Source organism: Bradyrhizobium sp. LjRoot220, assembly GCF_964252915.1.
GTDB lineage: Bacteria > Pseudomonadota > Alphaproteobacteria > Rhizobiales > Xanthobacteraceae > Bradyrhizobium.
The window spans coordinates 225,413-338,965 of the sequence record NZ_CAXUPS020000005.1 but is presented as its reverse complement, the minus strand read 5'-3'; the positions used below and the strand labels follow the sequence as shown (position 1 = coordinate 338,965).

Here is a 113,553-nt window from a genome sequence, read left to right as displayed (position 1 = left end):
AGTGGCTCAAAAACGAACTCGATCAGCTGATCGAGAAAAACAGGCAGCGGCAAGCGGGCCAGGACAACAGCGCGCGCCCCGGAAGCGCGCCTCCCGCGCCGGCGGCCTCCGCTTCCACCTCATCGGCTCCCACCAGCTCCGACGCGCCGCCGGCTGCAGCCGATAAGCCTGCCACAACCGCAGAACCCGCCGGCACGCCGACCTGGATTGGACCCGTCCCCAAAAGTCCATTTACGACCAAGCTTACCTCCCAATCCGACACGCTGCCTGCCGGAACGCCGCCTGCGTCGACCGATGCGCCGCCGCCGTCGACCAGCCCGCCACCCGCATCAACCAGCACACCGCCTGCGTCGACATCTCAAAGCAGCGCACCGAGCACGCCGATACCGGTCGCCGGCGCGCCGACGCCGGACGCGCCGCGGGAAATCCAGGTCACAATCCATTTCAAATTGAACGTCGCAAACTTGCCGCAAGCCGAAGTGCCAAAGACGGCCGAGGGTCACATCGCCGGGTTGTTGGTGGATGCACCTCCTCTGCCGGGCAAGCCAGGAACCAGCGCGAGCCAGACGGCGCAGACGATCGGCGCCGGACAAGATGCGTTGCGGTGCCGTGCCGGAGCGGACGGCTCGTGCACGGTTTCGCAAAAGCCCGGGGGAGTGACGGGGCCGGGCACGGCGGCCGGCAGCTACAGGATCGACGTACCGGTATCGCAGACCGCCGGCGGCATCATCGAGACCACCGGCAGCAAGACCGAGCCCAACCTGACCGGGCCGCCGGGCTTGAACGTCATCGGCCAGGCGTTTGCGGTCGGGCCAAGGACTTTCATGCGAGTCGGCTTCGCGCAGGCGTTCGGGCTGAGCGTCGATCCCCAGGCATTTTTCCAGGCGCGGTTCGGCGACAAGTATAAGATCGATTTTTGCTTCGACGAGGCGCCGATGGGCGCGCATGGCATCGCCTCGAGCATGCTGAACAGCGAACTGCCTGCCGCCGCAATCGAGCTGCGCCTGTCACACCGGCCGCGGAGCAGCAAGTAATGATGCGGACGCTCGCTTCGCTTTTGATCGGTTGCAGCGCGCTCGGCCTCGCGGCGTCCGCGCAGGCGCAAACCGCCACGCTCGCCCCGCCTGACAACCAATACTTCGTCGGTCGGGGATCCTGGGGGCAGAAATATCCCGACCAATGGGCGCTTCAGCGCATCGGCTTCGACGCGTCGCCAAATTCGGCCTGGCGGCTGGTCAGGCGCGACGCCAAGCCTGTCATTGTTGCGGTGATCGACACCGGCCTCGACTGGAACCACAAGAACATCTCCTGGGACAACATCTGGCGCAATCCGAAGGAGATTCCGGACAACGGCATCGACGACGACGGCAACGGCTTTGTCGACGACGTGGTCGGCTGGGATTTCTTCGAGCGCGGCAACAAGCCGTGGGACCACGACGGTCACGGCACATTCGTGTCCGGCATCATCGCGGGACGCTGGGATGACAAGGAAGGCGTCGCCGGCATCAATCCGTTCGTGCGGTTGATGATCCTGAAGGGCATCAACAATTTCGGCCATTCGCGCGGATCTTATCTGGCGGAAGCTATTACCTATGCGGCGGACAACGGCGCCCGCGTCATCAATCTCAGTGTCGGCGGCAAGCACATCAGCGAGGTGGCACAGGCGGCGATCGACTACGCCTATTCAAAGGGTGTCGTCATCGTCGCTGCCGCCGGCAACGAGGCCGCCGACATTCGCACCTACGGTGTTGCCGCCTCCGACAAGGTGATCACGGTCGCCTCAACCGGCTTCGATGACGAGCGGGCGGTATTCTCCAACTGGGGCAAGGTTTCGGTCGCCGCGCCAGGCATAGACGTGCTCAGCCTGCGCGCCCGGCGCACCGACATCATGCTCGGCGTGATCGGCGTGAAGTATACGGCGGGCGAGGCCTATGTCGGGCCGGACAAGCGTCATTATCGCGCGAGCGGCACCTCGTTCTCCGCGCCGCTTGTCGCCGGGGTCGCGTCGCTGATGATTGCGAACGATCCGAACCTCACCAACAAGCAGGTGATGGCAATCATCAAGAGCACGGCTCGCGACGCTGGCACGCCCGGGGTCGACCAGTACACGGGCTACGGGATCGTCGACGCGGTGGCCGCGCTGAAAGCGCCGAAGGATTACTTCCTGTTCGCCGGCATCAATCGCGTTGAGGTCGTGCAGCAGGGCAAAGCGCCGGTGGTGCGGGTGCGCGGCACGGCAGACGCTAATGCGTTGAAGTCGGCACATATCGAGGTCGGAGCTGGCGAGACACCGACGAGCTGGAAACGCGTGGGCGCAGCCAAGAAAAGCACGGGGCCCGACGCCGTGCTGGGAGATATCCCGGCGGCGGCGTTACAGGGCGCGAAAATCTGGCAGATTCGTGTGGTTATCGAGCATAAGGACGGGGCAACGCGGGAAGCACGCTTTAAGTTGAATCTGGGGTAACGGCTATTCGAAGGGGGCGTGGTGACATGCGGAATTTATCTTACGGACTTGTGGTGCTCGGCGCGCTGACCTGGTCTGGCGCGGCCTGCGCGGTGACGAGCGAATCCGCAGTCAACGTCAGTAATGCCGGCGCGCCGATCGCAGGCGCGACGATCTCGATCAAGCCGGTCGCACGCTCCACGCCGCGGCCCGTCAGCACAGCACAACGACCGGTGCGCGTGGCCCCGCCAAAGGTCACGACCAGAAGCGACGGAACGTATCGTCTTCACTACGACGACGAACTGCATCGAGGGATGCTGTTCGATGTCACCGTAACGGCGGCATCAGGACATCGATACACGTTGCGCGGGCTTTCGATCGAACAGATTCTCGCCGGTATCGATGTCGCAGCACCTGGCAGCGCAACGCCGGCCATCGCGCTTCCATCGACCGGTCCTGGCAGTCCAACGCCGGGAATGCCCGGCGGCACACCGAGCGTCGAGGTCAACCTGTCCGGCGGCGGGACCTTCGTGGGCTTGCCCGACAGAGGATTCATCGCCCGGGAATTGCAGGGCTCGGGTGTGCAGGAGTTCAACCAGGTCACACCATCATCCCGGTCGACCGGTGCGGGCGCTCAGTTCAAGATCAGCATCAACGATGCGCCGACGCCGGCCTCACGGATATTTTTCACCTTCAACTACTTCAACGTCGATACGGACAGCACCGGCGCGTACGATCCGGGCGGCGGCTTCCGGCTGAATCTCGCCGGCGCGCAGGGTGGTGCAAGCGGCGTGTCGATCGGCGGTAACCCCCTCAACCGTGTGACCAACATTCTCTTCAGCAACAATACGGAAGGCTTCAGCGGCGGCGGCGGCATTCGCCTGCCCTTGGGCGGCACGCTCGCGAGCGGGACCTCGTTCGATGCCGGGATCGGCGTCACCGGCAATCGGCTGACCTCTCGCGAAGCTTTCAACGGACAAATTCCCGGATTCAACCGAGACTTCTCTTACACAAGCAATGTGAGCGTGAATTCCGTCCAGTTGGATCTCGGCATCGGCGCGACCCAAATTTTCCGGCCGACAGGGTCGGGAGTGATTATGCTTTTCCAGGGCGATGTCACGGTGTCGCCCGGTGTATTCTCGGGCAACGGAACGGATCGCTTCAGTTTCACCGGAATCAATACCTCGACTGCCGACTTAAGCAAATCGGAGATCGACGTGGGCGTCGGCGTCAGCGCGGGGCTGAATTTTGGCTTGCCCGGAAGCACCGTGAGCCGAAATCGGATCAATGGGCCATCCATCTTCGTCAAGGGCGGCTATGAATCCCGGCCCGGATTTCCGGTGATTGAGCGCGACGGTACCAACCCAAGCAGGCTCGAACTCAAGCGCGCCGACATCTTCACCGTGTCCGGCGGCGTCACGGTCCCGTTCAACATGAACACGCGGTGACCGTCAGCACGACGCACTGATGCGCCTGATGCTGACCTCGAAGCATTGGGCCCGGCCGGGCGCAAACTAGTTCACCAGCAGAACTTCGCCGACCCGATCGATGTCATAACCGTCGAGTTCTTTCGCACGCTCCCGAAAAGCCGCCGATCGCAGGAAGGCGAACAGCCGCTGCGGGCCGGGCAGGAAATAGTCGCGCTGCCGCAGCACGAGATCAAAATTCTCCCATGTCAGCGGCAGGAATTCGAGGGCGGCGGCGAGCGCGACCGACCGCGTCGCGATGCCGCAATCGGCGCGGCCCGAGCGCACCGCCTGCGCGACATCAGTCCCGGTCGGACAAACCGGCTTCAACAGGCTGACATCGTGCGCCGCAAGGCCGGCGCGGGCGAGCAGCGCAATCAGCAGCAGTTGTGCGCCGGCACCGAGCGGACGTTGCGCCATGCGTGCGCCGGACTGCGCGACCGAGGCAACGTCGCTCAGCTTGAGCGGATTATCAGGTGCGACCAGGATGCCTTGCTCGCGCCGCGCAAACGCGATCACGACGGCATCGTGCAATCCCGGCGCGCCTGCAACGGTCGCGACGTTGACCTGCGCATCATCCTCGTGGGCGTGCAGGTGAATCGCCGCGGCCATCACCTCGCCGCGCGTCAGTCGCCGCAAGCCAGCTTCGCTTCCCTCCGGCAGGCTGGCGAGACCGCAGCCGCTCTCGCGCAACGCCCATTCCAGCAGCGGATCATGGCTGCCGCCAACGATCGGGGGTGCTGCAACATGGGCGAGCGCCGCCGGCGCGATCAGGCCGGCCGTTACCCAGCGGTCGAGCGCCGCGCGCGGAAACAGCCAGCGGCCCGTCACCTTGGTGCAGGGCACCGCGCCCTGCGCGACCAGCTCATAGAGCTTGCGCTCGGACAGCCGCAAGTAGGTCGCGGCCTCGTCGGTGGTGAGGAGATCGGCCATCGCAGATAAGCACCAATATGCATGAATATGAACTTGTTACGAAATTTGACCATGCCCGCGGCTTCTGCACAAGATATAGGGAAAGGGTGGATTGGGAATGCCGGGCGATGTTTCTGCGCTTCAACTGGTGCTGACCGGTGATCCGGCGCTGCTGGCCATCGTGCGGCTGTCGCTGATCGTCAGCCTATCGGCCGTCGTCCTTGCCGCCCTCATCGGGATCCCGTTCGGCGCTGCGCTGGCGCTGATCCAGTTTCCCGGCCGTCAGGCCGTCATCGTCGTGCTCAATGCGCTGATGGGCCTGCCGCCGGTGGTGGTCGGGCTGGCGGTTTTCCTGGCGCTCTCGCGCGCGGGCCCGCTCGGCTCCTGGGGCCTGCTGTTCACGCCGAAAGCGATGGTGATTGCGCAAACGGTGCTGGTGGCCCCGATCATCGCCGCCCTCACGCGCCAGACCATCGAGGATCTGTGGCTCGAATACCGCGACGAACTCACCGCGATGAATGTCGGCCCGGCCCGCCGGGTGGCGACGCTGATCTGGGACGCGCGCTTCAGCCTCGTCACCGCGCTGCTCGCCGGTTTTGGCCGGGCGGCCGCCGAGGTCGGCGCCATCATCATTGTCGGCGGCAATATCGATGGCTTCACCCGCACGATGACGACCGCGATCGCGCTGGAAACCTCCAAAGGCGACCTGCCGCTGGCGATCGGACTTGGCATGGTGCTGATCGCGATCGTGATCGCGGTCAATGCGCTGGCCTGGACCGCCCGGCGCGCCGGCGAGCGAATGGCGGGGTGACCATGCGCGCGCCAACGTCAGACCTGCCGATCAGATTCGAGAACGTCACGGTCGCCGCCGGGGCGGTGACGATCCTTGACGCTGTCACCCTCACGATGAACCCGGGACCGCCGACCATCCTGATTGGCCCAAACGGTTCGGGAAAAAGCACGCTGCTGCGAACGGCGATGGGCCTGGTGAGGCCATCACAGGGGCGCCTGACGTGGGGCGGACGGGAAGACGTCCCGCCGACACGGCGCGCCATCGTGCTGCAGCGTCCGGCAATGCTGCGGCGGACCGCGGGCGGCAATATCCGTTATGCCTTGCGCGCGTCTGATGTCGCGCGGACCGAGCAGCAAAGCCGGATCGGCGAATTGCTCGCATTGGTCGGCCTCGGACCACTGGCGGATCGTCCCGCGCGCCGGCTGTCGGGCGGCGAACAGCAGCGGCTTGCGCTGGCGCGCGCGCTTGCCCGCAACCCCGCCATCCTGTTCCTGGACGAGCCGACGGCGAGCCTCGATCCCGCCGCCACCAAGGCGATCGAGGACGTCGTCCACGCGGTGAGCCGGCGCGGCATCAAGGTCGTCATGGCAACCCATGACCTCGGCGAGGCCCGGCGGCTGGCGGGCGATATCGTGATGCTTCACCGTGGCCGCGTCATCGAAACCGGTCCGGCGGCAGCGTTCTTCAACACACCGCAGACTGGCGAAGCGAAGACGTTCCTCGCCGGTGAACTGCTCGTTTGACGAATTTCTGGGAGGAAATCAGATGTTTACTCGCCGCTTGCTGATCGCGACCGCCGCCACTGCCGTTTTCGCGACGACTGCCTTTGCGCAGGACAAATCGATCCTGGTGGCGTCGACCACCTCGACGCAGGATTCCGGCCTGTTCGGCCATCTGCTGCCGATGTTCAAGGCCAGATCCGGAATCGACGTGAAGGTCGTTGCGCAGGGCACCGGCCAGGCGATCGACACTGGCCGCCGCGGCGACGCCGACGTCGTGTTCGTCCACGCCAAGGCGGCAGAGGAAAAATTCCTCAGCGAAGGTTTTGGCGTCAAGCGTTACCCTGTCATGTACAACGACTTCATCCTGGTCGGCCCGCAAAACGACCCCGCGGGCATCAGGGGATCAAAGGACATCGTCGCCGCGTTCAAGACGCTCAAGGAGAAGAGCGCCGCCTTCATTTCGCGCGGCGACAAGTCCGGCACGCACCAGGCCGAACTCAATCTCTGGAAAGTCGCAGGCATCGACATCGCGACGGACAAGGGCCCCTGGTACAAGGAGATCGGCCAGGGCATGGGCGCCGCGCTCAATACGGCCGCGGCTTCAAACGCCTACGTACTCACCGATCGCGCCACCTGGCTTTCGTTCAAGAACAAGGGCGAGCTCGTCATCGAGGTCGAAGGCGACAAGCGGCTGTTCAACCAGTATGGCGTCATGCTGGTGAACCCGGCGAAGCATCCTGATGTCAAGAAGGAGTTCGGCCAGCAATTCATCGACTGGCTGGTTTCGGCCGAGGGCCAGAAGGCGATCGCCGATTACAAGATCAACGGCGAGCAGCTGTTCTATCCCAATGCCAGCGATCCGGGCGCCTGAGCACCCGCGGACATCGGCGTTCGCCGGCCCGGTTACCCGCCGGCTTCGCCATCGAGCGAGATTTCGCGGCCGGCCCTGTCCTTGCCGCGAAGATGAAGCTTGTCGCCGTCAAACGACAAGGTCCACTTCTGCAATTCGTCCATCCCCACCGCCTGGCGCTCGACCTCAAACGTGGAGCCGTTCAGCCACTTTCCTTTGGTCGCAAATACGCCGCCGGCAATCGACTCGCTTTTGCGATACAGGCCATCAAGTCCAATCGGACCGATAAACCGGCGCGACGGCTGGGTCCGATCGGGCGCGTAGAACTCGAGGTCGTAGTGCGGGCTTGGATGAGCGAGGATCAGCGATATCGATTTGACGTTCAGCCCATTGGCCGGAAATTTGTAAGTACGCCCCGAGACCGTTGCCGCGGTATCCGGCGTTTCGCCAATCTCTGTCGCCTTCTCGGTCGAAATCTCGCGAATTTTGCTCGCGAGCAGATTGGTGGCGGCGGGGTCAGGCGGCAACGCAGTCTTTGATTTGATCGCACCGACAATGTAATCGGCAAGCCGGTTCAACGGGCAAAAGTCACGCGCCGTCATCACCGCGACGACATCGAGTTGGGCAATGACCATGATGATCTGGCAATGGTATCCGACCGCCATGTAGACCTGTTTGTCGGGAACGGCCCAGAACAAGTTCGAGTACCGCAGCTCCGGCATCCTGGGCATATTCATGTTCACGGTGGCGTGGCTGACCTTGTCGATCCAGGCGGGCGGAACCAGCGCTCTGCCGTCCCACTCGCCGTTGCGCAAGTAAAGATAGCCAATCTTCGCCATGTCCCTCGGCAGCAGTGCCAGACCGTATCCGCCGGTCGAGATACCCTGGGGATCATGCCACCAGTTCGAGACCTTGATCCCGAGCGGACCGAACAGCTTGGCCTTCGCATAGTCCGCGGTGCTCATGCCTGTGAGCTTGGCGATGATGCCGGACAACAGATGCGTGCTGCCGCTGTTGTAGTTGAAGACCTCTCCCGGCGCGCTCGCCATCGGGCGATCAAGAACGAATTTGATCCAGTCCGGTTGGCGGCTCATTTCGATCATCGAAGCCGGAAACCCGCCCAACGGCTCGTTCCAGTCGATTCCGGAAGTCATGTCCAGCAGGTTCTGAACCGTGATGGCTTTCTTTCGGTCGTCGAGATCGGCGATGCTGCGATCGCCGAAGAACTCCAGTACCGGATGGTCGAAGCTGTCCAGCAGCCCATCCTTGTGGGCAATCGCCGCCAGCGTCCCGACCACCGCTTTGGTCGCGGAGTTTATCCGGTGCGGTATGTCCGATGTATACGGGGCGTAATAGGCATCCAGCACGATACGTCCATGCCGAACCAGCAACAGGCTGTCGAGGCTGCGGGTTTTCCCGAAATCGAGCAGGTTGACGAGCGCCATTGAATCCATGCCCTGCTCTTCCGGCGTGGATGTTTGCCATTGCTGGGTTGGCCAGACGCCTTGCGATTCCGCTTGCGCAAGGGCTGCCGGGCCGCAGACCAGGGCTGCCAGGGCGAACAGGCCGACCGCGGCCCCCGAAACGGCGGATCGTATGTCTGGCATGAGCGCTTTCGCTGCTTGATTGTGGACTCAATCATCTGCGACCTGGGATCGGAATGTCAATCCTCTGAAGATCGCGGACCAAACCACCAATCTCTCGTGTCGGTTCCGATCTAGTTTTCGACCTGACAATTCGATTGATGTCGAAGCATTGATGTCGCGATCCCTGCCATGATGGTCGCAGTCGCCGGATCGACCCCCGGCGCTGCATTCACAAGGAGAACAACATGGCAGCTGCAGACAACACCAACCAAAGCCTGGTCGTCACGGCGTTCTGGGAGGTCAAACCGGGCGAGGAAGCCGCGGTAGCTAGCCTCCTGAAAGACTTCCTGCCGCAGGCGCAGCGAGAGCCCGGCGTGAAGGAATTCCAGATCCACCAGAATCTGACGGAGCCGCGAAAGTACTTCTTCTACGAGGTGTTCGCGGGCGAGGCCGCGTTCGCCGATCATCAGCAAACGCCGCACTTCAAGAACATCATCGTCGGACAGGCGATCCCAAAGCTTGCAAAGCGCGAGCGATCGCAGTTCCGCTTCATTTGACACGAAACTCGCACGTCCTCCGTCATCCTGAGGTGCGCTCGGCGGCGCAATTGCGCCGCTGGCTTGCGCGCCTCGAAGGATGAGTACGGGCCCGTGACCATCCTTCGAGGCTCGCTCGGCTCGCACCTCCCGAGCGAACGCAAGTGCGTTCGTCCGGGGATGACGTCCGCCGAATCAAACCAAAGCAATCACGGCTACGGCGCGCCGCTGATTGCCCCCGCGGCGCGCCGTTTCAACAATTCCTGCTCGCGCTTGTTGCCGGCGAGGCTGGCAGCCGCCTCGAACGCCGCGCGGGCTTCCTCGAACCGGCCGAGCTTCTGGAGGAGATCACCGCGAACACTCGGTAGCAGGTGATAGGTTTTCAGCGCCGGCTCGAGCACGAGATTGTCCACGATTGCAAGCGCCGCCGCCGGTCCCTCGGCCATGCCGACCGCCACCGCACGATTGAGTTCGATGACTGGCGAGCGCACCAAAGCAGCCAGCTCCGCGTAAAGCTCCGCGATGCGCGGCCAGGGTGTTTCACCGGGCGCCGACGCCTGCGCGTGACAGGCAATGATTGCGGCCTGCAGCGCGTAGAAACCGCCGGTGCCGCCGAGTTCGCGTACCCGCGCCAGTGCGGACATGCCGCGGCGGATCTGGAGTTGGTCCCAGAGCCCGCGGTTCTGGTCCATCAGCAGGATCGGATCGCCGGCTTTATCGGTGCGCGCGGCGATACGCGAGCCATTCAGCTCCATCAACGCCAGCAGGCCGTGCGCCTCGGATTCCTGCGGCGCGATCGAAGTCAGCACGCGGCCCATGCGCAGCGCATCGTTGCAGAGCTGCGGTCGCAGCCATTCGTCGCCGCGGCCCGCGGTATAGCCTTCGTTGAAGATGAGATAGACGACCTCCAGCACCGAGGCGAGCCGTTCGGAAAGTTCCTCGCCGCGCGGGGTCTCGTAGGCGAGCCCGGATTCCGACAGCGTCCGTTTCGCCCGCACAATTCTTTGAGCAATGGTCGCTTCCGGCAACAGGAAGGCGCGCGCGATCTCGTCGGTCGTCAGGCCGCAGATCATCCGCAGCGCCAGCGCCGCGCGGGCCTCGCGCGACAGGCGCGGATGGCACGCGGTAAAGATCAGCCGCAGCAATTCGTCGCCGATGTCGTCATCGAGCGCTGAGTCCAGATCGGGCATGGCCTGCTCTTCCTGCTCCATATCCCGCGCGACAATCTCGTGCTTGCGGGCGAGCATCTGGCGCCGGCGCAGATGATCCAGCGCCCGCCGCTTGGCGATCGCCATCAACCAGGCGCCGGGCTTATCCGGAACACCCGTTACAGGCCAGTGCTCGATCGCCGCCAGCAGCGCTTCCTGCGACAGGTCCTCCGCCAGCGGCACGTCGCGCAGCATCCGCGACAGGCTGGTGAGCAGCCGCGGCTGCTCGATGCGCCAGACCGCGACGACGGTGCGCTGGATGTCCGCGGCCGTCATCGCCACCGACAGCGTCCGCGTTGCACCCGCTTCAAGAAGCCGCCCGCGCGTTGACCGAGCAAGCCGCCTCCCAATCCGCCGTCACAAAGGCGCGGACTTCGCACGTTCCCTCCCAGCCCGGCATGTAGTCGCGATGGACCTGCATGAACTCGACAGCTTTCTCGATCGCTTCCTGCTTGTCCCTGAGTTCGAAGATCGCGTAGCCGCCGATCACTTCCTTGGCCTCGACGAACGGACCGTCGATGACACCAAGCTTGCCATCCGTGATCCGGACCTGCGCACCCGATGCGCGCGGCTGTAGCGCGCCGCTGCCGATCATGCGGCCGGCCTTGATCTCGCGCTCGGCAAGCTTGTGCACGGCCGCCATCAATTCCGGCGTCGGCGGCGTGGGGTGGACCGGCGTAACGATATACATGAAGCGCATGCGAACAACTCCTTGTGAAGGCGGGCCGCCGCTGTCACTGGATATCGGCGGCGGTGATGACGGCCGGCGATGCTGATCAGGAACACTCGCCTGGTGCGCCGTCAAAGAACGCGCGAACCTCGCACGTCCCCTCCCAGCCCGGCATGTGATCGAGGTGGAGCTGCATAAATTCCTTTGCCAGCGCCACCGCCTCTTCCTTGCTTCGCAGTTCGGAGATCGCGTAGCCGCCGATCACCTCCTTGGCCTCCACGAACGGGCCGTCGACGACGCTGAGCTTGCCATCGATAATGCGCACCTGCGCGCCCAAGGCGAGCGGCATCAACCCGCCGGTATCCAGCATGCGTCCGGCCTTGATTTCCCGGTCGGCGAGTTTGTTCATCGCCTCCATCATTTCGGCCGGCGGCTGCGCAGGCGGATGGGACGAGGTCACGATCGACATGAAGCGCATGAAAAACTCCTGTTTGAGGCGAGCCGCAGGCACCCTGCCCGCGGGGAACTGTCCCGCTATTTGAGACGACGAACGGGGGCCCTGCGAATCGACAGGGGATTTGAAAAAATTTCTACCGCGAAAGCCGTCCCCAGGCTGGCGGCGCCGCGGGCTGCTGCCACTCCGAAGCGCTCAGTTTTCGCCTTGCGAACAGGCGCCCCCGATCAGCGGCCGGTTGATCCGTTCTGCCACCGCCTGCCCCAGCACCTCCATCCCCCTGCGGTTGAAGTGCTTGAAATCGCGCGGGCCATGGACGAAGGCAGTTTCACTGGCGGCGCGGATGGCAGGGCGCAAATCGAGGAAGCCGGCGCCATGGCCGACCGTTGCAGTACGGATCAGCCGGCAAATGGCGTCGCTGTACTCCATTACGCGCTGCCTCGGATAACGGGTGGCGGTATCTGGCACATATTGCTGGCCCGAGACTTCCGCTCCCAGCAACCGATAGCTCGACAAAGGCGACGGCAGGTACACGACGAGGACCGGTGTCCCAGGCAGGAGCTTCTGTAGAAAGACCAGTGACCGGTCGTAGACCAGCGTGGCGCGCTCGAGCTCCTCGCTCGTCAGCTCCAGCGCCGGCGATTGCAGGTGGCCCGGCAATTCCGTGGCCTTGCCCGCGACCTCCGCCGCATTCGGCAAACCGGAAGGAATGGCCGGCTCTTCGGACGCCGGCACCTGCAACGTGCCGGTTGCTTCAGCCCAGGTCTGCCTGATCATGCTGACCAAAAAGCGAAACAACGGAAAATGCAGCGCGCGCCCTGTATCGTTGGACAGCGCCGGAGAGTAGGCGGCGATCGACCGGTCGATCTGTTCGGCAAGTTTTGATGCATCCGGATGTGCGACCCGGCGATCGAGGAAGCTGATGTTGTTGTTGAGATCGTTGCCTTCGTAAAAATAGACCACGGCGACATCAGGCTTGGGCAGGCGCAGATACCAGGCTCGATCCGCCTGCGCATAGGCGATCGCCGGGAAGGCGGCCATTCCTTCGGCGCTGCCCGCGCCGGAAACACCGAGCGCCACCACATCGCGGCCGCTCAGCTGCTGGATCACGTGCGCGGAATGAAACGGACCGTTACAATCGGGATTGATCTCAAGCAGCCAATCGCCAAAGCCCTGCGCGTGGGAATCGCCGAGCAGCAGCACCGGATTTTGTGGCAGCACGCCCGCCTTCGATGACTGGGCGAAGAGGCGAATGTCGTCCGGCAAGTGCCCGTGGAGGCGTAGCGGGACGTAGCGCAGGCCGCCAAAAGCGAAAGCTGCTTCCGCGGCCAAATAAGTCAGGCCGACCGAGACGATCACCAACAGACATTCGGCCAGCCGGACGCGCAATGTTCACCCCGTACAGAGTTACTAGCCTGCGGTCCACCGACCGATCGCGAATTACTGCCCCCGGATCATGATGAGGGGATCGGCACTGTCCGGCACCCTTCGCCACTGCGCATGGTCGTCGGCCTCGAACTCCCAGGTCTGGCCGCTGGCCGACATCAATATCATCCGGCCGCGATCGAGCCGCCACTGGTTGGGTGCGAACGCGGCCACCGCGGGATCGCAGCGCGGCTTCAAGAACACCTGGAAATTATCGCCTGATGCCTCGGTGTTGGTCAGCGTCAGGCCGCAGACGACCTTGCCACTGCCGCGCACCATCGACCAGTCGCCGATCATCTGGTCCATCGATTTGGCGAGCGAGCGGGCGGCCGCGAGATTCTGCAGGATGTAGACGCCCTCGCCGGTCCGCAGCCCTTCGAAAATGCCGCTCTCGACTTCGGTGAAATCGATCACCGGCTGGCCGGCGGCGTCCTGCAGCCGCACGATGTCGCCGAGGCCCTTGATGTTCCAGGCGGTGATATCCTTGGTGAAGGGCAGCGCCGCCGCACAGCCGGGCTCGAGTTCGAGCTTCAGGCCCTGCGGTGTCGTATCGGCCTTGAGCGTGACGACGCAGGTCTTGCTGCGTTCGGTGGTCGCAAGCTCCCACTGGCCGATCATCTCCTTCTGCAGGCTCGGAGCCCCCTGCGATCGCACCGATCCAGGATCAAGCAGAACGGCGAGCAGCGCCGATAACGCGGCGACTGCAGCGCCCCCACGGCGGCCAGCTTGCATCAGCGTCCCTTCACCGGTGTTTCCGGCACAGGCGTCAGCGGCGCCTTGCCGGCAAACCAGTTCTTGATGTTGTCGACGACGAGTTGATCCATCGCATTGCGCGTTACTACCGAGGCAGAACCGATATGCGGCAGCAGCACGACATTTTGCATGGCTTTCAGTTCGTCCGGCACGCTCGGCTCGTTGGCGAACACGTCCAGCCCCGCCGCCAGGATCGTTCCCGACTTCAGCGCCGCGACCAGCGCCTCCTCATCCACCACGGAGCCGCGCGCGACGTTGATCAGCACGCCGCGCGGGCCGAGCGCCTTGAGGACATCCGCATTGATCATCTTCGCGGTAGCGGCGCCGCCCGGCACGATCACGATCAGCGTGTCGACCGCCTTCGCCATTTCCATCAGGTCGCCGTAGTGCTTATAGGACACGGCCGATGACGGGTTGCGCGAGTGATAGGAAACCGGCACGAGGGAGGCTTCGAGGCGGCGGCCGATCGCCTGGCCGATGCGGCCCATGCCGACGATGCCGACCTTGCGGTCGCGCAGCGAGCCGACGCTCAAGGGATAGTTCTGCGTCTGCCACAGGCCCGAACGCAGATAGCGGTCGGCCTTGACGAATTCGCGCAAGGTCGCGATCAAAAGCCCCATCGCGACGTCGGCGACTTCTTCGGTCAGCACATCGGGCGTGTTGGTGACCACGACGTTATGTTCACGCGCGTACGTGGAATCGACGTGGTCGTAGCCGACGCCGAAGCTTGCGATGATCTCGAGCTTCGGAAAATGCGCCAGCGCCTTGCCGTCGGCCGGCACCGAATGATAGGTCACCGCCATGCCGCGGGTCTTGGCCAGCACGTCAGGCGTCAACCGCTCGAGATCGGCCCGGCTCTCCGCTTTGTGCAGCACGAACTGGTCCGAAAAGCCATTCTCGAGGATCGGCCTGATTGGTCCGTAGACCAGCAAATCGATCTTTTCGGACGAAATAGTTCCGGCAGCCATCAGTTTTCCTTTCCAAGCGCGCTTTCATGCCAGCGCCGCAGTACCAGATGCGAAATTAGCGCCAGCAGCCCATAGATGACAATTCCGGCGACGGAGAGCAACAGCAGTGCGGCGAACATTCGGGGAATGTTGAGACGGTAGCCGGACTCGGCAATGCGGAACGCGAGGCCCGAGCCTGCACCCGCCGTGCCGGCCGCGATTTCGGCAACCACTGCCCCGATCAGGGACAGCCCGCCTGCGATACGCAACCCACCGAGAATATAGGGCAGTGCTGCCGGCAATTTCAGATAACGCAGCGTCTGCAGCCGCGACGCGCCGTAGAGGCTGAACAGGCCGGCCAGATTACGGTCCACCGAATTCAGCCCAAGCGTGGTGTTGGACAAAACCGGAAAGAAGGCGACGATCCAGGCGCAAACAATGACGGCGGTCTGTTGCTGCAGATAGATCAGCAGCAGCGGCGCGATCGCGATGACAGGCGTGACCTGCAGGATCACCGCATAGGGAAACAGCGAATATTCCAGCCATTTCGACTGATTGAACAACAGCGCCAGCGCGACGCCGCCGATGGCAGCGGCGATGAAGCCTTCCAGCGTGGTCAGCAAGGTGACGCCGAGAGATTCCGACAGCACCGGCCAGTCCGAGACCAGTGTCTGGAACACCGCATATGGACCCGGCAGCACATAGGGTTGGATGTCGTTGATACGCACCACCAGTTCCCACAATCCGAAGCCGGCAGCGAGCACCACGATGGGCAGCACAAAACGAACAAGATCCCGTGAAGAGTTCATGCGCCGACCAGCCCGGAATAGGAAGGCATCAGCGCATTCGAGACCTCGCGACAATAGGCGGCATAGCTAGCCGACATCCTGAACTCCTCGACCCGCGGCTCCGGCGTGTCGATGCGAAACTCGGCGCTGATGCGCCCGGGCCGCGACGACATCACGACCACGCGTTGCGACAGATATACCGACTCGAACACCGAATGGGTGACGAAGACGATCGTCATGTTCAGCTTGCGCCACAGCGCCAGCAGATCGTTGTTGAGACGGAAGCGCGTGATCTCGTCGAGCGCGGCGAACGGCTCGTCCATCAAAAGGATGCCGGGATTGGTGACCAGCGCCCGCGCCAGCGATACCCGCATCTTCATGCCGCCGGACAATTCGCGCGGATAGGCAGCGGCGAATTCCGACAAGCCGACCTGCGCCAGCGCCTCTTCGACGCGAGGATCGGCCTCCGCCATGGGCACATGCCCAAGCTTCAGCGGCAGCCGGACGTTGTCCCGTACGCTGGCCCACGGCATCAATGTCGGCTCCTGAAACACAAAGCCGATGGAATAACCCGCGCGCGTTTCATTCGTACGTTGGGAAACGCCGACCACACCTGAACTTGGCGCGGTCAATCCCGCAATCAGCCGCAAGGCGGTCGATTTGCCGCAGCCGGAGGGCCCAAGCAGGGAGATGAATTCACCGCGCTTCACATCGAGGTCGAGCGGGCCAAGCGCGGCCACGCCATTGTCATAAACCTTGGTGACGGCACCAAGGCTCACCGCAATCGCATCGGCTTCCGATGAAGCGGGCCCTGCCATCACGCCTAGTTCTTCGGCCGCAGATTGAGGCCGACGCCCTTGTTGATGAAGCGCAGCGTATAGGCCTGGCGGTAGTCGATATCGCGGCGAACCACGCCGGCGCGCACCATCTTGTCGAAGAAGCTGGCAACGCGCGCATCCGTCATGGCGCCGATGCCGTCCTTCAAGGTGTCGCCGGAATCGACGATGCCGTATTCCTTCATCTTGGCCGTGGAATATTTCAGCAATTCATCGGTCATTTCCGGATTGAACTTCTTGATCATGGCATTGCCCGGCGCGTTGTCGCCGTAGAGATAATTGTACCAACCGATCATCGAGGCATCGACGAAGCGCTGCACCAGGTCGGGTTTCTTGTCGACGATCTCGGTGCGGGTCTCGATCAGGGTCGAATAGGCGTTGAAGCCGTGATCGGCCAGCAACACCACGTTCGGCTTGAAGCTGGCGGCCTTTTCGACCGCGTAGGGCTCGGAGGTGACATAGCCCTGCATCGCGCTTTGCTTGTTCACAATGAAGGGCTGCGAGTTGAAGGTGTAAGGTTTAACCTTGCTCTCGCTAAACCCATATTCGGACTTCAGCCACTGGAAATAGCTCGCAACGCCTTCCTTCGACACCAGCAGCGTCAGCGGTTTGAGGTCCTCCAATTTGCTGATCTTGAATTCCGGATGGGTCAGGAAGACCTGCGGATCCTTCTGGAAAATGGCGGCGACCGTCACCAGCGGCACCTTGTTGGTCACCGCATCGAAAGACTGCAGCGTGTTCGCGCTCATGAAGAAGTCGAGTTTGCCGGCAATCAGCAGCATGCGGTTGTTGCTGTTGGGACCGCCCGGCACGATGGTAACGTCCAGGCCGTAATTCTTGTAGGTACCGTCGGCCACCGCCTGGAAGAAGCCGCCATGCTCGGCTTCGGCGACCCAGTTGGTTCCAAACGAGACCTTATCGAGGGTCTGCCCGCGGGCGGGCGTCAGCGCGGCCAGCAACGCCAATAGGGCTGCGGTTAACGTTCGCGGCAAAAAGGCCGGGTTCATGGTTGGACTCCGTCGATCATTCTGGCCCATGATAGGTGCGGTAATGGACGTGGATCACTTCCCCGGGGAGAGGGAGAGTTGGCCCCAGAGACGACGATCGTCCCCGGATGACTGACAAACTACCCTGCAAATCCATTCAAAGAAACGCTTGGCTCGATGACTTCACCTGTTCCGCCCCGCAACTGGACCGACATCCATTGGCCCGACATCGCCGCGGCCGGCCCCGCGCGCTGGATCGCCGTGCTGCCGCTGGCAGCGACCGAGCAGCACGGTCCCCATTTGCCCCTCGGTACCGACGTCATGATCGGCGAGGCCTATCTGGCGCGGGTCCGCGAACTGCTGCCCGCGAGTGCTCCGGTCACGTTCCTGCCGCTGCAGCCGGTCGGGATTTCCACCGAACATATCGATTATCCGGGCACGCTGACGCTGCCCACTGACGTTGCGCTGAAGAGCTGGATGGCGCTCGGCGAAAGCGTCGCGCGCGCCGGCGTCAAGAAGCTCGTGATGGTCACGAGCCATGGCGGTAACAGTGCGGCGATGACGCTGGTCGCGCAGGATTTGCGCGCCCAGCACGGGCTTTTTGTTGTCACGACGAGCTGGTCGCGGTTCGGCGTGCCGGACGGACTGTTTTCGGCGGAAGAACTGCGCCACGGCATCCATGGCGGCGCGGTCGAAACCTCGATCATGCTGGCGCGCTATCCGTACACCGTACGCCAGGATGCGATCATCGATTTTCGCGCCAACAGCATCGCGATGGAAAAGGATCACCGCTGGCTGTCCGCGCATCGGCCCGCACCCTTCGCGTGGCAGGCGCAAGACCTGCACGGCAGCGGCGCCGTCGGAGACGCTACCCAAGCCTCCGCGGAAAAGGGCGAAAAGCTGCTCGATCACGGCGCCCACGCGTTCTGCGAGTTGCTTGATGACGTCGATAACTTCGACGTGAAGAGGCTGGCGAGCGGGCCGAATTACATCCTCTAAGCAGCTGTATTGACCGCCGAATAATCTCCCCCGGATTCCCGAAACCTCGTTCGAACCGGAATCGAAATGGCTCCGTCCAACTGGATGCGGACGACGATGACCGCCTTACGGCTGCTCTCGTGGTTCCTGCGTCCGGCATGGCGCCTCATCCACTCTGTGCCGAACCCGACCCGCCCGGCTGTCCCCCCCGGGCGGGTCAACTTTTTGGCTCACCCTCCCTATCCGCCGTTGCAAAACTGTCATGTAGGAATGGCATCCAAGACGGGCTCCTCGGCCCCACTGTTGCGAATTACTTGCAACTAGGGCGGGGGCATGGTGCGTTTTCCCGATCTGGCTTTGAGCGGACGAATCGGGAAAAAGCCGACCGGGGGGGCGGCGGGTTGATGACTTCATTTCCTGGTTGGCGGCAGGCGTTCAAATCTGCAGTGATGATGCGAGACCGCAGCCCGCTTCGCGCTGGACCAAGCCGCATCATGAATTTGTACCGCCAGTCCCTGCAGCATGTTCTGGCCGGCGCCGCCGTCGGTGCGATGACGCTCGCCGGTCCCGTCCTGGCGGCCGATATGTCGCTCAAGGCGCCGGCGCTCAATGCCGTCTACAACTGGACCGGCTTCTATGTCGGCGGCCATGTCGGTTATGGCAGCGGCAGCCTCGGCCCACACACCAACACCGAGCCCTTGCAGGGCGTGTTCTTTTCGCCCAGCGTCACGGGGCTGACCGGCGGCTACCAGGCTGGGTACAACCGTCAACTGGCCAATAATTTGGTGCTCGGTGTGGAGGCCGACATATCGTTCGGCAGCCCGGTGGATATTCCCAGGCTCGCGCCGGCTCCGTTCGACACCACCATTGATTATGTCGCAACCGCCCGCGGCCGTGTCGGCTACGCGATGGGCACATGGATGCCCTACGTCACAGGCGGCGTCGCATGGGGGAGCAGCCATGTCAGCCTCAACGACCTCGGGGTCATCATCCCGCCGAAGCGGTACCTCACGCATGTCGGCTGGACCGCAGGCCTCGGGATCGAGGTGGCGGTCGGCGGCAACTGGACCGCCAAGGCCCAATACGACTACGTCGACCTGGCGCGGCGGACCTATGACCTCACCGACGTCGGATTGCCGCGCGTCAATGTCGATCCCAACATTCATTTGTTCAAGCTCGGGCTGAACTACCGCCTGTGGGAGACGCCGCCCTGGGCCGGCCCCGCACCGGTCGATGGACGCACCGTGCTTGCTGAGCCGAAAAACTGGAACGTGCATGGGCAGACCACGGTCATCGCGCAAGCCTATCCCCGCATGCGCTCGCCCTATGAGGGCACCAACAGTCTTCCGGGCGGCGGCCAGGGCCGCGGAACATGGACCGCGGATGTGTTTCTCGGCTGGCGGCTGTGGCAGGGCGGCGAGTTCTATTTCAACCCCGAACTGGCCCAGGGCTTTGGCTTGAACAGCACGCTGGGACTTGCCGGCTTCTCCAACGGCGAGGCGCAGAAAGGCGGCGCGCCGTATCCGAAATACCGTCCGCAGCGCTACGTCTTCCGCCAGACCTTTGGGCTCGGCGGTGAGCAGGAAGACGTCGCCGACGGGCCGATGCAGCTCGCCGGAAAGCGCGACATCGACCGCGTCACGTTCACGGTCGGCCGCTTCGCGGTCGGCGACTATTTCGACGGCAATTCCTACGCCAAGGATCCGCGCGTCGACTTCATGAACTGGGCGATGTGGTCGTCTGCGGCGTACGACTTCCCCGCCGACCTTCCCGGCTTCACCCGCGGCGCGGTCGTCGAACTCAACCGCAAGGACTGGGCGCTCCGCGCCGGCCTGTTCCAGGTGCCCAACGCGCCCAACAGCGACGTCCTCGTGTTCAAGTCCGGCGGCGCGGTGGTCGAATTTGAGGAGCGCCACACCATCTTCGATCAACCCGGCAAGGTTCGGCTCGGCATTTTCGCCAATCGCGGCAACACCGGCAACTACCGTCTGGCGACTGCGATCGCCAATGCAGACCCGACGCTCGATATCAACGATGTCATCGTCGACATACGGCGCGACAACCTCAAATACGGCTTCTATGTCAACGCCGAACAGCAGATCGCCAGGGATGTCGGACTGTTCGCCCGCGCGAGCTGGAACGACGGGCGCTACGAGATCCTCTCCTTCACCGATGTGGATCGCAGCGTGTCCGCAGGATTGTCGGTCAAAGGCAGCCATTGGGGCCGCCCCAGCGATACGTTCGGCATCGGCGGCGCCATCAATGGGCTTTCACCCGCGCATCGCGACTTCCTGGCGGCCGGCGGCCTCGGCCTCCTGATCGGCGACGGCCGGCTCAACTACCGCAATGAAAGTATCTTCGAGACCTTTTACGCGTTCGCGATCGACAAGAATCTCACGTTGACCGCCGACTATCAGCTGATCGTCAACCCCGCCTATAATGGCGACCGTGGCCCGGTCTCGATCTTCTCGGGCCGTTTGCACGGCGAGTTCTGAGGTCCAACGCCGGACAGAATGGCGTCTGGCAAAAGTTCGGCATCGCGCCGCCATGCTTACTTGCCGAAGGCCCCATCGGCGATGCGTGTCGCCAGCACCTTGTCGATGCGCCGGCCGTCGAGATCGACGATCTCGAAGCGCCAGCCCTGCGCCTCCACGTGATCGCCGACGCTGGGTATCGCGCCGAACTGCTGGAGCAGGAAACCGGCCATGGTTTGATACTGCCGCGACGACGGCAGGACGATCTGGAGCAAATGCGCAAATTCGACGGCCGGCATCCAGCCCGAGATCAGATACGAGCCGTCGTCCCGCTTCACCACTGCCGCTTCGGGCGGCCCCTCTTCGGTATGGAAACCGCCGACGATCGATTCGAGAATGTCTGCACTGGTGACGACGCCCTGGAAGACGCCGTATTCGTCATGCACCAGCCCCATATGCACCGCGGAATCGCGCAGGATGGCAACGACATCCCTTGCATCGAGGAATTCGGGAATGATCGGCGCCTCCCGGACCAACTTGCGAATATCCGGCGCCTGTCCTGACAGATAGCTGTCCAGCATATCCTTGGCCTGGACAATGCCGAGCGCCGCGTCCGGGTCCTTGTCGAAAACCACAAAGCGGGAATGGTTGCTGCCCGCGAGCGCCGAAAAGATAACGTCAGGCGCATCGGCCAGATTGATCATGCTGACTTCAGGGCGGGGCGTCATGACGGCGCCGACCGGAAGATCGCCGAGCCGCATGACGCCCGCAATCATTTCCTTTTCGCCGGGTTCAAGCACGCCGGCATTCTCGGCCTCGACCACCAGGTTGCGGATTTCGTCTTCGCTGACCTTTCCTTCGGCTTCGCCGCGGTGACCGAGCAGCCACAACAGCCCCTTGCCCGAGCGATCCAGCAGCCACACCAGGGGCGATGAAATTTTCGCGAGCAGCATCATGTAGGGCGCCACGCGCACCGCCACCGATTCGGGGTCGCGCAAGGCGATCTGCTTCGGCACCAGCTCGCCAATGATGAGGGAGGCGTAGGTGATGACGCTCACCACGGCGCCGACGCCAATCGCATCAGCGAGGCCTTGCGACAATCCGGATTCGACCAGCAGGTTGGTCAGGCGCTGCCCCAGCGTGGCACCGGAAAACGCACCGGACAGCACGCCGATCAGTGTGATCCCGATCTGGACCGTCGACAGGAACTTGCCCGGATCGGAAGCCAGGGTAAGGGCACGGCGGGAACCCGTGACGTTCTTTTCGACCAGCGCCGCGAGCCGTGCCGGCCGTGACGAGACGATGGCAAGCTCCGACATTGCAAGCAGGCCATTGGTGATGATCAGGACCGTCACGATCCCGAGTTCCAGATAAAGCATCGTCTCCCTTTTTGCGGATGGTCATTCCAGAGCGAGGCTTTATCAGAGCAGCGCTCGCACGGCGAGTTATCTGTCGTCCCTGCGAACGAACGCAGGGACCCATACGCCGCGGCCTATCGATTGAGGGACGGCGGTAGATGCCTTGTTTCAACAACCAGCGCCTGTGGTTATGGGTCCCTGCGTTCGCAGGGACGACATGAATCTGAATCTCAGCCCGCCGGTTGAAACGATTCCGCCCGCGCCATATCCCAGGCCTCGCGAAAGCGCGGATCGCTGGTGCCGTCGATCAGCTCGCCCGCACGAAGCGGCGGATAGAGCCTTGCGAACGTCAAGACCTCGGTGGTGGAGCTTCGCTGCGAAAAATGGATCGGCCGCAATTGCTGCGGGTGGTCGAGGCCCGCGGCGGCGAGCAGTTCGGCCAGCGCATGCAAGGTGGCGTGATGATAGTTGTAGACGCGATCGACCTTGTGCGGGACCACCAGCGCGCGCGCCCGCGACGGGTCCTGCGTGGTCACCCCGGTCGGGCAACGATCCGTATGGCAGCTCAGCGACTGGATGCAGCCAAGCGCGAACATGAAACCGCGCGCCGAATTGCACCAGTCGGCGCCGATCGCCATCGCGCGCGCCATGTCGAAGGCGGTCGCGATCTTGCCAGCAGCGCCGATGCGGATGCGGTCGCGCGCATTGATGCCGATCAGGGCGTTATGGACGAAATTGACGCCCTCACGCATCGGCATGCCCAGATGGTCCATGAATTCGAGGGGAGCCGCGCCAGTGCCGCCTTCATTGCCGTCGACCACGATGAAGTCGGGATAGATCCCGGTCTGCAGCATCGCCTTGCAGATGGCGAGGAACTCCCAGGGGTGGCCGATGCACAGCTTGAAGCCGGCGGGCTTGCCACCTGACAGACGCCGCATCTCACCGATGAAGGTCATCATTTCCAGCGGCGTCGAAAACGCACGGTGAGTGGCCGGTGAGATGCAGTCTTCGCCCATCGGTACGCCCCGGATCTTTGAAATCTCCTCCGAGACCTTGGCCGCCGGCAATACGCCGCCGTGTCCGGGCTTGGCCCCCTGACTGACTTTGAGTTCGACCATCTTGATCTGGTCGTCGGTGGCGATGCGCGCGAACAATTCGGGATTGAAGCTGCCGTCAGGGTTGCGGCAGCCGAAATAGCCGGAGCCGATCTCCCAGATGATGTCGCCGCCGTTTTCGCGATGATACGGACTGACGCCGCCTTCGCCGGTGTCATGCGCGAAGCCGCCTCGCTTGGCGCCGGCATTGAGCGCACGCACCGCATTGGGACTGAGCGCGCCAAAGCTCATCGCCGAGATATTGAAGACCGAGGCGGAATACGGCTTGGTGCAATCCGGACCGCCGATGGTGACGCGAAACTCGTCCCCGCTACGCGTCTTCGGCGCCATCGAATGGTGCATCCACTCGTAGCCTTCCTTATAGACGTCCTCCTGGGTACCGAACGGGCGCTTGTCGAGCTGCATCTTGGCGCGCTGATAGACCAGCGCGCGGGTATCGCGGGAAAACGGCATGCCGTCCTTCTCGCTCTCGAAGAAATACTGCCGCAGCTCCGGGCGGATCTCTTCCAGCAGAAAGCGGATGTGCGCCGAGATCGGATAATTCCGCAACACGGCGTGGTTCTCTTGCGTGAGGTCGCGGATGCCGAGGGCGGTGAGCCCGCCGAAGATCACGATCGGAATCAGCAGTATTTCCCATACTTTCAAATTTTGATCGAAGATGCCGATGCCGATCAGCAGTGCCGTGACGACCGCGCAAATCGTCAGGACGATGTAGCGTGGCGAGAACGGCATCAGCAGCGTTTCCATGATATCCCCTCGGCCCGATTATTGTTGTCCGCCCAGCAGCTTAATCCAATCATGGGAATAAGCGCCATACGATATACGGTTTAGCCGTCGCGGACGTGACAGGGGATCGCAAAAACATTTACCGAAGCCGGCGGTGGTTGAATCAATTGATCGGAAGCTGCTTTTGCAGTGCAGCGTAGCCCTCAATGGCTGTGCAGCCGCATTTCCCCGGGGATCTTGCCCCGCTGCAGGCCATGGTGGGCCAGCCACGCATCTGTCGTGGCAATGGCACGGTCGATATGATCGGCCGTGCGCGAGAAATCGTAAGGTGATCCACCAGCGGGCATAGCGGCGGCACCACGAAATACTCGATGCCGGGATCGAGGCCTTCCAGTTCTATGACCAATTGCCGCGCGATCAGCAGCGTCAACGCGTGCAGCGCATTGGCGACCGCGCCGATCGGCGGCGCCTGCGTGGCGCAGGCGTGCCCCGTCGGCAGGATGATCAGCCGTTTGGCGCCCTTCTGGACCGCGATCCGGATCGGCGTGTTGCTGGAGATCGCACCATCGGCGAGATAGTAGTTCCTGTAGGGGATCGGCGCGAAGGCGCCGGGGATCGCGGTCGAGGCGACGATCGCCTCCGAGGTCGAGCCCTCCGACAGCACAATGCTGTCGCCGGAGATGATATCGGTGGTGACGATATGCACCGGCACCCTGGCGTCCTGCAGATTGCGATAGGAAATGTGATCGTCGATCAGCTTGCGGATGCCGTCATGGGAAATCAGGAAATCGCGATGCCACAGGAAACTCAGCACCGTGCGCCAGCTCATCGGAAACACGTCATGCCGCGTTAGTCCGCGCCAGATATCGCCCAGCCGCTCCACGCCCTTGAGCGTGGGATCGCCGGCATAGAAGGCGCCGTTGAGGGCGCCGACGCTGGAGCCGACCACCATGTCCGCGGAGATTCCGTGCGCGGCCAGCGAATGCAGCATGCCGACCTGGATGGCGCCAAAGCTGCCGCCCCCGGCGAGCACAAAGGCGGTTTTCGCCGGGCCAATCTGGTCGAGTACCGACAACACGCGCTCCCTTGTCGCCGCGTCGGCAACAGGCCGCGCGACGTTGGGAGGCTTATAGCAGTGGGGGAATGGGGTGGGCTATCATTCGTCGTCCCCGCGGAACGCGGACCCATCTCGTCGCCCGGCCTTGAGCCGGGTCCGCGTTGTTCCGGATTTGAGGCGGTCGGCGTTGATAGCTAGCGCAACAATGAGCGCCGGTGGTTATGGGTCCCGGCTCAAGGCCGGGACGACAGCATCAGCGCTCGACGAACGCCTTTTCGATCACGAAGTGACCGGGCTGGCTGTGGCTGCCTTCGAGGAAGCCGCGCGCCTCGAACAGCTGGCGCAGTTCTTCCAGCATGCCGGGGCTGCCGCACATCATGATGCGGTCGGTCGCGATATCGAGCGGCGGCTGATGGATGTCGTTGAACAGCTGTTCCGAGGTGATCAGGTCGGTGATGCGGCCGCGATTTCGGAACGGCTCGCGGGTCACGGTCGGGTAGTACAGCAGCTTCTCGGACAAGAGCGGCCCGAACAATTCGTCGTCGCGCAGTTTGGCAACCAGCTCTTCGCCATAGGCGAGTTCGGACACCTGCCGGCAGCCATGAACCAGCACGATGCTCTCATAGCGCTCATAGACATCAGGGTCCTTGATCAGGCTTGCGAACGGTGCGAGCCCGGTGCCGGTCGACAGCAGCAGCAGGCGCTTGCCCGGAATCAGATTGTCGGTGATCAGCGTTCCCGTCGCCTTGCGGCCAACCAGGATGGTGTCGCCTTCCCGGATCTTCTGCAGCTTCGAGGTCAGCGGCCCGTCCGCGACCTTGATGGAGAAGAATTCGAGCTCTTCCTCGTGATTGGCGCTCGCCATGCTGTAGGCACGCAGCAGCGGCCGGCCTTCGACCTCGAGGCCGATCATCGCGAATTGCCCATTCTGGAAGCGGAAGCCGGAATCGCGGGTGGCGGTGAAGCTGAAAAGCGTATCGGTCCAATGCCGGACGGAAAGAACTTTCTCTCTATAGAACGCGCTCATGTGTTTTCGTTTTTCCTGACGTCTTGGTGTAGAACAATTCAGTTTCTTGCCGGTTTTTCGGTTCTCAACGTGCCGAAAACCCCCGAAATCATTGGCGATTTGACGTTTCAATTGCGCCAATGACAGAGATAGTCAAGATCAATCGGTGCACAATTGAGAACCCGGAATGGCAGTCGGTTTATTTTGCAGAAAGGTTCGATTGCCGTCGTTAACTTAAGATCGCACACGCAATTAACTTGCTGAAATCGGCGCTGATCCAGCAATAAATTGCTACGCAACCTTAGAACGCGTCAAAAGAGACGACATGCAAAGCTTGAGGAAATTTCGACAGGGCAAACCGGGGTTTTATCCGGACCAGTCGGTCTATGCCGAATTTGCCTGCGCCGAGTTTGGACTGACTTTTCGCGATCTCGATGGCGGCTCTGGATTGATCTTCAGCGTCGCATCGCCGGACAAAATCCTGCATTTCGGCGCGGGCCGCTGCGCATGGTATCCGCAGAACAGCGCCTCCGCCTCGACGCTGGCTTCCGACAAATACTTCACCGGCAGAATTCTTGAAGAGGCCGGCATGCCGGCGATCGGCGGCGAATATTTCTTCCTGCACGAGCGCTATCGCGCGCATCGCCCATCGGGCCATGAGCGCGGCGACGCGCTGGCGTATTTTCGCAAGCTGGGCACGTCCGCCTTCGTCAAGCCGCTGACGGGATCGCGCGGCGATTTCGCGCAAGCGATTCACGACGAGGCTGCGCTCATTAGATATCTCGACGACGTCGCGAAGTACTACGACGCGGTCCTGATCCAGCCGATCGTCGAAGGCGTCGAGTACCGGATTTTTTTGCTCGACGAGGACGCACTGTATTGCGCCCGCAAATATCCGCCCTTCGTGCGCGGCGACGGCGTGCGCACGTTGCGCGAATTGTTCGCCGACCACAATGAGGCGCTGCGCGCGCACGGCCTATCGCCGGTCACGCCCGCCGCCGCCGACCCTTCGCTCGACATCGTGCCGGCGAAGGACGAACGCCGCGACATTCCGGGGCGGATGAATCTGAGCGCCGGCGGAACGATGGTGATCGAACCGCCGCCCTCCGAAGCGGCGGTTAGGCTAGCGAAGACAGCCACCCGTGCGATCGGGCTTCGAGTCGCGGCGGTCGACATGTTCGTCGGCATCGGTGGCGATCCCGGCGCCATGGCCGTGATCGAAGTCAATTCCAATCCGTCGATTCGACTGCTGGAACAATCCGATCGCGGCGACCTGATCCTGAAAATCTGGCACCACACTTTTTCCGCGACGGGATTGCTCTAGTGTTTGACCTGCCAAAATACGGCGACGGCGTTTGCCTGGCGCGGCTGGCCGAGTTGCTTAATGAGCTCGGCATCCGCCGCGTGTGGCTGCAGCGCAGCTCCGTCGTGGTGACCGGTTCGAACGGAAAAGGCAGCACGGCGGCGATGTGCGCCGCGATCGGCCATGCCTATGGCCTGCGAACCGGCCTCTTCACCTCGCCTCATTTGCTGCGTTTCAACGAGCGGATCCGGATCGACGGTGTCGAGATCGGAGACGACGCCTTCGCGCGGTGCAAGCAAAAGGTTGAGGCCGCCATCGCCGGGATTTCGCAGCAACGGGGCGAAAAGTTCGGTGCGTTCGAGGCGCTGTTTGCGCTCGCCTGCCTACACTTTGAAGAAAGCCGCTGCGAGTTCATCGTGTTCGAGGCCGGCATCGGCGGCCGTTACGATCCGGTCCGTCTGGTTGGCGCGCGCCAGACCTGCGTCACGTCGGTTGACTACGAGCATGTCGAACTGCTCGGCAATACCCTGGAGCTGATCGCTTCCGACAAGAGCGACGCCTGCGCCAATGGCGGCACCATCGTCTACGGCGAGAACTGCCGGGGCTTGCGGCAGCATCTCACCGAGTACAATCGCCATCGCGGGATCACATCGCTGTTCGTCCGCGACGAGATCGGCATCTACGGCGAGCAGGCCTCCGCGTCAGGACAGCGCTTCGATTACCAGTTCGGAAATCCGCATTACCGCCGTTCCGGGACGCGTGTGCTCGACTTAGTCCCGGTCCATCACGATTATCGCGGCCTCGAGACGCGCCTGCTTGGTACGGCTCAGTTCAACAACGCCGCAATCGCGGCCACGCTGTTCCTGTTCTGGCTGGAACGCAGCCGTCCGCACAAGGCGCCCGAACGGATCGAGGCCGCGCTACGCGCCGGCCTGCGCGAGACGCAATGGCCGGGCCGTCTCGAAGTGATCACGCAAGATCCCTTGACCGTGATCGACGTCGGCCACACCCCCGACGGCATCCGGCAATCGCTCGCAAGTCTCAAGGCAATCCATGGCGACCAAAACTGGATCCTCGTCACCGGCGCCTCCAGCGACAAGAAGGCCGGCGAGATCGTCGGTGCGCTGGCGCCGTCCTTCGATACGATCGTCGCTACGGCGGCCTATCACAAGGGCGCGAACCCGCATGACATCGCTGCCGCGGCGCGGCTTGCCAACCCAGGCGCGGAAATTCATGTCGCCGCAACGATCGAGGACGCGGTGCGTCTGGCCGATGCGTTGGCGGCGTCGCCAAAACGAAAACTGTATGTCGCGGGCGGACTGTTCCTGGCGATCGAATACGCAACGGCCGCCCGTGGCGGCCGCGCGCAGGATTTGAAATTCTTCTGAGGCGCAACACAGCATGTGCAATTGGTCGCCTGATATGCGATCAACGGTGTCAGCAACGAAGAACGATCAAGCCTCGGGAGGAAACGCCATGAATGCTACCGTCAATCGCCAGATCCTGCTGGTGGAAAAGCCGACCGGCAAGCTCGGGCCCGAGCACTTCAAGATGTCGGAGGGAACGATCCCGGAGCCGAAGGACGGCGAGGTGCTGGTGCGGGCGCGCTATATCTCGCTCGACGCCGCCAACCGCGCATGGATGCACGGCGCCACCTATCGCGCCGCGGTGGAGGCCAACACCGTGATGGCCGGCGGCAGCATCGCTGAAGTCGTCTCGTCGAAAGCACCTGGCCTTAGCCCCGGTGACATCGTGTTCGGCGATACCGGCTGGCAGGATTATGCCGCGGTGCCGGCAAAGCATCTGACCAAGATGCCGAAGATGGAACCGATGACGCATCTGCTCAGCGTCTATGGCATCGCCGGCCTCACGGCTTATTTCGGCCTGCTCCATGTCGGCAAGCCCAAGGAGGCGGAGACCGTCGTGGTGTCGGCCGCGGCCGGCTCGGTCGGCTCGATCGTCGGCCAGATAGCAAAAATCAAAGGCTGCCACGTCGTCGGCATCGCCGGCGGCAAGGACAAATGTAACTGGCTCACCAGCGAACTCGGCTTCGACGCCGCGGTCGATTACAAGGACGGCGCGACCTACAAGGCGCTGCGGGCTGCAGCGCCGAAAGGCATCGACGTCTATTTCGACAATGTCGGCGGCGACATTCTGGAGGCCTGCATCGCGCTGATGAACAACCGCGGCCGCATCTCCTGTTGCGGCGCCATCTCGCAATATGACGGTGTGCCCTCGGCGACCGGCCCGCGCGGCGTGCCCGGCCTGATCGTGGTGAAGCGCCTGATCATGCAGGGCTTCATCGTGATGGACTACATGAACGAGCGCGATCAGGCCTTGAAGGACCTGCAAGCCTGGGTCGCTTCCGGCAAATTGAAGGTGCAGGAAGACGTCATCAACGGCCTGGAAAACACGCCGCAGGCGCTGATCGGGTTGTTGGCCGGCGAGAACCGCGGCAAGCGGATGGTGAAGGTGTGAAGTCGTAGGGTGGGCAAAGGCGCGCTTGCGCCGTGCCCACCGTTACTGCTGAGCGGAGGATGGTGGGCACGCTTCGCTTTGCCCACCCTACGGATTCTACTGCGCCGCCGGCGTCTGTGGCGCCACTTGCCCACTCGCCTTCTTCCGCTTGCGCTCGGCAAGCCAATTCTCGAACCGCTGCACCACGACGAAGAACGTCGGCACGAACAGCACCGCAAGGCAGGTCGAGGCCAGCATGCCCGAGAACACGGTGATGCCGATCGACTTGCGGGCGTTGGCGCCGGCGCCGGTCGCGAGCACCAGCGGCACCACGCCGAGGATGAAGGCAAACGACGTCATCAGGATCGGCCGGAACCGGGCCCGCGCCGCCTCGATCGCGGATTCCAGCAGCGGCTTGCGGTCGCGCACATGCAGATCAAGTGCGACCTCGACGATCAGGATGGCGTTCTTCGCCGACAACGCGATCAGGAGGATAATACCGATCTGGGTATAGAGGTTGTTCTCGATCCGCAGCCCCGTCAGCACCACCATCGGGCCGAGCAGCGACAACGGCACCGCCAAGATCACCGAGATCGGCGCGAACCAGCTTTCATATTGCCCCGCCAACACGAGATAGACCAGCAGCAGCGCGAGCCCGAACGCCCAGTAGATTTGGCCGCCGACGACCTTCTCCTGGTACGACATCGCCGTCCATTCAAAACCGGTCCCCTGCGGCAGGGTCTTTCCGGCGATCTCCTCCATCAGTTTCATCGACTGGCCCGAGCTATAGCCCGTGGCCGGCAGGCCGATGATACTCGCGGACGGATAGAGATTGTACAGGCTGATCAGCGACGGGCCGACCGCTGGCGTGATCTTGGCGACCGTGCCAAGCGGGATCATGTCGCCATTGCTGTTGCGCACCATCATCTTTTCGATGTCGCGCGCCGTCAGGCGATACTGCGCATCCGCCTGGGCATAGACCTGGAAGGTGCGGCCGAACTTGTTGAACTGGTTGACGTAGGTCGAGCCCATATAGGACGACAATGTCGAGAAGATCTGGTCGGTCGTGACATGCAGGGTCTGGGTCTTGATCCGGTCCACCTCGACATCGAACTGCGGCACCATCGAACGGAACGACGAACTGACGCGCTGCAGCGCGCTTTGCGTCTGCGCATTGGAGACCATGGCGCCGGCGATGGCCTGCAGTTTGCCATAGTCGGCATTGCCGTCGCGCAACTGGATTTGCATCGCAAAACCGGCGGCGTTGCCGATGCCCTGGATCGGTGGCGGCGGGATCACGAGAATTCGCGCCTCCTCGATCGCAGACATCTTCTCGTTCAGGCCGACGAACAGTGACCGCAGATCCTCGCCCGCACCGCGCGCGCTCCACTCTTTCAGGATCAGATAGGCGACGCCGGCATTGGCAAGGCTCGACGAGCTATCCAACGCCGAGATACCGGAAATGCTGATGACCTGGTCAACGCCGGGGTGCTTGCCGGCGATGTCGCTGACCCGCTCGAGCACGCGCTGGGTGCGGTCGAGCGAAGCGCCATCGGGCAACTGCACGGCGACCAGGAGATAGCCCTGATCCTCGATCGGGATAAACCCGGTCGGCACCCGCGACAGGCCGTAGCCGGCGCCGGCGATCAGGATAAGAGCAACGAGCACGGAGATGTTGCTGTGCGCGACCAGGCGGCTGATCAGCCGGCTATAGGCGCGCTCGACCCGGTCATAGACCGCATTGAAGCCGCGGTAGAAAAAGTTGCGCTGTTCCGGCGGCACCGGCCGCCGCAGCCACAACGCGCACTGCGTCGGCTTCAGCGTCGCGGCATTGACGGCGCTGAGCAGCGCGGTCGCCGCGATCACCAGCGCGAATTGCGAGTACATCCGCCCGGTCAATCCCGGCAGAAAGGCCGATGGCAGGAACACCGAGATCAGCACCAGCGTGATGCCGACGATCGGGGCGAACAGGGCATCCATCGCTGCGATCGCGGCGTCATGGCCGGACATGCCCTTTTCGATGTTGTGCGCGGCACCCTCGACCACGACGATGGCGTCATCGACCACGATGCCGATCGCGAGCACGATCGCGAACAAGGTCGAGATATTGACGGTGAAGCCGAGTGCCGCCATCGCGGCAAAGGCGCCGATGATCGTCACCGGAACAGTGGTGGCCGGCACCAGCATCGCGCGCCAGTCCTGCAGGAAGATCAGGATCACGACCAGGACGAGCAGGCCGGCCTCGATCAGCGTCTTGTAGACCTCCTTGATCGATTCCGAGACGAATTTCGTCGTGTCGAACGGCGTGTCGTATTTCACGTCTTGCGGAAACGCCTTGGCCAGCACCGCCATCTTATCCTGAACGGCCTTCTCGACCTCGAGCGCGTTGGCGCCGGGCGACTGGAACACGCCGATGCCGGTGGCGGGCTTGTTGTTGAGCGAGAACGCCTGGCTGTAGGTCTGGGCGCCGAGTTCGACCCAGCCGACGTCGCGGACGCGCGTGACATCGCCATTGCTGCCGGTCTTGACGATGATGTCCTCGAACTCGCTCTTGTCGCTGAGCCGCCCGTTGACGTTCAGCGTGTACTGGAACGCCTGCCCCGAAGGCGCCGGCGGGGCACCGACCTGGCCTGCCGTGACCTGCTGACTCTGCTGCTGAATTGACGAGACGACGTCCTGCGGCATCAGGTTGCGCACCTGCAGCTTGTTCGGATCGAGCCACACCCGCATCGAGTACTGGCCGGCGCCGAACACGGTGACGTTGCCGACGCCTGGCAGCCGCGACAGCTCGTCCCGGATGTTGATGGTGGCGTAATTGCTCAGGAACAGGCTGTCATAGGTCGCATTCGGCGATGTCAACGTGACGAACAGCAGGACCGCCGTCGACTTCTTCTGCACGGTGACGCCCTGGTTCTGCACCGACTGCGGCAACTGCGCCAGCGCGCTCGACACCCGGTTTTGCACCAGCACCTGCGCGAAGTTGAGATCGGTGCCGATCTTGAACGTCACGGTCAGCGAATAGGTGCCGTCGGCACCGCTGTAGGACTGCATGTACAGCATGTCCTCGACGCCATTGACTTGCTGCTCGATCGGCAGCGCCACGGTATCGATCACGGTCTTGGCGCTGGCGCCGGGATAACGCGTCGTCACCTGCACCGTCGGCGGCACCACATCGGGATATTGCGCCACCGCGAGACGAAACAGGCACACCCCGCCGATCAGGATCATCAGGATCGCGATGACGTTGGAAAGGACGGGCCGCTCGATGAAGAATTTCGAAATCATGGCCGGTCCTTATTTGCCTGACGCCGGTGACGCTTCGATCTTCTTGACTTGCGGATCGACCTTCTGACCGGGGATCGCACGCAACAGCCCGGCGATGACGACGCGATCGTCGCCCTTCAGGCCGCTTTCGATGACTCGCAACTCGCCATCGAGCGGTCCGGTCTGCACCTTGCGCTGCTCAACCACATTCTCGCCGTTCACGACCAGCACGTAGCGGCCGGCCTGATCGCTGCCCAGCGCGACATCGGGCACCAGCAACGCATTGGCCTGCTGATCAAGCGGTACGCGGATCCGGACGAAAAATCCCGGCAACAACGCTCGATCGGGATTCGGCAATACGCCGCGAACCGCGAGCGTGCCGGTCGATTGATTGAGGGTCGGCGAGACATAGTCGAGCTTGCCCTTGTGCGGAAAGCCGCTCTCGGTCTGCAATCCGACCTCGACCGGAAACTGCCGGATATCGGTGCCGGTCATTCCCCGCCGCCGCGCCTCTTCCCGGATCCGCAGCACGTCCTGTTCGTTGACGTTGAAGTTCACATAGATCGGATCGAGCGCCACGATGTTGGCAAGCTGCGTCGGCGATGAAGCGCCGACCAGTTCGCCGACCGAGACCAGATGGGCGCTGACGACGCCGTCGAACGGCGCGTTGACGTGAGTATAGCCGTAGTTGACGGCGGCGATCTTGGTGTTGACCTGGGCCTGCTGCAGGTTGGCCTGGGCGTTGTCGCGCGACGATGTCGAATTGTCGAGCGTCGCCTGCGAGACTGCCTGCCTTTGCACCAGATCGGATTGGCGCTTGAAATCGGCCTCGGCCTGCCTCAGCGATGCCTGGGCGCCGGCTTCGGCGGCCTGCGCCTGTTCGAGCTTCAGTTTGTAGGTATCCGGCTCGATCGAGAACAGTGCGGTGCCTTGCTTCACGAAGGCCCCGTCCTGGTAATCGATCGATTGCAGAAAACCCTGCACGCGGGCGACGAGATCGACATTCTTGATCGGCGCGGCATTGCCGGTCGCCTCCAGATAGCGCGTGATACTGCGCTGCACCGGCGCGGCAACCTCAACTTTCGGTGGTAGCGGCGGCACAAAAGTATTTTGTTCGCAGGCACTTAGGACGCCGAACGCAGCCATGGCGAAGACCGCGCGATAGGCCATGGCGCCTCTCCGTCTGAAGTCGCCTCGTGGTCTGCTGCATGCCAGCGAGCGCTTGGATTTCATTTTATGGGCCTCAGGAGATTTTTGTTTTGGTCTGCAACTGGTGTTTTATTCAAATGGTGGCGTTCGACCATCCCATAAAAATAGTAACTATCCCCTTGCAGGCGAACCTGAAACCGAAAATGATGCCGCGCGGAAATTCCATCACCTATTCGTTCATGATTCCACTTCTGTTGAAGCGGCGGCCGCAGCGACAACACAACGGATTTGTTCAAATGATCAACACGTTGACACGTGCGGCAACGCTTGGGGCGTTGATGCTGTCGGCACTATTCGCAACCGCCGCGCCTGTCTTTGCGCAGGCGCCGAGCCAGGCGCAGCGTGACGCCATCAAATCGCAATGCCGCTCCGATTACATGGCGCATTGCTCCAGCATTCCGCCGGGCGGCGAAGCTTCGCTGCAATGCCTGCAAAAGAACATGTCGAGCCTGTCATCAAGCTGTCAAAGTGCGGTAAGCGCGGTGGCAGCGCCGGCAGCCGCAGCACCCGCGGCCAAGCCCGAAGCCGCTCCGGCGGCGGCTGCCGCAAGGCCGGCCACCACGACCGCGGCGCCCAAGACCGACGCAAAGACTGACGCGAAGACCGAATCCAAGCCCGCGGCCGCGACGGCGGCGCAGCCGTCGAGCGCGCAGGTTTCCGCGATCCGCAGCGCCTGCCGTTCCGACTATCCAAAGGTCTGCGCGGGCGTGCCGACCGGCGGCACGCCGGCGCTGCAATGCCTGGCGAAGAACAAGGCCAAACTTTCACCGGCGTGCGAGCAGGCGGTGGCGGCGGCCAGCGGCGGTGGCGCCGCACCGGCAGCGGGCGCTGCTCCTGCCGCGGCGGCGGCACCTCCGGCAGCGGCTGCGGCACCCGCCGCACCTGCCGCAATCGTACTGCGACCGATGCGGCCGCGCGAAGAATTGTTCGTGCTGCGCTCGGCCTGCGGCGCCGACGTCCGCACCATTTGCGGTGGCGTTCAGCCGGGTGGTGGCCGTATCGTGCAGTGCCTGGCGACCAAGGCGGGCTTGATCTCACCGGCTTGCAAGGACGTGCTGAGCCAGTTCGCGGCGCGATAACCAGTAGGGGTTTCCGTCATGGCCGGGCATGACGGGTTCCCCCGGTGAATTGCCGCCTAGAATCAACCTACCGTGCCGACGAACTGCTGCAATTCCGGTGTCCGGGGCGCGGCAAACACCTCCTTCGGGACACCCTCTTCGTGCACCTTGCCGTGGTGCATGAACACGAGCTTGGTCCCGACGTCACGGGCGAAGCGCATTTCGTGCGTCACCAGAATGAGCGTCATCCCTTCGCGCGCCAGCTGCTCGACGACGCGCAGCACCTCGTTGACCAGTTCGGGGTCGAGCGCCGAGGTGATTTCATCGCACAACAACACCTTGGGCCGCATCGCCAGCGAACGCGCGATGGCGACGCGCTGCTGCTGGCCGCCGGAGAGCTGGTTCGGATAGGCGTCCATTTTCTCGGACAGCCCGACTTTCGCCAGCACCTCGGCCGCAATGGCGCGCGCCTCTTTCGCTGCCACCTTGTTGACCACGGTCGGCGCCAGCATCACGTTCTCGGCGGCGGTCAAATGCGGAAACAGGTTGAACTGCTGGAACACCATGCCGACATGGCGGCGCAGTTCGCGCAGATTGGTGGCGGCACCGCCGACCTCGATATTGTCGGCGATGATGGCGCCCGATTGATAAGTCTCCAGGCCGTTGATGCAGCGGAGCAGCGTGCTCTTACCGGAGCCGGAGCGGCCGATGATGGCGACCACGTCGCCCTTGGCGACCTCGAGCGAGACGCCCTTCAGCACCTCGTTCGGACCAAAGCTCTTTCTGACGTCACGAATGCTAACGAGCGACATTGAGTCGGCCCTCGATTTTTTTCGCCCACCAGGACAGCGGGAAACACAGGCAGAAATAGATCAGCGCGACCAGCGAATAGACCACGAACGGGCGGAACGTCGCGTTGTTGAGCATGGTGCCGGCCTTGGTCAGCTCGACGAAGCCGATGATCGAGGCCAGCGCCGTGCCTTTGACCACCTGCACCGAGAAGCCGACGGTTGGCGCCACCGCGATCCGCGAGGCCTGCGGCAGGATGACATAACGCATCTGCTCGATGTAGCTCATGGCGAGGCTGGAGGAGGCTTCCCACTGCCCCTTCGGGATCGACTCGACGCAGCCGCGCCATATCTCGGCGAGAAAGGCGCTGGTCCAGAACGTCAGCGCCAGGGTCGCGGCCATCCACGGGCTCACCTCGACACCGAGCAGCGCGATGCCGAAGAAGAACAGAAACAGCTGCATCAGGAGCGGCGTGCCCTGGAACAGCTCGATGTAGATCTTGGTGGACCACTCCAGCATCGGGATTTTGGAGGTTCGCATGAACAGCAGGATCAGCCCGACAATGCCGCCGCAGACAAAGGCGATCAGCGACAGCACGATGGTCCACTGCGTGGCGATCAAGAGGTTCGACAGGATGTCCCAGAGGCTGAACTGCAACATGACTTACTTCGCCTTGAACAGGATGCGGCCGAGGCCGCGCAGCAGCGAACGCGTCAGCATGGCGAGCAAAAGATAGGCCAGCGCCACCAGCAGATAGACTTCGAAGTTGCGGAAATTGCGCGAGGCGATCAGGTTGGCGGCGTAGGTCAGATCCTGCGCCGAGATCTGCGACACCACGGCCGAGCCCAGCATGACGATGATGATCTGCGAGGACAGCGCCGGATAGATCTTCTCAAACGCCTGCTTGAGCACGATGTGGCGCAGCACTTCCCATTTGGTCATGGCGAGGCTGATGCCGGCTTCGATATGGCCTTTCGGCACCGCTTCGATGCCGGCGCGGATGATCTCGGTCGAATAGGCGCCGAGATTGATGGTCATGGCGAGGAACGCCGCGGTCGATTCGCTGAGTTTCAATCCTGCGGCCGGCAGGCCGAAGAAGATGAAGAACAACTGCACGATGAACGGCGTGTTGCGGATCACCTCGACATAGCCAGCGACGAGGCTGCCGAGCCATTTCGGCCCGAAGGTGCGCGCCGATGCGCCGGCGGTTCCGACGGCAATACCAGCGACGGTCGAGACGACCGTCAGCACGACGGTGAACAACAATCCCCACAGCAGCACATCCCAGTGCGGCAGCAATTCGCCGAATTGGAGCTTGTAGTTCATGGCGGGCTACTCCCGCGCGATCCGTCAGAAGCCCGGCGGCAAGGGCGCTTTCAGCCACTTCTCGGACAGTTTGGCGATGTCGCCGGACGTCTTGGCCTGCGCGATGATCTCGTTGAGCTTGGCCAGCAGCTTCGGCTCATCCTTGTTGAGCCCGATGAAGCACGGGCTGTCCTTGATCACGAACTTCAGTGCCGGCGCCCGCGCCGGGACCTTCTCGGCGATGGCCGCAGCGACCGTATTGCCGGTCGCGATCAGGTCGACCTGCCCGGACACGAAAGCCGCGATGGTGGCGTTGTTATCCTCGAAGCGCTTGATGGTGGTGTCTGCCGGCGCAAGCTTGGTCAGCTCCTGCTCCTCGATGGCGCCGCGGGTGGCGCCGATCGTCTTGCCCTTGAGGTCGTCGGCCGATGCCGCCTTGATTTCCTTGGTGCCGAACACGCCGGAGAAGAACGGCGCATAGGCGATGGAGAAGTCGATCACCTTCTCGCGCTCGGCGTTCTTGCCGAGGCTGGAAATGACGATGTCGGCCTTCTTGGTCTGCAGGTAGGGAATGCGGTTGGCGCTGGTCACCGGGATAATCTCGACCTTCACACCAAGCGCCTTGCCGATCAGATTGGCCATGTCGATGTCGTAACCCTGCGGCTTCAGATCGAGCCCGGCAGAGCCGAACGGCGCAAAATCCTGCGGCACGGCAACCTTGATGACCTTGGCCGCCATGATGGAGTCCAGCGCATCGGCATGGACTGGCGTGGCCAGCGCGGCAGTACCGAGCGCGAAAGCCGCGGCTAGCATCGATTTCTTGAACAACATCCCATGTCCCTCAGTTTGCATCGCAACATCGCCGGGCCATTCGGCCGATGTGGTCCGATCCCCTTCGCGATTTGACCCTGCCCGATGCTCAACGATCAGGCAATGCCCCGACCTGCTCCTTATGTTGCCATCGATTGCCGCAGAATTAGCCTGCGGCGGTTCCGTTTGAGTGACAGCATCACGTCCAGATGATACATAGCCACTTCACTCTATGCAGGGTTGCGGATGCATTCGCTGCGTTTTTTCGGCGTGTGAAAACATCTCTTTGGAAGCCGGTTCGACATGATCGGCATGGAATGAAAGCCATCTGCCTCTGATCTCCGCCAGGGGTTCTCCCCTGCGCGATGAACCCAATTCAGCGGGTCAGCGATCAGGAAGCAAGCAGGCGGCCTGACGGAAGTTTGCGAACGACAATCACTGACCAAGAGGAGAAGAAAACAGATGCTACGTGCCATCCTGACTGCCGCTACCCTGCTGTGTGCGTCCCAAGCGTTCGCGCAGGAGATGACCGCCGCGCAGCGCGACGCCTGCATGGGCGACTACCAGAAATATTGCAAAAGCGTCACGCCGGGCGGCGGACGGATCATCGCCTGCCTCGCCAAGGAGAGCGACAAGCTGACCCCTGCCTGCAAGAAAGTGCTACAGGCGGCAGAGAAGAAGTAGCTCGCCTTGAACGGCGGCCGGAAATGCGATCGAGATCGGTGTGCACAAGCCCGACATGGATCCGCAGAACCTTCCTGAAGAAATCTGAACACCAAACAGGATTAATCCGGGAGAACAATCATGCGTTCAGTTCTGCTCATGGCAGCCGCCCTGTTCGCCTTTGGCACCACCATGACGATCGAATCGACCGACGCCAATGCAGTAGTCTGCGCCCGCGGCGTCGTACGCGCCGGCTGCGCCGGGCCTCGGGGTGCGGTCGTCGTCAGGAAGCCGGCGGTAGTGTGCCGCACCGTGATCGTGAACGGCGTGAAGGTTCGCCGCTGCACGTGATCGAAGCCGGTCTGGCCCAAAGCGGAAGACATTCCGCACCGGCTGGCCACTGCATCCCGCCATGGGCGGCGCCGCGGCCAGCTTTTGCCGATCCCGTTTTGCGCGATCGCAATTGATGTGCCAGCATCGACGGCTTCGAAGCGTTCGATGGCCGTGAATCCGGGATGAAGACCTTTTCAATTGCACTGCCGTTCTGGACCCGGGCATTCCTGCTGGCGGGCCTTGCCGGCATTGTGCTCGGCGCCGGCCTCATCGCCTATCGCTTCTACGACAGGCCGACGGTGCTGAGTATCGCGGTGGGATCGTTCGACGGCGAAGCGGCCAAGCTTGCGTCAATTATCGCCGCCCGGCTGGAAGCGACCAAATCCTCAGTCCGCTTGAAGATCGTGCCGACAGACAGCGTGCTCGATTCCGCAAAAGTCTTTGCCGACGGAAAGACCGACCTGGTGCTTGTGCGCGCCGATGTCGGCGATCTCTCGCAGGCGCGAAGCGTGGCGCTGGTCGCCAAATCGGTCCTGATGATCCTGGCACTCCCGGGATCCGGGGCGACGAGCATCGAGAAGATGAAGGGCCGCACCGTCGGCGTCGTCGGTGGCGAGATCAACCAGAAGCTCGTCGACGCCCTGAAAACGGAATACGACCTCGGCGACAAGGTGACGTTCAAGAATCTGGCGCCGGCCGACGCGCCGCGCGCGATCAAGGCGAAGGAGGCCAGCGTGTTCATGCTGGTCGTCCCCCTCAATGAAAAGTATTTGTCCCTGGTGCGACGGTTCTTCGCAGGCGGGCACAATGCCTTTCCTGCATTGATTCCGGTTGAATCGGCCGGCGCCATCGCCGATGTCGCAGGCGCCTATGAGAGCTTCGATATTCCGCAGGGCACGCTGCGCGGCAACCCGCCGGTGCCGGACGCCGATCTGACCACGCTGCGCGTAGGCTCCTATCTGGTGGCCAACAAGAAGGTCGACGCGGACACCATCACGACGCTGACACAGGCCCTCGTGAGCGCCCGCAACGATCTGGTGCGCGACCAGCCGCTGCTTTCAGGGTTGACGGCACCCGATACCGATCCCGACGCCTATATCCCGGTCCATCCGGGTGCCGCGGCCTACTACAACGGGACCCAGCAGAGTTTTATGGATAAATATGGCAACTGGATTTACCTGACGCCGATGGTGCTGGGCGCACTGGCCTCGATCTTCGCAACCGCGTGGCGGTTCCTTGGCGGCCGCCGGCAGGAACCGGCCGAAACGACGATGCGCAGCCTGTTCGCCTTGCCGCGGCGGATCAGGGACGTGAAGAGTGAGGCCGAACTGGCCGACATCGAAAATCAGGTCGACCAGGCGCTGGATGCCGAGATGGCGAACGCCATCAGAAGCGAAAATGCGCAGGACATTTCAACGCTGGTCGCGATGGCGCATCGGCTGGAAGATTCGATCCATCGCCGCCGGCTGAAGCTGGCGGCGAGTTCTGCCGCGCACCAGGATTAGTTCCGGGCGGACGCCAACGGCAGGCGTCCGCCCGCCTCGTTTGGCAAATTTTTCGGTGGCGCCATTCCCCGGTCCGGTTTAGGGTAGCTCCAATTAGTAAGTATACTGTCGATCAGGGAGGGGAAGACCGTGCGTATCGCCGTGATTGGCGGAGGCCCCGGAGGCCTCTACTTCGCCTACCTCTGGAAGCGCCGTCACCCCGACGCCGAGATCGACCTGTTCGAACAGAACCCTGAAGGCGCGACCTGGGGTTTTGGCGTGGTGTTCTCCGAGCAGGCGCTGGAATTCCTGCGCGCCGACGACCCCGAGACGGTCGATGCGATCACGCCGCGGATGGAAAGCTGGAAGAACATCACGCTCAGTTTGCGGGGCGAGAACGTCGAGATCGACGGCGTTGGCTTCTCCTCGATCGGCCGGCTCGAATTGCTGACCATCCTGCAGCAGCGCGTCCGCGCGGTCGGCGTCACGCCGCGCTACGACACCATCATCCAATCGCTCGATGAGATCAAAGGATACGACCTGGTCGTCGCCGCCGACGGGCTGAACTCGCTGGTCCGCCGCAGTTTTGAAAAGGAATTCGGCGCCTCGGTCTCGCATTCGACCAACAAATTCGCCTGGTACGGCACCAGCAAGCGCTTTGCCACGCTGTCGCAGACCTTTGTAAAAACCGATCGCGGCTCGTTCAACGCGCATCACTACCGCTATGCGCCCGCCATGAGCACCTTCCTGGTCGAATGCGACGCGGCGACCTGGCAGGCCTACGGTTTTGAGCACAAGACGATCGAAGAGTCGCAGGCGATCTGTGAACAGGTCTTTGCCGAGACGCTCGATGGCCATTCGCTGGTGTCGAACAAATCGGTGTGGCGTAATTTCCCCTGGATCTGGAACGAGAACTGGTCGCACGGCAACATGGTGCTGATCGGCGACGCCCTGCATTCGGCCCATTTCTCGATCGGCTCGGGAACGCGGCTCGCGATCGAAGACGCGATCGCGCTGACCAAGGCGCTGGAGGCCGAAGCGGACATTCCGGCAGGCCTCGCCCGCTACCAGAGCGAACGCAAGCCAATCGTGAAGAAATTGGTGACGGCGGCGCGCACCAGCGCCGACTGGTACGAACACTTTCCCGAACACATGAAGCTCGACCTGATGGATTTTGCCTACAGCTACATCACCCGCTCCGGGCGGATCGACGATGCGCGCCTGCGCGCGATGTCGCCGGCCTTCATGGCGCGTTACGAGGCAGCAAAGAACAGCGGGAGCCGATCATGATGATCGCCGATCAGGTACCTCTGGAAAATCCCGGCGCGCTCGAAATCGGGTTCACGATTCCGGAGCGCTACAACGCCAGCCGCATCCTGTTCGACAATCTCGTTCACGGCCGCGGCGAGCGCATGGCGCTGACGGGACCTGCGGGCACGCGCAGCTATGCCGAGCTTTGCGGGGAAGCCTCGCAATGGGGCCACGGCTTCCAATCGCTGGGGCTCAAGCGCGGCGACCGCATCCTGATGTTCCTCGACGATACACCGGCCTACCCGGCCGCATTCTTCGGCGCGGTGCGCTCGGGCTTCGTGCCGTTGTTGATCAACACTTTGACGCCGCCGGACCTGCTGCAATTCTATCTCTCGGACGCCGGTGCCACCGTCGCGGTCACGGACGCCGAATTCTCGGCGCGATTCGACGCGGTCGCCTGCAAGGACACAGCGTTGCATACGCTGATCGTGGTCAACGGCGCCGTCGGCGAACACGCCGCGCCGAAGGCGCTGGCCGCTGATCGGTGGTTGAAGGCGTTCCCCACCGAACTGGCTGAAGCCGATACGCACCGCAACGAGATGGCTTTTTGGATGTACTCATCCGGCTCGACCGGACGCCCCAAGGGCATCGTGCATCTGCAGCACGACATGGCCTATAGCGAAGCCGCGTTCGCGCGCAACGTGCTCAAGCTCGGGCCCGACGATATCTGCTTCTCAGTGCCGAAGATTTTTTTCGCCTACGGGTTCGGCAATTCTATCACCTTCCCGTTCTCGGTCGGCGCCGCCACGCTATTGTTGCCGGGGCAGCCGAAACCAGCGGCGATCTTCGAGGCGATCGGGCGCTATCGACCGAGCGTGTTCTTCGGCCTGCCTACGCTCTATACCTCGCTGACCAAGGCCGAGGGTGCCTCGAAGGCGGATTTCTCGTCGCTGCGCATGGCGCTGTCCGCCGCCGAGGTGCTGTCGGCCGAAGTGTTCAACGGCTGGAAGGCGCTGACCGGCCTTGAGATCATTGAAGGGCTCGGCTCGACTGAAGTGCTGCACATCTATCTCTCCAACGCGCCTGGGAAGAAAAAGCTCGGCGCGGCGGGCATGCGCGTTCCCGGCTATGAAATCGCACTCCGGGACAAGGATGGCCGCGATGTCGGTGACGATGAGGAAGGCATTTTGTGGGTGCGCGGCGATTCAAATACGCCACTGTACTGGAACCGGCCGGACAAATCCGCCGAGACGATCCGCGAGGGCGGCTGGATCTACACCGGCGACCGTTTTGTGCGCGATGCCGACGGCTTCCACTTCTTCCGCGGCCGCGCCGATGATCTGATCAAGATTTCCGGCCAATGGGTCTACCCGCTGGAAGTCGAGCTTTGCCTCGCCGAACATCCCGACGTCCGCGAATGCGCGGTGTTCGCCGCCGAGCTGCCGGACCGGCGCATGACGCTAAAGGCCGTGGTGGTGATGAACAAGGGCGGCTTCGATGCGCAGGACGCAACGAAGCAGCTGCAGGATTTCGTCAAGACGAAGCTGCTGCCCTACAAATACCCGCGCGAGGTGCGCTTCATTGAGGAGCTGCCGAAAACGGGGACGGGCAAGATCGATCGGCAGGCACTATTGAGGATGTAGCAGCACTCTCGCTAATGCCGCGACACATTCGGTGTCGTCCCGGCCTTGAGCCGGGCCCCATAGCCGCGGCGCGTGTTGTCTTGGAAGGTCTTTGACGCCAGCGTTCTTACCGGTACGTCACGGCGTATGGGTCCCCCGATGCGCAATTGCGCATCTGAGCTCAAGGCCGGGACGACGATGGATATTTGCCGCTCCCTCAACCCGACTTACCCAGGTGTTCGAGCGCGTCCTCGGCGCGCAGCGGCACGCGCGAGGCCTCGTTGTTGAGATCGACGAGTTGCGTCATCAGCGCCAGCAACACCTTGCGGTCCGCGGACTTCAGCGGCTGCAGCATCCGTGACTGCGCGCGCTCGACCGATGGCATGATCTCGCGCAGCGTGGCGGCGCCCACCTTGGTCAGGTAAAGCAGCTTGACGCGCTTGTCTTCGCGTCCGGGCTTGCGCTCGATGAAGGCCTTGGCCTCCAGCCGCTCGATCACGTTGCCGAGCGTCGAGCGGTCGAACGCGATTACCGCCGACAGCCGTGTCGCGTCGATGCCGGGATGGGTATGGATCGAAACCAGCGCCGCATATTGCACCGGCGTCAGGTCGAACGCCCGGCATTCCTCGACAAAGATCGCGACCGCGATCTGCTGCATGCGCCGGAACAGATAGCCGGGCGCCGCATAGACGGCGTCCATCGTGATCGGGGTTGGCTTGGTCGCAAGCTTACTCGGCATCGGGTTGCTTGTCCGGTGCGGCGTCGGCGAACGCCTTGATTTCCCTGGCCGCGGCTTCCGCCTGGAGCAGGCGCGGATAGGCCGCGACGTCGACGCCAAAGCGCCGCGCGTTGGCAAGCTGCGGCACCAGGCAGAGATCGGCGATGGTCGGTGTAGCGCCAAAACAGAACGGCCCGGGCTCGCCCGCAATCAGGGTCTCACAGGCCGAAAGGCCCTCGCGGTTGGCCCATGCCGCCCACTCCGTCACTTTCTCTTCCGCCAGGCCGAGCTGACGCAGCCGGGCGAGCACTTTGAGATTTTGCACCGGGTGGGTGTCACAGGCCAGCGCCTGCGCAAAGGCACGCACTTTTGCGCGACGCAGCGGGTCCTCCGGCAGAAGCGGCGGCGTGGGGTGGGTCTCGTCCAGCCACTCGATGATCGCGAGTGACTGGATCAGCACGGCGCCGGTGTCATCCTCCAGAGTCGGGACCAGACCCTGCGGATTGATCGCGAGATAGGCGGGTGCGCGTTGTTCGCCTTTGCGAAGGTGATGCGGCAGGTGCTCAGTGCTAAGGCCCTTGAGATTGAGCGCGATCCTGACCCGGTAGGACGCGCTGCTGCGGAAATAGCCATGCAGCTTCATCGGAACCTCCCCGTCATTTTGCCGTTTGGGCTCGAAGGCCTCATTGACGCTATCTATATTGTAAGTATGCTGTCAATCAAGCCAGATGACAAGAACCGGACTGACAAGAATAGCGGGAGGCTGACCATGGAAGCCGTGCAGAAGACCCCGGAACGCGAGGCGTTCTACAGGAAGATCGATGGCGAGAATCTCTCTGCGCTCTGGAACGTGATGGGCGACCTGATCACGCCGGAACCGCGCAGCGCCTGCCGGCCGCATCTGTGGAAGTTCGATCAGATCCGCGACTACATGACCGAGGCCGGCAAGCTGATCACCGCCAAGGAGGCCGAACGGCGGGTACTCGTGCTGGAAAATCCGGGCCTGCGCGGCCAGTCGAAGATCACGACCTCCTTGTTTGCCGGCGTGCAGATGGTGGTTCCCGGCGACGTCGCCCCGGCGCATCGGCACAGCCAGTCGGCATTGCGTTTCGTGCTCGAAGGCAAGGGCGCGGCCACCGCCGTCGACGGCGAGCGCACGCTGATGGAGCCCGGCGATTTCGTCATCACGCCGTCGATGACCTGGCACGACCATTCCAACGAAACTTCCGAACCGATGTTCTGGCTCGACGGGCTCGACATTCCGATGGTGCAGTTCTTCGATGCGTCCTTTGCAGAGGGCTCGAACGAAGATCAGCAGAAGATCACGCGGCCGTCGGGCGACAGTTTTGCCCGTTACGGACACAACCTGCTGCCGGTAGACGAGAAGCGAAAATCGAAGACTTCGCCGATCTTCAATTACCCCTACAGCTACACCCGCGAGGCGCTGGAGCAGGCCAAGATCCGTAACGAGTGGGATGCCTGCCACGGGCTGAAGCTGAAATTCTCCAATCCCGAAACCGGCGATTTCGCGATGCCGACCATCGGCACCTTCATCCAGATGCTGCCGAAAGATTTCAAGACCGCGCGCTACCGCTCGACCGATGCGACCGTGTTCGCGGCGATCGAGGGCAAGGGCCGCACCCGGGTCGGCGATCAAACCTTTGAGTGGGGCGCGCGCGACCTGTTCGTGGTGCCGAGCTGGCAGTGGGTCACCCACGAGGCCGACGTTGATTCCGTGCTGTTCAGCTTCTCTGACCGTCCGGTGCAGCAGAAGCTCGACCTGTTCCGCGAAGATCGCGGCAATGCGTGAGGACATCACCGCTGTCGTCCCGGCCTTGAGCCGGGACCCATAGCCACCGGCCTTCATTTTGCGGAAGGTGTTAGCTATTTCAGCCCATCGATAGATCACGCGGTATGGGTCCCTGCGTTCGTTCGCAGGGACGACAGCTACCGCCAATGCAACAACCTCGCTTCCAGCAAATTGATCCCCTTCCCCACCACAAGCCCGAATACCGACAGGATCACGACGCCGGCCAACAGCTGATCGGTCTGCATCAGATTGCCGGCCTGCAGTACGAAGGCGCCGATGCCGTATTGGGCGCCGATCATTTCGGCGCTGACCACCAGCAGCAGTGCCACTGATGCCGTGATGCGGAAGCCCGCCAGGATCGAGGGCAGCGCGCCCGGCCAGATCACGCGGCGCACGATCAAGTGGAACGGCACGTTAAAACTCTGCGCCATCCGGATCAGGTTGCGCGGTACCGCATCGACGCCGCTATAGACCGAGATCGCGGTGGAGAAGAACACGCCGAGCGCAATGGTCGCGATCTTCGGCTCCTCACCGATCCCGAGCCACAGGATCAGGAGCGGCAGCAGCGCGATCTTGGGAATCGGAAACAGCGCCGAGATGAAGGTGATGCCGACGCCGCGCGCCAGCGTCGAGAGCCCGATTCCGAATCCGACGATGACGCCGGCGATGGTGCCGAGGATCCAGCCTGACCCGATCCGCATCACCGACCAGGACAGGTGCTGCCAAAGCGCGCCCGACAGCGCGAGCTTGTAAATCGCGACCACGATCGCCGAAGGCGCCGGCAGGAACAGCGCATTGACCCAGCCGGCGCTGCCGGCGAGTTGCCAGAGCGCGATCACCAGCGCGAGCGCGATCCAGCCGGAGTAACGCCCCGCGCCTGGCGTAAAGCCCGCACCGCGAAAAGCCACCGGCCGCGGCGTCGCTTCATCCAGTGGCGTCTTCTGCGGCGCGCGGTCAAGCATGCTGGACCTCGCGTTCGGCGTCGATCGCCTCCTCGCGGATCAACGACCACAAATCGTTTTGTATCGCGAGCAGTTTTCCGCGAGCATTAATGTCGCCGCGCTCAGCGCGCGTCATCGGGATGGGCACGACCTCACGGACCCGGCCAGGGCGGCGCGACAGCACCACGATTCGGTCGGCAAGCCGCACGGCTTCTTCCAGATTATGCGTGACATAGACCGCGCCCATCGAGCCATCCGCGAGCAAACCGATAAAATCCTCCATCAGCAATTCGCGGGTCTGCGAATCCAGCGCCGAGAGCGGCTCATCCATCAACAGGATCGCGGGCCGCACCGCGAGCGCCCGCGCAATGCCGACGCGCTGGCGCATGCCGCCGGACAATTGCTTGGGGTAGGCGCCGCGAAAATCGGTGAGGCCGGTGCGGCGCAGCGCGCCAACGATTACGGCGCGGCGTTCGCTGGCGCCGAGCGCGGTATGCACCAGCGGAAATTCCACATTCTCTTCTACCGTGCACCAGGGCAGCAGCGCAAAATCCTGGAACACGAAGGTCAGCGGGTTGAAGCTGCCCGCCGGCGGCGCGCCGCGCAATTCGGCCTGGCCTTCGCTCGGCCGCAGCAGCCCGCCCAATATCGACAACAGCGTGCTCTTGCCGCAGCCGGAGGGCCCGACGATCGCCACCACCTCGCCGGAGCGCACGGTGAACGACACGTTGTCGAGCACGTCGAGAGCGCCGAAGCGGTGGCTGATATGGTCGGCGATCAGGTCCATTGGGTTCTCAGTCTCCAGTCTCGCACCGCTGCGCTCCCTCTCCCGCTTGCGGGGGAGGGCTGGGGTGGGGGTCTCTCCTCACGACGTACTCGCCAAGAGGAGAGACCCCCCACCCGCCGCGCTCTGGCGAGCGCCATAGCCGAAGCACAGCTTCGGCGTTCTTATTCAAGGACGGCCGCCAACGGCGGCCTATGCTCCCCCGCAAGCGGGAGAGGTAAGCCGCCGTCAATCCGCCTCCACGTATTCCCTGGCGATGATCGCATCGACGCCAAATCCCTTGTCGACAAAGCCCTGTTCCTGCAGCCAGCTGATCTGGTTGGCGACGTTCTTGACGTCGAGTTTGCCGTCGGGATCGATATAGGCGCAATTGCCGACCACCTGCTCGACCGGCAGATTGGTGTATTTGGCGATGATCTCCAGCAGCGGTTTTGTCTTGTCGTTGATCCCTGCCTTGCCGTCCTTCACGGAGGCCAGGATCACATCGTGATATTCGCGGTCGGCGCGGACCAGCGCTCCCAGCAACTTCGTCACCAGCGCCTGATTGGCCAGCGTCTTCGGCGAGGCGAACACCGCGCCGAGTTGCCACGGCGTTTCGTCGCCGACCCAGCCGAGCAATTTGGCGCCGCCGGAATCCATCAGCGAGCGCGCGGTGGATACCGGCAGTAATGCGGCATCGACGGTTTCACCCTTCAGCGCGGCGGCGGCGTTCGACAGCGATTGCAGCGGCAGCACTTTTATGTCCGCGAGCTTGAAGCCGTATTTGTCGGCGAGCAGCCCCAGCGAATAGTGAAAGCTTGATCCGACCTGCGTCACCGCGATGCGCTTTCCGGCGAGATCCTTCGGCGTCTTCAGCCCGGCCGCATAGGCGTTGTTGCTGGCGAAATAGCCGATCAGGGGATAGCCGGCCTTCTCGCGGCTCATGCCGCCGATCACCTTCAGCGTGCCCTTGCCCGCCAGATTATAAAGCCCCGCCGTAAATGCGGTGACGCCGAAATCGACGTCGCCCGAGGTGGTCGCCACCGCGATTGGCTGTGCGGCATCGAAGAATTTCAATTCGATGTCGAGACCGGCCTCGCGGAAATAGCCCTTGTCCTGCGCAATGAACACCGGTGCCGACGACGACAGCCTGAGCACGCCGATCTTGGCCTTCAGCGCATCATCAGCCCGCGCGATCCCGCTCGCCGCAATTGCCAGCAGGGCAGCCACAGCGAGCCGTGCAAATCCCGTCATCCGTTTCCTCCGTAACCTCTTTTACAGCCCTTCGGGCACGGCCTGACCGCCGCCGATGAAGGCGCCCTGTTGTTGCAGTGCTTGTTGCAACTTTTCAACGGCAATGTCGCGTGGAATCGTGTTGCCCGACAGCGCCAGGTGAGCGGCTAAACCCGCCGCCTCGCCCATCGCAAAGCAGGCGCCGGAGACCCGCGCCGCCGACTGGCCGTCATGGGTCATCGAGGCGCAACGCCCAGCCATCAGCAAATTGTCGATACCTTGGGGCACCAGCATCCGATACGGCAATTCGTTGAAGCCTCTGGATTCGGGAATCGGCGGGAACTTGAAGACCACGTCGCCGGCGACATGGGATTCCATAGGCCAGCCATTGACGCCGATGGAATCCTCGAACGAGGCGCAGTCGAGCACGTCCTCGCCGGAGAGCATGTAGCCGCCGACGACGCGGCGGGTCTCGCGGATGCCGAGCTGCGGCGGCAGGTCGACGATGTAGGAATTTTCAAAGCCGGGCACGGTGCGCAGGAACTCGAACGCCTGCACCGCCTGGCGGCGGCCCTCGATCTCGCCGCGCGTCATATCGTCGGGTTCGAGGCCATTGACGGCCGTGCCGTCCTCGCGCGCGAGCTGGGTGAAATTCACCCGCCATTCGACGGCGTGGCGCTGTGGCCGGACGATCGCGGCCTTGCGCGGAAATTTGTGCGTGCCCGCGGCCGCGGCCTTTTCCATCAGCGCCGGGATGGTGCGCCAGGCATCGCCAGCCTTTTCGGGGTCGATGCCGTTGAGGCGGAACATCATCGAGGGGTAGAGCATGCTGCCGGCGTTATCGCCGACCTCGAACGGCGCACCGGCCCAGGCGGCGAGATCGCCGTCGCCGGAACAATCGATGAAGATGCCGGCGCGCACCGCCTGCCGGCCCGCCTTGGTCTCGACCATCAGCGCGTTGATGCGCTTCTCGTCATGCATCACCACGCCGGCGCCGAGCGCATGAAAGAGAATGTCGACCTTGTGCGCGGCCAGCAGGTCGTCGGCCGCGATCTTGTAGGCCGCGGTGTCATAGGCCTGCGCGAAGATTTTTCCCAAGATGAGATGCGGCGCGTTCAGCCCGCCGAGCCGGTCGATCCGATCCAGCAGGTCCGTGGCAATGCCCTGCACGACGCGATGCATCTCACCATGGACATTGGCATGCAGTCCGCAAAAATTCGTGACGCCGGCGGCCGTACCCATGCCGCCGAGGAAGCCATAGCGCTCGATCAACAGCGTGCGGCGGCCTGCCCGCGCCGCGGCGACGGCTGCGGCAATGCCCGCAGGCCCGCCGCCCAGCACGGCGACGTCATATTCGCCATAGAGCGGAATTTGGCGCGCAGGTTCTTCGATCAGATTGGCCCGCACTGGCGGCGCTCCCGTCCCATTGAATCTTGTTGGACGGGACTATCAATTAACGTGAAGCGGACTACAATCCCGAAAAAAGCACGAATAGCTTTCTCGAATCGCGAAAAGTGGATGGACACGCTCGTCAACCTTCAGGCCTTCCTCGCGACAGCTGACGCCGCGGGCTTCTCGGCTGCCGCCCGCAAACTCAACGTCTCGACCTCGGTGGTGGCCAAACGTGTCACCCAGCTCGAAGCCCAGATTGGCACCACATTATTCCATCGGTCGACCCGCCAGTTGCGGCTGACCGAGGCCGGACAGCAATATGTCCATCGTGCGCGCGGCGTCGTGGCTGACGTCGGCGATCTCCTGTCGCGCATGGGCGAGAAGGGCCACGATCTTATCGATCATCTTCGTATCAAGGCACCGACCTCGCTGACCATCGCCCGACTGGCGGATGTCTTCAGCGCCTTTCAAACACAAAATCCGCGGCTAAAACTTGAGATCGTCCTGATCGACCGGCCAGTCGATCCGGTGACGGAAGGTTTTGACATCGCCATCGGAGCATTTCCGCATTCCTTTGGCGGCGTCGTCGACGAACCCTTGTGTCAGCTCAAACGCTTGCTGTGCGCGTCGCCCGGCTATCTCAAGACGCACGGCGTGCCGAAGCACCCGCGTGATCTGGTCGATCATCGCTGCCTGAGTTTTCTGCCCACCGGGCCGGAGTGGATGTTCGACGGGCCGCGTGGCCGCATCACCGTCCAGGTGCGACCGCTGTTGAGTTCGAATGAGGGCCACGTTCTCGTCAAGAGCGCGATCGCGGGCAACGGCATCGCCTTCATTTCGCACTACCTCGCCGCCGATGCGCTGCGCAGCGGGACGCTGCAAATCGTGCTCCCGGAATTCCCGATCCCCGATCTATGGGTCAAAGCGAGCATCCCCGAGCGACGCGTCAATGCCGCTGCGGTCCAGGCGCTGCTGAAACTGTTGAAGCACGCATTGTCTCCGGTGTTATGACAGGCTGCCCCCCCGCGAAAGGCAAAGGACCGACCCGCTTGAAGATCCTCACTGCGCTCGTTTCCACCCTCATGCTCTGCGCCTTCCCCGCGATGGCGGAAGTAGAGCAATGCCGGTTCATCCAGGCCAAGGCCGAGCGCGAGGCCTGTTATACACGTCAGGAGGCTGCGCTGGCCGCAAAGCGAAAGCCCGAACCGGCCGCCATCACCGATACGCGCAGCACAAACGCGCGCATGATCGAATCGCTGCAGCAGATGCGGCGCGAAGACGCCGAGGTCTACAAGAGCCTCCACAGCATCTGCCGGGGCTGCTGAGCAGTTCGCGAAACTATCCCTTGCCCGCGCTCCAATTCGCCGCGCGCTTCTCGGCGAACGAAGCCAATCCCTCTGACGCCTCCGGCGTCTGGCGCTTGGCCGAATGCATTTTGACCAGCCGCGCATAGGCGGCGTCGTCGACGCTCATGCCTCCAAAAGAGCTTTCCAGCGAAAGCTGCTTGGTTTCGGCCAGCGCCTCGGGGCCATTGGCCAGCAGTTGTTCCACGACCTTGGCGCCCGCGGTTTCCAGTTCCGCCAGCGGCACCACCTCGTGCACCAGACCGATGCGGCGCGCGTCTTCGGCGCCAAAACGCTCGCCTGTGAGCGCGTAGCGGCGCACCTGACGCACCCCGATGGAATCGCAGAGCTGCGGGATGATGATCGCGGCCGTCAGGCCCCAGCGGACTTCCGTGATCGAGAACAGCGCATTGTCGGCCGCAATCACCACGTCGCAAGCCGAAATCACGCCGGTGCCGCCGCCGAAGCAGCCACCCTGCACCAGGGCCACCGTCGGGATCGGCAGCGTATTGAGCCGCTGCACCGCCTCGAACGTCGCCCGCGACACTGCCTCGTTCTCTTCAGGTGATTTCGGCCGCACGCCATTGATCCATTTCAGGTCGGCGCCGGCCTGAAAGTGCTTGCCGTTGCCTTTCAGGACGACGACGCGAAGGTTGGGCTTTTTGCCCAGCTCATCCATCGCCGCGAGCACGCCGTTGATGAGGCCGGCGTCATAGGCGTTGTTCACCTCGGGCCGATTCAGCGTGACCGTCGCGACGCCGCGCTGATCGAGGTCCCACAAGACTGGATTGGCAGACATCGGCGATCCTTTGTTGGCTGTTCTTATTCCCGGCAATATGCCGACACATCGGCGATTGATCTATCGCTTTCCGCGATGCCAGCAATGCAAGCCGCATCGGCGGTTGCGCTGCGGCGCGAGCTTGTGGAAACTGGCACCTCGCGATCCCCTCAGCAGGACTTCGACTCAATGCGGATATGCGTTTTCGGTGCGGGCGCCGTCGGCAGCCATTTTGCGGTGCGGCTGGCGCTGGCCGGGCACGACGTCTCCTGCGTGATGCGTGGCCCGCATCTTGCGGCCGTCAAGACCGACGGGCTGACGCTGCGCGTCGGCAACGCCGAATTCAAAGCCAAGGTGAGTGCCTCCGACGACCCGGCTGATCTCGGCCCGCAGGATGTCGTCATCAGCACGCTGAAGGCGACTGGGGTAAGCACGCTCGCCACCGGGCTCCAACCCTTGTTGCGCGACGACACCGCCGTGGTCTTTGCGCAGAACGGAATTCCCTGGTGGTACGATATCGGGCTCCCCGCAAAGCATCCGCCGACGCCCGATCTCGCCTTCCTGGACGCCAGCGGCCGGCTGCGCCCCGCGATCCCGAAGGCCCGCATCATCGGCGGCGTGATCTATTCATCCAACGAGATACTCGCGCCTGGCGTGGTCGCAAATCTCTCGCCTGATCGGAACCGGCTCCTGGTCGGCGAATGCGACGACCGCCGGAGCGAGCGGATCGCGCGGCTGCGCGCCGCGCTCAATGAAGCCGGAATCGAATCGCCTGATGTCGCCGAGATCAGGGAAACGATCTGGTCCAAGCTGCTGACCAACATGTCGATGTCGGTGCTGTGTCTGCTCACCGGCCAGACGGCGCGAGGCGTCCGCGACGATCCGGCGCTGGCCGATGTCATTCCACGTTTGCTGGATGAGGCCAACAGCATCGCCCACAGCTGTTATCCCGAGGTCAAGCGCGTCACCCGCACCGGCCCCGCGCCCGCCCACAAACCCTCGATCCTGCAGGACTACGAACTCGGCCGCGCCATGGAGATCGACGCGCTGGTCCGCGCGCCCGCCGCATTCGCGCGGGCCGCCGGCCTTGCGACGCCGATGCTCGATCTGGTGGCGGGACTTGCTGTCACTCAGGCGCGGAGCAAGGGGCTTTATCAAACCTGAGCGCCAGGTTCACAACACGCTAAGAAGCAATGAGAGGAAAGCTTCAACATGCACGTCAAGGGCAAGGTCTGTGTCGTTACCGGCGCCGCGAGCGGCATTGGCGAGGCGGTGGCGCGTGCTTACGCCGAGGCCGGCGCGCGCGGCGTTGTCGTCGCCGACCTCAAGACTTCACGCGACCGGCTGGCGAATGTCGCCGGCGACATCGACGGATTGGCTGTCACCGCCGATGTCGGCCTTGAAGAGGACGTCAAGGCGCTGATCGCGGCCGCCGAGGATAAATATGGCCCGGTCGACGTGTTCTTTTCCAACGCCGGCCTGTCGCGCAAGGGACAGGAAGGCGCGTCCGACGCCGATTGGGACGTCAGTTGGCGGGTCCATGTCATGAGCCACGTGTTCGCGGCGCGGGCGCTGGTGCCGGGAATGCTGACGCGCGGCTCGGGCTATCTGCTCAACACCGCATCTGCCGCCGGCCTGTTGGCGTCGCTGAATTCGATGCCCTACGGCGTCACCAAGCATGCCGCCGTGGCGCTCGCCGAACATCTCGCCATTCAATATGGCGACCGCGGCATCCGCGTATCGGTGTTGTGCCCGCAGTCGGTACAGACCGGCATGACGACGCCCGGCCCTAGCGCCGCGCGGGTCGATGGCGTGCTGCAGGCTCCCGAAGTCGCCCGCATGGTGATCGAGGCGATGGAAGCCGAGCGGTTTCTGATTTTGTCGCACCCGCAGGTCGCCGAATACATGCTGCGCAAGGCGTCCAGCCGGGAACGCTGGCTGGCCGGCATGCGGCGGCTGCGCGACAAGATCTACGGCGCGCCGCAGTCAGCCTGAAGCCTTCTCAATTCTTGGGCGCAAATGGCGCCAGCAACCCGGTGTATTCCTTGGCGCCGGGCAGCGCGTAGGAGCCACGCCGCGATGTCCTGAGCTTCAGGCCGACCAACGCTTCGGCCTGCTTCACCGCGGCTGCAACGCCGTCAACGACGGGAACGCCGTACTTTTGCGTGAGCTTTGCCGCGAGATCGGCCATCCCGGCACACCCGAGCACGATGGCCTCCGCACCATTGCCGAGCGCCCGCGCAATCTCGCCGTCGAGTTTCTCTTCTGCACCCGAGCCGGGCTTTTCGAGATCGAGCACCGCGACGTTGCAGGCGGTGACCTGTGCCCGCTCCGCAAAACCGTAGCGCCGCACCAGCTCTTCCAGCGGCACGATCGAACGCGGCAATGTCGTGATGACAGCAATGCGCTTGGCGATTTGGCCTGCGGTCACCAGCGCGGCCTCGCAAATCCCGACCACCGGAAACGGCGCGACCGATCGCGCGGCATCGAGCCCGGTGTCGTCGAAACAGGCGATGATGCCGGCGTCGGCATCCCCTGCATTCAACAGCGCCTGGATCAGGCCGGGCACGGCAAAGGCCTCGTCATAGAAGCCTTCGATCGAGACCGGTCCCATCGCCGATGTCACGTCGACGATTTCGGTGCCTGATGCCGCGACGGCGCGCGCGGCCTCGCCGATGGTCTTCGTCATCGAGGCGGTGGTGTTCGGATTGACAATGAGGATTTTGGCCATTGGGCCTGATTAGCATCCACACTCTCGACTGCCAACGCTATCCTGCGCCGATCGTCTCGGACCAGGCCGCGAACGCATCCAGCACCTCAGTCATCACCTCGCGGTCGTTGCGGCCCGAGCGCGCCAGCACGTGGAAGGAGTGATCCGCTTCTTTCACCAGGTGCAGCATCGCCAGTTTCCCCAACTTCTTGACGACGGGTTCGAGCAGGCTCAATTCCGCCAGCGCGTCGCGGGTCCCCTGCAGGAACAGCATGGGGATAGCGACCTCGGCGAGATGCTTGGCGCGGTCGCTGGAAGGTTTTCCGGCCGGGTGCAGCGGAAAGGCAAGGAAGGCGAGCCCGCGAACGCCCGGCAAGGCACCGATCGCCTGCGCCTGCGACGTCATGCGCCCGCCGAACGATTTGCCGCCCGCGATCAGGGGCAGCCCGGCGCAGCATCGCGCCGCCTCCGCCACCGCGGCCCGCACCGCCGCGTGGGCCACATCAGGCGCATCGGGCCGCTTGCTGCCCTTTTCCATGTACGGAAACTGATAGCGCAGCGTCGCAATGCCGCGGTCGGCAAGCCCCGCCGCAATCATCTCCATCGACGCATGGGCCATGCCGGCGCCCGCGCCATGCGCGAACACGTAGCACGCGCGCGCCTGCGACGGATGGATCAGCAGCGCGGACACCGGGTCCGCAGAGGCGATTTCGATTTTGAGAGGTTGCGCGTCGGCGGCTTTCAAATCGGCGGTCCCGGGGTATGCTATTGCTTAATTCTACAATCACGGGCGGCGCGTGCAAACGCGTTCAGCGTCGAATTCGAAGCGGCGCCCTCCCGCTCCGCAAAATGGAACAACGCGCAAAACCGACTTTATGGACAGCCGATTTCTGCTACTATAAGATGGCGCAACATTTGATCGCACGCCAAAGCTGAGTACATGTTTGGCGATTTTTAATGAGATACGGATATTGCGCGCTCGAGTAGCGCAATTGAACCAGGGGCCGATCATGCGGGGCAAGACGATTGCGAAGCTTGTTGTCGCCGCCGTGATCGTCGGCGGCGCCTATGCCGCCTTCAAGGACGACGTCGCAAAGCTCTGGGAAAATCTTCACGTCAGGATCGCGGAGTACCCGCAGCCGAAGAAGACCGTCTGGCTCGACCAAGGCATCGCCAAGGAAAAGCTCAGCTGGTTCTATCACGCCGACCAGGGAACGCGGACCTTCGGCATGCCCTTTGAATGGTTCATGGCGCTGGAGCAGCCGACGATTCCGTGGCTCATCTTCACCGACGCCGGCCCCTTCAACGACCCGGCCTATCTCGATCGCTACGGCTTCATTCCCGACACCATCATATCAGGCAAGGCGGCGCTTCCGATCGGCATCGCGCAAGGCGGTCCGATGCTCGACCCGTCGGGCGCGCCATGGCGCAACCCGCTCAGCAAGCAGGACATGACCGGCGTCGGCCTGACCTGCGCGGCCTGCCATACCGGACGGTTCACCTACAAGGACACGGCAGTCATCATCGACGGCGGACCGGCGCTGACCGACCTGTTCAAGCTGAAGCAGGGAATGGGTGTGGCGCTGCTCTTTACGCGCCTGATACCGACGCGCTTCGATCGGTTCGCCGAACGTATCCTGGGGCCGGACTCGGCGGTCGCAGATCGCGATATCCTGAAATACCAGATCGACCAGGTCCTCAAGCAAATGAAGGCCGTGAAGAACCTCGAGGAGGCCGTCGCATCGCAGAGCGTCCTCGAAGGCTATGGTCGGCTGGACGCACTGAACCGGATCGGCAATCAGGTGTTTTCAATCGACCTGAAGAAGCCGGAAAACTACGCGGGCTCCTCGGCGCCAGTGCATTACCCGCGGATCTGGAACACGCCGTGGTTCGACTGGGTGCAGTACAACGGCTCCATCATGCAGCCGATGGTGCGCAATGCCGGTGAGTCGCTTGGCGTATCGGCGGAACTCAATCTGCTCGATCCGTCGAAGGGCCTGTTCAAATCGAGCGTCAACATCGACAAGCTCAACGAAATGGAGCAAATGATCGCCGGCGACCCGCCGAGCCTGGAAAAAGGCTTCTCGGGCCTGAAGTCACCGCGATGGCCGAGCGACATCCTGCCGCCGATCGACGAAAAGCTCGCGGCCCAGGGCGGCGAACTCTACAAGGTGCATTGCCAGGAATGTCACCGTCCGCCGGTTTCGACCAAGGCCTTCTTCGATTTCAATAATAAGGACTGGTGGACCAAGAACGAGATCGGTCTGCCGGTCGTCAAGATCGAAAACATCGAGATTGAGCATATCGGCACCGATCCGGCCCAGGCGGCGGATATGATCAACCGCACGGTAGCGATCCCGCCGCATCTCGGTATCGACAAGAGCGATTTCGCTGACGCGCTCAGGCTGTTGGTCGCGAAGACCGTCAATGTCATTTATGACCAGCGAAAGCTGGACGACAAACGGCGCAATGCCATGAACGGCAATATGCCCAACGAAATCCAGGGCAAGCTCGAATACAAGGTCCGCCCGCTGAACGGCGTGTGGGCGACCCCGCCCTATCTCCACAACGGCTCGGTTCCAAATGTCTATGCGCTGCTGTCCCCGGTCGAGGAAAGGCCGAAGAAATTCTATCTCGGCAACCGCGAATACGATCCGGTGAATCTCGGCTACAAACACGACAAGCTCACCAACGGCTTCGAATTCGACACTTCGATTCGCGGAAACTGGAACACGGGACACGAATTTGCCGACAAGCCACCGAAGACAAAGGGCGTGATCGGCAAGAAGCTGGCCCCCGACGAGCGCAAGGCGATCATAGAGTACCTCAAGACGCTCTGAGACGTGATGCCGCGCGGGCCGGACTCGTGCCGGCCGCGCTGCAGCACGTTTTTCTGAAATCCACGAACCGCCGCGACCATACGCAACCCGCCCATGCCGTGGCGCGATTGACGATTCGCGCGCTTTGGTCTGATGTCGGCACAGCTTTCGTCTTCATCGGGACAAGCGCTGCCATGGCCGCACACAAGCAAGATCAACAACAGCGCCCGGCGGAAGCCGATGCCGTCTTCGACGCCGTCATCGTCGGTGCCGGCTTCGCTGGCATGTACATGCTGCATCGCCTGCGCGGGCTTGGTTTCACCGCGCGGGTCTTTGAGGCCGGTGGCGGTGTCGGCGGCACCTGGTACTGGAACCGCTATCCCGGCGCGCGCTGCGACGTCGAGAGCATGCAGTATTCCTTTTCGTTCTCGGAAGAACTCGATCAGCAATGGGACTGGTCGGAGAAATACGCGCCGCAGGCGGAAATCCTCGCCTACGCCAACCATGTCGCCGACCAGTTTGATCTGCGCCAGCACATTGTTTTCGACACCCGCGTCACCGCCGCGAGCTTCGATGAAATAGCAAAAGGCTGGCGCATCGAAACCGACCGCGGCGACAAGGTATTCGCCAGGTTCTGCATCATGGCGATCGGCTGCCTGTCGGCGGCCAACCATCCGCCATTCAAAGGACGCGAGGATTTCAAGGGGCCGGTCTATCACACCGGCGAATGGCCGCATGAAGGGGTGGATTTCACCGGGCTTCGCGTCGGCGTCATCGGCACCGGATCGTCGGCGATCCAGTCGATCCCGATCATCGCGCAGCAGGCTCAAGCGCTGACTGTGTTCCAGCGTACCGCCACCTATTCCGTGCCGGCCTGGAACGCCAAACTGACGCCGGAATATCGGCAATCGATCAAGGCGGATTACCCGGCGCTGCGCGCGAAAGCGCGGGCGCGGCCGACCGGGTTCTATTTCCCGTTCAACATGAAGCCGGCATTGGAAGCCTCGCCGGAGGAACGCGAGCGGCTATATGAGGAAGCCTGGGAGCGCGGCGGGCTGCCGTTCCTCGGCGCGTTCGGCGATCTCTTGTTCGAGAAGGCGGCCAACGACACCATCGCCGAATTCGCGCGCAACAAGATCCGCGGCATTGTAAGCGATCCCGCAACTGCCGAATTGCTGTGCCCTACCAACGTGTTCGGCTGCAAACGTCTGTGCGTCGATACCGGGTATTTCGAAACCTATAATCTGCCGCTCGTGAAACTGGTCGACGTGTCCAGGACACCGATCGACCGCTTCACGGCCAAGGGCATCGAAGTCGACGGGTTAGAATATCCGCTCGATGCGATCGTCTCCGCCACCGGCTTCGCCGCAATGACCGGCTCGTTCGACAGGATTCGCATCACCGGCCGCAACGGGCAGACGCTCGCCGAAAAATGGCGCGGCGGTCCTCGCACCTATCTCGGCGTCGCAATGGTTGGCTTCCCCAACCTGTTCACCATCACTGGTCCCGGCAGCCCGTCGGTGCTGGCGAGCATGATCCAGGCGATTGAGCAGCATGTCGACTGGATGGCCGACTGCATAGCGCATCTCCGCGATATCGGTGCCGCCACCATCGAGCCGATTGAGCAGTATCAGGATGAGTGGGTCGAGCACGTCAATGAGGTGTCAAAAATCTCGCTGCGGTCGACCTGCAGCTCCTGGTATGTCGGCGCCAACATCCCGGGACGTCCGCGTGTCTTCATGCCCTATATCGGCGGTTTCCCGGTCTACGTGCAGAAGTGCAATGAGGTCATGAGCAACGGTTTTGAGGGTTTTGCGATCGACGGCGCCGGTCCGCGCAATGAAGCGCCGCGCGTGCGGCTGACCGAGCGCTGGCGCGTCCCGCTCGACATCGACGTCATTTCGCCTGCGGCGGTCGCCGCCCGGCGCGTGCCGGTGGTCTGAATCGGCTACCTGCTCGCCACGAGCCGCAACTGCGGCCTGATCGTCTCGTTGAGTTCGGCCTCGAGCTCGTGAACGCGCGGATCGTCGGAGCGCGCTGCACACACCGAATACTGATTGACCGAACGTATCAGCGCGCGCCGTTCGTCATCCCGCTTCGTCACTTGTGGGCTGGAGAGCCTCAGGACTGTTTTTCCGAGCTGCACCAGCAGATCGTCAATCGCGCGGTCTATCGCGGCAACTTCCTTCATCGCGAGTCTCCTTTTTGAAGGAGAATGACCGGACCCGCCGGCCGTTCCTTGCACTCCGCCCTGATGGATAATCAGACGTAAATGGGGAACCACCTATCAACGCGCGGGAAAATTCTGCTTGATGGAATTCCCGTCCAATTTGACGAACGCGGCACCGTTCGCCCAGAATTGCATGTGCGCCGATCCGTCGTTCGCAAGCCAAGCCGCAAACGTAATTGCGGCAACTTTGCGCGCGGCCTATCGTGCGGCCCTGTCCAACGCGAGGCTGCTCCCCAATGGTTACGCCGCTCGATCCCGTCATCGCCCAGATCATTCCGTTGTTGCCGCTGCGCGATCCCGTGACGATGACGCCGCAGAGCGCGCGTGATGCGCTTCGCGCGCTGGCGGATTCCCGTGCCGCGGTGCCGCCGCCGCCGGTCGCGAGCGCCGAAAGCATCAAGGTAAAGGGTGCGGCCGGCGTCCTCGCCGTACGGGTCTACCGCAACGACCAAGGCAAATCGCCGACAGTGGTGTTCTTTCACGGCGGCGGCTGGGTTGCCGGCGATCTCGAAACCCACGACCGGCAGGCGCGCCTGCTCGCGATCGAAACCGGCGCCGTCGTCATTTCCGTCGACTACCGGCGTCCACCCGAGGTGCGCTTCCCGGGCGCGTTCGAGGACGCGTTCGCCGCCGTCAAGGATGTCGTCGAACGCATCGCCGAGTTCGGCGGCGATGCGAAACGCGTCGGTGTCGCCGGGGACAGCGCGGGCGGCAATCTGGCGGCGGTTACCGCAATCGCCTGCCGCGACGCTGGAATCAAGCTCGCCGCGCAATTGCTGGTCTATCCCGTCACCGACGTTTTCGGCAATTTCGCGGACGTCAAAGAGAACGCGCGCTTCCCCTCCCGCGCGGAAAACGCCGAAGGCTACTTTCTGTCGCGCGCGGTGATGGAATGGTTCTGCGGTCATTATCTCGCCGACGCCGCCGAAGGCGCCGACTGGCGCGTGTCGCCGCTACGCGCGAAAAGTCTCGCTGGGCTGGCGCCGGCGGTGGTCGCCACGGCGTGGTTCGATCCGCTGCGCGACGAAGGCAAGGCCTATGCGGAAGCGCTTATCGCCGCCGGCGTCGCCACCAGATATTATGACGGCCCCGGCCTGATCCACGGCTATTTCGGTCTCGGCGAAGCGTCCGAGGCGGCCAGAGGCGAAGCGCAACGTGCCCGTGCCGATTTCAAGACGCTGCTGGAAGCAGGCGCATAAACACGGCAAGGCCTTGTCAGCGCCAGCAAGCTAAGCAACTATCCCGCATCATCGGGCGCACCGTTGCGTGCGGCCGGGTCGTTCGGACGTCAAGATCCGACCAGGGAGGCTAGATATGTTCGCATTCGTCCGCTTGCGCGAAGCCGCTGTCGTTGCAACACTGTTCCTGACCATCTCCAGCGCGTTCGCCGAAGGCCCCGTCACCGCCAAGCCAGAGGAGGCCGGTTTTTCAAGCGCAGGGCTCGCGCGGATCGATGCCTATCTGAAGAATGAGATTGCAACGGACAAGATTCCGGGCGCGATCATGATGATCCAGCGCAACGGCAAGACCGCCTATTTCAACAGTTTCGGCGTACGCGATCCCGCCACCAAGGCGCCGATGACGCCTGACACCATCTTCCGCATCTATTCGATGTCCAAACCGATCACGACGGTTGCGGCGATGATGCTGGTCGAAGAGGGCAAGCTGCAGCTCGACGAGCCCGTGTCCAAATACATCCCGGCGTTTGCTGACGTGAAGGTTGGCGTCGAGAAGAAGGGCGAGGACGGCAAGGTTGGACTCGATCTGGTTCCGGCCAGACGCCCGATCACGATCCAGGACCTGATGCGCCACACCTCCGGCCTGACCTACGGCGTGTTCGGCGATAGCGCCGTCAAGAAGCTCTATCGCGAGGCCAACCTGGCCGAGGGCGATCCTGACAACGCCTTGCTTGCCGAACGGCTGGCAAAATTGCCGCTGGTTTTTCAGCCCGGCTCGACATGGGAATATGGCCAATCGACCGAAATCCTCGGCCGCGTGATCGAGGTGGTTTCCGGCAAATCGCTTTATCAATTTGAAAAGGAGCGACTGCTCGACCCGCTCGGCATGACCAACACGAGTTTTTATGTCACCGACGTGGCCAAACAGTCGCTGGTGGCCGAACCCTTTCCGAGCGATCGCAAGATCGGGCCCGGTGCGGAAATGGGCGACCCGCGCGTCGCAAGGAAAATCGAAGCCGGCGGTGCCGGTATGGTGTCGACGATCGGCGACTATGCGCGTTTCGCCGCGATGCTGGCCAATGGCGGCACGCTCGACGGCAAGCGGTATCTCAGTCCGAAGACCATCGCCTATATGGGCTCGAACCATATCGGGCCGGGATCGGGCGTGACCCCGGGACCCGCCTATTTGCCGGGACCCGGCTTCGGGTTTGGACTCGGCTTTGCGGTCCGCACCGACGCCGGCGTGAGTCCGATCGAGGGATCGGTCGGCGAGATGAACTGGTCAGGCGCCGGCGGCACGACCTTCTGGGTCGACCCGAAGGAAAACATGTTCGTCGTGTTCATGTCGCAGACGGTCGTGCACCGGGGCAGGCTTCGCACCGCTCTGAAGAATATCGTCTACGGGGCCTTTGAAAAATAGGCATGTCGCAAGCGATCGTCAGGCAAGGCGCGGCCTGAGCATGGCCCATGGAACGCGAGGGCCTTGGGCCTGAACGGTTCTGAATCGAATCAGAACCGATCTGCTCTAGGCTGCCCGCACGCCGGCGAGGAAGCTCGAGACTTCGTCCTGCAGCGTCTTCAGCTTGCGGCCGAGCCGGTCGCTGGACTCCAGCACCATATGCGCCTTCTGGCCGGTTTCCGTCGTCGCCGCGGTGACGTCGGTGATGTTCTGCGAGACCTGATTGGTGCCGGCCGCGGCCTTCTGCACGCTCGATGCGATTTCCTGCGTCGCCGCGCCCTGCTGTTCGACAGCGGCCGCAATCGAGGACGAAATCTCGTTCACTTCCATGATCGTCGAGCGAATGCTCTGGATGTTCTCAACGACCTGCTGGGTCTCGGCCTGAATGGCGTTGATCTGCGCGCTGATCTCTTCCGTCGCCTTGGCGGTCTGGCTCGCGAGCGACTTGACCTCGCTGGCAACCACCGCAAAGCCCTTGCCGGCTTCGCCGGCACGCGCCGCTTCGATGGTGGCGTTGAGCGCCAGCAGATTGGTCTGCGAGGCGATATCGTTGATCAGCCCGATCACTTCGCCGATCTTGTGGGCGGCGACCGCAAGGCCCTGAACGGTCTCGTTGGTGCGCTGGCCGTCAGCGGCGGCCTTGTCGGCGATCTGGGCGGCTTGGCCGACGCGCTGGGTGATCTCGGAAATCGACGCTGAAAGCTGTTCGGCGGCCGACGCCACCGTCTGGACGTTCGCGGACGCCTCCTGCGAGGCAATTGCCACCGTCTTGGAGCGATCGCTGGCCTGGCCGGCCGTATGGGACATCCCTTGCGCGGTGCCCTGCATTTCGCTGGCGTCCTTGATGACGTCACCGACCACGGCCTGGACGCTGGCTTCGAACTTGCTGGCCAGATCCATCATCGATTTGCGCTTCTCGGCATCGGCCTCGGTCTTCAGCTGCGCCTGCTCGGCGTGCATCTTGGCGATCGCCTCGGCGTTGTCCTTGAACACGCGCAGCGATTTGGCGAGCCCGCCGACCTCATCCTTGCGCTCGGTATAGGGCACTTCGAAAGCGGTATCGCCGGACGCCAGCCGGTTGGTCAAATTGGTGATGGTCGTGAGCGGCCGCGTCACGCTGCGGCCAATGAAGAACGAGCTGATCAGCACCAGCGCGAACACGGCGAGGCAAACCAGCGCGAACATCTGGGCGGTCTGCCGGAACACCGCGTCGACGTCGTCGAGATAGATGCCGGTGCCGATGATCCAGCCCCATGGTGCGAAGCCCTTCACGTAGGAAATCTTCGACACCGGCTGCTCGAAGCCGGGTTTCGGCCACAGATAGCTGTAGAAGCCGGCGCCCTTCGACTTCACGACGTCGACGAATCCGATGAACAGCCGGTTGCCGTTCGGATCCTTCATCTCGCCGAGTTCCTTGCCGTCAAGCTCGGGCCTGATCGGATGCATGATCATCTTCGGCGACATGTCGTTGATCCAGAAGTACTCGACCTTGTCGTAGCGCAGGCTCTTGATTTCCTGGATCGCAGCCTTCTGGGCGTCGTCGCGCGACAGCTTTCCGTCGGTCTCCAGCTTCTGGTAGTGGGTCAGGATTCCGTTTCCGATATCCACCATCTGCTGCGTCTTGACCTGACGGTCCGTCATCATCTGCCCGCGCATGGTGTAGAGCGCGATCGGGGCCATCACGACCATGCCGGCGAGACTGAGGCCAATCATGACGGCAAGCTTGAAGCTGATGCGAGAAAAGAACATCGGATCAAATCCTGAAACATGAGACAGAAATTACCGTCTCAATATAGACTGGACCTATTAGCGAAGTTTTAAGCATGTGTTGGGCGACACCGGAGACTCGGTTGTATTGATATTGCTGGGTTTTGTGGCGGACTTGGAACACCTGAGTACCCGGCCAGCGTTGTTATCCCGTGCGGCCAGCCCTGCTGCAGGGCGCATGTTTCGCGGCCTATCCGCTCAAATCGAACTCTTTGACTTTCGCATCTTGGGCCGTTTGATCGGCTCTCGAGTACGGTGACAAGCTAGGCAACGCCCGCATCCATCATCGCAACCTTTGGGAGAACCGCATTGATGGCGAAGCGCGGCAGCGCGATCGGCGACTTGATGGCGGCAATTCCAAAACGCGGGCCCATGCATCTCGACGAAGCGCCACGGCAGGGCCGAGATCAGATCGGTTTCAGCCAGCACGCCGAGGGCGAAAGCCAGATACGGACCGCCTGCGGCGCCCGGCTCAACGAAAATTCCTGAGTAGCCGCCGCTGCTTCAGGCCGCCCGAACGGAGCTCAGGAACTGGCCGACCTCGCGCTTGAGCCGGCTGCTTTCACCGGACAGCGACCTGGCCGCCGCGAGCACCTGCGACGAGGCCGATCCGGTCTCGCTGGCGCCCTGCTGCACATCGGCGATGTTGGCGGAGACCTGCTGGGTGCCGTGGGCGGCCTGCTGTACGTTGCGGGCAATTTCCTGCGTCGCCGCGCCCTGCTCCTCGACCGCGGCTGCGATCGCGGACGCAATTTCGGACATCCGCCCGATGGTATCGCCGATCTCTTTGATCGCGCCGACCGATTCCTGCGTCGCGGCCTGGATGCCGTTGATCTGCTGGCTGATCTCGCCGGTCGCCTTGGCCGTCTGTTCGGCCAGTGCCTTCACTTCCGACGCCACCACCGCAAAACCGCGTCCCGCCTCGCCCGCGCGCGCCGCCTCGATGGTGGCGTTCAGCGCCAGCAGGTTGGTCTGCCCGGCGATGGTGTTGATCAGCTCCACCACATCGCCGATCCGCGCCGCCGCTTTTGCAAGTTCGCCGACCCGGTCATTGGTTCGCTGCGCCTGCTCCACCGCTTCAGAGGCGATCCGCGCCGAATCCTGCACCTGACGGCTGATCTCGTTGACCGACGATGCCATCTCTTCGGTGGCGGAGGCTACCGATTGCACATTGGTGGAGGCTTCTTCGGAGGCGGCCGCCACCGTGGTCGCCAGCTTCTCCGAACGGTCCGCGTTAGACGTCAGCGTGCCGGCCGAAACTTCGAGTTCGCTCGAAGCCGTCGAGACGATTTCGACTATCTCGCCGATCATCGATTCGAAGTCCCGGGTGATCGTGTCGACGCGCTGGCCGCGCTGGATCTTGGCATCGGCCTCCATTGCGGCCGCCTCGTCCGCGGCTTTCTTGGCGATCAGGGCTTCCTTGAAGACCTGCAATGAACCCGCCATCGCACCGATCTCATCGGCGCGTTCGATCGTCGGGATGGTCACGTCATGGCGACCGGCGGCGAGGTCGCCGACGACGTCGGTGAGATTGGCGAGCGGCGTGATGACCCGGCGGCGCAGCATCAGTGTGACGCCGGCAAGCACGCCGAGCAGCGCCATGACGGCGAGCCCCGCCAGCGCCAGCATCGTCAGCGCGCCATCGCGCGCGGCGCCGGCACGTTCGGCCGCTTCAGCCAATGCCGCGTCGCGCACGACGAAGAAGCTTTGCACGGCGGGCACGATCGTTCCGGCCAGTTGTTCGGAGTTGATGCCGTATTTGCCGTCGCCCCGCGCAGCCGGCATTTCCTTTTCGAGCCATGGCGCGGCCTTGCCGAAATAGAGATCGACCGCTTCCTGCATGGCTTTGGCGAGCCGCGGCGGACTGCCGGTCTGGTCGATGCCAGCTTCGATCCGCTCGCGATCGAGATCGACCCGACCCTGGCCACGGTCCATCATGGATACTTCGACCGCGGTCAGCGGACGGCGCGTGCTGATCCCAAGCGACATCGTCGCGGCGCGGCCGCCAGCACTGATCCGCAGGTCCTGCGCGGTGCGGGCGACATTCAACAGCGCGGTGAGCGACGCATCCGCAGTCGCCACCTGATTTTCGAGCCGGTTCAAAACCGGTTCGATGATCGCCACGACCTGGGCGATACCGGGCAAGAAGCTCTTGACCACGGCGGCATCGCGCCCACTCAGTGGTCCCGCCAGCGCGCGATCGGTCGCGGCGCGAAGCTCGCTCAGCTTCGCTGCCGCCTGGTTGAGGCCTGCGATGATCGCGGCGCTGTCGCGGAGGGTAGCGACGGCCGTCCGGGCGTTGGCGAACGCCGCGTCGGCCAGCTGCGTGGCCTTCGCAATCGCCTCGCGCTGGGCTGGTGTCGCGGCCGCCTCCTGAAACAACGGACCGACATACGGCGCGCGGTGCCCGGCGACCTGCTGGCCCACGGCCAGAACCGCGCCGAACGCTTCCACGGCCTTGATCGCTTCGGACTTGCCGGCGAAAGTACGATATTGCGGCACGAGCACCTGCGCGCCAAGGACGACTGCCAAAATCATCACCGAAAGCATCGATACCGCAAAGAGCCGACCTATTCGCATGTTCTGATTTCCGCTGTCGTGAGCAGCCAAAATACGCAAACAGGGGCTAAGGCGGACTTAATGAGCGAACGGTAGAATTACGGGATTGGTCCTGTGCCGTCGATATGGCCGGTTTTCACAGTCGCCATGTCAGCAATGGCTGCTTGTCGGCTAGGGTTGCCCGGCAGTTCAGCAGCTGCCATTCCGTTCATGCTGCAAGAGGCCCACCACCATGCGTCTGTCATTGACCATGCTTGCCGCTGCCGTGATCGCCACCTCCGCAAGCGCCGCCGAGCTGACCGGGACACTCCACAAGATTAAAGAGACCAACAGGATCGTGCTCGGCATCCAGGAAGCCTCGGTGCCCTTCAGCTATCTCGACGGCGATCAGAAGGTGATCGGGTACGCCGTCGATATCTGCATGAAGATCGTGGACGCGGTGAAGCAGGAGCTCAAGCTTTCCAGCCTGACAGTCGAGACCAGTCCCGTGACGTCGTCCAACCGCATTCCGCTGATGATGAATGGAACGGTCGATCTGGTCTGCTCATCGACCACCAGCAACGCGGAGCGGCAGCGCCAGGTGGCGTTCACGAACTCGCATTTCCTGTCGGCGACCCGTTTTGCGGCTAGGAAGGCCGACAACATCGCCACCATCGACGCGCTGAAGGGAAAGCCTGTTGTTGCGATATCAGGCTCGACCAATATGGTGCAGCTCACCCAGACCAGCACGGCGCGAAATCTCGGCGTGGCGGTGCTGGCTGCCAAGGATCAGGCGGAGGCGTTTTTGATGCTGGAAACCGGCCGCGCCGCCGCCTACGTGCTCGATGACATGCAGCTCGCCGTCGCGATCGCGCGATCCAAAGACCCGTCGGCCTATATCATCAGCGACGAGGCATTTTCGAAGGCCGAATCGTACGGGATCATGCTGCGCAAGGATGATGCCCCGTTCAAGGCCGTTGCGGACCGCGCGATCGCGAACCTCTACCGCAGCCCGGAGATCGAAGTCATCTACAAGAAATGGTTCGAATCGCCGGTGCCGCCGAGCGGCCTCAATTTCCGCAATCCGATGCCTGCGGTTTTGCGCAACGCATTCGCAAACCCATCTGATAGCCCCGACCCGGCAAGCTACGAGCGCTAGGCAGCGCGGCCTGATGCGACTCAAGGGAACCTTGCTGCATCGAGCAAGGAACGTCGACAGACCGCTTCGAACATTTGTGCGTGTTCGGTGCGCGGCGGCGTAACACAAGCTCCTTGCCCCCGTAGGGAAAGCCTGGGGAGAGCAAGGAGAGTTGCCATGAGCACATCCGTCCTGTTTTGGCGCCGGACCGATATCGAGGGCCTCGAACGCCTGGAACTGACCATCGAGCCTGACCAGGTCACGGCCACCGCCACCTCGATCTGCCTCGAAGCCGGTGGCTATCGCATCGACCACCGCTGGCGGCTCGATCCCGAATGGCACGCGCTGACCGTCACGGTGGAGCGCTGGAATTCGCAAGGCCGTGGTCTCCTGCATCTGGAACGCGCCGGAACCGGCTGGCGGGTCGACGGCGTGCTGCGGCCAGACCTCGAAGGCGCCGAAGAACCGGACTTGTCGATCACGCCATTCTGCAACACCTTCCCGATTCGCAGGACGCCCCTTGGCGCAGGAGAATGCCTGCCGCTCGATACAGCCTTCATCGATGGGCCGGCGCTGACGGTGACACGGTCGCGCCAGCGCTACGACCGTCAAGGTCCCGGCCGGGTACGCTACGTTGATCTTGGACTATCGTTCGGCTTTGAAGCGGATCTGGTGGTCGACGATAACGGACTGGTGCTGCATTACGAGCACCTGTTCGAGCGCGTCTCGCCGACCGCCTGACATGCGCGTCGCGGCTACTGCGGATACCTCCGTAACGCGCTGCGCCGGACGCACTTACCGATCACGCTTGGCGTGCGATTAGAGCTGCCAACAACGATCTGATCAATCTCAAACAGCGTGTTCCGGGTAAGCACCATCGTCTCGATGGTTTGCCCGGGCCGAGATGCCGCGGGGTACCGGGTCGAGAGTCTTGACGACGTCCCTCCCAGCCGCGGCGGTGGCCGGGCGACCGACGGGAGGTGGCCCGCCATCCAGCGGTGGCAGGCTGATCGCCGCGCGCAGCCCTTTTTGCGCGTTGGTCAAGACGATATCTCCGCCGTGGTGGCGGACAATGGTCCGGGCAATGGAAAGGCCGAGCCCGACGCCTCCGGTTTCGCGATTCCGCGAATTCTCCATCCGGAAAAACGGCGTAAAGACCTGCTCATGGTCGCTGTCGGGAATACCAGGTCCATCGTCCGAGACGATGATTTCGATACTATCTGCCTTTCTCTCCACGCTGACGCGCGCCCGCTCGCCATAACGGATGGCGTTTTCGACGAGGTTGCGGCACGCCCGGCGGAGCGCGTCGGGCCGGCAGCTGTAGCTGATCTTCTGCCGCTCGGAGAACGAGACGTCATGGCCGAGTTCGGCGAGGTCGTCGCACAGACTTTCCACGAGAGCCGAGAGGTCCACGGTCCGCGTGTCTTCTGCGGCTGCATCTTCGCGCGCGAATGCGAGGGTCGCCTCCGTCATCGTCTGGATCTCGGAAATGGTGGAGAGCATCTTCTCGCGGATGTCCTCGTCGGACACGAATTCTGCACGCAAGCGGAGCGAGGTCAGCGGTGTGCGCAGATCATGGCCGATGGCGGCCAGCATCCTGGTGCGGTCGTCGACGAAACGATGCAGGCGTTCTTGCATACGATTGAATGCCTCGGCCGTACGTCGGATATCGTCGGGACCGGTTTCCGGCAGCGGCACGACCTGCTGACCACGGCCGAGGGCTTCGGCGGCGACGGCCAGGCGGCGCAATGGTTGCGCGATGCCGCGTGCAGCGAATACGGCGATGATCGACAACAACGTTGCCGAGAGACCGAGCGCCAGCGTGGATTGGGAGGTCCAGAAGCCGTCTTGCGCGGGTTTTGCAAATACCGTGTTCAGCCATGCGCCGCCCGCCAACTGAACGGCCAATCCCATGCCGGTGGCGTCATCGAGATAAAGGAATTTCGCCGGCCTGGACAGCGGCCAGGCTTCCGGCTTCAGATCTATCCATTGCAAGGGGCTGGCGTCACCGTTTCTGGCATTATTTCGGGCGAAATCCGGCCTCACCTCAGCCGGCGCGTTATGGCCGCGAAAGGACACCCGCGGCAATGGCTGCGCCAAACGCTCCCATGCCTCCTCCCGCCATGCAGAGGCATCCTTCGGACCGCTGGTCGAGATCCAGTATCGCGCCGAACTGGTGTTACTGGCATTGAGGATATCGGTCTGAAGCGCCGGAGGGGTCGCCTCCAGGACCCGCGCGAGCGACGCGCAGCGGCTCAGCAGTTCGCCCTTCGCGGACTTCCGAATCGTCTGCCCATGTTCATCCCAGGAAATGAAGAACACGATTGCTTGCGACAGCATCAGGGACAACAGAGTGAAGCAGATAAAGCGGGCAGCCAGGCTGCGCTTCCACAAATTCATCATGGCTGCTCAACCTGTGCGACGAGGCTGTATCCTCCGCCCCAATGGGTCTTGATCAAGGCTGGCACTTTCGGGTCAGCTTCGATCTTCTTGCGCAAGCGGCTGACCTGATTGTCAATGCTCCTATCGAACGGATCGGCATCGCGGCCGACCGTCAGGTCAAGCAGCTGATTGCGGCTGAGTACCAGGCCGGGGTGATCGAGAAATGCGCACAGCAGGCGGAACTCCGCCGTGCTGAGCGGCACGGCGACGCCGTCGTGTCCAACCAACTCGCGCCGGCTGACGTCGAAGGTCCACCGATCGAAACGTACAACCTTGGTCGCGAGCCGGCCCCTTTGCGGCGGCAGGCTTTGAACCCGTCGAAGCACCGCCTTGATGCGGGCAAGCAGTTCGCGAGGATTGAAGGGTTTGCTGACGTAGTCATCGGCGCCTACTTCCAGGCCGACGATTCGATCGGTCTCCTCCGCCATGGCCGTCAACAGGATAACGGGAAGGTCCGTCGTGCTGCGCAGATGACGGCAAAGGGACAATCCGTCTTCGCCAGGCATCATGACGTCGAGAACCACCAGGTCAAAAGCGCTTCGTTCCAGCAAACGGCGCATTGCGACAGCGCTCTCCGCAAGGCTGATGCGGTAGCCATGCTGCATCAGGTATTTGCCGACCAGATCGCGAATATCACGATGATCGTCCACGACGGCGATGTGCGGTGCCGAATCCATCTGGTTTGCTCCGCTCCGGATCATACTGAAATCCAGCATCCAACCCATCGGAAAAGTGTAACAGAATGTACCGGCCGCGCACGATGGCGTGAAATCAAATCCCTGCGCGGCTTAAGATCGCGATCGCCAGATGCCGACCAATTTTGGAACTTCACTATTCGATGTATGGCCCTCGGCCTGAGTATGCCCCCTTTCGGCCTGGCTGAAACAGTTTAGGCACAAGCTGTCGCAGAACGTTGTCGCGGTTAGCCATCTTTGTCGCAAATTGTCGCAGACCCGGATGCCTGCTCACTTGATGCAATTTGGCAAGCCGCATTGACGGCAGGATCATTGCAGAGCGGATGACGGAAGCGGCCATAATGAACGCCGCTCAACTGTCGCGAACCATGCGATGGACCATTCCTGAGACAGATCGCGACAATTTCCTGCAGCGGCCGGCAAAGTTCTGCGACATCCGGATCGCATCGTGCGCATGTCCAGCGAAGCAGGAGCGCTACATGTACGACGCGATACACGCCGTGGCCAACGGAGCCGTTCCGGAACATTCGAAAAGCTCGTCAGCCGGTGGCGGTGAAGACTACGCCAGACCGAAAGGACTTTTCCTTCGCAAAGCTGCAGTTCGGACAGGTTGGCTGCTCGTTCTGCTGCTGCGGAATATATCGAACTCGGCCACGCCCCTCGAGTTGACATATGGTGGAACGCGCATGGCTATTTCACGTTTGGTGACCGAGGATGAGATGTCCGAGAAAAATCTCAAGCTCCGTTGCAGAGTGCCCGACTTTGCTTCGTCCAGTGACTTTACCTCGTCAAGTAATGGCACACGCGGTCCGTCTCGATGAGGCAAGCGACCGGGCACACGCCATTGCCCGAAGCCGGATCGCGCAGGGGTCCCAAGCTCGATCGCCAAGCCAAGCGTGCAATTCTTGAAATACTATACTTTGCGTTGGGCTGCATTTTGCGCTAGAAGAGGCGATTGCATATTGGATTGCCGCGGGATGCTCCTGCGTTGCTGATGATCGAAGTCGACGCTGCAACGCCGCCGAGCGCGCGCGGAAGCCCGTTCGTGAACCTTTGATTTTATGAAGCTTTTTTGAAAGCTAAGCGATGGCAGCGGACCAAGTCTCGTTCATGAAGGCGGCGCTAGCGCCGCACAAGGACCTCGTATCATCGCCGGTACCGATCGTGCCGTTCGCAGATTGGGACTTTTATTATACGACAAAGCCCTTGGAATGGCGCGCCAAGGCCGGTGCGCAGGGGACGCCCGCACAGGTCACCGTCCCCGCCGGCTTTGTAACGGATCTTGCGAGCATTCCAGTCGCGTTCTGGAGCGTGTTGCCGCCGGCGGCGCGCTATTCCTATCCGGCTATCATTCACGACTATCTGTACTGGTTTCAACCTTGCTCGCGGGCGGAAGCCGATGCCGTTTTCGAGGCGGCGATGGCGGACTTGCTGGTTTCCTCCGCGAAGATCGCGATCATCTACAACGCCGTCCGTCTCGAAGGTAACGGCGCCTGGGACAGCAACGCAGAATTACGTCAAGCAGGCCAGCGACGTATCCTCAAGAAAGTTCCAAGCAAAGCGACGACGACATGGGACGTCTGGAAGACTCTTGACGTCTTTTGATCGGGAGCGGCACCTGCTGCTTCGTTAGGGGGCGAGATGACCGCGACGAGACAGGCGCTGGTGATCGGCAACAGCGGCTACGGCGGCAATCTCCGGCTCAACTGTCCGACCAACGATGCGACCGAGGTCAACCGCAGCCTGACCGACCTCGGCTTCCAGGTCACCTTCGGAACCGACCTTGGTTTCGAGGCGATGCAGGCTCTCGTCGAAAAATTCCTGGGCCGCGTGAACGAGCCGGCCACGACGACGTCATTGCTCTACTATTCCGGTCACGGCCTGCAGATCAACGACCAGAACTATATGGTCCCGATCGATTTCGACCGTCTTGCCGATCAGCACGTCGCCCAGTTGGTCAGCGTGCAATCGATCGCGACGAAAATGACGGCCGAGACGGCCGTTCGTATCATTCTCCTCGATGCCTGCCGCAGCAACGCCGACGCGCAAAGCTTCGTCGGCGGCGGCAAGCAGCTGAAAATCGGCAAGGAAATCACGGTCGATGGCGAACTCGTCACAGCGAACGGCCTTGCCTCCATGCAGGCGGCGATGAACACGTTCATCGCGTTTGCGGCAGGTCCCGGCGAGGTTGCCTACGACGGAGGCGACGGCGATCATCTCAGTCCGTTCACCGAGAGCTTCCTGAAATATGTCGACGCGGCCGACCTGCCGATCTCCAATCTCACCAGCCGCGTGCGGCAGGATGTGCTGGCCCGGACCAACAACATTCAGAAGTCCTGGGACCAGTCTTCCTTGATGGAACCGTTCTACTTCAACCCTGGCAGCCTGCTGATGTTCATGGGTAACCTCATGGCGCTGGTCGGCCTGATCACCACGGTCATTCCCTATTCGCTCGTTCTTGCATGGAGCGAGCTGACATGGCCGTGGGTCCTGATCGGCGCGACGTTGCCGATCATTTCGCTGTGCATCCTGCTGTACGGGGCGCAGAGCGTCTATTCGCGGCTCAGGGGCCGCTACGTGAGAGCGGCCGGTGGGGCGACGACAGCCTGGCGCCATCTGGCGACGTCCAGTCAAAAAGGCATCCTTGGCGGCTATCTTGGCACCTCGCTCGGCGCCATGCTCCTCAGCGCCGTCTATTTTACCGGGTGGGACCAACGCTACGGGGAGTTCAACCGCGTTCCTCTCGAAATCACCGTCGCGACGGCACTGACTGGCGCTCTCCTGGGTATGCTGAGCCTGCTGTGGGCGCGCGCATCGATCGGACTGAGCGGGCTCGTCGTATCGGAGAACCGGTCGCCGACGCGAATCCTGCTGGGGACAATCTGCGGCGGCGGATTGGCCGGCCTGATCGCAGCGCCGCTCATTACGATGTATTTCGGCCGATTTGAACGCCCGCTCATGACGCCTGACTTGCTGTTGCCCGGAGCGATCCTGGGCACGTCCATCTTCATTTTCTCGGTCGTGAATTTCGATTTCGAGCGATTGAGCGCACGCAGGATCTGGGCGAGCGTGAAGGCTTCGTGGGCCGCGCTGGGTATCGGCGTGCTGGCAACGGGCCTGATTTTCGGACCGCTATATCAACTCGGCATTGTCGCTGTCATCACGGACTATCTGATGGGCAATAGCGGCAACATGATCGCCATGGCCAAGGGAGGTGCAATCTATGGGTTTCCCGTCGGCATCATCCTGGGAATCATGATCGGCGCCGCCGTCATCTTGACCGAACGATGGTCGCAAAAGCCCGTTCTCGATTAGGTGCGCACGGTCGAGCGCATAATTCACTCGACTGCGATTTCCGGAGCATGGACGGTCCGGGGATGACCCGGACCGCCAGGAAGTCCGTCTGGTGGAAACGCCGTTACTTCAGCAATTGCGCCACATTGTCCTTGGTGACGAGGTCGAGGCCGGTATAGACGATCTCCGGCACCTTCTGGCCCTTCTTGATCGCCAGCAGAATGTCCATCGCCTTCTCGCCCATCTCGAACGGCCGCTGGCCAGTGAGCGCGTTGGAATAGCCGTCGCGCAACAGTTCGAGCTGCATCTTGAGCGTATCGGCCACGACGAGGGTGAACTTGCCGGCGTCGATATCCTTCCTGTTCTTGTTGACGAAAGCCTTGTAGCCCTCGGGCGCGAACATCGGCCAGCCGCCGACCGGCACGATCGCGGCAAGATCCGGCGTCGCGGTGCGCAGGTCGGTCATCTGCTGGATGCCGAGCGCGGGGTCATCATTGCTGAAGGCCGGCGAGCCGGAAACCTCGACCCACTTCGATCCCTTGAGCGCCTCGCGGACACCATCGACGCGTTCGGCAAGATTCTTGGCGCCGGGACCGCCGGAGATGATGGCGTATTTGCCGCCATCCGGCCGGAGCTGCAGCAACTGCTTGCCGAGCGCGAGGCCGAAATCCTTGTTGTTGGTACCGATGTAGGCGATGCGCTTGGAGCCGGGCGCATCGGCATCGAAGGTCACGACGGGGATGCCAGCTGCCATCGCCGCGTCGATCGACTTGGTCATCGCTGCGACGTCGGCAACCGAGATCGCAAGGCCGTCTACCTTCTGCGTCACGAAGTCCTGAATGATCTGCGCCTGGGTTGCCGGTTCGTGCTCGACCGGTCCCTTGTAGATGCACTGGACATTGCCGAGTTCCTTGGCGCGCTTGAGGCAGCCGTCGCGCGCGACGTCGAAGAACGGGTTGTTCATCGCCTTGGGCACGATAACGAAGCGATACGTCTGGGCGAGCGCCGGGCTGGCCATCATTGCGATCGCCATGCCGGCAAGAAGAAGCTTCCTGATTGGTTTCATTGCTGTCCTCCACATTTTGACGCCTATCCTGAAGACGTTCTGTTCCGGGGGCGGATAGACGGTACCTTCGTTGTCCACCCGGACAGCAATCTCACAACATCACAACATGCGCGAACGTATCCGGTCGACCAGCACGGCCAGGATGATGATCACGCCCACCAATGCCTGCTGCCAGTAAGAGTTGACCTGCGCCAGCACGAGACCGTTGCGGATCACCTCGAGCAGCACGCAGCCGACGATGGCGCCGAGCGGCCCGCCCACGCCGCCGGCGAGGTTGGCGCCGCCAATAACCGCGGCCGCGATCACGTTGAGCTCGTAGGACGTCGCCATATTCGCCGGCGCCGAGCCGAGCCAGCCGGACACGATGATGCCCTGCAGGCCCGCGGCAAGCGCGCAGATCACGTAGACCTCGATCTTGACCCGCACCACCGGGATGCCGGTCAGTTCGGCCGCCTGCTCGTTGCCGCCGAGTGCAAAGACGTGACGGCCGAACGCCGTGTGGTGCAGCACGACGGCCATCACCGCCGCAAGGACGACGAGATAAAGGAAGGGTGCAGGAATGCCGAACAGATCGCCCGACGTGAGCGCGTAGAAATAGCCGGCATCCGGCCCGCCGGGAAAACTGCCCCTGCCGTTCGAGACGACATAACCGAGACCGCGCACGATCGAGAGCATGCCGAGCGTGGTCACGAAGGGCGACAGGCCGAGCACCGCGATGCAGAAACCATTGACGAGCCCGACGATCAGCGCGGCCCCAAGTCCCGCGAGCACCGAGATCAGCAGGATCAGGCCCGGCAGATTGGCGACCACGGTCTTGCCGTCGGCGGCGATGTGCACGAACAGCGACGCACCGGGCATGTCCGGCGTTGACAGGCTCGTCATCACCATCGACGTGATCATGGCGGAAAAACACATCATCGAGCCCACGGAGAGATCGATGCCGCCGGTGATGATAACGAAGGTGACCCCGAGGGTGGCGATGGCGATGAACGAAAAATTCTTCGCCACGTTCTGCATGTTGCCTTCGGTGAAGAAGTAGGGACTGGCGAAATGCATGATGATGAGAAGCATCAGAAGCGCGATCGCCACGTAACCGGTCTGCGAGGCGAGGATGCCGCGCTGCCACCATCTGGCCTGGCCGACATTGGCAAAGGAGATCGGGGATTCCAGGGGCAGGGCCATCACGCCGCCTCCTTCGCGCCGGTGATGAGGGCCGTCACCTCTTCGGGACTGGTCGCACCGATCGGCCGGTCCGCCCTCTTCTCGCCGCGACGCATGACGATGACGCGGTCGCAGACCGCAAAGACGTCGGGCATGCGGTGCGAGATCAGCACGACGGCAACGCCCTGCTCTTTCAGGCGATGGATCAGGCCCAGCACCTGCTCGACCTGCCGCACCGATATCGCGGCCGTGGGCTCGTCCATCAGGACAAGTTTGGCGTTGGACAGCCGTGTGCGCGCGATGGCGACCGCCTGGCGCTGGCCGCCCGACATCTGCTTGACGAGATCGTGCGGCCGGGTCTCCGAGCGCAATTCTCCGAACAGCTCGAGCGCGCGCGCCGCCATCATCTTGTGGTCAAGCAAGGCGAACGGCCCGAACCTGCGCTTGAGTTCGCGCCCGAGGAAAACGTTGGCAGCCGCCGTCAGATTGTCGGCAAGCGCCAGTTCCTGGTAGACCACCTCGATCCCCGCGGTGCGCGCGTCGACGGGACGGTGGAAATGCACGGTCTCGCCCTCGAAGCGGATTTCGCCGTGGCTGGGCCGAAAATTGCCGGCAATGATCTTTGCAAGCGTCGACTTGCCGGCGCCGTTGTCGCCCATCAGGCCGACCACCTCTCCAGGCGAAATCTGCATGTCGACGTCATGCAGCGCGCGGATCGCGCCGAACTCCTTGCCGATACCGGTCAGTTCCAGGACCGGTTTCCCGGCCGTCGTCGCCGTTGCCATGACGGTCTCCCATTCCATTCGATGATGCGCGCGATCGAGTTTACCTTGGATCACACGTACCGGTTGACCAGGGATTCCAGATATTCCTGACGTCCCGAGCGAGGCTGCGGATCCATGCCGCCGGCGAGCGCCCGGTCGGCAAGTTCGGTGAGCGAGCGCTGCCCTGCGAGGATGGCGCGGCCTTCCGGGGCCGCCCATCCCTTGTAGCGCTCGGCAAGCGGGGCCGTGAGCACCTCGCCATCAAGCATTTCGCTGGCGGCCAGCAGCGCGCGCGCACAGGCATCCATCGATCCGACATGGGCATGGATCAAGTCGTCCGGATCGATCGACTGGCGCCTGATCTTGGCGTCGAAGTTTAGACCGCCCGTCGTGAAGCCGCCGCCCTGCAGCATTTCGTGAAACACCAGCGCGAGTTCCGGCACGTTCATGGCGAACTGGTCGGTATCCCAGCCGAGCAGGTCGTCGCCGCGGTTGATATCCAGCGAACCGAAGCTGCCGAGTGCCTGTGCGAGAGCAACCTCATGGTGGAATGAGTGACCGGCGAGGATGGCGTGGTTCTGCTCGATGTTGAGTTTGACGTCGTTCAGAAGATCATAGCGCTGCAGGAAACCGTAGCAGGTGGCGACGTCGAAGTCGTATTGGTGCTTGGTCGGCTCCTTGGGCTTGGGCTCGATCAGGAGCGGCCCCTTGAAACCGATCTTGTGCTTGTGCTCAACCACCAGCGAAACAAAGCGGCCGAGCTGGTCGAGTTCGCGCCTGATGTCGGTATTGAGCAGGGTCTCGTACCCCTCGCGCCCGCCCCACAGCACGTAGTTCTGGCCGCCCAGCCGATGCGTCACCTCGAGCGCCGCCCGCACCTGTCCGGCGGCGTAGGTGAACACTTCCGGATCCGGATTGGTGGCCGCACCGGCCATGTAGCGGCGGTGGGTAAACAGGTTGGCGGTTCCCCACAGCAGCCGAACCTTCGCCGCCGACATCTTCTGTTCGAACCGATCGGCGATGGCGTTGAGGTTCTTGACGGACTCGGCGAGCGACTGGCCTTCCGGCGCGACATCCGCGTCGTGGAAGGTGAAGAACGGCACATCGAGCAGGCGGAACATTTCGAACGCGACGTCGGCCTTGGCGTGGGCGAGCGCCATCGGATCGGAGCCGTGGTGCCAGGGCCTGAGAAAGGTCTCGCCGCCAAACGGGTCCCCGCCGGGCCAGCCGAACGAATGCCAGTAGCAGACGGCGAAGCGCAAATGATCCTCGAGCCGGCGGCCACGGACGATGCGGTCCTTGTCGTACCAGCGGAAGGCGAGCGGGTTGTCCGTCTGCGGGCCGCCAAAGGCGACCGGCTCGGTGGTTGCGAAGAAGTTCGTTGATGCGTTCACGCGGACAACTCCTTGAGCGCGGGATAGAGCTTTCGCCACTGCCGATAGCCGTCGTCGTAGGCGGCGACGGCCGAGGGACGCGGCACGAAGGTCGCGAGCCGGCGCGGCCGGCGGCACACGGTCGCAGGCTCTTCGCAGGTGGCGGCCAACCTGCCCAGTCGCGCCGCGCCAAGCGCCGCGCCAACCTCGCCCTCCTCGACGCGGTGGACCGGAATAGCGAGCACATCGGCGATGATCTGCGCCCACAGCGCCGAGCGCGATCCGCCGCCCACGAGGTCGACTTCCATGATCGGAGAACTGGCGTCGCCCAACGCGGCCAGATTGTCGCGCGCGGCATAGCCGACGCCTTCGAGCACCGCCTGAACGATATCGTCGCGTCCCGTCGCGCTGCGAAGGCCGACGAAGGCACCGGCGGCGGCGGCGTCATTGTGCGGCGTGCGCTCGCCGTCGAGATAAGGCAGGAACTGCACCGGGCTTGGCCGTTCGACGACCTCGCCGAGCGGGCCGAGCAACGCCGAATCCGTCGTTGCCAGGATACGCGAGAGCCAGGCCAGCGAAGCCGCAGCCGACAACATCACGCCCATCTGGTGCCACAGGCCGCCAAGCGCGTGGCAGAACGCGTGGACGGCGGAAGCCGGTGCCGGCGCAAACCGCTCCGTGACGCGGAACAGCACGCCCGAAGTCCCAAGCGACAGAAAGGCATCGCCCGGCGCGATGGCGCCCAGCCCAACCGCGGTAGCGGCGTTATCGCCCGCACCGCCGGCGACCACCACCTCGCGTGGCATGCCCCAGCGCCGCGCGTATTCAGGCGCGAGAATGGCGCAGGCGTCGCTACCTTCGACCAGTTGCGGCATATGGCCTGGATCGAGCCCCGTCGCTTGCAGAATCGTCTCGGACCAGCAGCGCCGGCCCACGTCGAGCCAGAGCGTTCCGGCCCCATCCGACATGTCCTCGATCATCTCGCCGGTCAGGCGGTAGCGAACATAGGCCTTGGGCAGCAGAACCTTGGTTACCTTCGCGAACACGTCCGGTTCGTGCCGCGCCACCCACAAGAGCTTGGGCGCGGTGAAGCCCGGCATCGCAAGGTTGCCCGCGATCGCATGCAGCGAGGGGCAATGTTGTTCGAGCTCAGCGCACTCGGCATGGGCGCGGCCGTCGTTCCACAGAATGGCCGGGCGCAGCGGCCGCCCGTCCGCGCCGAGCAGCGTAGCGCCGTGCATCTGGCCGGAAAGCCCGATTCCGCGAACTTGCGCCGTTTGGTGCGGATGCGCGGCGGCAAGATTATCGACCGCGGCGACCGTCGCAGCGACCCAGGCATCCGGATCCTGCTCGGACCAAAGCGGCGCGGGATGCGACAGCGTGAGGCCGCGCGAGGCCGTCGCGACGACCGCGCCCGCCTCGTTGACAAGTACGGCTTTCACGCCGGACGTGCCGACGTCGATCCCCAGATACACGAACTCTCCTCCCTTGCTCCCGTATGGTCGGCGATCTGCGTCGCCTCTCCCACGCTGAATGATGCGCTACGGCAGATTGTCCCTCATCACGATATCGATCCGGATTTTTTCCTGTTCGCTCAGAATCGGCTCGCCCCTGGCCAGCGCGAGCAGAACACGCACAGCAGCGCGCGCCTCATGCCCTGGATTTTGCGAGATGACTGCGTCCATCACCCCCTGCAGCAACAGCTTGCGCGTCACCACCGTCACGTCATGCCCGGCGAATACAATCTGGTCCGCCCGCCCCGCGTCGATCAGCGCCTTCGCAACGCCCGGCGTTCCCGCGCCGACGTTATAGAGGCCGACAATGTCGGGATGGTCACGCAACAACTTCATCGTAAGGCGCTCAGAGCGATCATCCTCGTCCCGACCCTCGAGGACCGGCAGCACATCGAGTTGCGCAAACTCCGCTTCCATCACCTGATTGAAGCCGAAGATGCGCTCGGCATGGTCGCGCAGGCCAAGCGAGCCGGCGACGATTGCAATCTTCCCCGGCCTCGGACCGACGAGACGGCCGACCAGCGCGCCTGCGGTACGTCCGGCGGCGATGTTATCGACGCCGACGTAGTGGTGACGTCGCGAGGAAGGCACGTCCGAGACCAGGGTCACGACCTTGGTGCCGCCGTCGACCAGGTCATTGATCGCGGCGCGGACGCTGGGATGATCGAGCGCCACAACCGCTACACCGTCGAAGTCGCCGGCCAGGGATTCGAGGGTGGAGGCAAGCATCGGGGCATCGAACACGTCGGTCGCGACCGTCGCCACCGCGAGGCGGCGCGCTGACAGCCAGGCCGCCATTTCGCCGAGATAGGACTCGATCTGCTGCATGAACAGGTTTGGCCCGGACGGCATCACGAACGCGAAGCGCCGGGCCCGGCCGCGGGCCAACTCGGCCGCAGCCACATGGGGCTGAAAGGCGTTGCGTTCAACTGCCTCCCTGACGCGGCGGACCGTGTCCGGCCGCACGCCCGGACGATTGTGGAGCACACGATCCACGGTCGCCAGACTGACCCCTGCCTGGCGCGCGATGTCCCTCAACGTGAGCGGCGCTTCCTGCTCCTTCATCGCCCACCTCTAGCAGAGGTGTTTTGAGGTACGCAACTCATTTCTGAGGGATCGAACTTGTCTCACTCCACCGGCGTCTCGCCTGTCTATTTTTCCTAAGTCGTCCGGCTAATCCTTCGCCTGACCGCAACCCGCTACGGGCGATCGGCAATCCGACTGTGACGCGCGCTGCGTCATGTGAAGCCTAGGCTGCGCGGTCCTTGCCCAGGATGAATCGCGCCGCTCTTTCCCCGATCATGATTGTGGGAGCATTTGTGTTTCCGGAGACGAGCCGCGGCATAATTGAAGCGTCGGCGACACGCAGATTGTCGACACCCCGCACCTTCAATTCTTCGGAAACGACCGCCTTTGGGTCGTCCGGCGGGCCCATCTTCGCCGTACCGGAGGGGTGAAAGACCGTCTTTGAAATCCCGCGAACATAATCGCGAAGCGCCTCCCTGTCGTTTTCAAGCCCGGGCTTGGGCAATACGCGCCGCTTCACGAGACGGGCAAGCGAGGGCGCCTCGGCGATGCGGATACTCAGTTCAACGCCTCGCACGAGGGTTTCTACATCCGCCTGCTCGGCGAGCGAATTGGCAACGAAGAGTGCGCGGTCGGCAGGGTCCGGGGAACGCAACCGAACGGACCCACGCGACTGCGGACGCAACACGCACGGCCCGATCGAAATGCCATGGCCGGGGTCCGGCGGACGATCGGCGAAGCCGACGAATGTTGGAAGGACATGAAATTGCACGTCAGGCTCTCCCGTTCCGGCGGTGTCGGCAAAACCGCCGGACTCCACCACCGTCGAGGTCAACAGCCCGGTCTTGGTCAAAAGATACTGCACCATGTGCGATACGGCCCGCAGACCCTTATCTTCGCCGAATATCGAGATCGGATCCTTGATCTCGCACTGGACAGTTGCCTCGAGATGGTCCTGATAATTCTCGCCGACACCAGGCAGGTCGGCAACGACATCGATCCCGTGCTGACGCAAGTGTGCGGCCGGCCCTACGCCCGACAGCTGCAAGATCTTTGGCGTAGCGAGAGCCCCTGCCGTGAGGATCACCTCGCGCCGCGCCTTCACAGTCGAGCCGTCATCGAGCATCACGCCGGTCGCGGTCTTTCCATCAAACACCACCTTTTGGACCCGGGTTGCCGTTCGGATCGTCAGATTGGCGCGACTTTCCGCCTTGCGCAGGAAAGCCTCGGCGGAACTGCGACGACGCCCGCGGCTTGTCGTAGTCTGATAGAAACCGACACCTTCCTGTCGAGCTCCGTTGAAGTCTTCATTGTAAGGAAGCCCGGCCTCCTGGGCAGCACGGATGAACGCCCATGACAGGGGATGACCGTAGGGACGATCCGAAACCGTCAGTTCGCCGTCGACGCCATGATACTCGCCGCAAAGCCGCTGGTTGTTCTCGAGATCGCGGAAGACGGGAAGAACCTTTTCGTAGCCCCAGTTTCGACAGCCCATCTGCGCCCAGGTGTCGTAGTCTTGCCGCGAACCCCTGATGTAGACCATTGCGTTGACTGAGCTGCCGCCGCCGAGCACATGACCCTGCGGTACGATTGATGGACGACCATTCAACCCCTTCTCCGGTTCGGAAGAGTAGAACAGGGCGTCCCTGCCCTTCTCCAGAACCTTGAAGAAGGTCGCCGGGATGTGGATATATTTGTCGCTGTCGCGCTGTCCGCTCTCGATCAGGAGAACCCGCGTGCCAGGATCTTCCGACAAGCGCGATGCGATAACGCATCCGGCCGAACCGCCGCCGGCGACGATGTAGTCGTATTCCTGCATGGCTTCCCCCGGCCCTTCAGTTCCGAACTAGCAGAACACCGTCTGGACGGTCGTGAACTCTTTCAAACCATCGACGCCGAATTCGAGGCCGAAACCCGACTGCTTGACGCCGCCAAACGGCGCGTTCGGCTGAATGGCGCCGTGCTTGTTGATCCACACCGAGCCCGCCTCGATTCGGCCCGCAATTCGTTTTGCCGCGTCCAGATCGGATCCCCAAACGGAGCCGCCAAGACCCATCGAGCTTGCGTTCGCCTTCGCGACCGCTTCTTCGACATCGTGATAACGGATGATCGGCAGAGCCGGCCCGAACTGTTCTTCGTCGACCAGCCGGCAACCGTGATCGACATCCGCGACGAGCGTAACCGGATAGAAATATCCCGGGCCACCGGCCGGGTCGCCGCCGATCAACACGCGGCCGCCCTTTTCCTTCGCTTCTTCGACAAATGCAGAGACGACCTCGAACTGCCGCTTGTTTTGAACCGGTCCAAGCGTGGAGGCTTCGGACAGCCCGTCGCCCACGACAACTTTCTGTGCATAGGCCGTCAGTTCGCGACAGACGTCATCGTAAATGCTGTCGTGAACGTAGAGCCGTTTCAGCGCGGCGCAGGTTTGCCCGCCATTGATGAACGCGCCCCAGAACAGGCCCTCGGCGATCGCTTTTGGGTCGGCGTCGGGCAATATGACCCCCGCGTCGTTACCACCGAGTTCGAGTGTGAGACGCTTCAGTGTCGTCGCGGCGCTTTTCATGATCTTGCGCCCGGTCTCGGTTGAACCAGTGAAGGTAACCTTCGCGATGCCTGGATGCGCGGATATCAGGGCGCCGATCTCGTTCTCGCCCGTGACGACGTTGACCACACCGGGCGGCAATGTCTCGTTCATGAGTTCGACGAGGCGGATCGTGCTGAGCGGAGTGAGCGGGGACGGCTTGATGACGACGGTGTTTCCGGCGCGGATGGCTGGGATAATGTGCCAGCACGCAATCATGACCGGCCAGTTCCACGGAGTAATGGAGCCGACCACGCCGATCGGCTTGCGATGAAGCTCCACGCGGCCTTCAGGGCCGTCCTGCAGCACTTCCGGTGGAAGAGACAGATCGCTGGTGTGACGCGTCCAGGCTACGGCCCCGCCGATCTCAAACCGGGATCCCAGGCCATTGAGCGGCTTGCCCTGCTCGAGCGTGAGCAGTCGCGCCAGCTCTTCGGAATTCGCTTCGATCGTTTTCGCAATGGCGCGACAGGCTTCAGCCCTCTCGGAATCCGCAGCTTCCTTCCATTTGAGGAATGCATTTGAGGCTGCCGCTACAGCCGCGTCGAGATGGGCCGCCGTGGCGACGGGCATCGCTCCCACCACCCCTCCGGTCGAAGGATTGATGACGTCCTGAAAGGTCTCTGTCTCGACCTGACGACCATCGATGAACAAGCTCCAGCGCCCCATGCGAACGTCTCCTGACCCGCGATTGTTGCGTTCAGGAAAAACGATCGGGCCTCTGCTGTCTTGGAATATAACGCGGCACCAATTGGACCGAAGCGCAAATCAACCGCGTGAGAGCTCCTTCGGAGAGCAGTCGAAGGCCTTCTTGAAACACCGGTTGAAATAGGAGATATCATTGAAGCCCGACGAATAAGCGATCTCCGCGATGGTACCGTCGGTGGCCCCGCGCTGCTTCTCGACCAGCCGATCCCTCGCGAGATGCAGGCGACGGTCTCGAATGAAGCTGGTGACCGTGGTGCCGAGGGCGTTAAAATCCTCCTGAAGCGTACGCATTGAGACCCCGAGCCGAGCCGCCAACCATTGCGGCGTCAGTCGCTCATCGGTGAGATGACGGTCGACCAACAGCCGCGCGAATTCCAGCCGGCCACCGGCGCGGTCTTTCGGACAAAGGGGGGCATCGGGCCCATCCACTGCAAAGGCCTGCCGCGTCGCCTGCAAAAACAACTGACGTAATTCGGCTGACCGTTTGTGACTGGAGGAAGTCTGCAGCATCTTGGCGACCAGCGCCCGTAACATGGTCGACATCGGGTCATCGGCCGCCAGGCGCCGCGATATCTCAAAATCGTTCGGCCTTTCGGCAAGCAGTAATTGCCTGGGCAAATGCACCGACAAGTGGTTGCTGAAGCGGCCTTCGAAATAGAAATTCGAGGGCAGAGAAGAGTCGACGAGGATGCAGTCTCCGGGCGAGATCATATTTTGACGCCCGCGCTGCTCTACCCCACACGAGCCCTCCAGCTGGACCAGCAGAAAGAAATGTTCGCCATAGTCGAGGCGAATGTCGCGCTCGTTGCGTCGAACAACCTCGACGTCAGTGGCGACTTGAACGACTGCCACACCGGCCGCATTGGAAAGCGACACGCCTCCGTTGACGAAATCGCGTTGCTCCCAGCCAACCGGAGTGAAGCGACCACAGACGGATTGAAGCCGATCCCTCCACTCTTCCAGGGGAGCTTGACCCCAGACCTCGGGAGTCCGGTCGCTGAATTCCTGGAGCTGCATGCGCGCCCCTCCCTAAAAGCGCCACTGAGCGGGCGATTTTGATAACATGTTAAGCAGCACGCATGCCGAGTCAACACCCCGCGGAGCGGTTGAAACAAGCGTGCCAGCTGACGAAAAGCGAGCCATCGATAGGGTAGAAGCTCTGACCTGGTTCACCGTCGAAGCTTAGGCCAGATAGGCGCTATGCAATATCTCCGGATTTCCAACCAGCTCTTTTGCTTCGCCCGAAAAGCAAATCCTTCCGCGCTCCATCACGTAAGCCGCATGTGAGATCCTGAGCGCGATATGGGTAAACTGTTCGATCAGGAGCACACCGACCCCCTCCGATGCGAGCTTCTGAAGCACGGGAACGAGGCGGGCGACGACGACTGGCGCCAAACCGAACGACAGCTCGTCCGCAAGGAGAAACCGCGGTTTTCCGACGATCGCTTGGGCGAGTGCCACCATCTGCTGTTGCCCGCCGGACAAGTCACCCGATCGCACGCGCAGGCGCTCACGCAGCTCCGGGAATGTATCGAGCGCAAGTGCGAGCGCCGACTGAAGTTGAGCACGCGTGAGCTGGCAGCCCGCCACCTTCAGATTGTCCTCGACGCTCAGGTCGTTCAGTACCTGATGCCCTTCAGGCACGGCCGCAACACCGTTCGCACGCACGCTATCCGGTCTCTGGCCCACGATTGACTGGCCGTCCAGCGCGATGACGCCGCTGGAGACCGGCAAGACGCCCGCGATCGCAAGCACCAGGCTGCTCTTTCCCGCGCCATTAGCGCCGAGCAGCGCGGTAATCTTTCCCGGCGAAACCGTCAGATCGACGTCATGCAGGATCGCCTTGCCACTGCGCGCGACGTTCAAGCGCTGCACTGTCAGCCCGGTGCTCACGCGCCTTCCTCCAAGACTCCGAGATACGCGGCCCGGACCTTCGGATCGGCAAGCACGTCCGGGGGCGGGCCATAGGCAATCGGCGAGCCGAAATCGAGCACCAATGTCGCCGTGCAAGTTGCCGAGATAAGATCGACGTCGTGATCCACCAGCAACACCTGCGCGCCGCAGTAGCGGTGAACATCCCTGATGATCCGACGCAAATGCTCGCTCTCGTCCTGCGCGAGGCCAGCGCCTGGCTCATCCATCATGATCAGACGCGGGCTCCCGACTGTCGAGCGCGCGATCTCGACCATGCGCCGTTCAAACGCATTGAGGCTGCCTCCAAGCACATTGGCCTTGGCGCTGAGACCGACGAAATCCAGAGCCTTCGCGATCAGCGCCCTGCGCGGTTGGTCATCGGTCGGCACATTATCGAGCACGGCGGCGACGTTATCGGCGGCGCTCAGATTCTCGACCACTTGCTCGTTCTGGAAAGTGCGACGGATGCCGAACGCGGCGCGCTTGTGGACGGGAATGCCCCTCAGATCCTCGCCGTCCACCTGGACCGAACCCGCCGCAGGACGAATGAAGCCGGACAGCACATTAATGAGCGTCGTCTTGCCGGCCCCGTTGGGCCCAACCAGTCCTGTGATCGGCGCCGGCAGGGTTGCGGTCAAGGCGTTTAGACCCCGCACGCCACCAAACAGCACTGTCAGATCGTGGATCTCGATCACGCCGCGGTCCTGCCATTGCCCTTGAGTAATTTGCCGGCTGCCCTAAATGCATCGGCAAGTTGGCCTGCTATGCCCTGTGGAGCGGTCATCAGGGCGTGCAGAAGGCCGACGCCGAAGGCCATGGTCGCGATATTGCCGTCGACATGAAACTCGTTCAGCAAAGCGGGGAAAGCCCGCAACAACAGCCCGGCGATGATCGGCCCGCACCAGGAATAAGCGCCCCCGACAATCGTCAGCGCGAATAGCATGATCGACTGGCTGGCCGGGAAAGCGCTGCCGTCGAGCTGACCCACGCCGCCCGCGAGCAATCCTCCGGCGATGCCCGCGAGGAAGCCGGCAAGAGCGAAGGCCCAGACCTTGTACGCGACGATGTGGACGCCTCCCGCCAGCGCACAGACTTCACCACGGCGAATCATGGCCCATGCGCGGCCGGGTCGTCCGCGAACGTGCGCCAGGACGAGGAGATAGCAGAGCGCCGCGATGACAACGGTGTAGCGGAAATAGGCCGGGTCATTCTGCGCAAGGAACGGGCGAACCATCATGACGCGGGCCCCCGTGCTCTTGCCGAGAATGCCCGTGCCGCCATCGGGAAACCCAAAGGCACTGATCAGCACCTGTATCGCTCCCGCCATCATCAGGGTGATGATGGCCAGATACAGCCCACGCATCCTGAGGGCGGGGAGCCCGACGACCAAGCCGACAAGCGCCGCGGCGGCTCCTCCCGTCAGAAGCGCCAGCTCGAATGGCGCGCCCATTCCGTGCGATATTCGCAGTGCGAACCATCCCCCGACGCCGAGCAGGCCGAATTGCGCCAGCGAAACCATGCCGAGCTGCGCAAAAAGAACACTGACGCTGAGGCTCGCGACCACCAGCGCCGAAACCGAAATCATGACCCGGAGCCAATAGCCGGTCAGGAACGACGGCAGAAAATAGAGGGCCGCAAGCGCGCCTGCACAGAGAGCGATCTCCCGCAACGGCAATCGACTGGAGACGACGAGCGAAACCCTTTCAAGACTTCGATCGGTCACTTCGCGATCACCTGTATACGAAGACAGGCTTGCGCTGCATCCACAGCATCGCACCGACCGCGAAGATGAATGGAGTAGCCGAACGGAACGGGCCTATGACGGGGACGGGTGTCAGAAGCGCTTCGCAAACACCGATCGCAAGGGCGCCGGCGACCGTTGCGGGAAGCGAAGCAAAGCGCCCGATCACCGCGGCCGCAATAGCGGGGATGACGGCGAATGTCAGAGCTTGCCCACTCAACCGCTGCAAGTCGGCGAGCAGCACGCCACTCACTCCCGCCAGTACGCCGGAGATGACCCAGGCCCAACCGTCGATTCGAAATACGCGCACGCCGAGCATCGCGCTGAGCTCACGATTGCTGGCGAGCGCGCGCATCTGAAGACCCATCCGGCTGTACGAGAGAAACAACATGACGACAGCCGTCACCGACACCCCAAGACCGAACGCGATGGCACGTGTCAGTGTGACATGCACGCCAAGAAGCTCGAAGCTCATGGTGTCGGTCGGCAAGCGCAGGCGACGAGGCGCTTCTCCCCAGAGATAGCCCATGAAGCCAAGCAATATCAGCGCAAAACTCAGCGTTGCCACCGCACGCGTGATCGGGTCGGTGGAGACCACGCGCGTCGCGATCACACTGCCATAGGCCAGCGAGAGGATCGCTGCGACCGCTACCCCCACCAGCCATGACAAGGCCGCCGGGCCGCCATGCTCCACTATCGACCAGGAGATAAAGGCGGCGAGGGCGCCGACGGCGCCCTGAGCAAAGTTGACGACGCCCGAGGCTCGATAGAGCACGACAATGCCGACGGCCGAGAGCACATAGGTCGCAGCCAGGGCGAGACCCGATACGAGGAACGGCGTGAAATCGGGCATGGTGACTTACTTCGCGAGCCCGATGGTCTTCTCGTATGCACGCACGTCATCAAGTTCGGGATCTTCCGACTCGATGCAGGTCGGCTTCGGTAGCAATTTTCCGTCCTTGACGAGCGAGACCGGTCCCGCATGGTTGGCGTTGTGACGGGGCCCATCGCCGATGTACCAGGGCGAGCACAACATGTCGCTTTCGAAACGCTTCACATTGCGCAGAGCCGCCGTCACCGACTGCCGGTCGGTCTTTGCGGGATCCATCTTCAGCAGGGTTTCTGCCGTGACACGGGCAGCGAGATACCCGGCCTGAGAGAAGGTGTCGCGCGGGTCCGAGGCTTTGCCGTACTTGTCCATTACCGCCAGCCAGTTCTTCATATCCGGCGTCCCGGCGTCGGCAGCCTTCAACTCCATGTCGACCGTGACCTTGCCGTCCCAGTACTTGCCGATCGCGCGGGGAAAATCCAGATTGTAGAGCGACGCCGGGCCGGTGAAGTGCACCTTGTCCGCCAGCCGCTGCTCCTCTGCCGCCGCGAAGATCGGAACCGCCATGCCCTTGGGCGTACCCACGCTGATCACGTCGGGCTTGAACGTCATCGCCTCGAGGATGATGGATGTGGCATCCAGGGAGCCCGGATCGAAGGCGATGATCTTTCCGTCGCCGCCTTGCTTCTTGATCCACGCGACCGCTCCGGTGCAGGACCATTCGCCAACGTTTGGAATATTCGGGGCTATGCAGACCAGGCGCTTGATTTTTCCAGGGTAGGATTGCGCGACATCCATCACCGCCTTGGTATTGCTGACGCGCGGGCCGGCATTGGTCGGCGCGTAATTCTTCTGGAAGAAGCAATCGCGGGGCACGCCGACGCCGGCGATCACCATGATGCCTTCCTTTTCGTAAAGACCCTGATTTGCGCCGCAATCGACGAAGCTCATATTACCGACCAGGACGACTGCCTTCTGGTCCCGGATGAGTTTGGCTGCGACCTGCGAGGACTGTTCCGGATTCCAGGCGTCGTCCTCGAGCAGATATTTGATGGGGCGTCCGTTGACGCCGCCATTGGCGTTGAGGCACTTGAAGTAAGCTGCCGCGGCCAGGCCCGACGAACTGAAGTTATCGGGTCCCGTGATGCTGACGATGCCGCCGATGACAATCGGCTCGCCGGCGGCCGGCTTGCCGGTATTGGCGCCACACCGAGGATCGGCGGCATAGGCCGCGCCGGCCAGGCACGACACCAGCGTCCCAACGATGATGGCCAAGAACGCACTTCTAGATTTCATCAGTGTCCCTCCCCGTGACAAATCCGTGCCGCCCTTTTGGCGCGCAATCGTCGGGCTTGCCTCTTGACGGACTTCGCCCAACGAACGGACAATAGGCCTGCCCCGCGCGACCCGTCTTGGACTCCGACGCAGCCGCTGTAGGACGCAAACGCGCGATTGCGGAACCGACGAGACCAGCTATTGGAAAATCAGGGACGGAGTCTATGTCGTCACCTGGCGGGAGATCCTGATCGATCTGGCCGCGGTGTTCGTGTACGACATGGCGGCTTGCCGCAGCACCGGCTGCGCGTGGGGGACGCCCGGCGGTCTCACCGAACCGCGGCATATCCTGACGGGCGCGGTTTTCGAGAAGCTGCATGATGCCGGTTATCCTGCGGACATCGAGCTCGTCTGAGACGAAGCAGCGTGGCGCAATTTGCGCCAGCCGGGGCTTCGCTGATAGCATTCCGGCACTGCCACATTCTGCACGGCTGATCCATGAGACGCCGCGCCCTCTTCTCTCATTCCGGGACTGAACATGCGCAAACTTCTGGCGACTTTGGTCATCGCATCCTGGGCTACTGTAGCTCACGCACAGAAGGCCGATCTCATCGTCACGAACGCAAAAATCGTAACGCTCGATTCTGCATCGATGGTCGCGCAGGCTCTCGCTGTCCGCGAAGGCAGGATCGTTGCTGTCGGTGGCAACGATGCGGTGGAAGCCCTGGTCGGGTCGGCGACACGCCGCGTCGACGCCGGTGGCCGCACCGTCATTCCGGGGCTGATCGATTCCCATATTCACGCGGTGCGCGCCGGCCTTACCTACGCAACGGAGGTAAACTGGATCGGTGCACGGACCATCGGCGAAGCGATGGACCGCTTGCGCCAGGCGGCCAGGGCGCGTCCGGCATCCTGGATCATCGTGGCGGGTGGCTGGAGCGAGTTGCAATTTGCCGAGAAACGACGGCCAACCCTGGCCGAGGTGATGTCCGCCGTTCCTGACAGCGCGGCCTACATCCAACTCTTCTATTCGGCAGTGCTGATGACGCCGAAGGCACAGGAAACACTCGGGATCTCGGCGGAGCGCCTACCCGCCGGCATCATGGCCGAACGCACACCATCAGGCGACGCCACAGGCTGGTTCACCGGCACGATCATCAGCATCTCGGCACTCTTCGACCGCCTCCCGAGGCCGAGCTTTGAAGACAACATCGCCGGGACTCAACAGTTCTTTTCTGAGCTCAATCGTCTTGGAATTACCGGTGTCGTGGACCCCGGTGGTTTCAGCATCTATCCGAGCCACTACGCTGCATTGCAGAAGCTTTGGCGTGAAAAAGCGCTTTCGGTGCGGGTCGCCTTCAGCCTCTTCGCCCAGAACGTCGGCGCGGAATTCGAGGAGTACAAGAATCTCACGCAATTCCTGCCGATGGGATTTGGCGACGACATGTTGCGATTCAACGGAATCGGCGAGCGGATAACCGCAGGCATGTATAACAACAATGCTCCCGATGCCGCCGCAAAGGACAAGTTCCTTCAGATTGTTCGCTGGGCGGCGAAACAGGGGCTTTCCGTTACCATCCACTGGCCGGAAGATAAGTCTGTTCATCAACTCCTCGATCTCTACGAGGAGGTAAACAAGGAAACGCCGATCGCGCCGCTTCGCTGGTCCATCGCACACCTCGACAACGCCTCACCCGAAACTCTTGTGCGCATGAAGGCGCTTGGTCTCGGCTGGACCATGCAGGATGCCCTGTACCTGGGAGGCGATCGTATCGCGGCGCAAGCCGGCGAGGCTGCGCGACGTATGCCGCCAATCGTTACGGCGTTGCGCGCTGGCGTGCACGTCGGCGCCGGCACGGATGCGCATCGGGTTGCATCCTACAACCCGTTCGTCGCACTGCAATGGATGCTCGACGGCAAGACGGTCGGCGGGCTATCGACGCGCGGACCGGACGAAACGCCCAGTCGCGAAGATGCCTTGCGGCTGTATACGGTAGGCAGCGCGTGGTTCTGCTTCGATGAGATGCGGCGTGGGACACTGGAAAACGGCAAGCTCGCCGACTTCGCCATTCTCAATCAGGATTTCATGTCGATACCGATTGAGCAGATTGGCGCTACTGCGTCTCTGCTGACGGTCGTAGGCGGCAAGGTTGTCTACGCGACGGATGTTTTCTCAAACGTGAAATGAGAGCTGGATGCCTCCATGGAGGCGAGCGACCAGCGGATTGCGGTCGCTCTCCTCCGACGGGCTTGCACAGGGTGACGTGGATCAGATCGTGATCCCTACCCGTCTCAGCCCCACTTCATTTCGCCTTTGGCGACCTTGGAGCCGATGTCGAGGGCGACGCCCATCCCGAGATTGGGAAACCGCGCTTCCATCGCAGCTTTCAGCGCCGCGCTGTCCTTGGCCTTGGTCAATTCCTCTTCGAATGCGACCAGATAGGCCTTGGTATGCTGAACGCCTGAAAGATCGGTTGCAGCATCAGGCTTCATATGGCCGGCCACGACGACGGCCGGCTTGCGGGCGGCAATCCTGTCGAGGTTTGCGATCCAGGCAGCGCGAATATCCGCTGTCGGCGTGTCGGCGGTCCAGACGTGGACGCCGGAGAAGATCATGACACCGCCGAAAACAGCCTTGAGCGACGGCACCCAGAGATAGCGACGGTTGGCCAAGCCTTCCGCGGCGATGATTTCGATGGTCTCGCCGTCAACCGTCAGAGATGGACCGTCAAACGCCTCTGGCAGAACGACATCGGAGAGGGTCTGCGGGCCGTTCTCCTTGAGCTGCGGTCCCCATACGGCAAGCTTCTTCTCGACATTGCCTTTGATCGCCTCGAGCGTTGCCGCGGCGGCAATGACCTTCACACCCGGAAAGGCGTCGCGGACCGGCTTCAGGCTGAAGTAATAGTCCGGATCCGACTGGCTGATGTAGATCGCAGTGAGCTTCTTGCCGCTCGCCTTGATCGCGTCGGCCAACGCACGGCCATCCGGATAATTGAAGCCGCCGTCGACCAGGAGGGCTTCGGTCGGACCGGATAACAGCACCGGAGCGCGGAAGAATCCGTTGGGACCCGCCGGAAAATGCTTCCAGCTCAATTTGGATTCGGCGGCATGGCCGAACTCCGCTGAGGCAAAAACGGCTGTTGCGCCGGCCGCAAGGGTTGTCATTACGATATCTCTCCGGGTGTACATCTGGATCTCCATTTGGTTTTTGCGAAAACGATCGAACGGTGCCGGGAGGCAAGTGAAGTATCCCGGCGATCTCTACGTGAAAGCGGCGGAGCCCTGAGCGCTGCCGATCGGCGGGATCAGGCGGCCTGCAGCTGTGAAACGAGAAGGTCGAAGCGGCCAAACAGGAGGTTGCCGCGCAGCAGATGGCGTTCGGCGCCATCGCCCACGAGCAGTGCCGGAACGCCGGAAACGCCGAACCGCTGCATCTCGGAGCGTGCGGCCTCGAGCTGCCGGCGGTAGGCTTGCGTCAGTTCATCGTCCGGCGTTCGCACGCGTTCTGCCGCGGCAGGAGCTCCGATCGAGCGAAGGATGTCGCCGACCTCAGGCAGACTGCCAATGTCGCGTCCATCCACATAGCGCGCATGCTGAATCGCCTTGAGTGCTTCGAACTCCCTGGTGGGCTCCGTGACGCGCACGGCGACCAGGCCGAGGGTTGCCGGTGCCGAGTCGAACATGCCACCGGTCTTGCCCAGGACCTGGGTGCGGTAGATTTCGGAAAAGGGCTGGCCCGTGAGGCGCGCAATCCGTTCATCGTTCTGCCAGGCATAGGCCGCGAATTGCGCATCCATCGCGCGCGCGCCCTCGCCCGCGAACAGACCGGTCGGCACAAGCTCAAGCGCCACATCATCCCGCCGGGCGAGTTGTTCCAGCGCGGGGTGCGCGCCATAGCACCAGCCGCAGAGCGGATCGAATAGATAGGTCACACGCATGTTCAATCCCGCCGTCGATTTCGTTGACGGTGAGATAGGCGAATTCTATTCGTCGATAAATAGCATGTAATGCTACATACTGTGTGCTAATAACATACAATATGTTTCCGAGGGTGGGATATGGAATCGATCAATCTCAACCGCCTGGCGTACTTTGCGGCTGTCGTCGACGCAGCTTCCTTTACCCGCGCAGCGGACCGGCTCGGCATCACGAAGACCGTGGTCAGCCAGCAAGTCGCCAGGCTCGAGCAGGAACTCAAAACCGGCCTGCTGGTTCGTACCACCAGGCGTGTCGAGCCGACGGAAGCCGGCCGCTTGCTTCACGCACGATGTGTCATGATCTTGCGTGAAGCCGAAAACGCGTTCGCGGAATTGGCTCAGACGAATGCGGAGCCGATGGGCCTCCTGCGGATCGCTGCTCCAAACGATTATGGCTCATGCACGCTTGCGCGGCTGGCAGCGGCGTTTTCGCGAAAACATCCGGCCTGCCGGGTCGACTTGATACTGGCCGACAGCAAGATCGACCTCGTTGCGAACCAGATCGACCTGTCGATCCGCGTTGGCTGGCTCGACGATTCGAACCTGCAGACCAGGCGGATTGGGAGTTTTCGGCAATTGCTGGTGGCCGCACCGGGCGTCGTCAAGAGAGGCGCCGTGGTCCGGCCGGAAGACCTGGCAGCCCTGCCATTCGTTACCAACGGCGCGCTCAAGGAGCCGCTGCACTGGCACTTTACCAGGAACGATTTTGAGCGGCAGGCGGTTCGCATGAAGCAAACGCTGACCATCAATACAACTCCGGCGGTCCTCGCCGCGACCCTCGCCGGCGCAGGCCTCGCCGTGTTGCCCGATTTCCTGGTCATGGAAGACATCAAGGCCGGCCGGCTGATCCGCGTGCTGCCGCTATGGACGCTTCCGGCTGGCGGCATCCATGCCGTTTACCCGGCCGCGCGTTTCCGACCGCCCAAGGTCACCGCATTCGTGGCGATGCTGATGGAGGAGCACAAGCGCATGGAGCCGGCCAGGCTGAGGTAAGAGGGCAGCTTTCAGCCGTGCGAGACGTGAATTGAATGCTCGCTTTCGTGGTGATGGACCATTTGTGAACCGCTCACTACGCGATGGCGCGCAAAATCGTCGGCGCGTGTTGCGTCGGCGACGCAACACGAATTTTCGATCAAGAACGAAGTGAGGATCGACAAGAAGTTATTGATTTTATTGCATTAAGCGCAGCACCCGCGCTGGCGATCCCGGCATGACTCGAACATGCGACCTACGGTTTAGGAAACCGTCGCTCTATCCGGCTGAGCTACGGGACCGCGAACCCACTGAATCGGGCGGGTATCGGCGATTCCATACCAGAGCCGAAGCCTGATCGCCAGCCTGCGATTGCGCCGTGATTTGCCACGCGCAACCGCGGGAACCACTGGTGATTTGGTCCTGGAGCCCCGTTCCGATGAAATCGGAAACGGGACTCCGGATTCTTCTTTTGACGCGCTTTCCTGACGCGAACCGGACGCCGCTTCGCTGGAAAACGCTCTACACCGTCGAAATGCCGTCGATCGGGCTGACATCGCCGACGAACCGCAAAAGGTCGGCCATGGTGAAATCGCCCGGTGTCTTCGAGGGCAGCGTCGGTTTCCAGTTCTTGCCCTTGAGCCACAGATACGACTGGCGGTCGCCGTGCACGAGGCCGACGAAGACTTCGGCGATGATGGTGGCGCCGACCGGCCCGAGTTTTTCGCCGCCGCCGCGTTGCTCGGCCTCTTTCAGGATGTAGTACCAGAGCGGCGTATGCTCGTGCAGGCCGTGTTTCTTGGCCACCGCGCCGTCGGTGCCCTTGGCGATTTCGGCCGACGTCAGCGGATGCTTGATCCGCATCGCCCTGGCGACGTCCTGTCCCGACGGCAATCCAAGCAGCACGCCGCGTTTCAGATTGCGGAACGGCAGGCTGCCGCCGCCACCCGGTAGCGTATGCAGTTGCGGCACCACGAACGGATCGAGCCTGCGCGAGGGATTGAGCCTGACGTCCGCGGGATTGGTGGCCAGCACGTCGAAGTAGCGCCGCCAGTCGATGATCCAGTTGCTGGAAAGCAGTGGCAGCGGCAGCGGCGGCGTCGGCGGATTGGGCGCGAGATCGCCGATGATGCCGCCGGACAGGCCGGTGAACTGGAACAGCAGGTCGAGCGTAGCCGGGATACCGCCGCCGCCGGGCGTGAAGATGCGATTGTGGCTGTAGACCTCGCGCACCATGCTGTGGCCGAGCCGGTAGGCGGCCGCGGAGAACTCGACCGGCATGTAGGGTATCTTCTTGAAGCGATAGAAGCGGCGGCCCTGTTCGAGGATTTTCGCCACGATGCCCTTTTCGGTGATGCGCTCGACGAAATCGTGCAGCACCATCCACTGATAGTGCCAGGTCACGATCTGGCGTGCCTCCGCAAAAATCTCGCCGGCCGGCGTTCCCTTCGCCGCCAGCTGGTCGCACACCTTGTTGTGGAATTTCAGCATCGCCAGATGCGTCTGCGCGACCACGAGGTTTTCGTCGTTGCGATGATCGCCGATCAGCGCAAAGCCTTCGGGGCTGCGCGGCAGATCGTTGCGATGATCGCCGGTCACGTTGCCCAGCGGCACGTTGATCGTCTTGCCGATCAGCAGCTTTGGACCCGGGGTCTTGCCGTCGAGGTCGCCGGGATTGCGCGCGTAAAGCTGGCGGCTGCCGTCCGGACCGAGACCATAGACATTGTCGAGATCGAGCGCGGGGGTGCGGAAATTCTCCACCGCATTGGGATCGGCCGCCTTGTCGCCGAACGAGGTCAGATCGAGCGTGATATCGTGATCGACGAACTGGCCGAGATAGGTGAAGCCGGCCGGCACCTTGGTGTTGTTGCCGGCAGGGTCGCCGGGGTTCGGGTCCTTCATCGCGTCCGCGAGTTCGCGCAGCGGACCGTCATCGACGACCAGCGGATCGAGGGTCGGAAACATTCGACCGAACATGCCGGGATCGTCGTGCCCGGAGAGCGTGTCGAGAAACTGCCGGGTCGGATGTCGGCCAGCTTTGCCATGGCCGGGCTGGACATTCACTTCTGTTGCCATCACGTTTTCTCCAATCAGGAAAATGCTGCGAGGAGAGGGGCGCCAGTGATCAGTCTCAGTTCTCTAAAATGCGAATGGTATTTTCGCGCATCGCCCCTCTGGGTGAGAGGCTGAGTCTATAAACTCATAGATTGTCGCGGACTGTTGCGTGGTTCACACTTCGCCGCGAAGTTTGCGTCATAGCGCTCAGGCGATCTCGAACTGCTTGCGAATTTCCGCGTCGGTGTAGAAGCAGATGCCGCCGTCGAGATCGCGCACCAGCCATTCGCCGAGATAGACGATTTGCGCGCCGCTCTGCCGCTCGTGTCGAAGTTCGAGTTGGCCATCATCGTTGCGCTGAAGCGAACAATTCGACTGCACCCAGCTCGGCCATTCGTACAGCGGCTGCCCGGTGAACTGCCATGCGATCAGTGCCGTATTGCTGGGACGGGGCTTCAACGTGAGTGTGCTGGCCACAATGATCTCCGCAAGGGTGAATCCATAAGCGTGACGTTCCGCATTCCGACAACGCGCGGGAACCGGAAAGGTTGGCTCGGTTCCCGGAACTTTCGCCCCGAGTCGGCTCCTTGCCTATGCGTCTTTGGGATAGGTCCGGGATCATACGGGCAGCTGCCGCGGCAGGCGCCGCAGCAGATTTGGCCAAGCTGGCACCGATCGCAGCCGAAACGTTTGGGAGGATGGAGGAGTCGCTACGCCTTGATGTTGTTCTCGCGCACGACCTTGCCCCAAGTGCTGACCTGCTTGGCGAAGAACGTGCCGAAATCCTTGGCGTCAGCCAGCAGCAGCGTCATCTGCTGGGTTTCGCGCAGCTGCGCTGCGATCGCGGGCTCGCTCAAAATCTCGCGGACCGATTTGGCCATGCTCGCGATCACATCCGATGGCGTGCCCTTGGGCGCGAAAATGCCCCACCACGCCAGTGTCTCGAAATCGGGGAAGCCGGCTTCGATCGCCGTCTGGGTGTCCGGCAACGAGGCCATCCGCTCGCGCCCGAGCTGCAGGATGGGACGCAGCGTGTTGGTTCCGAGCTGCGCCGTGATCAGCGCTGCCGAACCAATGATGAGATCGACGTGGCCGCCGAGCACGTCATTCATGGCAGGGCCGCCGCCGCGGTAAGGCACATGGATGATTTCCGCGCCGGCCTGCTTGGCCAGCATGGTCATCGCCAGATGGCCGAGCGTGCCGATGCCGACGGATGCGTATTTGATCGAGCCGGGCTCCTTTTTCGATGCCGCAACGATATCGGCAAACGTCTTGAACGGACGGCTGGCGTTGGCCGCGAGCACATAGGGCGCGGTGCCGACCAGGAACACCGGCGTCAGATCCTGCTCGACGTCGACCTGCGGCTTTTCGAGAATGGCGGGAATCACCGCGTGCGAGTCGAACGTCACCAGAAACGACGTGCCGTCCGGCGGGCTTTTCGCGACCTGCGCCGCACCGAGCGAACCGGCGGCGCCCGACTTGTTCTCCACCAGCACGATCCGGCCAAGCTTGGTCTGCAAATGCGACTGCAGCAGGCGGGCCAGCGCGTCGGTGGAACCTCCCGGCGGGAATGGCACCACCAGCGTCATGTTCTTCGCCGATTGGGCCAGCGCCAGCGACGGCGCGAACGAGAATGCGGCTGACGCCGCCAGCATCGTACGTCTCGTGATCTTCTTCATTTCTCTCCCCCTGATTGTTGCTGCGTTGTGTTTCTTGTTCGCAGATCTATTGATTACCAAAGCCCGATCCGGGCTTCTTGTATTCCGGCCGCGGCGGACTGAAGACATCGAGCACGCGGGCGCCGTCCGGCCCGGCGCGCATGGTGTGCGGCACGTTGCCCGGCGTGCGCCAGAAATCGCCCTTCTTCACCGTGATTTCCTCATCACCCTGCACCCGCACGGCCGAGCCCTCGAGCAGCACGCCCCATTGTTCCTCGGGATGATGATGCAGGGTGCCTTGCGCATGCGGCGCCAGCGTCACCACCGACAGCATGGCCTGCTCGCCGGCAAAGATGCGCGTCGTGACGCCGGCCGCGAGATCGCGAAACAGGCCGTCGTGCGGGTCATCCAGATTGTGAAACTCGTCCCTCTGGCTCATCGTCACTCCCCATATGTTCGTTAGATCCCGATCATGATTTGCCGTAAGCGCCCTGGTAACGGCCTTCGCGGATCGCGATCAGCGTTTGCTCTTCCCGCGCCGTCTGGGCACGGACCGCCTCGAGCAAGGAGGGTGCGATCGCGGCCGGAAACGACACCACGCCGTCGTCGTCGCCGACCACGATATCGCCGGGCGATATCACCGAGCCGCCGATCGAGACCGGCACGTTGATTTCGCCCGGACCGCTCTTGTAAGGGCCGCGGTGAATAGCGGCGCGGGCAAAGCATGGAAAGTCGGACGCGGCGAACGCAGCGACGTCGCGGATCGCGCCGTCGATCACATAGCCCGCCGCGCCGCGATATTCGGCGATGGTCTTCATGATCTCGCCGACCAGCGCCCGGCTTTCGTCGCCGCCGCCATCGACCACGATCACGTCGCCGGGCCCGACCAGTTCGAGCGCCTTGTGGATTGCCAGATTATCGCCCGGCCGGGTGCGGACAGTGAAAGCCACGCCCACCAGCCTGCCGCTGCGATGGAACGGCCGCAGCCCCACCGCTCCGGGCAGCCGGGCGAGGTTGTCGCTGATGATGGAGGTCGACGCACTCCGAAACGCCTCGATCAAATCAGGCGTCGGCTTTGGCACGCTTTCCATGGCCATCGTAACGCTCATGCAAATGGTTCCCCGCTTGTATGCTTGTTCTTGTTCTCGGAACTCATTGATCTCGGCAAGTCGAACAGATCAAATACCATTTTGCACAAATTGACACGCCCAAATTCTACTTGGTTCGGCGCAGACCATCTCTTCGATGTTGTATTTACTCAGCAATTTTGACAGTGCCCGCCTGTGTTCCCTTGGTCACAGCAAAGACAAAGCGCGCAACCGCAGCATGAAATTAGAACGGTTCCGGGGTGACAAGGCCTGTCAAAATGGCGACAATCGGTTTAATCCGTGTCGATAATTCAGTTCGTGGAACCTGACCAGGGAAATGCTGTCCGTGATCGCGTCACGATCATCATTGTTTGCTGTTGCCGCCGTCGCCGGCCTTGTCGTGCTGAGCCCGGTGCGTGCGCATGCGCAGTGGTGGCGCGGCACGCCGGTCGATTTCGAATCTTGCGCTGACGTCGCCGAGAAGGCCAAGACCAAGGAAGACAGGACCGCAGCGCTTGCCGAATGCAACGCGAAGTTCGCCGGCCGCCGCAAGCCCGGTGGCGGCTACACCTATTACGACTTCATGCAGGACCGGACCTTCGATATCGCCGGACCGAACCCGACGCCGGAAGAGCAGAAGAAGATCGACCAGCAATATACCGCCTATCTCGAAAGCCAGCGCCGCAGCAGCATCGCCGAGGCCTTCACCGCCAAGCAACAACAACAGCAGCAGCAGGAATCGCAGCGGGTCGTGCAGCCGGTGGCGCTGCGAACCGAGGTCGAAAAAATCCCGGTGCCGGTACCAAGCCCGGTCAAGCAGGCCGCGCGCATCAAGGCCTCCAACTGCGCAAAAGATTCGTTCTCCTGCGAATGGCCTAGGTTGTCGCAAAGCATCGACGACTTGAAGAAGCTGTTTAACCCCGCGCCGAACAAGCCGAAGCGGAGCTGAGCCTCGCTGTCGTCCCGGCCTTGAGCTCAGATGCGCAATTGCGCATCGGGGGACCCATACGCTGCGGCCAGCGTTATTGGAAAAGGAAGACAACGACCAGCGTATTAAAACAATGACCGGTGGTGGTTATGGGTCCCGGCTCAAGGCCGGGACGACACCGTCATTTCCGGCATCGCATCGCAGACATCGCCCGCATCAACAGGATCAACTCGCAGGCGCCCGCCTGGTCCGGCGCGGCGGCTTCTTTACTGGCGCGACCGGTGCATGGGCCCGCGCCGCGGCTGCTCGCTGCTCCTGCAGCCGCGCCTCATACCCCGGCGACGGCGTCGCAACCGGCGGCACAGCATAGGCGGGAATCGCCGATACCGCGCCGAGAAAGGCAGCAATCGCCAGTGGCGCTGCGCGTGATGGTTTCATACCGCTTCTCCTGTCAATTGCTCTAACGCACGTCGGTGGCTTCATCCTTCGAGACGGCGCTTTGCGCCTCCTCAGGATGAGGTCTTATAGATAGGTCTTATAGACGAGATCTTAGACCCTCATGGTGAGGAGCGCGGCAAAGCCGCGTGTCTCGAACCACGAGGCCTCGAATGCGCGGCAAAGCAAAACTCGTGCAGCATCGGCTTCAAGGCAACAACCTCAGCTGCGAATCTCATCCGGCGTCAGCCCCGGCGAGCCCTGGCCGGCGGCCTCGGCTTTGCGGATCAAGTCCACGACCCGGCGCGACAGCGGGACGTCCAGCCCGCGCCGCTCGGCGATCTCGGTGATGACGCCCTGAAAATAGTCGATCTCGGTGCGCCGGCCGCGCTGCAGATCCTCCCACATCGAGGAGCGCGCCTCGGGATCGATCTTCATCGTCCGCCCCAGCATGGCTTCGAAGATCATGTCCGGCAACCGCAACAGCGGCGGCATCCAGCCCGCGGGGATCGGCGTCGGCGATACCGGCTTGATACCTTCGGTGCGGATCGCCGCCAGGCCTTCGGCCATCTGGTCGGCAAACAATCTCCGCCACGGCCGTTGCGCGAGTTGGCGGCGCAGCGGCAGATCGGCCAGCGCGTTGAGAGCGTTGTTGAGATTGACGAGCAGCTTGCCCCATTGCACGCCGTCGATGTTGCCGGTCGGGCGCATGTTCAATCCGGGCACTGAAAGGCTCGAAGCGGTACCGGCGGCGTCCTGTTCGATCACGATGTCGCCCGAGGTGGCGCGGTGAAACCGCCCGTCGCCGGCCGTGATCACGTTGAACGGCACCATGCCGCCGAGCACGCGCCGGCCGGGCAAGCGGTTGCGCAACACCGCGACGTTGCCGACGCCGTTCTGCAGGCTGACCACAACGACGTCAGGTGGCGCGTGCCGTGCGATGATATCCGCCATGTCAGCGGTATCAGCGCTTTTAACCGACACCAGCACCACGCCGGCATCCCCCAGGATCGATGGATCATCCGACAGCGTGAGCTGGTTCGCGTCAAGCGTTTGATCAAAGCCTTCAAAACTCGTCGGCCGCAGGCCCTTGGCCTCGATCTCGGCAATCACGCGCGGGCGTGCCAGCAGTGCGACACGGCGGCCGCCCGCCGCCAGCATGGCGCCGACGAAACAGCCGATGCTGCCCGCCCCCGCCACGCCAATCGTTCGGCCCGCATTCATTTTCAATTGTCTCTAATGCCCCGCCCTTCGATAGCAGAACCGTGGGGCGGTGCCTATCGAAGGCGCAGAACCCTTGTCAGGCCGCGCCTTGTAACCGTCATGGGCCACCGTTATGTTTCGCGCGGGGGCTGACACGCTGCAGGAGACGACCATGGGTTTACTCGACATACTCAACGGCATGCAGAACGGCCCGCGTGGCCCCGGCAACCCGAACGCGCAATCGGACAGCAAGGAAGGCATGTCGCCGATGACCATGGCGATCCTGGCCCTGCTGGCCTGGAAAGCCGTGAAACATTTCGGCGGCAGTCAGCCCGAAGCGGCGCCCTCCGCGCCCCCGAAAATGCCCGGCAACGTGACCGCGAGTCTGCCCGGCGGTTCGGGTGGCGGCTTAGGTGGCGCTTTGGGCGGCGGCGGTCTCAGCGACCTGATGAAGGGCGGCCTCGGCGGCTTGCTCGCGGGCGGCGCCGCCGGCAGCATTTTGAGTGGCGGTCTCGGCGACCTGCTCAAGCAATTTCAGGAGAAGGGCCAGGGCGACACGGCCAGTTCATGGGTCAGCAATGGCCCCAACAAGGAGATCGCACCGGGCGATCTCGCCAGCGCGCTCGGCGCCGACCAGCTCGAATCGCTGTCCTCGCAGACCGGCATGTCGCGCGATGACCTGCTGCAGGGTCTCAGCCAGTATCTGCCCGACGTGATCAATCATCTGACGCCGGATGGAAGATTGCCGAACGAGAACGAAATCTCGGGCCGGCTTTGACGACGCGATAACGCGGCGCGCTCGCGCGCCGCATCTCCCTCATAGAACATTGCAAAGGACCATCGCCATGGGCGGCATTATCTGGGTCATCGTCGTCGGCTTTGTCGCCGGAATTATCGCGCGGCTGCTGTCGCCCGGGCCGAACAATCCGAGCGGCTTCATCCTGACCACGGTGCTCGGTATCGCCGGCGCGTTTCTGGCCACCTTCATCGGCCAAGCGATGGGCTATTACAGCCCCAATCAGGGCGCCGGCTTCATCACCGCCACCGTCGGCGCGCTGATCGTGCTGTTCATCTGGAACCGGCTGGTGGCAAGCCGCGTGATTTCGGATCCGGGGAATAGGTAGTAATTGCTGTCGTCCCGGCCTTGAGCCGGGACCCATACTCCGCGGCCGCCGTTGTTTTGCGCGGTCTCTAACGCCGTCGCTCTTACCGATAAGGCACGGCGTATGGGTCCCGGCTCAAGGCCGGGACGACGAACTCACAGAATCAAATGCATGCCCGCATCCATGCGGACGAACTCGCCGGTCATCTGTCCCGACGCCGGCGAGGCGAGGAAGCAGACGAGCTGTGCGATATCCTCGGCCGTTGACGCGGTCTTCAGCGGCACCTTCGCTATCACGGAATCCCGCACCGCCTTGGCGCCGGCCTCGCCGCGGCCCTTGGTGAACCAGGGCGTATCGATATAGCCCGGGCATACCGTGTTGACGCGGATCAGCGGCGCCAGTGCGCGGCCCAGCGACTGCGTCATGGTGTTGAGCGCGCCCTTGCTCGCGGCATAGGCCACCGACGAGCCGCCGCCGGAGATGCCGGCCACCGACGACACGTTGACCACGGCGGAAGCCCGCCCGGCGGCTCTCGCGCCGGCTTCGAGCTGGGCGCGCGCGGCGCGGATCATCTGAAACGGGCCGATCGTGTTGACCGCGTAGATGCGCTGGAAATCCTCCGCCGTCAGATCATCCATCTTGTCGTGCGGCACATGTTTGGTGGTGCCGGCATTGTTGACGAGGACGTCAAGCCGTCCCCAGGACGCAGCTGCCGCGGCGATCTTCCTGCAATCCTCGTCGCGCGAGACGTCGCCCTGCACCACGATCACTTCAGCGCCTGCCGTGCGGCAGAGGTCGGCGGTCGCCTCTGCCTCGGCCTTGCTGTTGGAATAATTGACGACGATGCGCGCACCGCCCTTGGCCAGAATGGCCGCGGTCGCAGCCCCAAGACCGGATGCCGAACCCGTTACGATCGCGCTCAAACCATCCTTCGACATCCGCATTTCCTCTTTTTGTTTTGAAACTTTGTTCGAACCATCCGTTCCGCGTCTACCATATCGCGAGGCCAAGTCCCTGCAAATCGGAGAAATCCGCCGAGCGGAATTTATTCTTCGCCTGATGATCCCAACGCTGCCGCTCTGCCGCCCTCGCAGGCGGCCCTGCGGGCAGCGCTTGTCACGGCTATGGCTTTTCCGCATCATAAAGCGCAAGAAAAGAACGCACCCGGGGCGAGACCAGTGCCAATAAACGGTGCCAATCAAGATGAGGAACGCTGTGGCGGAGAGTGAGAACATTGTTGCCGAGACCGCGGAGAAGATCTTCGCCGATCTCGCCGACGCCCAAACCATCAATCGCGACAAGGACGGCGCATGGAAGGCCCCGCTCTGGCAGGCGCTGAGCGATTCTGGCCTGCCGCTGTCCTGGGTGCCGGAAGACTGCGGCGGTTCGGGCGCGAGTCTCGCCGAAGGCTTTTCCGTTCTCAGCGCCGCCGGACGTTTCGCGGTCGCGGTACCGCTGCCGGAAACGATGCTGGCGGGATGGCTGCTGGCGCAGGCGAAAATCTCTTCGCCCGACGGCGAAATGACGGTCGCGCCTGCAAGCCCGAAGGACCGCATCACACTCAATGCCGATGGAAGCCTGTCCGGCAAGGCCCGCGGCGTGCCGTTCGCGAAGGCCGCTAAGCATATCGCTGTCATCGCAGGTGACGCCAAGGGTCTGTCGATCGCGCTCGTCGATGCGGCCAAATGCCGGATCGACGCGGGCCTCGGTCTCGGCGGCGACCACAGCGATACCGTGACGTTCGACAAGGTGCAGCCGGTCACGACCAGGCCGACGCCGAAGGATTTCGAACAGACCCATCTGATGCTGATGGGCGGCGTCGCGCGCTCGCTGCAGATCGCCGGTGCGCTGGAATCGATGCTGGAAATTTCCGTGCGCTATTCCAACGAGCGCGTCGCCTTCGAAAAGAAGATCTCAAAATTCCAGGCGGTGCAGCACAACCTCGCCCGGCTCGCGGGCGAGTCGGCGGCGGCGCTTGCCGCGGCGACCTCAGCCGCGGATGCCATCGCCAACGCGACTTCATTCAACGACGAAGTGTTTCTCGAAGCGGTGTCGGCCAAAATCCGTTGCGCGGAAGCCGCCGAAAAGGGCGGCGGCATCGCCCATCAGGTGCATGGCGCGATCGGCTTCACCATCGAGCATATATTGCATCGTTACTCGCTGCGGGCGCTCGGATGGCGCGACGATTTCGGCTCCGAGAGCTACTGGGCGGTCGAGCTCGGCAAGCTTGTCGCGAACCGCGGCGCCGATGAACTGTGGCCGCTGGTGGCCTCGCGCTGAATTCATAACCGTTTGCCTGCATAGAGACGCACCATGACCGCAGCCCTCCGTTTCGATCCGATCCGCCTGCCGCCCGAATGCGAACAGCTTCGCAAGGAAGTGCGCGCGTTCCTCGCCGAGGAAATCGCTGCCGGCACCTTCGATCCGCACCAGCCCAACCGCGAGGACACCGACGCGCCGGAATTTTCCCGCCGGGTCGGCGCCAAGGGTTGGCTCGGCATGACCTGGCCGAAGAAGTATGGCGGCCATGAACGCTCGTTCCTCGAGCGCTATGTGGTCACGGAAGAGATGCGCGTCGCCAACGCGCCGACGCGGCGCTTCTTCGTCGCCGACCGCCAAAGCGGCCCGGTGCTGCTGAAATACGCGCCCGAGAATATCAAGATGGACATCCTGCCGCGCATCTGCCGCGGCGAGGTCTGCTTTGCGATCGGCATGAGCGAACCGAACTCCGGCTCCGACCTGTTCGCGGCCAAGACCCGCGCCACCAGGACCGACGGCGGCTATCTGATCAACGGCACCAAGATCTGGACCTCGTCGGCGCATATCGCCGACTACATGATCGCGATTTTTCGTACGTCGCCGCCCACCAAAGAGAACCGCCGCCACGGCCTGACGCAGTTTCTGGTCAAGATGAAGCAGCCGGGCATCGAGGTGAACCCGATCGGCCAGATCACCGGCCAGTACGAATTCAACGAAGTCGTATTCACCGACTTCTTCGTGCCCGAGGATCACGTGCTCGGCGAAGTCGACGGCGCCTGGAAGCAGGCGACATCGGAGCTCGCGTATGAACGTTCCGGCCCGGAACGCTTTCTCGAAACCTATTATGTGCTGACCGAACTGGTCCGCGCGGTCGGCAAGAACCCGGACACCCGCAGCGCCGAAGGCATCGGCCGCCTGGTGGCGCAGTTGCACACCATGCGGCGCATGTCGGTCTCTGTTGCTGGCATGCTGCAGGCCGGCAAGGAGCCGGTGGTGGAAGCCTCGATCGTCAAGGACATCGGCACGGTGTGGGAGCAGGCGCTGCCGCACCGGGTGCGCGACCTCGCGGCGTTCGTCGAGGAAACCGCCACCAACCGCGAGACGCTGGAAAAACAGCTCTCGTTCGCGATCAAGACCGCGCCGAAACTGACGATCCAGGGCGGCACCACCGAAGTACTGCGCGGCATCATCGCCCGCGGGCTGGGTTTGCGCTAGCGCGCGGCCTGGCTTGCGCTAATTCAACGAGGAAACAAAATGACAAAATACACGGATATCGGCGTCGAGAAGCACGGTCATGTCGGCCTGATCGAAATCCAGCGGCCGCCGCTGAACTTCTTCGACATCTCGCTGATCAACCAGATCGCGGATGCGCTGGAGGAGTTCGACAAGGATATCGAAATCCGCGCGTCGGTTCTCGCCGCCCAGGGCAAGGCGTTCTGCGCCGGCGCCAATTTCAGCGATCCGAAGCGGCAGGAGCAGGAAGCAGCCGAGGCGGAAGCAGCCAAAAAAGGCGATCCCGCCGACAGCCTCGGTTCGATCAACAGCCTCTATCTGCACGCGGTGCGCATTTTCCGCGCCAGGAAGCCGGTCGTCGCAGCCGTGCATGGCGCCGCGATCGGCGGCGGCCTCGGTCTTGCGGTATCGGCTGACTTCCGCGTCACCTGCCCCGAGGCGCGCTTCTCGGCCAACTTCACCAAACTCGGTTTTCATCCGGGCTTCGGGCTGACCACGACGCTTCCCGAACTGGTCGGCAAGAACAACGCGGAACTGATCTTCTACACCAGCCGCCGCATTACCGGCGAGGAGGCCACCAAAATGGGCCTCGCCAACCTCTGCGTGCCGCAGGATCAGGTGCGCGCCGAAGCCATGAAGCTCGCCGCTGAAATCGCCGAATGTTCGCCGCTCGGCCTGCTCTCGACCCGCGCCACCATGCGCGCCGGCCTCGCCGACCGCGTGCTGGCCGCGACCAACCACGAACTCGCCGAACAGTCGCGCCTGCGCGCCACCGAGGATTTCAAGGAAGGCGTCAAGGCGACGGCTGAGCGAAGGGTCGCGAATTTCAAGGGGCGGTGAGGTTTTCAAATGTCGTAGGGGATCGCTACTCTCTCAACACGTCGTTCCGGCCTTGAGCTCAGATGCGCAATTGCGCATCGGGGGACCCATACGCCGCGGCTTATCGGTGAGAGCGCTGAGGTGGATACTTTTAAAGACAACAAGCGCCGCGGAGTATGGGTACCGGCGTTCGCCGGGACGACCCGTGGTTAGTTCTTGCGTACGACTAACGCATCCACGATCGTCACGCCCTGCCCCTCGGCATGCACCAGCACCGGGTTGATCTCGATTTCCGAGATCTCCTGCGCATGTCGCGCCGCCAGCACCGACACTTGCGAAATCAATTCAGATAGCACGGCGACATCGGCCTTCGCCGCGCCACGAAACCCATTCAGCAGTGGCGCCGCCTTGAGCGATGCCAGCATCGCCGAGGCTTCCTCGGCACTCACCGGCGCCGGCCGGTAGATCACATCGCGAAACAATTCCGTGGTGATGCCGCCGAGACCGACCATGACCATCGGCCCGAAGACCTTGTCCGTCAGCGTGCCGACGATGATCTCGACGCCCTTTTTGGCCATCGGCCCGACCAGCACGCCCTGGATCGCGGCACCCGGCCGGTGTTGTCGCGCGTTGTCGAGCAGCATGCCGTAGGCGGTAAACGCCTCGCCCTTGGTCGCGATGTTGATGCGGACGCCGCCGACCTCGCTCTTGTGCGGGATATCGCGCGACTGGATTTTCATCACCAGCGGAAAGCCCGCGCGCGCTATGGCGGCATCGAGTTCGCCTCGCGCCGTCACCAGTATTTCGTCCGGCACCGCGATGCCGGCGTCACGCAGCAACGACTTGCTGTCGAACTCCGACAGCGCCGGTGTTTTCAGGTGTGCCGAGATATCGCGCGGCGGCAACGCGGCAGCTTCCGCCGGCGCGGCCAACTTGAAATTGGAATATTCCACCAGCTGCCGCATCGCGACGGCGACATGCGTCAGACCCGAGAACACCACGACACCGGATTTCGCCAGCTCCGTGCGCGCGAACTGCGACGGCAGCGTGTAGGAATAGAACACGATCGGCTTGTGCTGCGCCGCTATCACCGGCTTCAGCTCGGCCTCCCTGAACCACATCCGCACCTCGCTCGACAGCGACAGCACCACCAGAATGGCGTCGACCTCGTCGGAAGTCGCGAGCAGATCGATGGTCTTCTGCAAGCCGCCGCTGCTGACGCCCTGCGCGGTGACGTCGATCGGATTGCCGGCGGCGCCATAGGACGGCATCCATTGCTTGATCTGGTTCTGTATCGACGGCGACAGTTCCGGAACCTTCAGCCCCTGCATCGAGACGGTGTCGGCGCCCCAGATCCCGCCGCCACCGGACACGGTCAGCACCGCTACGCGGTCGCCCTTCGGCAATGGATTGGTCGTCAGCACCGCCGCGATCGTCACGGCCTCGTCGAGATCGTTGGAAACGATAAAACCGTATTTTGCGAATACCGCGTCGTAAGCCGCCGACCATCCCGCCATGCTGGCGGTGTGCGAGGCCGCGGCGCGCTCGCCGGCATTGGAGCGACCGACCTTTGTGACAATGACCGGTTTTCGCGTTTCCGCGGCGCGGCGCGCGGCGGCGAGAAACTTGTCGACGTCGCGGATGCCTTCGATGAACAGCAGGATCACGTCGGTGGCAGCATCCTGCACCATGTAATCCAGGAATTCGCCGGCGCCGAGATCGCTTTCGTTGCCGGCGCTGACGCAATAGCTGATCGCAACGCCGAGCGCCTTGGCGCGATGCTTGATGGCAAAGCCGATGCCGCCGGATTGCGCGACGATGGCGATCCGCCTTGTGGTCGCAACCAGCGGAACATGGCCCGGCTTGACGTCGACCGTCGGGCTGAAGGTGGCCGCGACCTTCTGCACTTCGCTGAGAAAACCCTCGGCATTGGGGCCTGAAATCCGCATGCCGGTGCGCTTCGCCAGCGCGGCGATCGCGTCCTGCATCGCGGCGCTGTCGCCGCCTTCCTCCGCAAAGCCGGAGGAGATGATCACGGCGTTCTTGACGCCGACCGCGGCACACTCTTCCAGCGCACCCACCACGGCGCGGGCGGGAATGACGATGATCGCGAGATCGATGGGTGCGTCGACCTCGGCAACGGTCTTGTAGCATTTGAGCCCGTCGATATCGGGATAGTTCGGGTTGATCGGATAGATCCTGCCCGGATACTCGTTCTTGCGCAGCATCGACAGCAGCCGCCCGGGTATCTTCTCCTGATCGCGCGAGGCGCCGATCAGCGCGATGCTGTCGGGCGCGAAGAAGCTGTCGAGCGGATGCGGCATTTTTCGACTCCGACATGGCCGGGCATAGCCGTCAAGGACGGCGTCGCTTCGCTCGCCTATGCCCGGCCATCCACGTCTTACTTTCCGCCGGACCTTAAAGACGTGGATGCCCGGGACAAGCCCGGGCATGACGACGACTGGGAGAGCACACGTCAATCACGCCACCAGACTAAACCTCACCCCGCACAGTTCAAATCCGTCGCCGGACACCTTGCATCCCTTCGCCCTGGCCGCATCCCGCACTTTTGCGATATCCGCGACCTCAAACGTCAACCCGCTCATCAGATCGGCAGACCCCTTGACGAAGTGGAAGCTGGCATTGGGCAGTTTCAGCTCCGGCGCGCCGCCGCCATTCTTGCTGACGGCGACACCGATGATCTTGCCCCAATGCGCAGCCAGCACCTCCGGCTCCGGGCTTTCCATCTCGACATCCGTCAGCGCCAGCGTCACGTCCTTGGCGATCGCCTTCTGCCAGTCGGGACCGGCCGGCGGATAGGTTCCCAGAACATCGTCGCTGCCTTCGGTGTGGTTGAACTCGATGAAGGCGGCGCGGCAATCGCGCGGGTGCAATTGCACGCCGTGATAGGGCGCGTGCGTGATGACGTTCGCGGTCCGCACGCCCATCGCGTTGGCGCGTTTGCCGTAGGCGTCGGGGTCGTCGCAGCAGAAGATCGCCATATAGCCGCCGCGACCGCCGTTCTTGTCGATGAAGCGTCCCGCCGCGGTGCCCGGCTGGAATGGCGCCACCACTTCCAGCAAAATGGTGTCGACCGGCAGCAGCGCATTCTCGAGGCCGTATTTGGCAACGTTGCCGTCACGGTAGCACTCCTTCAGCCCCATGATCCCTGCAATGTCCGAAATCACGGGCTCCAGCTTCGGCGCCACCAGGCAGATCTGCCGCAGCCTCATATAGCCTGCCATTTCCACGCCCTCTCAATGGTTCTGGAACACGGGCTTGCGCTTCTCGACGAACGCCTTGGCCGCTTCCTTGTGATCGAGGGTCTCGCCCGAACGCGAATGGTGGATCGCCTCGGCGTCAAAACATTCTTCCAGCGACATCGTCTCGGCGTTGTTGATGTTGCGCTTGATGTAGCCGAGCGTGATCGACGGGCCCTGCGCCAGCGACATCGCCAGATCATGCGCCACCGCTTCGACTTCGGCATCGGGCACCACCCTGGTCACCATGCCGAGGTTGTAGGCCTCCTGCGCACTGAGCACCGGCGAGGTCAAATACAATTCCCGCGCCCTGGCGCTGCCGAGCATCTGGGTTAGAAAGTACGTGCCGCCGTAGTCGCCCGACAGTCCGACTTTTGCAAACGCGGTGGTGATCTTGCACGAGGCGCTGGCGACGCGAAGGTCGCAGGCGAGCGCGATCGAAAGCCCGGCGCCGGCGGCTGCGCCATCGAGCTGCGCGACGACAGGCTTTTGCATCTGGTGCAGGATGCGCGAGACTTCCATGCCGCGGCGCAGGTTGACCATCTTGGCTTCGAACGACAGCGGCGCCCGCCCCTCCGCCATCGATTTGACGTCACCGCCGACGCAGAACGTGCCGCCCGCGCCCTTCAGCAGCACCGCGCGCACTTCGTGATCCTCGGCCGCGCGCCGCGCCGCATCGACGAGACCGCGCGTCATGTCCGGATTGAGCGCATTGCGGCGGTCGGGACGGTTCATGATGATGGTGAGCAGGCCCTGGTTGAGCTGCTGGAGGACCATTTCGTTCTGGCTCATGGGGTGTTGCCTTCGTTGTTATTGGTTGATTCCGTCATTCCGGGATGGTGCGTAGCACCAGACCTCAGATGCGCAATTGCGCATCGGGGAATCTCGAGATCCCCCGATGCGCAATTGCGCATCTGAGGTTCGCTTCGCGCCCCGGGATGACGGCCTTCGGCCGTCACTTCTTCACCAGCGGGCAGCGCGACAATTCCAGCGACTGGAACGCCTCGTTGCCGGGAATGGTGGCCAGCAGCTTGTAATCGTCCCAGCGGCCTTTGGATTCCGACGGCTTCTTGACCTCGAACAGGTACATGTCGTGCACCATGCGGCCGTCCTCGCGAATCCGGCCGTTTTTGGCGAACATGTCGTTGATCGGGGTCTCCTTCATGATCTTGATCACGGCCGCCGCATCGGTGGTGCCGGCAGCCTTCACCGCCTTCAAATAATGCGTGACCGACGAATAGGTGCCGGCCTGCACCGCCGACGGCACGCGCTTGATCCGCTCCATGAAGCGTTTGGAAAACGCCCGGGTCTCGTCATTGAGGTCCCAATAGAACGCTTCCGACAGCAGCAGCCCCTGCGAAGTTTCGAGGCCGACGCTGTCAATGTCGGTGATGAAGGCGAGCAGCGGCGATACTTTCTGGCCGCTCTTCATCAGCCCGAACTCGGCCGCCTGCTTGATGGCGTTGATGGTGTCGCCGCCGGCGTTGGCAAGCCCGATCACCTTGGCCTTCGAGCTTTGCGCCTGCAGCAGATAGGACGAGAAATCTGAAGTGTTGAGCGGATGCCGCACGGTGCCCAGCACCTTGCCGCCGGACTTCCGCACGACGTTGGTGGTGTCCTTTTCCAGATCCTGCCCGAACGCGTAGTCCGCGGTGAGGAAGTACCAGCTGTCGAGGCCCTGCTTGACGGCGGCCAAACCGGTCACGTTGGCCTGCGCAAA

106 protein-coding genes and 1 tRNA gene (2 of these 107 only partly in view) are annotated in these 113,553 nt (G+C 62.9%); 43 read left to right on the top strand and 64 right to left on the bottom strand.

Going from position 1 to position 113,553, the window contains the following annotated elements; genetic code table 11:
- The 3 genes in view from ACSQ84_RS22850 to ACSQ84_RS22840 are tightly spaced (at most 53 nt apart) and all read left to right on the top strand, a layout consistent with a single transcriptional unit that may run on beyond the window.
- Positions 1–1,034, top strand: the 3' portion of a protein-coding gene (locus tag ACSQ84_RS22850) for a hypothetical protein (RefSeq protein ID WP_436213962.1). Its footprint begins 997 nt before the window's first position; the window shows 1,034 of its 2,031 coding nt (coding positions 998–2,031); the start codon falls outside the window, past its left edge; its stop codon occupies positions 1,032–1,034.
- Positions 1,034–2,464, top strand: coding sequence for a S8 family serine peptidase (locus ACSQ84_RS22845; protein ID WP_436213961.1), 1,431 nt, complete (start codon positions 1,034–1,036; stop codon positions 2,462–2,464). The genes ACSQ84_RS22850 and ACSQ84_RS22845 overlap by 1 nt, the downstream gene beginning before the upstream one ends.
- 53 nt (positions 2,465–2,517) lie before the next feature.
- The gene (locus tag ACSQ84_RS22840) at positions 2,518–3,891 is read left to right on the top strand and encodes a hypothetical protein (protein WP_436213960.1); all 1,374 of its coding nucleotides are present in this window, start codon (positions 2,518–2,520) and stop codon (positions 3,889–3,891) included.
- 66 nt (positions 3,892–3,957) lie between these two features.
- On the opposite strand, the gene ACSQ84_RS22835 is transcribed toward ACSQ84_RS22840, so the two are convergent.
- On the bottom strand, positions 3,958–4,842 hold the full coding sequence (locus ACSQ84_RS22835) for a substrate-binding domain-containing protein (protein ID WP_436213959.1): 885 nt from the start codon (positions 4,840–4,842) through the stop codon (positions 3,958–3,960).
- A gap of 97 nt (positions 4,843–4,939) precedes the next feature.
- Between ACSQ84_RS22835 and ACSQ84_RS22830 the strand changes: the two genes are divergently transcribed.
- From ACSQ84_RS22830 to ACSQ84_RS22820, 3 genes are read left to right on the top strand one after another with little or no spacing between them, the layout of a single operon-like run.
- Complete coding sequence (locus tag ACSQ84_RS22830; protein ID WP_436213958.1) at positions 4,940–5,632, top strand: ABC transporter permease; 693 nt, start codon at positions 4,940–4,942, stop codon at positions 5,630–5,632.
- A 2-nt stretch (positions 5,633–5,634) separates the two neighbouring features.
- Complete coding sequence (locus ACSQ84_RS22825) at positions 5,635–6,357, top strand: ATP-binding cassette domain-containing protein (protein WP_436213957.1); 723 nt, start codon at positions 5,635–5,637, stop codon at positions 6,355–6,357.
- 22 nt (positions 6,358–6,379) lie between these two features.
- Positions 6,380–7,207, top strand: coding sequence for an extracellular solute-binding protein (locus ACSQ84_RS22820; RefSeq protein ID WP_436213956.1), 828 nt, complete (start codon positions 6,380–6,382; stop codon positions 7,205–7,207).
- A gap of 32 nt (positions 7,208–7,239) precedes the next feature.
- On the opposite strand, the gene ACSQ84_RS22815 is transcribed toward ACSQ84_RS22820, so the two are convergent.
- Positions 7,240–8,793 carry a serine hydrolase domain-containing protein gene (locus tag ACSQ84_RS22815; RefSeq protein ID WP_436213955.1) on the bottom strand — a complete coding sequence of 518 codons (1,554 nt, stop codon included), beginning with the start codon at positions 8,791–8,793 and terminating at the stop codon, positions 7,240–7,242.
- Between the two features lie 224 nt (positions 8,794–9,017).
- On the opposite strand from ACSQ84_RS22815, the gene ACSQ84_RS22810 reads away from it, so the two are divergent.
- Positions 9,018–9,329, top strand: coding sequence for a putative quinol monooxygenase (locus ACSQ84_RS22810; protein ID WP_436213954.1), 312 nt, complete (start codon positions 9,018–9,020; stop codon positions 9,327–9,329).
- A gap of 194 nt (positions 9,330–9,523) precedes the next feature.
- Here the strand turns inward: ACSQ84_RS22810 and ACSQ84_RS22805 are convergent, their stop codons facing one another.
- The 9 genes from ACSQ84_RS22805 to ACSQ84_RS22765 all read right to left on the bottom strand — a co-directional run bounded on the left by ACSQ84_RS22805 (position 9,524) and on the right by ACSQ84_RS22765 (position 17,396).
- A complete protein-coding gene (locus tag ACSQ84_RS22805; RefSeq protein WP_436214091.1) occupies positions 9,524–10,792 on the bottom strand; it encodes an RNA polymerase sigma factor in 1,269 nt (422 codons plus the stop codon).
- Positions 10,793–10,823: 31 nt separating this feature from the next.
- A complete protein-coding gene (locus ACSQ84_RS22800) occupies positions 10,824–11,216 on the bottom strand; it encodes a YciI family protein (protein ID WP_436213953.1) in 393 nt (130 codons plus the stop codon).
- 76 nt (positions 11,217–11,292) lie between these two features.
- Positions 11,293–11,655: a YciI family protein gene (locus tag ACSQ84_RS22795; protein ID WP_436213952.1), complete on the bottom strand. Its 363-nt coding sequence runs from the start codon at positions 11,653–11,655 to the stop codon at positions 11,293–11,295.
- Between the two features lie 180 nt (positions 11,656–11,835).
- Positions 11,836–13,002, bottom strand: a complete 1,167-nt coding sequence (locus ACSQ84_RS22790) for a hypothetical protein (protein ID WP_436213951.1) — start codon at positions 13,000–13,002, stop codon at positions 11,836–11,838.
- A 78-nt stretch (positions 13,003–13,080) separates the two neighbouring features.
- Positions 13,081–13,797: an AprI/Inh family metalloprotease inhibitor gene (locus ACSQ84_RS22785; protein WP_436213950.1), complete on the bottom strand. Its 717-nt coding sequence runs from the start codon at positions 13,795–13,797 to the stop codon at positions 13,081–13,083.
- Positions 13,797–14,786 (bottom strand): 2-hydroxyacid dehydrogenase, encoded by a 990-nt coding sequence (locus ACSQ84_RS22780; RefSeq protein ID WP_436213949.1) that lies wholly within the window; start codon positions 14,784–14,786, stop codon positions 13,797–13,799. Before ACSQ84_RS22780 ends, ACSQ84_RS22785 begins: the two co-directional genes overlap by 1 nt.
- Positions 14,786–15,574, bottom strand: a complete 789-nt coding sequence (locus tag ACSQ84_RS22775; protein ID WP_436213948.1) for an ABC transporter permease — start codon at positions 15,572–15,574, stop codon at positions 14,786–14,788. The genes ACSQ84_RS22780 and ACSQ84_RS22775 overlap by 1 nt, the downstream gene beginning before the upstream one ends.
- Positions 15,571–16,371: an ABC transporter ATP-binding protein gene (locus tag ACSQ84_RS22770; RefSeq protein ID WP_436213947.1), complete on the bottom strand. Its 801-nt coding sequence runs from the start codon at positions 16,369–16,371 to the stop codon at positions 15,571–15,573. Before ACSQ84_RS22770 ends, ACSQ84_RS22775 begins: the two co-directional genes overlap by 4 nt.
- 5 nt (positions 16,372–16,376) lie before the next feature.
- On the bottom strand, positions 16,377–17,396 hold the full coding sequence (locus ACSQ84_RS22765) for an ABC transporter substrate-binding protein (RefSeq protein WP_436213946.1): 1,020 nt from the start codon (positions 17,394–17,396) through the stop codon (positions 16,377–16,379).
- 156 nt (positions 17,397–17,552) lie between these two features.
- On the opposite strand from ACSQ84_RS22765, the gene ACSQ84_RS22760 reads away from it, so the two are divergent.
- The gene (locus ACSQ84_RS22760) at positions 17,553–18,374 is read left to right on the top strand and encodes a creatininase family protein (RefSeq protein ID WP_436213945.1); all 822 of its coding nucleotides are present in this window, start codon (positions 17,553–17,555) and stop codon (positions 18,372–18,374) included.
- 473 nt (positions 18,375–18,847) lie between these two features.
- Entirely contained in the window at positions 18,848–20,848 is a 2,001-nt protein-coding gene (locus ACSQ84_RS22755) for a carbohydrate porin (RefSeq protein ID WP_436213944.1), read from the top strand.
- Positions 20,849–20,904: 56 nt separating this feature from the next.
- Here the strand turns inward: ACSQ84_RS22755 and ACSQ84_RS22750 are convergent, their stop codons facing one another.
- The 4 genes from ACSQ84_RS22750 to ACSQ84_RS22735 all read right to left on the bottom strand — a co-directional run bounded on the left by ACSQ84_RS22750 (position 20,905) and on the right by ACSQ84_RS22735 (position 26,110).
- Positions 20,905–22,206, bottom strand: coding sequence for a hemolysin family protein (locus ACSQ84_RS22750; RefSeq protein ID WP_436213943.1), 1,302 nt, complete (start codon positions 22,204–22,206; stop codon positions 20,905–20,907).
- A 209-nt stretch (positions 22,207–22,415) separates the two neighbouring features.
- Positions 22,416–24,047 carry an FMN-binding glutamate synthase family protein gene (locus tag ACSQ84_RS22745; RefSeq protein WP_436213942.1) on the bottom strand — a complete coding sequence of 544 codons (1,632 nt, stop codon included), beginning with the start codon at positions 24,045–24,047 and terminating at the stop codon, positions 22,416–22,418.
- 142 nt (positions 24,048–24,189) lie between these two features.
- The gene (locus ACSQ84_RS22740) at positions 24,190–25,101 is read right to left on the bottom strand and encodes a patatin-like phospholipase family protein (protein ID WP_436213941.1); all 912 of its coding nucleotides are present in this window, start codon (positions 25,099–25,101) and stop codon (positions 24,190–24,192) included.
- Between the two features lie 235 nt (positions 25,102–25,336).
- Positions 25,337–26,110, bottom strand: a complete 774-nt coding sequence (locus ACSQ84_RS22735) for a ferredoxin--NADP reductase (protein WP_436213940.1) — start codon at positions 26,108–26,110, stop codon at positions 25,337–25,339.
- Positions 26,111–26,414: 304 nt separating this feature from the next.
- Between ACSQ84_RS22735 and ACSQ84_RS22730 the strand changes: the two genes are divergently transcribed.
- The 3 genes from ACSQ84_RS22730 to ACSQ84_RS22720 all read left to right on the top strand — a co-directional run bounded on the left by ACSQ84_RS22730 (position 26,415) and on the right by ACSQ84_RS22720 (position 29,870).
- Positions 26,415–27,413: a hypothetical protein gene (locus ACSQ84_RS22730; RefSeq protein WP_436213939.1), complete on the top strand. Its 999-nt coding sequence runs from the start codon at positions 26,415–26,417 to the stop codon at positions 27,411–27,413.
- Entirely contained in the window at positions 27,413–28,780 is a 1,368-nt protein-coding gene (locus ACSQ84_RS22725; RefSeq protein ID WP_436213938.1) for a bifunctional folylpolyglutamate synthase/dihydrofolate synthase, read from the top strand. Before ACSQ84_RS22730 ends, ACSQ84_RS22725 begins: the two co-directional genes overlap by 1 nt.
- Before the next feature lie 88 nt (positions 28,781–28,868).
- The gene (locus ACSQ84_RS22720) at positions 28,869–29,870 is read left to right on the top strand and encodes an NADP-dependent oxidoreductase (RefSeq protein ID WP_436213937.1); all 1,002 of its coding nucleotides are present in this window, start codon (positions 28,869–28,871) and stop codon (positions 29,868–29,870) included.
- A 96-nt stretch (positions 29,871–29,966) separates the two neighbouring features.
- On the opposite strand, the gene ACSQ84_RS22715 is transcribed toward ACSQ84_RS22720, so the two are convergent.
- Together ACSQ84_RS22715 and ACSQ84_RS22710 are read right to left on the bottom strand one after the other, a co-directional pair.
- Positions 29,967–33,134, bottom strand: coding sequence for an efflux RND transporter permease subunit (locus ACSQ84_RS22715; RefSeq protein WP_436213936.1), 3,168 nt, complete (start codon positions 33,132–33,134; stop codon positions 29,967–29,969).
- Positions 33,135–33,143: 9 nt separating this feature from the next.
- A complete protein-coding gene (locus ACSQ84_RS22710) occupies positions 33,144–34,283 on the bottom strand; it encodes an efflux RND transporter periplasmic adaptor subunit (RefSeq protein WP_436213935.1) in 1,140 nt (379 codons plus the stop codon).
- Here ACSQ84_RS22710 and ACSQ84_RS22705 point away from each other — a divergent pair.
- Positions 34,282–34,668, top strand: a complete 387-nt coding sequence (locus ACSQ84_RS22705; RefSeq protein WP_436214101.1) for a hypothetical protein — start codon at positions 34,282–34,284, stop codon at positions 34,666–34,668. The two genes, ACSQ84_RS22710 and ACSQ84_RS22705, sit on opposite strands and share 2 nt — an antisense overlap.
- Positions 34,559–35,401 carry a hypothetical protein gene (locus tag ACSQ84_RS22700; RefSeq protein WP_436213934.1) on the top strand — a complete coding sequence of 281 codons (843 nt, stop codon included), beginning with the start codon at positions 34,559–34,561 and terminating at the stop codon, positions 35,399–35,401. Before ACSQ84_RS22705 ends, ACSQ84_RS22700 begins: the two co-directional genes overlap by 110 nt.
- 62 nt (positions 35,402–35,463) lie before the next feature.
- Here ACSQ84_RS22700 and ACSQ84_RS22695 read toward each other — a convergent pair whose 3' ends face one another.
- From ACSQ84_RS22695 to ACSQ84_RS22680, 4 genes are read right to left on the bottom strand one after another with little or no spacing between them, the layout of a single operon-like run.
- Positions 35,464–36,192, bottom strand: a complete 729-nt coding sequence (locus ACSQ84_RS22695; protein ID WP_436213933.1) for an amino acid ABC transporter ATP-binding protein — start codon at positions 36,190–36,192, stop codon at positions 35,464–35,466.
- Positions 36,179–36,829 carry an amino acid ABC transporter permease gene (locus ACSQ84_RS22690; RefSeq protein WP_436213932.1) on the bottom strand — a complete coding sequence of 217 codons (651 nt, stop codon included), beginning with the start codon at positions 36,827–36,829 and terminating at the stop codon, positions 36,179–36,181. The genes ACSQ84_RS22695 and ACSQ84_RS22690 overlap by 14 nt, the downstream gene beginning before the upstream one ends.
- A gap of 3 nt (positions 36,830–36,832) precedes the next feature.
- On the bottom strand, positions 36,833–37,495 hold the full coding sequence (locus tag ACSQ84_RS22685) for an amino acid ABC transporter permease (RefSeq protein ID WP_211998316.1): 663 nt from the start codon (positions 37,493–37,495) through the stop codon (positions 36,833–36,835).
- Positions 37,496–37,519: 24 nt separating this feature from the next.
- The gene (locus ACSQ84_RS22680) at positions 37,520–38,287 is read right to left on the bottom strand and encodes a transporter substrate-binding domain-containing protein (protein WP_436214090.1); all 768 of its coding nucleotides are present in this window, start codon (positions 38,285–38,287) and stop codon (positions 37,520–37,522) included.
- Between the two features lie 459 nt (positions 38,288–38,746).
- On the opposite strand from ACSQ84_RS22680, the gene ACSQ84_RS22675 reads away from it, so the two are divergent.
- The 5 genes from ACSQ84_RS22675 (at position 38,747) to ACSQ84_RS22655 (ending at position 43,658) form a co-directional block, all read left to right on the top strand.
- A complete protein-coding gene (locus ACSQ84_RS22675) occupies positions 38,747–38,968 on the top strand; it encodes a cysteine rich repeat-containing protein (RefSeq protein ID WP_436213931.1) in 222 nt (73 codons plus the stop codon).
- A gap of 120 nt (positions 38,969–39,088) precedes the next feature.
- Positions 39,089–39,298, top strand: coding sequence for a hypothetical protein (locus ACSQ84_RS22670; protein ID WP_436213930.1), 210 nt, complete (start codon positions 39,089–39,091; stop codon positions 39,296–39,298).
- A gap of 164 nt (positions 39,299–39,462) precedes the next feature.
- Positions 39,463–40,785: a TAXI family TRAP transporter solute-binding subunit gene (locus ACSQ84_RS22665; protein ID WP_436213929.1), complete on the top strand. Its 1,323-nt coding sequence runs from the start codon at positions 39,463–39,465 to the stop codon at positions 40,783–40,785.
- Positions 40,786–40,914: 129 nt separating this feature from the next.
- Positions 40,915–42,054 carry an FAD-dependent monooxygenase gene (locus ACSQ84_RS22660; RefSeq protein WP_436213928.1) on the top strand — a complete coding sequence of 380 codons (1,140 nt, stop codon included), beginning with the start codon at positions 40,915–40,917 and terminating at the stop codon, positions 42,052–42,054.
- Positions 42,051–43,658, top strand: a complete 1,608-nt coding sequence (locus ACSQ84_RS22655) for a benzoate-CoA ligase family protein (protein WP_436213927.1) — start codon at positions 42,051–42,053, stop codon at positions 43,656–43,658. The genes ACSQ84_RS22660 and ACSQ84_RS22655 overlap by 4 nt, the downstream gene beginning before the upstream one ends.
- Positions 43,659–43,854: 196 nt before the next feature.
- On the opposite strand, the gene ACSQ84_RS22650 is transcribed toward ACSQ84_RS22655, so the two are convergent.
- The gene (locus ACSQ84_RS22650; RefSeq protein ID WP_436213926.1) at positions 43,855–44,376 is read right to left on the bottom strand and encodes a MarR family winged helix-turn-helix transcriptional regulator; all 522 of its coding nucleotides are present in this window, start codon (positions 44,374–44,376) and stop codon (positions 43,855–43,857) included.
- The gene (maiA, locus tag ACSQ84_RS22645) at positions 44,366–44,998 is read right to left on the bottom strand and encodes a maleylacetoacetate isomerase (protein ID WP_436213925.1); all 633 of its coding nucleotides are present in this window, start codon (positions 44,996–44,998) and stop codon (positions 44,366–44,368) included. The genes ACSQ84_RS22650 and maiA overlap by 11 nt, the downstream gene beginning before the upstream one ends.
- 126 nt (positions 44,999–45,124) lie before the next feature.
- Between maiA and gtdA the strand changes: the two genes are divergently transcribed.
- A complete protein-coding gene (gene gtdA, locus ACSQ84_RS22640) occupies positions 45,125–46,165 on the top strand; it encodes a gentisate 1,2-dioxygenase (protein WP_436213924.1) in 1,041 nt (346 codons plus the stop codon).
- A 137-nt stretch (positions 46,166–46,302) separates the two neighbouring features.
- Here gtdA and ACSQ84_RS22635 read toward each other — a convergent pair whose 3' ends face one another.
- From ACSQ84_RS22635 to ACSQ84_RS22620, 4 genes are all read right to left on the bottom strand, one after another.
- Complete coding sequence (locus ACSQ84_RS22635; RefSeq protein WP_436213923.1) at positions 46,303–47,127, bottom strand: ABC transporter permease; 825 nt, start codon at positions 47,125–47,127, stop codon at positions 46,303–46,305.
- On the bottom strand, positions 47,120–47,893 hold the full coding sequence (locus ACSQ84_RS22630) for an ABC transporter ATP-binding protein (RefSeq protein WP_436213922.1): 774 nt from the start codon (positions 47,891–47,893) through the stop codon (positions 47,120–47,122). Before ACSQ84_RS22630 ends, ACSQ84_RS22635 begins: the two co-directional genes overlap by 8 nt.
- Positions 47,894–48,118: 225 nt before the next feature.
- The gene (locus ACSQ84_RS22625; RefSeq protein WP_436213921.1) at positions 48,119–49,123 is read right to left on the bottom strand and encodes an ABC transporter substrate-binding protein; all 1,005 of its coding nucleotides are present in this window, start codon (positions 49,121–49,123) and stop codon (positions 48,119–48,121) included.
- A gap of 21 nt (positions 49,124–49,144) precedes the next feature.
- On the bottom strand, positions 49,145–50,509 hold the full coding sequence (locus ACSQ84_RS22620) for an FAD-dependent oxidoreductase (protein ID WP_436213920.1): 1,365 nt from the start codon (positions 50,507–50,509) through the stop codon (positions 49,145–49,147).
- Positions 50,510–50,620: 111 nt separating this feature from the next.
- Between ACSQ84_RS22620 and ACSQ84_RS22615 the strand changes: the two genes are divergently transcribed.
- Together ACSQ84_RS22615 and ACSQ84_RS22610 are read left to right on the top strand one after the other, a co-directional pair.
- Positions 50,621–51,505, top strand: coding sequence for a LysR family transcriptional regulator (locus ACSQ84_RS22615; RefSeq protein WP_436214089.1), 885 nt, complete (start codon positions 50,621–50,623; stop codon positions 51,503–51,505).
- Between the two features lie 38 nt (positions 51,506–51,543).
- Positions 51,544–51,819 (top strand): hypothetical protein, encoded by a 276-nt coding sequence (locus ACSQ84_RS22610; RefSeq protein WP_436213919.1) that lies wholly within the window; start codon positions 51,544–51,546, stop codon positions 51,817–51,819.
- 13 nt (positions 51,820–51,832) lie between these two features.
- Here the strand turns inward: ACSQ84_RS22610 and ACSQ84_RS22605 are convergent, their stop codons facing one another.
- Complete coding sequence (locus tag ACSQ84_RS22605; RefSeq protein WP_436213918.1) at positions 51,833–52,636, bottom strand: enoyl-CoA hydratase-related protein; 804 nt, start codon at positions 52,634–52,636, stop codon at positions 51,833–51,835.
- 168 nt (positions 52,637–52,804) lie between these two features.
- Here ACSQ84_RS22605 and ACSQ84_RS22600 point away from each other — a divergent pair, with 168 nt between their 5' ends.
- The gene (locus tag ACSQ84_RS22600) at positions 52,805–53,779 is read left to right on the top strand and encodes a 2-dehydropantoate 2-reductase (protein WP_436213917.1); all 975 of its coding nucleotides are present in this window, start codon (positions 52,805–52,807) and stop codon (positions 53,777–53,779) included.
- A gap of 48 nt (positions 53,780–53,827) precedes the next feature.
- Complete coding sequence (locus ACSQ84_RS22595) at positions 53,828–54,610, top strand: SDR family oxidoreductase (RefSeq protein WP_436213916.1); 783 nt, start codon at positions 53,828–53,830, stop codon at positions 54,608–54,610.
- Positions 54,611–54,617: 7 nt separating this feature from the next.
- Here the strand turns inward: ACSQ84_RS22595 and ACSQ84_RS22590 are convergent, their stop codons facing one another.
- Complete coding sequence (locus ACSQ84_RS22590; RefSeq protein WP_436213915.1) at positions 54,618–55,346, bottom strand: aspartate/glutamate racemase family protein; 729 nt, start codon at positions 55,344–55,346, stop codon at positions 54,618–54,620.
- Between the two features lie 37 nt (positions 55,347–55,383).
- Positions 55,384–56,070 (bottom strand): alpha/beta hydrolase family protein, encoded by a 687-nt coding sequence (locus ACSQ84_RS22585; RefSeq protein ID WP_436213914.1) that lies wholly within the window; start codon positions 56,068–56,070, stop codon positions 55,384–55,386.
- 265 nt (positions 56,071–56,335) lie between these two features.
- On the opposite strand from ACSQ84_RS22585, the gene ACSQ84_RS22580 reads away from it, so the two are divergent.
- Both ACSQ84_RS22580 and ACSQ84_RS22575 read left to right on the top strand, forming a co-directional pair.
- Positions 56,336–58,165: a di-heme-cytochrome C peroxidase gene (locus tag ACSQ84_RS22580; RefSeq protein ID WP_436213913.1), complete on the top strand. Its 1,830-nt coding sequence runs from the start codon at positions 56,336–56,338 to the stop codon at positions 58,163–58,165.
- A 173-nt stretch (positions 58,166–58,338) separates the two neighbouring features.
- Positions 58,339–60,087 carry a flavin-containing monooxygenase gene (locus ACSQ84_RS22575; RefSeq protein ID WP_436213912.1) on the top strand — a complete coding sequence of 583 codons (1,749 nt, stop codon included), beginning with the start codon at positions 58,339–58,341 and terminating at the stop codon, positions 60,085–60,087.
- A 5-nt stretch (positions 60,088–60,092) separates the two neighbouring features.
- On the opposite strand, the gene ACSQ84_RS22570 is transcribed toward ACSQ84_RS22575, so the two are convergent.
- Entirely contained in the window at positions 60,093–60,335 is a 243-nt protein-coding gene (locus tag ACSQ84_RS22570; RefSeq protein ID WP_436213911.1) for a hypothetical protein, read from the bottom strand.
- A gap of 275 nt (positions 60,336–60,610) precedes the next feature.
- Between ACSQ84_RS22570 and ACSQ84_RS22565 the strand changes: the two genes are divergently transcribed.
- Together ACSQ84_RS22565 and ACSQ84_RS22560 are read left to right on the top strand one after the other, a co-directional pair.
- Positions 60,611–61,573 (top strand): alpha/beta hydrolase, encoded by a 963-nt coding sequence (locus ACSQ84_RS22565; protein WP_436213910.1) that lies wholly within the window; start codon positions 60,611–60,613, stop codon positions 61,571–61,573.
- Between the two features lie 115 nt (positions 61,574–61,688).
- Positions 61,689–62,972: a serine hydrolase domain-containing protein gene (locus tag ACSQ84_RS22560; RefSeq protein WP_436213909.1), complete on the top strand. Its 1,284-nt coding sequence runs from the start codon at positions 61,689–61,691 to the stop codon at positions 62,970–62,972.
- Positions 62,973–63,077: 105 nt separating this feature from the next.
- On the opposite strand, the gene ACSQ84_RS22555 is transcribed toward ACSQ84_RS22560, so the two are convergent.
- The gene (locus ACSQ84_RS22555; protein ID WP_436213908.1) at positions 63,078–64,760 is read right to left on the bottom strand and encodes a methyl-accepting chemotaxis protein; all 1,683 of its coding nucleotides are present in this window, start codon (positions 64,758–64,760) and stop codon (positions 63,078–63,080) included.
- A gap of 330 nt (positions 64,761–65,090) precedes the next feature.
- On the opposite strand from ACSQ84_RS22555, the gene ACSQ84_RS22550 reads away from it, so the two are divergent.
- The gene (locus ACSQ84_RS22550) at positions 65,091–65,267 is read left to right on the top strand and encodes a hypothetical protein (protein WP_436213907.1); all 177 of its coding nucleotides are present in this window, start codon (positions 65,091–65,093) and stop codon (positions 65,265–65,267) included.
- 15 nt (positions 65,268–65,282) lie between these two features.
- Here ACSQ84_RS22550 and ACSQ84_RS22545 read toward each other — a convergent pair whose 3' ends face one another.
- On the bottom strand, positions 65,283–67,358 hold the full coding sequence (locus ACSQ84_RS22545; RefSeq protein WP_436213906.1) for a methyl-accepting chemotaxis protein: 2,076 nt from the start codon (positions 67,356–67,358) through the stop codon (positions 65,283–65,285).
- 211 nt (positions 67,359–67,569) lie between these two features.
- On the opposite strand from ACSQ84_RS22545, the gene ACSQ84_RS22540 reads away from it, so the two are divergent.
- Both ACSQ84_RS22540 and ACSQ84_RS22535 read left to right on the top strand, forming a co-directional pair.
- Positions 67,570–68,475 (top strand): amino acid ABC transporter substrate-binding protein, encoded by a 906-nt coding sequence (locus ACSQ84_RS22540; protein ID WP_436213905.1) that lies wholly within the window; start codon positions 67,570–67,572, stop codon positions 68,473–68,475.
- A gap of 156 nt (positions 68,476–68,631) precedes the next feature.
- The gene (locus ACSQ84_RS22535; protein WP_436213904.1) at positions 68,632–69,195 is read left to right on the top strand and encodes a putative glycolipid-binding domain-containing protein; all 564 of its coding nucleotides are present in this window, start codon (positions 68,632–68,634) and stop codon (positions 69,193–69,195) included.
- A gap of 108 nt (positions 69,196–69,303) precedes the next feature.
- On the opposite strand, the gene ACSQ84_RS22530 is transcribed toward ACSQ84_RS22535, so the two are convergent.
- Together ACSQ84_RS22530 and ACSQ84_RS22525 are read right to left on the bottom strand one after the other, a co-directional pair.
- Positions 69,304–70,857: a sensor histidine kinase gene (locus tag ACSQ84_RS22530; protein WP_436213903.1), complete on the bottom strand. Its 1,554-nt coding sequence runs from the start codon at positions 70,855–70,857 to the stop codon at positions 69,304–69,306.
- Positions 70,854–71,573 carry a response regulator gene (locus ACSQ84_RS22525; RefSeq protein ID WP_436213902.1) on the bottom strand — a complete coding sequence of 240 codons (720 nt, stop codon included), beginning with the start codon at positions 71,571–71,573 and terminating at the stop codon, positions 70,854–70,856. Before ACSQ84_RS22525 ends, ACSQ84_RS22530 begins: the two co-directional genes overlap by 4 nt.
- A gap of 341 nt (positions 71,574–71,914) precedes the next feature.
- Between ACSQ84_RS22525 and ACSQ84_RS22520 the strand changes: the two genes are divergently transcribed.
- From ACSQ84_RS22520 to ACSQ84_RS22510, 3 genes are all read left to right on the top strand, one after another.
- Complete coding sequence (locus tag ACSQ84_RS22520) at positions 71,915–72,412, top strand: hypothetical protein (protein ID WP_436213901.1); 498 nt, start codon at positions 71,915–71,917, stop codon at positions 72,410–72,412.
- 343 nt (positions 72,413–72,755) lie between these two features.
- Positions 72,756–73,196 carry a DUF1353 domain-containing protein gene (locus ACSQ84_RS22515; RefSeq protein WP_436213900.1) on the top strand — a complete coding sequence of 147 codons (441 nt, stop codon included), beginning with the start codon at positions 72,756–72,758 and terminating at the stop codon, positions 73,194–73,196.
- Positions 73,197–73,232: 36 nt separating this feature from the next.
- Positions 73,233–74,906 (top strand): caspase family protein, encoded by a 1,674-nt coding sequence (locus ACSQ84_RS22510; RefSeq protein ID WP_436213899.1) that lies wholly within the window; start codon positions 73,233–73,235, stop codon positions 74,904–74,906.
- A gap of 103 nt (positions 74,907–75,009) precedes the next feature.
- Here ACSQ84_RS22510 and ACSQ84_RS22505 read toward each other — a convergent pair whose 3' ends face one another.
- The 14 genes from ACSQ84_RS22505 to ACSQ84_RS22440 form a co-directional block, all read right to left on the bottom strand.
- Complete coding sequence (locus tag ACSQ84_RS22505; RefSeq protein ID WP_436213898.1) at positions 75,010–75,951, bottom strand: sugar-binding protein; 942 nt, start codon at positions 75,949–75,951, stop codon at positions 75,010–75,012.
- A gap of 99 nt (positions 75,952–76,050) precedes the next feature.
- Positions 76,051–77,133, bottom strand: coding sequence for an ABC transporter permease (locus ACSQ84_RS22500; RefSeq protein WP_436213897.1), 1,083 nt, complete (start codon positions 77,131–77,133; stop codon positions 76,051–76,053).
- Positions 77,133–77,897 (bottom strand): ATP-binding cassette domain-containing protein, encoded by a 765-nt coding sequence (locus ACSQ84_RS22495; protein ID WP_436213896.1) that lies wholly within the window; start codon positions 77,895–77,897, stop codon positions 77,133–77,135. The genes ACSQ84_RS22500 and ACSQ84_RS22495 overlap by 1 nt, the downstream gene beginning before the upstream one ends.
- A gap of 50 nt (positions 77,898–77,947) precedes the next feature.
- The gene (gene xylA / locus ACSQ84_RS22490) at positions 77,948–79,270 is read right to left on the bottom strand and encodes a xylose isomerase (RefSeq protein ID WP_436213895.1); all 1,323 of its coding nucleotides are present in this window, start codon (positions 79,268–79,270) and stop codon (positions 77,948–77,950) included.
- On the bottom strand, positions 79,267–80,724 hold the full coding sequence (gene xylB, locus ACSQ84_RS22485) for a xylulokinase (protein WP_436213894.1): 1,458 nt from the start codon (positions 80,722–80,724) through the stop codon (positions 79,267–79,269). Before xylB ends, xylA begins: the two co-directional genes overlap by 4 nt.
- A gap of 66 nt (positions 80,725–80,790) precedes the next feature.
- The gene (locus ACSQ84_RS22480; RefSeq protein WP_436213893.1) at positions 80,791–81,828 is read right to left on the bottom strand and encodes a LacI family DNA-binding transcriptional regulator; all 1,038 of its coding nucleotides are present in this window, start codon (positions 81,826–81,828) and stop codon (positions 80,791–80,793) included.
- A 184-nt stretch (positions 81,829–82,012) separates the two neighbouring features.
- Positions 82,013–83,608 carry a GMC family oxidoreductase gene (locus tag ACSQ84_RS22475; RefSeq protein ID WP_436213892.1) on the bottom strand — a complete coding sequence of 532 codons (1,596 nt, stop codon included), beginning with the start codon at positions 83,606–83,608 and terminating at the stop codon, positions 82,013–82,015.
- A 27-nt stretch (positions 83,609–83,635) separates the two neighbouring features.
- Positions 83,636–85,042 carry an aldehyde dehydrogenase family protein gene (locus tag ACSQ84_RS22470; protein WP_436213891.1) on the bottom strand — a complete coding sequence of 469 codons (1,407 nt, stop codon included), beginning with the start codon at positions 85,040–85,042 and terminating at the stop codon, positions 83,636–83,638.
- A gap of 99 nt (positions 85,043–85,141) precedes the next feature.
- On the bottom strand, positions 85,142–86,098 hold the full coding sequence (locus tag ACSQ84_RS22465) for a helix-turn-helix domain-containing protein (protein ID WP_436213890.1): 957 nt from the start codon (positions 86,096–86,098) through the stop codon (positions 85,142–85,144).
- 165 nt (positions 86,099–86,263) lie between these two features.
- Positions 86,264–86,974, bottom strand: a complete 711-nt coding sequence (locus ACSQ84_RS22460; RefSeq protein ID WP_436213889.1) for an ABC transporter ATP-binding protein — start codon at positions 86,972–86,974, stop codon at positions 86,264–86,266.
- Positions 86,971–87,690 carry an ABC transporter ATP-binding protein gene (locus ACSQ84_RS22455; protein WP_436213888.1) on the bottom strand — a complete coding sequence of 240 codons (720 nt, stop codon included), beginning with the start codon at positions 87,688–87,690 and terminating at the stop codon, positions 86,971–86,973. Before ACSQ84_RS22455 ends, ACSQ84_RS22460 begins: the two co-directional genes overlap by 4 nt.
- Complete coding sequence (locus ACSQ84_RS22450) at positions 87,687–88,718, bottom strand: branched-chain amino acid ABC transporter permease (protein ID WP_436213887.1); 1,032 nt, start codon at positions 88,716–88,718, stop codon at positions 87,687–87,689. The genes ACSQ84_RS22455 and ACSQ84_RS22450 overlap by 4 nt, the downstream gene beginning before the upstream one ends.
- 7 nt (positions 88,719–88,725) lie before the next feature.
- Positions 88,726–89,589 (bottom strand): branched-chain amino acid ABC transporter permease, encoded by an 864-nt coding sequence (locus ACSQ84_RS22445; RefSeq protein WP_436213886.1) that lies wholly within the window; start codon positions 89,587–89,589, stop codon positions 88,726–88,728.
- Between the two features lie 6 nt (positions 89,590–89,595).
- Positions 89,596–90,942: an ABC transporter substrate-binding protein gene (locus ACSQ84_RS22440; protein WP_436213885.1), complete on the bottom strand. Its 1,347-nt coding sequence runs from the start codon at positions 90,940–90,942 to the stop codon at positions 89,596–89,598.
- Positions 90,943–90,952: 10 nt separating this feature from the next.
- On the opposite strand from ACSQ84_RS22440, the gene ACSQ84_RS22435 reads away from it, so the two are divergent.
- Entirely contained in the window at positions 90,953–91,255 is a 303-nt protein-coding gene (locus ACSQ84_RS22435; protein ID WP_436214088.1) for a MoaF C-terminal domain-containing protein, read from the top strand.
- A 123-nt stretch (positions 91,256–91,378) separates the two neighbouring features.
- Entirely contained in the window at positions 91,379–93,028 is a 1,650-nt protein-coding gene (locus ACSQ84_RS22430) for an amidohydrolase (RefSeq protein ID WP_436213884.1), read from the top strand.
- Positions 93,029–93,132: 104 nt separating this feature from the next.
- On the opposite strand, the gene ACSQ84_RS22425 is transcribed toward ACSQ84_RS22430, so the two are convergent.
- Both ACSQ84_RS22425 and ACSQ84_RS22420 read right to left on the bottom strand, forming a co-directional pair.
- Positions 93,133–94,032 carry an MBL fold metallo-hydrolase gene (locus ACSQ84_RS22425; protein ID WP_436213883.1) on the bottom strand — a complete coding sequence of 300 codons (900 nt, stop codon included), beginning with the start codon at positions 94,030–94,032 and terminating at the stop codon, positions 93,133–93,135.
- Between the two features lie 116 nt (positions 94,033–94,148).
- The gene (locus tag ACSQ84_RS22420; protein ID WP_436213882.1) at positions 94,149–94,781 is read right to left on the bottom strand and encodes a DsbA family protein; all 633 of its coding nucleotides are present in this window, start codon (positions 94,779–94,781) and stop codon (positions 94,149–94,151) included.
- A gap of 120 nt (positions 94,782–94,901) precedes the next feature.
- Between ACSQ84_RS22420 and ACSQ84_RS22415 the strand changes: the two genes are divergently transcribed.
- Positions 94,902–95,813 (top strand): LysR family transcriptional regulator, encoded by a 912-nt coding sequence (locus ACSQ84_RS22415; RefSeq protein WP_436213881.1) that lies wholly within the window; start codon positions 94,902–94,904, stop codon positions 95,811–95,813.
- Positions 95,814–96,017: 204 nt separating this feature from the next.
- Here ACSQ84_RS22415 and ACSQ84_RS22410 read toward each other — a convergent pair.
- The 6 genes from ACSQ84_RS22410 to ACSQ84_RS22385 form a co-directional block, all read right to left on the bottom strand.
- Positions 96,018–96,094: transfer RNA gene (locus ACSQ84_RS22410), tRNA-Arg, on the bottom strand.
- Positions 96,095–96,314: 220 nt separating this feature from the next.
- A complete protein-coding gene (locus ACSQ84_RS22405; protein WP_436213880.1) occupies positions 96,315–97,868 on the bottom strand; it encodes a peroxidase family protein in 1,554 nt (517 codons plus the stop codon).
- A 186-nt stretch (positions 97,869–98,054) separates the two neighbouring features.
- Positions 98,055–98,324 (bottom strand): hypothetical protein, encoded by a 270-nt coding sequence (locus ACSQ84_RS22400; protein WP_436213879.1) that lies wholly within the window; start codon positions 98,322–98,324, stop codon positions 98,055–98,057.
- A 233-nt stretch (positions 98,325–98,557) separates the two neighbouring features.
- The gene (locus ACSQ84_RS22395; RefSeq protein ID WP_436213878.1) at positions 98,558–99,526 is read right to left on the bottom strand and encodes a tripartite tricarboxylate transporter substrate binding protein; all 969 of its coding nucleotides are present in this window, start codon (positions 99,524–99,526) and stop codon (positions 98,558–98,560) included.
- Between the two features lie 46 nt (positions 99,527–99,572).
- The gene (locus ACSQ84_RS22390; protein ID WP_436213877.1) at positions 99,573–99,944 is read right to left on the bottom strand and encodes a cupin domain-containing protein; all 372 of its coding nucleotides are present in this window, start codon (positions 99,942–99,944) and stop codon (positions 99,573–99,575) included.
- A gap of 31 nt (positions 99,945–99,975) precedes the next feature.
- Positions 99,976–100,614 carry an RraA family protein gene (locus ACSQ84_RS22385; protein WP_436213876.1) on the bottom strand — a complete coding sequence of 213 codons (639 nt, stop codon included), beginning with the start codon at positions 100,612–100,614 and terminating at the stop codon, positions 99,976–99,978.
- Positions 100,615–100,930: 316 nt separating this feature from the next.
- Between ACSQ84_RS22385 and ACSQ84_RS22380 the strand changes: the two genes are divergently transcribed.
- Positions 100,931–101,542, top strand: coding sequence for a hypothetical protein (locus ACSQ84_RS22380; RefSeq protein WP_436213875.1), 612 nt, complete (start codon positions 100,931–100,933; stop codon positions 101,540–101,542).
- A gap of 204 nt (positions 101,543–101,746) precedes the next feature.
- On the opposite strand, the gene ACSQ84_RS22375 is transcribed toward ACSQ84_RS22380, so the two are convergent.
- Positions 101,747–101,959 (bottom strand): hypothetical protein, encoded by a 213-nt coding sequence (locus tag ACSQ84_RS22375; protein ID WP_436213874.1) that lies wholly within the window; start codon positions 101,957–101,959, stop codon positions 101,747–101,749.
- A 219-nt stretch (positions 101,960–102,178) separates the two neighbouring features.
- A complete protein-coding gene (locus ACSQ84_RS22370; RefSeq protein ID WP_436213873.1) occupies positions 102,179–103,180 on the bottom strand; it encodes a 2-dehydropantoate 2-reductase in 1,002 nt (333 codons plus the stop codon).
- A 151-nt stretch (positions 103,181–103,331) separates the two neighbouring features.
- On the opposite strand from ACSQ84_RS22370, the gene ACSQ84_RS22365 reads away from it, so the two are divergent.
- Together ACSQ84_RS22365 and ACSQ84_RS22360 are read left to right on the top strand one after the other, a co-directional pair.
- Positions 103,332–103,937, top strand: coding sequence for a YidB family protein (locus ACSQ84_RS22365; RefSeq protein WP_436213872.1), 606 nt, complete (start codon positions 103,332–103,334; stop codon positions 103,935–103,937).
- 67 nt (positions 103,938–104,004) lie between these two features.
- A complete protein-coding gene (locus ACSQ84_RS22360; RefSeq protein WP_436213871.1) occupies positions 104,005–104,283 on the top strand; it encodes a GlsB/YeaQ/YmgE family stress response membrane protein in 279 nt (92 codons plus the stop codon).
- Between the two features lie 134 nt (positions 104,284–104,417).
- Here ACSQ84_RS22360 and ACSQ84_RS22355 read toward each other — a convergent pair whose 3' ends face one another.
- Positions 104,418–105,200 (bottom strand): SDR family NAD(P)-dependent oxidoreductase, encoded by a 783-nt coding sequence (locus tag ACSQ84_RS22355; RefSeq protein WP_436213870.1) that lies wholly within the window; start codon positions 105,198–105,200, stop codon positions 104,418–104,420.
- 277 nt (positions 105,201–105,477) lie between these two features.
- Between ACSQ84_RS22355 and ACSQ84_RS22350 the strand changes: the two genes are divergently transcribed.
- From ACSQ84_RS22350 to ACSQ84_RS22340, 3 genes are read left to right on the top strand one after another with little or no spacing between them, the layout of a single operon-like run.
- Positions 105,478–106,542 (top strand): acyl-CoA dehydrogenase family protein, encoded by a 1,065-nt coding sequence (locus ACSQ84_RS22350; RefSeq protein ID WP_436213869.1) that lies wholly within the window; start codon positions 105,478–105,480, stop codon positions 106,540–106,542.
- A 33-nt stretch (positions 106,543–106,575) separates the two neighbouring features.
- Entirely contained in the window at positions 106,576–107,736 is a 1,161-nt protein-coding gene (locus tag ACSQ84_RS22345; RefSeq protein ID WP_436213868.1) for an acyl-CoA dehydrogenase family protein, read from the top strand.
- 39 nt (positions 107,737–107,775) lie between these two features.
- Entirely contained in the window at positions 107,776–108,594 is an 819-nt protein-coding gene (locus ACSQ84_RS22340; protein WP_436213867.1) for an enoyl-CoA hydratase/isomerase family protein, read from the top strand.
- Between the two features lie 188 nt (positions 108,595–108,782).
- On the opposite strand, the gene ACSQ84_RS22335 is transcribed toward ACSQ84_RS22340, so the two are convergent.
- The 4 genes from ACSQ84_RS22335 to ACSQ84_RS22320 all read right to left on the bottom strand — a co-directional run.
- A complete protein-coding gene (locus tag ACSQ84_RS22335) occupies positions 108,783–110,897 on the bottom strand; it encodes an acetate--CoA ligase family protein (RefSeq protein ID WP_436213866.1) in 2,115 nt (704 codons plus the stop codon).
- Positions 110,898–111,053: 156 nt separating this feature from the next.
- Positions 111,054–111,818 (bottom strand): hypothetical protein, encoded by a 765-nt coding sequence (locus ACSQ84_RS22330; RefSeq protein ID WP_436213865.1) that lies wholly within the window; start codon positions 111,816–111,818, stop codon positions 111,054–111,056.
- A 12-nt stretch (positions 111,819–111,830) separates the two neighbouring features.
- On the bottom strand, positions 111,831–112,625 hold the full coding sequence (locus ACSQ84_RS22325; protein WP_436213864.1) for an enoyl-CoA hydratase: 795 nt from the start codon (positions 112,623–112,625) through the stop codon (positions 111,831–111,833).
- A 163-nt stretch (positions 112,626–112,788) separates the two neighbouring features.
- On the bottom strand, positions 112,789–113,553 hold the 3' portion of the coding sequence (locus ACSQ84_RS22320; protein ID WP_436213863.1) for an ABC transporter substrate-binding protein. The gene runs 453 nt beyond the window's last position; 765 of the gene's 1,218 nt are visible here — the last part of the coding sequence; its start codon lies beyond the right edge, outside the window; the stop codon is at positions 112,789–112,791.

Excerpts from the sequence above, each read along its gene's own strand:
- ACSQ84_RS22845 (WP_436213961.1), top strand. The coding sequence starts at position 1,034 with ATGATGCGGACGCTCGCTTCGCTTTTGATCGGTTGCAGCGCGCTCGGC.
- ACSQ84_RS22835 (WP_436213959.1), bottom strand. The coding sequence starts at position 4,842 with ATGGCCGATCTCCTCACCACCGACGAGGCCGCGACCTACTTGCGGCTG.
- ACSQ84_RS22830 (WP_436213958.1), top strand. The coding sequence starts at position 4,940 with ATGCCGGGCGATGTTTCTGCGCTTCAACTGGTGCTGACCGGTGATCCG.
- ACSQ84_RS22825 (WP_436213957.1), top strand. The coding sequence starts at position 5,635 with ATGCGCGCGCCAACGTCAGACCTGCCGATCAGATTCGAGAACGTCACG.
- ACSQ84_RS22820 (WP_436213956.1), top strand. The coding sequence starts at position 6,380 with ATGTTTACTCGCCGCTTGCTGATCGCGACCGCCGCCACTGCCGTTTTC.
- ACSQ84_RS22815 (WP_436213955.1), bottom strand. The coding sequence starts at position 8,793 with ATGCCAGACATACGATCCGCCGTTTCGGGGGCCGCGGTCGGCCTGTTC.
- ACSQ84_RS22810 (WP_436213954.1), top strand. The coding sequence starts at position 9,018 with ATGGCAGCTGCAGACAACACCAACCAAAGCCTGGTCGTCACGGCGTTC.
- ACSQ84_RS22805 (WP_436214091.1), bottom strand. The coding sequence starts at position 10,792 with ATGACGGCCGCGGACATCCAGCGCACCGTCGTCGCGGTCTGGCGCATC.
- ACSQ84_RS22800 (WP_436213953.1), bottom strand. The coding sequence starts at position 11,216 with ATGCGCTTCATGTATATCGTTACGCCGGTCCACCCCACGCCGCCGACG.
- ACSQ84_RS22795 (WP_436213952.1), bottom strand. The coding sequence starts at position 11,655 with ATGTCGATCGTGACCTCGTCCCATCCGCCTGCGCAGCCGCCGGCCGAA.
- ACSQ84_RS22785 (WP_436213950.1), bottom strand. The coding sequence starts at position 13,797 with ATGCAAGCTGGCCGCCGTGGGGGCGCTGCAGTCGCCGCGTTATCGGCG.
- ACSQ84_RS22780 (WP_436213949.1), bottom strand. The coding sequence starts at position 14,786 with ATGGCTGCCGGAACTATTTCGTCCGAAAAGATCGATTTGCTGGTCTAC.
- ACSQ84_RS22775 (WP_436213948.1), bottom strand. The coding sequence starts at position 15,574 with ATGAACTCTTCACGGGATCTTGTTCGTTTTGTGCTGCCCATCGTGGTG.
- ACSQ84_RS22770 (WP_436213947.1), bottom strand. The coding sequence starts at position 16,371 with ATGGCAGGGCCCGCTTCATCGGAAGCCGATGCGATTGCGGTGAGCCTT.
- ACSQ84_RS22765 (WP_436213946.1), bottom strand. The coding sequence starts at position 17,396 with ATGAACCCGGCCTTTTTGCCGCGAACGTTAACCGCAGCCCTATTGGCG.
- ACSQ84_RS22760 (WP_436213945.1), top strand. The coding sequence starts at position 17,553 with ATGACTTCACCTGTTCCGCCCCGCAACTGGACCGACATCCATTGGCCC.
- ACSQ84_RS22755 (WP_436213944.1), top strand. The coding sequence starts at position 18,848 with ATGAATTTGTACCGCCAGTCCCTGCAGCATGTTCTGGCCGGCGCCGCC.
- ACSQ84_RS22750 (WP_436213943.1), bottom strand. The coding sequence starts at position 22,206 with ATGCTTTATCTGGAACTCGGGATCGTGACGGTCCTGATCATCACCAAT.
- ACSQ84_RS22745 (WP_436213942.1), bottom strand. The coding sequence starts at position 24,047 with ATGGAAACGCTGCTGATGCCGTTCTCGCCACGCTACATCGTCCTGACG.
- ACSQ84_RS22735 (WP_436213940.1), bottom strand. The coding sequence starts at position 26,110 with ATGAGCGCGTTCTATAGAGAGAAAGTTCTTTCCGTCCGGCATTGGACC.
- ACSQ84_RS22730 (WP_436213939.1), top strand. The coding sequence starts at position 26,415 with ATGCAAAGCTTGAGGAAATTTCGACAGGGCAAACCGGGGTTTTATCCG.
- ACSQ84_RS22720 (WP_436213937.1), top strand. The coding sequence starts at position 28,869 with ATGAATGCTACCGTCAATCGCCAGATCCTGCTGGTGGAAAAGCCGACC.
- ACSQ84_RS22715 (WP_436213936.1), bottom strand. The coding sequence starts at position 33,134 with ATGATTTCGAAATTCTTCATCGAGCGGCCCGTCCTTTCCAACGTCATC.
- ACSQ84_RS22705 (WP_436214101.1), top strand. The coding sequence starts at position 34,282 with ATGGCGCCTCTCCGTCTGAAGTCGCCTCGTGGTCTGCTGCATGCCAGC.
- ACSQ84_RS22710 (WP_436213935.1), bottom strand. The coding sequence starts at position 34,283 with ATGGCCTATCGCGCGGTCTTCGCCATGGCTGCGTTCGGCGTCCTAAGT.
- ACSQ84_RS22700 (WP_436213934.1), top strand. The coding sequence starts at position 34,559 with ATGATCAACACGTTGACACGTGCGGCAACGCTTGGGGCGTTGATGCTG.
- ACSQ84_RS22695 (WP_436213933.1), bottom strand. The coding sequence starts at position 36,192 with ATGTCGCTCGTTAGCATTCGTGACGTCAGAAAGAGCTTTGGTCCGAAC.
- ACSQ84_RS22690 (WP_436213932.1), bottom strand. The coding sequence starts at position 36,829 with ATGTTGCAGTTCAGCCTCTGGGACATCCTGTCGAACCTCTTGATCGCC.
- ACSQ84_RS22685 (WP_211998316.1), bottom strand. The coding sequence starts at position 37,495 with ATGAACTACAAGCTCCAATTCGGCGAATTGCTGCCGCACTGGGATGTG.
- ACSQ84_RS22680 (WP_436214090.1), bottom strand. The coding sequence starts at position 38,287 with ATGCTAGCCGCGGCTTTCGCGCTCGGTACTGCCGCGCTGGCCACGCCA.
- ACSQ84_RS22675 (WP_436213931.1), top strand. The coding sequence starts at position 38,747 with ATGCTACGTGCCATCCTGACTGCCGCTACCCTGCTGTGTGCGTCCCAA.
- ACSQ84_RS22670 (WP_436213930.1), top strand. The coding sequence starts at position 39,089 with ATGCGTTCAGTTCTGCTCATGGCAGCCGCCCTGTTCGCCTTTGGCACC.
- ACSQ84_RS22665 (WP_436213929.1), top strand. The coding sequence starts at position 39,463 with ATGAAGACCTTTTCAATTGCACTGCCGTTCTGGACCCGGGCATTCCTG.
- ACSQ84_RS22655 (WP_436213927.1), top strand. The coding sequence starts at position 42,051 with ATGATGATCGCCGATCAGGTACCTCTGGAAAATCCCGGCGCGCTCGAA.
- ACSQ84_RS22650 (WP_436213926.1), bottom strand. The coding sequence starts at position 44,376 with ATGCCGAGTAAGCTTGCGACCAAGCCAACCCCGATCACGATGGACGCC.
- maiA (WP_436213925.1), bottom strand. The coding sequence starts at position 44,998 with ATGAAGCTGCATGGCTATTTCCGCAGCAGCGCGTCCTACCGGGTCAGG.
- gtdA (WP_436213924.1), top strand. The coding sequence starts at position 45,125 with ATGGAAGCCGTGCAGAAGACCCCGGAACGCGAGGCGTTCTACAGGAAG.
- ACSQ84_RS22635 (WP_436213923.1), bottom strand. The coding sequence starts at position 47,127 with ATGCTTGACCGCGCGCCGCAGAAGACGCCACTGGATGAAGCGACGCCG.
- ACSQ84_RS22630 (WP_436213922.1), bottom strand. The coding sequence starts at position 47,893 with ATGGACCTGATCGCCGACCATATCAGCCACCGCTTCGGCGCTCTCGAC.
- ACSQ84_RS22625 (WP_436213921.1), bottom strand. The coding sequence starts at position 49,123 with ATGACGGGATTTGCACGGCTCGCTGTGGCTGCCCTGCTGGCAATTGCG.
- ACSQ84_RS22615 (WP_436214089.1), top strand. The coding sequence starts at position 50,621 with ATGGACACGCTCGTCAACCTTCAGGCCTTCCTCGCGACAGCTGACGCC.
- ACSQ84_RS22605 (WP_436213918.1), bottom strand. The coding sequence starts at position 52,636 with ATGTCTGCCAATCCAGTCTTGTGGGACCTCGATCAGCGCGGCGTCGCG.
- ACSQ84_RS22600 (WP_436213917.1), top strand. The coding sequence starts at position 52,805 with ATGCGGATATGCGTTTTCGGTGCGGGCGCCGTCGGCAGCCATTTTGCG.
- ACSQ84_RS22595 (WP_436213916.1), top strand. The coding sequence starts at position 53,828 with ATGCACGTCAAGGGCAAGGTCTGTGTCGTTACCGGCGCCGCGAGCGGC.
- ACSQ84_RS22590 (WP_436213915.1), bottom strand. The coding sequence starts at position 55,346 with ATGGCCAAAATCCTCATTGTCAATCCGAACACCACCGCCTCGATGACG.
- ACSQ84_RS22580 (WP_436213913.1), top strand. The coding sequence starts at position 56,336 with ATGCGGGGCAAGACGATTGCGAAGCTTGTTGTCGCCGCCGTGATCGTC.
- ACSQ84_RS22575 (WP_436213912.1), top strand. The coding sequence starts at position 58,339 with ATGGCCGCACACAAGCAAGATCAACAACAGCGCCCGGCGGAAGCCGAT.
- ACSQ84_RS22570 (WP_436213911.1), bottom strand. The coding sequence starts at position 60,335 with ATGAAGGAAGTTGCCGCGATAGACCGCGCGATTGACGATCTGCTGGTG.
- ACSQ84_RS22565 (WP_436213910.1), top strand. The coding sequence starts at position 60,611 with ATGGTTACGCCGCTCGATCCCGTCATCGCCCAGATCATTCCGTTGTTG.
- ACSQ84_RS22560 (WP_436213909.1), top strand. The coding sequence starts at position 61,689 with ATGTTCGCATTCGTCCGCTTGCGCGAAGCCGCTGTCGTTGCAACACTG.
- ACSQ84_RS22555 (WP_436213908.1), bottom strand. The coding sequence starts at position 64,760 with ATGTTCTTTTCTCGCATCAGCTTCAAGCTTGCCGTCATGATTGGCCTC.
- ACSQ84_RS22550 (WP_436213907.1), top strand. The coding sequence starts at position 65,091 with ATGGCGAAGCGCGGCAGCGCGATCGGCGACTTGATGGCGGCAATTCCA.
- ACSQ84_RS22545 (WP_436213906.1), bottom strand. The coding sequence starts at position 67,358 with ATGCGAATAGGTCGGCTCTTTGCGGTATCGATGCTTTCGGTGATGATT.
- ACSQ84_RS22540 (WP_436213905.1), top strand. The coding sequence starts at position 67,570 with ATGCGTCTGTCATTGACCATGCTTGCCGCTGCCGTGATCGCCACCTCC.
- ACSQ84_RS22535 (WP_436213904.1), top strand. The coding sequence starts at position 68,632 with ATGAGCACATCCGTCCTGTTTTGGCGCCGGACCGATATCGAGGGCCTC.
- ACSQ84_RS22530 (WP_436213903.1), bottom strand. The coding sequence starts at position 70,857 with ATGATGAATTTGTGGAAGCGCAGCCTGGCTGCCCGCTTTATCTGCTTC.
- ACSQ84_RS22525 (WP_436213902.1), bottom strand. The coding sequence starts at position 71,573 with ATGGATTCGGCACCGCACATCGCCGTCGTGGACGATCATCGTGATATT.
- ACSQ84_RS22520 (WP_436213901.1), top strand. The coding sequence starts at position 71,915 with ATGACGGAAGCGGCCATAATGAACGCCGCTCAACTGTCGCGAACCATG.
- ACSQ84_RS22510 (WP_436213899.1), top strand. The coding sequence starts at position 73,233 with ATGACCGCGACGAGACAGGCGCTGGTGATCGGCAACAGCGGCTACGGC.
- ACSQ84_RS22505 (WP_436213898.1), bottom strand. The coding sequence starts at position 75,951 with ATGAAACCAATCAGGAAGCTTCTTCTTGCCGGCATGGCGATCGCAATG.
- ACSQ84_RS22500 (WP_436213897.1), bottom strand. The coding sequence starts at position 77,133 with ATGGCCCTGCCCCTGGAATCCCCGATCTCCTTTGCCAATGTCGGCCAG.
- ACSQ84_RS22495 (WP_436213896.1), bottom strand. The coding sequence starts at position 77,897 with ATGGCAACGGCGACGACGGCCGGGAAACCGGTCCTGGAACTGACCGGT.
- ACSQ84_RS22480 (WP_436213893.1), bottom strand. The coding sequence starts at position 81,828 with ATGAAGGAGCAGGAAGCGCCGCTCACGTTGAGGGACATCGCGCGCCAG.
- ACSQ84_RS22475 (WP_436213892.1), bottom strand. The coding sequence starts at position 83,608 with ATGCAGGAATACGACTACATCGTCGCCGGCGGCGGTTCGGCCGGATGC.
- ACSQ84_RS22470 (WP_436213891.1), bottom strand. The coding sequence starts at position 85,042 with ATGGGGCGCTGGAGCTTGTTCATCGATGGTCGTCAGGTCGAGACAGAG.
- ACSQ84_RS22465 (WP_436213890.1), bottom strand. The coding sequence starts at position 86,098 with ATGCAGCTCCAGGAATTCAGCGACCGGACTCCCGAGGTCTGGGGTCAA.
- ACSQ84_RS22445 (WP_436213886.1), bottom strand. The coding sequence starts at position 89,589 with ATGCCCGATTTCACGCCGTTCCTCGTATCGGGTCTCGCCCTGGCTGCG.
- ACSQ84_RS22430 (WP_436213884.1), top strand. The coding sequence starts at position 91,379 with ATGCGCAAACTTCTGGCGACTTTGGTCATCGCATCCTGGGCTACTGTA.
- ACSQ84_RS22425 (WP_436213883.1), bottom strand. The coding sequence starts at position 94,032 with ATGTACACCCGGAGAGATATCGTAATGACAACCCTTGCGGCCGGCGCA.
- ACSQ84_RS22420 (WP_436213882.1), bottom strand. The coding sequence starts at position 94,781 with ATGCGTGTGACCTATCTATTCGATCCGCTCTGCGGCTGGTGCTATGGC.
- ACSQ84_RS22415 (WP_436213881.1), top strand. The coding sequence starts at position 94,902 with ATGGAATCGATCAATCTCAACCGCCTGGCGTACTTTGCGGCTGTCGTC.
- ACSQ84_RS22405 (WP_436213880.1), bottom strand. The coding sequence starts at position 97,868 with ATGGCAACAGAAGTGAATGTCCAGCCCGGCCATGGCAAAGCTGGCCGA.
- ACSQ84_RS22395 (WP_436213878.1), bottom strand. The coding sequence starts at position 99,526 with ATGAAGAAGATCACGAGACGTACGATGCTGGCGGCGTCAGCCGCATTC.
- ACSQ84_RS22390 (WP_436213877.1), bottom strand. The coding sequence starts at position 99,944 with ATGAGCCAGAGGGACGAGTTTCACAATCTGGATGACCCGCACGACGGC.
- ACSQ84_RS22385 (WP_436213876.1), bottom strand. The coding sequence starts at position 100,614 with ATGAGCGTTACGATGGCCATGGAAAGCGTGCCAAAGCCGACGCCTGAT.
- ACSQ84_RS22380 (WP_436213875.1), top strand. The coding sequence starts at position 100,931 with ATGCTGTCCGTGATCGCGTCACGATCATCATTGTTTGCTGTTGCCGCC.
- ACSQ84_RS22375 (WP_436213874.1), bottom strand. The coding sequence starts at position 101,959 with ATGAAACCATCACGCGCAGCGCCACTGGCGATTGCTGCCTTTCTCGGC.
- ACSQ84_RS22370 (WP_436213873.1), bottom strand. The coding sequence starts at position 103,180 with ATGAATGCGGGCCGAACGATTGGCGTGGCGGGGGCGGGCAGCATCGGC.
- ACSQ84_RS22365 (WP_436213872.1), top strand. The coding sequence starts at position 103,332 with ATGGGTTTACTCGACATACTCAACGGCATGCAGAACGGCCCGCGTGGC.
- ACSQ84_RS22360 (WP_436213871.1), top strand. The coding sequence starts at position 104,005 with ATGGGCGGCATTATCTGGGTCATCGTCGTCGGCTTTGTCGCCGGAATT.
- ACSQ84_RS22355 (WP_436213870.1), bottom strand. The coding sequence starts at position 105,200 with ATGTCGAAGGATGGTTTGAGCGCGATCGTAACGGGTTCGGCATCCGGT.
- ACSQ84_RS22345 (WP_436213868.1), top strand. The coding sequence starts at position 106,576 with ATGACCGCAGCCCTCCGTTTCGATCCGATCCGCCTGCCGCCCGAATGC.
- ACSQ84_RS22340 (WP_436213867.1), top strand. The coding sequence starts at position 107,776 with ATGACAAAATACACGGATATCGGCGTCGAGAAGCACGGTCATGTCGGC.
- ACSQ84_RS22335 (WP_436213866.1), bottom strand. The coding sequence starts at position 110,897 with ATGCCGCATCCGCTCGACAGCTTCTTCGCGCCCGACAGCATCGCGCTG.
- ACSQ84_RS22330 (WP_436213865.1), bottom strand. The coding sequence starts at position 111,818 with ATGGCAGGCTATATGAGGCTGCGGCAGATCTGCCTGGTGGCGCCGAAG.
- ACSQ84_RS22325 (WP_436213864.1), bottom strand. The coding sequence starts at position 112,625 with ATGAGCCAGAACGAAATGGTCCTCCAGCAGCTCAACCAGGGCCTGCTC.